This is a genomic window from Acetobacter sp. UBA5411 (assembly GCF_002409645.1).
Taxonomy (GTDB): Bacteria; Pseudomonadota; Alphaproteobacteria; order Acetobacterales; family Acetobacteraceae; genus Acetobacter.
This window is the reverse complement of sequence record NZ_DHNR01000043.1, coordinates 2,565-112,340: the sequence shown is the minus strand read 5'-3', so window position 1 is coordinate 112,340 and position 109,776 is coordinate 2,565. Positions and strand designations below refer to the sequence as shown.

94 protein-coding genes, 2 tRNA genes and 3 pseudogenes are annotated in these 109,776 nt (G+C 56.9%); 46 read left to right on the top strand and 53 right to left on the bottom strand.

Annotated features, from left to right (window positions below; translation table 11 throughout):
• From B3759_RS16455 to B3759_RS16445, 3 genes are all read left to right on the top strand, one after another.
• A partial coding sequence (locus B3759_RS16455; protein WP_291367686.1) for an efflux RND transporter permease subunit occupies positions 1-342 on the top strand: 342 nt, incomplete at its 5' end.
• Positions 343-348: 6 nt separating this feature from the next.
• The gene (locus tag B3759_RS16450; protein ID WP_291367684.1) at positions 349-3,666 is read left to right on the top strand and encodes an efflux RND transporter permease subunit; all 3,318 of its coding nucleotides are present in this window, start codon (positions 349-351) and stop codon (positions 3,664-3,666) included.
• A gap of 6 nt (positions 3,667-3,672) precedes the next feature.
• Positions 3,673-5,229 (top strand): efflux transporter outer membrane subunit, encoded by a 1,557-nt coding sequence (locus tag B3759_RS16445; RefSeq protein WP_291367682.1) that lies wholly within the window; start codon positions 3,673-3,675, stop codon positions 5,227-5,229.
• Positions 5,230-5,440: 211 nt separating this feature from the next.
• Here the strand turns inward: B3759_RS16445 and B3759_RS16440 are convergent, their stop codons facing one another.
• The 4 genes from B3759_RS16440 to B3759_RS16425 form a co-directional block, all read right to left on the bottom strand.
• The gene (locus B3759_RS16440) at positions 5,441-6,091 is read right to left on the bottom strand and encodes a PqiC family protein (RefSeq protein WP_291367680.1); all 651 of its coding nucleotides are present in this window, start codon (positions 6,089-6,091) and stop codon (positions 5,441-5,443) included.
• Between the two features lie 3 nt (positions 6,092-6,094).
• Positions 6,095-7,804: an intermembrane transport protein PqiB gene (locus B3759_RS16435; RefSeq protein ID WP_291367678.1), complete on the bottom strand. Its 1,710-nt coding sequence runs from the start codon at positions 7,802-7,804 to the stop codon at positions 6,095-6,097.
• Positions 7,801-9,282 carry a paraquat-inducible protein A gene (locus tag B3759_RS16430; protein ID WP_291367676.1) on the bottom strand — a complete coding sequence of 494 codons (1,482 nt, stop codon included), beginning with the start codon at positions 9,280-9,282 and terminating at the stop codon, positions 7,801-7,803. The genes B3759_RS16435 and B3759_RS16430 overlap by 4 nt, the downstream gene beginning before the upstream one ends.
• 166 nt (positions 9,283-9,448) lie before the next feature.
• A complete protein-coding gene (locus B3759_RS16425) occupies positions 9,449-10,669 on the bottom strand; it encodes a cation:proton antiporter (protein WP_291367674.1) in 1,221 nt (406 codons plus the stop codon).
• Positions 10,670-11,028: 359 nt separating this feature from the next.
• On the opposite strand from B3759_RS16425, the gene B3759_RS16420 reads away from it, so the two are divergent.
• Positions 11,029-12,144, top strand: coding sequence for a glycosyltransferase (locus tag B3759_RS16420; protein ID WP_291367672.1), 1,116 nt, complete (start codon positions 11,029-11,031; stop codon positions 12,142-12,144).
• A 73-nt stretch (positions 12,145-12,217) separates the two neighbouring features.
• Here B3759_RS16420 and B3759_RS16415 read toward each other — a convergent pair.
• The 4 genes and pseudogenes from B3759_RS16415 to B3759_RS16400 form a co-directional block, all read right to left on the bottom strand.
• Positions 12,218-12,646 (bottom strand): annotated as a pseudogene (locus tag B3759_RS16415) (SAM-dependent methyltransferase); the annotation flags it as partial.
• Positions 12,643-13,374: a PIG-L deacetylase family protein gene (locus tag B3759_RS16410; RefSeq protein WP_291367670.1), complete on the bottom strand. Its 732-nt coding sequence runs from the start codon at positions 13,372-13,374 to the stop codon at positions 12,643-12,645. The pseudogene B3759_RS16415 and the gene B3759_RS16410, both read right to left, overlap by 4 nt.
• On the bottom strand, positions 13,371-14,501 hold the full coding sequence (locus B3759_RS16405) for an acyl-CoA dehydrogenase family protein (protein WP_291367705.1): 1,131 nt from the start codon (positions 14,499-14,501) through the stop codon (positions 13,371-13,373). Before B3759_RS16405 ends, B3759_RS16410 begins: the two co-directional genes overlap by 4 nt.
• Positions 14,502-14,711: 210 nt before the next feature.
• Positions 14,712-14,787, bottom strand: a tRNA-Thr gene (locus B3759_RS16400).
• Between the two features lie 441 nt (positions 14,788-15,228).
• Between B3759_RS16400 and pqqA the strand changes: the two genes are divergently transcribed.
• The 5 genes from pqqA (at position 15,229) to pqqE (ending at position 18,438) form a co-directional block, all read left to right on the top strand.
• Positions 15,229-15,309, top strand: coding sequence for a pyrroloquinoline quinone precursor peptide PqqA (gene pqqA / locus B3759_RS16395; protein ID WP_010666882.1), 81 nt, complete (start codon positions 15,229-15,231; stop codon positions 15,307-15,309).
• Between the two features lie 84 nt (positions 15,310-15,393).
• Complete coding sequence (gene pqqB / locus B3759_RS16390; protein WP_291367668.1) at positions 15,394-16,317, top strand: pyrroloquinoline quinone biosynthesis protein PqqB; 924 nt, start codon at positions 15,394-15,396, stop codon at positions 16,315-16,317.
• A complete protein-coding gene (pqqC, locus tag B3759_RS16385) occupies positions 16,314-17,045 on the top strand; it encodes a pyrroloquinoline-quinone synthase PqqC (RefSeq protein WP_291367666.1) in 732 nt (243 codons plus the stop codon). The genes pqqB and pqqC overlap by 4 nt, the downstream gene beginning before the upstream one ends.
• Positions 17,042-17,341, top strand: a complete 300-nt coding sequence (gene pqqD, locus B3759_RS16380) for a pyrroloquinoline quinone biosynthesis peptide chaperone PqqD (protein WP_408736512.1) — start codon at positions 17,042-17,044, stop codon at positions 17,339-17,341. Before pqqC ends, pqqD begins: the two co-directional genes overlap by 4 nt.
• The gene (pqqE, locus tag B3759_RS16375; protein WP_408736511.1) at positions 17,329-18,438 is read left to right on the top strand and encodes a pyrroloquinoline quinone biosynthesis protein PqqE; all 1,110 of its coding nucleotides are present in this window, start codon (positions 17,329-17,331) and stop codon (positions 18,436-18,438) included. Before pqqD ends, pqqE begins: the two co-directional genes overlap by 13 nt.
• A gap of 50 nt (positions 18,439-18,488) precedes the next feature.
• Here the strand turns inward: pqqE and B3759_RS16370 are convergent, their stop codons facing one another.
• From B3759_RS16370 to fabD, 6 genes are all read right to left on the bottom strand, one after another.
• Complete coding sequence (locus B3759_RS16370) at positions 18,489-19,754, bottom strand: NAD(P)/FAD-dependent oxidoreductase (RefSeq protein WP_291367662.1); 1,266 nt, start codon at positions 19,752-19,754, stop codon at positions 18,489-18,491.
• 194 nt (positions 19,755-19,948) lie between these two features.
• Positions 19,949-20,197 carry a DUF3297 family protein gene (locus B3759_RS16365; RefSeq protein ID WP_010666875.1) on the bottom strand — a complete coding sequence of 83 codons (249 nt, stop codon included), beginning with the start codon at positions 20,195-20,197 and terminating at the stop codon, positions 19,949-19,951.
• 86 nt (positions 20,198-20,283) lie between these two features.
• On the bottom strand, positions 20,284-21,531 hold the full coding sequence (gene fabF / locus B3759_RS16360; protein WP_373278055.1) for a beta-ketoacyl-ACP synthase II: 1,248 nt from the start codon (positions 21,529-21,531) through the stop codon (positions 20,284-20,286).
• 115 nt (positions 21,532-21,646) lie between these two features.
• Positions 21,647-21,886: an acyl carrier protein gene (locus B3759_RS16355; RefSeq protein ID WP_010666873.1), complete on the bottom strand. Its 240-nt coding sequence runs from the start codon at positions 21,884-21,886 to the stop codon at positions 21,647-21,649.
• A 273-nt stretch (positions 21,887-22,159) separates the two neighbouring features.
• Complete coding sequence (gene fabG, locus B3759_RS16350) at positions 22,160-22,903, bottom strand: 3-oxoacyl-[acyl-carrier-protein] reductase (protein WP_291367659.1); 744 nt, start codon at positions 22,901-22,903, stop codon at positions 22,160-22,162.
• A gap of 49 nt (positions 22,904-22,952) precedes the next feature.
• Positions 22,953-23,924: an ACP S-malonyltransferase gene (gene fabD, locus B3759_RS16345; protein ID WP_291367657.1), complete on the bottom strand. Its 972-nt coding sequence runs from the start codon at positions 23,922-23,924 to the stop codon at positions 22,953-22,955.
• 215 nt (positions 23,925-24,139) lie between these two features.
• On the opposite strand from fabD, the gene B3759_RS16340 reads away from it, so the two are divergent.
• Positions 24,140-24,409 (top strand): hypothetical protein, encoded by a 270-nt coding sequence (locus B3759_RS16340; RefSeq protein ID WP_291367655.1) that lies wholly within the window; start codon positions 24,140-24,142, stop codon positions 24,407-24,409.
• 12 nt (positions 24,410-24,421) lie between these two features.
• On the opposite strand, the gene B3759_RS16335 is transcribed toward B3759_RS16340, so the two are convergent.
• From B3759_RS16335 to B3759_RS16310, 6 genes are all read right to left on the bottom strand, one after another.
• A complete protein-coding gene (locus tag B3759_RS16335) occupies positions 24,422-24,916 on the bottom strand; it encodes a YdcF family protein (protein WP_291367653.1) in 495 nt (164 codons plus the stop codon).
• Positions 24,917-24,925: 9 nt separating this feature from the next.
• On the bottom strand, positions 24,926-25,246 hold the full coding sequence (locus B3759_RS16330; RefSeq protein ID WP_291367651.1) for a hypothetical protein: 321 nt from the start codon (positions 25,244-25,246) through the stop codon (positions 24,926-24,928).
• A gap of 10 nt (positions 25,247-25,256) precedes the next feature.
• Entirely contained in the window at positions 25,257-26,012 is a 756-nt protein-coding gene (locus B3759_RS16325) for a glycine betaine ABC transporter substrate-binding protein (protein ID WP_291367649.1), read from the bottom strand.
• 89 nt (positions 26,013-26,101) lie between these two features.
• Positions 26,102-28,183 (bottom strand): M13 family metallopeptidase, encoded by a 2,082-nt coding sequence (locus B3759_RS16320; RefSeq protein ID WP_291367647.1) that lies wholly within the window; start codon positions 28,181-28,183, stop codon positions 26,102-26,104.
• A gap of 117 nt (positions 28,184-28,300) precedes the next feature.
• On the bottom strand, positions 28,301-29,131 hold the full coding sequence (locus tag B3759_RS16315) for a ferritin-like domain-containing protein (protein ID WP_291367645.1): 831 nt from the start codon (positions 29,129-29,131) through the stop codon (positions 28,301-28,303).
• Positions 29,132-29,254: 123 nt separating this feature from the next.
• Entirely contained in the window at positions 29,255-31,042 is a 1,788-nt protein-coding gene (locus B3759_RS16310; protein WP_291367643.1) for an EAL domain-containing protein, read from the bottom strand.
• Between the two features lie 210 nt (positions 31,043-31,252).
• On the opposite strand from B3759_RS16310, the gene bioB reads away from it, so the two are divergent.
• On the top strand, positions 31,253-32,260 hold the full coding sequence (gene bioB / locus B3759_RS16305) for a biotin synthase BioB (RefSeq protein ID WP_291367641.1): 1,008 nt from the start codon (positions 31,253-31,255) through the stop codon (positions 32,258-32,260).
• A gap of 48 nt (positions 32,261-32,308) precedes the next feature.
• Here the strand turns inward: bioB and B3759_RS16300 are convergent, their stop codons facing one another.
• A complete protein-coding gene (locus tag B3759_RS16300; RefSeq protein WP_291367639.1) occupies positions 32,309-32,737 on the bottom strand; it encodes an OsmC family protein in 429 nt (142 codons plus the stop codon).
• A 335-nt stretch (positions 32,738-33,072) separates the two neighbouring features.
• On the opposite strand from B3759_RS16300, the gene B3759_RS16295 reads away from it, so the two are divergent.
• Positions 33,073-34,569 (top strand): malate:quinone oxidoreductase, encoded by a 1,497-nt coding sequence (locus B3759_RS16295; RefSeq protein ID WP_291367637.1) that lies wholly within the window; start codon positions 33,073-33,075, stop codon positions 34,567-34,569.
• 341 nt (positions 34,570-34,910) lie between these two features.
• On the top strand, positions 34,911-37,070 hold the full coding sequence (locus B3759_RS16290) for a phosphocholine-specific phospholipase C (RefSeq protein ID WP_291367635.1): 2,160 nt from the start codon (positions 34,911-34,913) through the stop codon (positions 37,068-37,070).
• 146 nt (positions 37,071-37,216) lie between these two features.
• Here the strand turns inward: B3759_RS16290 and minE are convergent, their stop codons facing one another.
• The 3 genes from minE to minC form a co-directional block, all read right to left on the bottom strand.
• Positions 37,217-37,513, bottom strand: a complete 297-nt coding sequence (gene minE, locus B3759_RS16285; protein ID WP_291367632.1) for a cell division topological specificity factor MinE — start codon at positions 37,511-37,513, stop codon at positions 37,217-37,219.
• Positions 37,510-38,325 (bottom strand): septum site-determining protein MinD, encoded by an 816-nt coding sequence (gene minD, locus B3759_RS16280; RefSeq protein WP_010668303.1) that lies wholly within the window; start codon positions 38,323-38,325, stop codon positions 37,510-37,512. The genes minE and minD overlap by 4 nt, the downstream gene beginning before the upstream one ends.
• A gap of 112 nt (positions 38,326-38,437) precedes the next feature.
• Complete coding sequence (minC, locus tag B3759_RS16275; RefSeq protein ID WP_291367703.1) at positions 38,438-39,202, bottom strand: septum site-determining protein MinC; 765 nt, start codon at positions 39,200-39,202, stop codon at positions 38,438-38,440.
• Between the two features lie 197 nt (positions 39,203-39,399).
• On the opposite strand from minC, the gene B3759_RS16270 reads away from it, so the two are divergent.
• Positions 39,400-40,068 (top strand): glutathione S-transferase family protein, encoded by a 669-nt coding sequence (locus B3759_RS16270; RefSeq protein ID WP_010668305.1) that lies wholly within the window; start codon positions 39,400-39,402, stop codon positions 40,066-40,068.
• 53 nt (positions 40,069-40,121) lie between these two features.
• Here the strand turns inward: B3759_RS16270 and B3759_RS16265 are convergent, their stop codons facing one another.
• From B3759_RS16265 to B3759_RS16245, 5 genes are all read right to left on the bottom strand, one after another.
• Entirely contained in the window at positions 40,122-41,390 is a 1,269-nt protein-coding gene (locus B3759_RS16265; protein ID WP_291367629.1) for a cytosine deaminase, read from the bottom strand.
• 43 nt (positions 41,391-41,433) lie between these two features.
• Positions 41,434-42,795, bottom strand: coding sequence for a purine-cytosine permease family protein (locus B3759_RS16260; RefSeq protein WP_291367627.1), 1,362 nt, complete (start codon positions 42,793-42,795; stop codon positions 41,434-41,436).
• A gap of 26 nt (positions 42,796-42,821) precedes the next feature.
• Entirely contained in the window at positions 42,822-43,865 is a 1,044-nt protein-coding gene (locus B3759_RS16255; RefSeq protein WP_291367625.1) for an isopenicillin N synthase family dioxygenase, read from the bottom strand.
• A 136-nt stretch (positions 43,866-44,001) separates the two neighbouring features.
• Complete coding sequence (locus B3759_RS16250; RefSeq protein WP_291367623.1) at positions 44,002-44,670, bottom strand: nucleotidyltransferase family protein; 669 nt, start codon at positions 44,668-44,670, stop codon at positions 44,002-44,004.
• Positions 44,643-45,752, bottom strand: a complete 1,110-nt coding sequence (locus tag B3759_RS16245) for an XdhC family protein (RefSeq protein ID WP_291367621.1) — start codon at positions 45,750-45,752, stop codon at positions 44,643-44,645. The genes B3759_RS16250 and B3759_RS16245 overlap by 28 nt, the downstream gene beginning before the upstream one ends.
• Positions 45,753-45,942: 190 nt before the next feature.
• Between B3759_RS16245 and B3759_RS16240 the strand changes: the two genes are divergently transcribed.
• The 6 genes from B3759_RS16240 (at position 45,943) to B3759_RS16215 (ending at position 51,234) form a co-directional block, all read left to right on the top strand.
• Complete coding sequence (locus B3759_RS16240) at positions 45,943-46,353, top strand: host attachment protein (protein ID WP_291367619.1); 411 nt, start codon at positions 45,943-45,945, stop codon at positions 46,351-46,353.
• A gap of 40 nt (positions 46,354-46,393) precedes the next feature.
• Entirely contained in the window at positions 46,394-47,059 is a 666-nt protein-coding gene (locus B3759_RS16235; RefSeq protein WP_408736510.1) for an MBL fold metallo-hydrolase, read from the top strand.
• A 73-nt stretch (positions 47,060-47,132) separates the two neighbouring features.
• Positions 47,133-47,675, top strand: coding sequence for a DUF192 domain-containing protein (locus B3759_RS16230; RefSeq protein WP_408736509.1), 543 nt, complete (start codon positions 47,133-47,135; stop codon positions 47,673-47,675).
• 49 nt (positions 47,676-47,724) lie between these two features.
• On the top strand, positions 47,725-48,693 hold the full coding sequence (locus tag B3759_RS16225; RefSeq protein WP_291367615.1) for an NAD-dependent epimerase/dehydratase family protein: 969 nt from the start codon (positions 47,725-47,727) through the stop codon (positions 48,691-48,693).
• 405 nt (positions 48,694-49,098) lie between these two features.
• Positions 49,099-49,887, top strand: coding sequence for a CHAP domain-containing protein (locus B3759_RS16220; protein ID WP_291367613.1), 789 nt, complete (start codon positions 49,099-49,101; stop codon positions 49,885-49,887).
• A gap of 372 nt (positions 49,888-50,259) precedes the next feature.
• Positions 50,260-51,234: a hypothetical protein gene (locus tag B3759_RS16215; protein ID WP_291367611.1), complete on the top strand. Its 975-nt coding sequence runs from the start codon at positions 50,260-50,262 to the stop codon at positions 51,232-51,234.
• 416 nt (positions 51,235-51,650) lie between these two features.
• Here the strand turns inward: B3759_RS16215 and B3759_RS16210 are convergent, their stop codons facing one another.
• The 3 genes from B3759_RS16210 to B3759_RS16200 all read right to left on the bottom strand — a co-directional run bounded on the left by B3759_RS16210 (position 51,651) and on the right by B3759_RS16200 (position 54,094).
• Positions 51,651-52,256: a transglycosylase SLT domain-containing protein gene (locus B3759_RS16210; protein WP_291367609.1), complete on the bottom strand. Its 606-nt coding sequence runs from the start codon at positions 52,254-52,256 to the stop codon at positions 51,651-51,653.
• Positions 52,257-52,631: 375 nt separating this feature from the next.
• A complete protein-coding gene (locus B3759_RS16205; RefSeq protein ID WP_291367607.1) occupies positions 52,632-53,795 on the bottom strand; it encodes an L-dopachrome tautomerase-related protein in 1,164 nt (387 codons plus the stop codon).
• A gap of 95 nt (positions 53,796-53,890) precedes the next feature.
• Positions 53,891-54,094 (bottom strand): cold-shock protein, encoded by a 204-nt coding sequence (locus B3759_RS16200; RefSeq protein WP_099349223.1) that lies wholly within the window; start codon positions 54,092-54,094, stop codon positions 53,891-53,893.
• Positions 54,095-54,285: 191 nt separating this feature from the next.
• Here B3759_RS16200 and arsC point away from each other — a divergent pair, with 191 nt between their 5' ends.
• Complete coding sequence (gene arsC / locus B3759_RS16195) at positions 54,286-54,645, top strand: arsenate reductase (glutaredoxin) (protein WP_291367604.1); 360 nt, start codon at positions 54,286-54,288, stop codon at positions 54,643-54,645.
• A 212-nt stretch (positions 54,646-54,857) separates the two neighbouring features.
• Here the strand turns inward: arsC and B3759_RS16190 are convergent, their stop codons facing one another.
• A complete protein-coding gene (locus B3759_RS16190; protein ID WP_291367701.1) occupies positions 54,858-55,310 on the bottom strand; it encodes a flavin reductase in 453 nt (150 codons plus the stop codon).
• A 177-nt stretch (positions 55,311-55,487) separates the two neighbouring features.
• On the opposite strand from B3759_RS16190, the gene B3759_RS16185 reads away from it, so the two are divergent.
• Positions 55,488-56,537 carry an enoyl-CoA hydratase/isomerase family protein gene (locus B3759_RS16185; protein WP_291367602.1) on the top strand — a complete coding sequence of 350 codons (1,050 nt, stop codon included), beginning with the start codon at positions 55,488-55,490 and terminating at the stop codon, positions 56,535-56,537.
• Here the strand turns inward: B3759_RS16185 and B3759_RS16180 are convergent.
• On the bottom strand, positions 56,531-56,866 hold the full coding sequence (locus tag B3759_RS16180; protein ID WP_291367600.1) for a hypothetical protein: 336 nt from the start codon (positions 56,864-56,866) through the stop codon (positions 56,531-56,533). The two genes, B3759_RS16185 and B3759_RS16180, sit on opposite strands and share 7 nt — an antisense overlap.
• A 234-nt stretch (positions 56,867-57,100) precedes the next feature.
• Between B3759_RS16180 and B3759_RS16175 the strand changes: the two genes are divergently transcribed.
• Genes B3759_RS16175 through der form a run of 3 tightly spaced genes read left to right on the top strand, consistent with a single transcriptional unit; the run spans position 57,101 to position 60,789 of the window.
• Entirely contained in the window at positions 57,101-57,790 is a 690-nt protein-coding gene (locus B3759_RS16175) for a hypothetical protein (protein WP_291367598.1), read from the top strand.
• Positions 57,791-57,848: 58 nt separating this feature from the next.
• Complete coding sequence (locus B3759_RS16170) at positions 57,849-59,237, top strand: PQQ-binding-like beta-propeller repeat protein (protein ID WP_291367596.1); 1,389 nt, start codon at positions 57,849-57,851, stop codon at positions 59,235-59,237.
• 43 nt (positions 59,238-59,280) lie between these two features.
• Positions 59,281-60,789, top strand: a complete 1,509-nt coding sequence (der, locus tag B3759_RS16165) for a ribosome biogenesis GTPase Der (RefSeq protein ID WP_291367594.1) — start codon at positions 59,281-59,283, stop codon at positions 60,787-60,789.
• 56 nt (positions 60,790-60,845) lie between these two features.
• On the opposite strand, the gene B3759_RS16160 is transcribed toward der, so the two are convergent.
• The 7 genes from B3759_RS16160 to B3759_RS16130 form a co-directional block, all read right to left on the bottom strand.
• Entirely contained in the window at positions 60,846-61,946 is a 1,101-nt protein-coding gene (locus B3759_RS16160) for a radical SAM protein (RefSeq protein ID WP_291367592.1), read from the bottom strand.
• A gap of 441 nt (positions 61,947-62,387) precedes the next feature.
• Positions 62,388-63,242: a carboxylating nicotinate-nucleotide diphosphorylase gene (gene nadC / locus B3759_RS16155; RefSeq protein ID WP_291367590.1), complete on the bottom strand. Its 855-nt coding sequence runs from the start codon at positions 63,240-63,242 to the stop codon at positions 62,388-62,390.
• Positions 63,243-63,271: 29 nt separating this feature from the next.
• On the bottom strand, positions 63,272-64,252 hold the full coding sequence (gene nadA / locus B3759_RS16150) for a quinolinate synthase NadA (RefSeq protein WP_291367588.1): 981 nt from the start codon (positions 64,250-64,252) through the stop codon (positions 63,272-63,274).
• Positions 64,253-64,352: 100 nt separating this feature from the next.
• Positions 64,353-65,267: an NUDIX hydrolase gene (locus B3759_RS16145; protein WP_291367587.1), complete on the bottom strand. Its 915-nt coding sequence runs from the start codon at positions 65,265-65,267 to the stop codon at positions 64,353-64,355.
• A gap of 73 nt (positions 65,268-65,340) precedes the next feature.
• A complete protein-coding gene (locus tag B3759_RS16140; RefSeq protein WP_291367585.1) occupies positions 65,341-67,476 on the bottom strand; it encodes an FUSC family protein in 2,136 nt (711 codons plus the stop codon).
• A gap of 92 nt (positions 67,477-67,568) precedes the next feature.
• On the bottom strand, positions 67,569-68,753 hold the full coding sequence (locus B3759_RS16135; protein ID WP_291367583.1) for a low temperature requirement protein A: 1,185 nt from the start codon (positions 68,751-68,753) through the stop codon (positions 67,569-67,571).
• A 112-nt stretch (positions 68,754-68,865) separates the two neighbouring features.
• Positions 68,866-69,639, bottom strand: coding sequence for an SDR family oxidoreductase (locus tag B3759_RS16130; protein WP_291367581.1), 774 nt, complete (start codon positions 69,637-69,639; stop codon positions 68,866-68,868).
• Between the two features lie 109 nt (positions 69,640-69,748).
• On the opposite strand from B3759_RS16130, the gene B3759_RS16125 reads away from it, so the two are divergent.
• Positions 69,749-70,660, top strand: coding sequence for a LysR family transcriptional regulator (locus tag B3759_RS16125; RefSeq protein WP_291367579.1), 912 nt, complete (start codon positions 69,749-69,751; stop codon positions 70,658-70,660).
• A 60-nt stretch (positions 70,661-70,720) separates the two neighbouring features.
• Here the strand turns inward: B3759_RS16125 and B3759_RS16120 are convergent, their stop codons facing one another.
• The gene (locus B3759_RS16120; protein ID WP_291367577.1) at positions 70,721-71,389 is read right to left on the bottom strand and encodes a glutathione S-transferase family protein; all 669 of its coding nucleotides are present in this window, start codon (positions 71,387-71,389) and stop codon (positions 70,721-70,723) included.
• Between the two features lie 329 nt (positions 71,390-71,718).
• On the opposite strand from B3759_RS16120, the gene B3759_RS16115 reads away from it, so the two are divergent.
• A complete protein-coding gene (locus tag B3759_RS16115; protein WP_349679311.1) occupies positions 71,719-72,183 on the top strand; it encodes an adenylyltransferase/cytidyltransferase family protein in 465 nt (154 codons plus the stop codon).
• A 33-nt stretch (positions 72,184-72,216) separates the two neighbouring features.
• Positions 72,217-73,413, top strand: a complete 1,197-nt coding sequence (locus B3759_RS16110) for a CDP-glycerol glycerophosphotransferase family protein (protein WP_291367575.1) — start codon at positions 72,217-72,219, stop codon at positions 73,411-73,413.
• Positions 73,414-73,656: 243 nt separating this feature from the next.
• On the opposite strand, the gene B3759_RS16105 is transcribed toward B3759_RS16110, so the two are convergent.
• A tRNA-Arg gene (locus B3759_RS16105) sits at positions 73,657-73,733 on the bottom strand.
• Between the two features lie 72 nt (positions 73,734-73,805).
• A complete protein-coding gene (locus B3759_RS16100) occupies positions 73,806-74,933 on the bottom strand; it encodes an alpha/beta hydrolase (RefSeq protein WP_408736508.1) in 1,128 nt (375 codons plus the stop codon).
• 71 nt (positions 74,934-75,004) lie between these two features.
• Between B3759_RS16100 and B3759_RS16095 the strand changes: the two genes are divergently transcribed.
• The 8 genes from B3759_RS16095 to B3759_RS16060 are packed head-to-tail and all read left to right on the top strand — an operon-like array spanning position 75,005 to position 84,425.
• Positions 75,005-75,220 (top strand): zinc-finger domain-containing protein, encoded by a 216-nt coding sequence (locus B3759_RS16095; RefSeq protein ID WP_010666503.1) that lies wholly within the window; start codon positions 75,005-75,007, stop codon positions 75,218-75,220.
• A gap of 13 nt (positions 75,221-75,233) precedes the next feature.
• Positions 75,234-78,014: a DNA polymerase I gene (gene polA, locus B3759_RS16090; RefSeq protein ID WP_291367570.1), complete on the top strand. Its 2,781-nt coding sequence runs from the start codon at positions 75,234-75,236 to the stop codon at positions 78,012-78,014.
• A complete protein-coding gene (locus B3759_RS16085) occupies positions 78,014-78,655 on the top strand; it encodes an SCO family protein (protein ID WP_291367568.1) in 642 nt (213 codons plus the stop codon). Before polA ends, B3759_RS16085 begins: the two co-directional genes overlap by 1 nt.
• Positions 78,656-78,658: 3 nt before the next feature.
• Positions 78,659-80,482, top strand: a complete 1,824-nt coding sequence (locus tag B3759_RS16080; protein WP_291367566.1) for an ABC transporter substrate-binding protein — start codon at positions 78,659-78,661, stop codon at positions 80,480-80,482.
• Entirely contained in the window at positions 80,479-81,486 is a 1,008-nt protein-coding gene (locus B3759_RS16075; RefSeq protein WP_291367564.1) for an ABC transporter permease, read from the top strand. Before B3759_RS16080 ends, B3759_RS16075 begins: the two co-directional genes overlap by 4 nt.
• Entirely contained in the window at positions 81,486-82,460 is a 975-nt protein-coding gene (locus B3759_RS16070; protein ID WP_291367562.1) for an ABC transporter permease, read from the top strand. The genes B3759_RS16075 and B3759_RS16070 overlap by 1 nt, the downstream gene beginning before the upstream one ends.
• Positions 82,450-83,463: an ABC transporter ATP-binding protein gene (locus B3759_RS16065; RefSeq protein ID WP_291367560.1), complete on the top strand. Its 1,014-nt coding sequence runs from the start codon at positions 82,450-82,452 to the stop codon at positions 83,461-83,463. The genes B3759_RS16070 and B3759_RS16065 overlap by 11 nt, the downstream gene beginning before the upstream one ends.
• On the top strand, positions 83,460-84,425 hold the full coding sequence (locus B3759_RS16060) for an ABC transporter ATP-binding protein (protein ID WP_291367558.1): 966 nt from the start codon (positions 83,460-83,462) through the stop codon (positions 84,423-84,425). Before B3759_RS16065 ends, B3759_RS16060 begins: the two co-directional genes overlap by 4 nt.
• Positions 84,426-84,445: 20 nt before the next feature.
• Here the strand turns inward: B3759_RS16060 and B3759_RS16055 are convergent, their stop codons facing one another.
• From B3759_RS16055 to cysE, 9 genes and pseudogenes are all read right to left on the bottom strand, one after another.
• A complete protein-coding gene (locus B3759_RS16055) occupies positions 84,446-85,531 on the bottom strand; it encodes an ABC transporter ATP-binding protein (protein ID WP_291367556.1) in 1,086 nt (361 codons plus the stop codon).
• Positions 85,503-86,123, bottom strand: a complete 621-nt coding sequence (locus B3759_RS16050; protein ID WP_291367554.1) for a cupin domain-containing protein — start codon at positions 86,121-86,123, stop codon at positions 85,503-85,505. The genes B3759_RS16055 and B3759_RS16050 overlap by 29 nt, the downstream gene beginning before the upstream one ends.
• A 61-nt stretch (positions 86,124-86,184) precedes the next feature.
• Positions 86,185-87,255, bottom strand: coding sequence for an ABC transporter substrate-binding protein (locus B3759_RS16045; protein ID WP_291367552.1), 1,071 nt, complete (start codon positions 87,253-87,255; stop codon positions 86,185-86,187).
• Between the two features lie 33 nt (positions 87,256-87,288).
• Positions 87,289-88,101, bottom strand: a complete 813-nt coding sequence (locus B3759_RS16040) for an ABC transporter permease (RefSeq protein WP_291367550.1) — start codon at positions 88,099-88,101, stop codon at positions 87,289-87,291.
• On the bottom strand, positions 88,098-88,937 hold the full coding sequence (locus B3759_RS16035) for an ABC transporter permease (protein ID WP_291367548.1): 840 nt from the start codon (positions 88,935-88,937) through the stop codon (positions 88,098-88,100). The genes B3759_RS16040 and B3759_RS16035 overlap by 4 nt, the downstream gene beginning before the upstream one ends.
• 516 nt (positions 88,938-89,453) lie before the next feature.
• Positions 89,454-91,841, bottom strand: a complete 2,388-nt coding sequence (locus B3759_RS16030) for a TonB-dependent receptor (RefSeq protein ID WP_291367546.1) — start codon at positions 91,839-91,841, stop codon at positions 89,454-89,456.
• 578 nt (positions 91,842-92,419) lie between these two features.
• A complete protein-coding gene (locus tag B3759_RS16025; protein ID WP_291367544.1) occupies positions 92,420-93,451 on the bottom strand; it encodes a sulfate ABC transporter substrate-binding protein in 1,032 nt (343 codons plus the stop codon).
• A 25-nt stretch (positions 93,452-93,476) separates the two neighbouring features.
• Positions 93,477-95,135: pseudogene (locus B3759_RS16020) on the bottom strand (OprO/OprP family phosphate-selective porin).
• 71 nt (positions 95,136-95,206) lie between these two features.
• On the bottom strand, positions 95,207-96,094 hold the full coding sequence (gene cysE / locus B3759_RS16015; protein WP_291367542.1) for a serine O-acetyltransferase: 888 nt from the start codon (positions 96,092-96,094) through the stop codon (positions 95,207-95,209).
• Positions 96,095-97,078: 984 nt separating this feature from the next.
• Between cysE and B3759_RS16005 the strand changes: the two genes are divergently transcribed.
• The 10 genes and pseudogenes from B3759_RS16005 to B3759_RS15960 all read left to right on the top strand — a co-directional run.
• Complete coding sequence (locus B3759_RS16005; protein ID WP_291367538.1) at positions 97,079-100,258, top strand: efflux RND transporter permease subunit; 3,180 nt, start codon at positions 97,079-97,081, stop codon at positions 100,256-100,258.
• Positions 100,255-101,529, top strand: coding sequence for an efflux RND transporter periplasmic adaptor subunit (locus tag B3759_RS16000; RefSeq protein ID WP_291367536.1), 1,275 nt, complete (start codon positions 100,255-100,257; stop codon positions 101,527-101,529). Before B3759_RS16005 ends, B3759_RS16000 begins: the two co-directional genes overlap by 4 nt.
• A complete protein-coding gene (locus B3759_RS15995) occupies positions 101,526-103,109 on the top strand; it encodes an efflux transporter outer membrane subunit (RefSeq protein WP_291367534.1) in 1,584 nt (527 codons plus the stop codon). The genes B3759_RS16000 and B3759_RS15995 overlap by 4 nt, the downstream gene beginning before the upstream one ends.
• Positions 103,110-103,469: 360 nt before the next feature.
• Entirely contained in the window at positions 103,470-104,945 is a 1,476-nt protein-coding gene (locus B3759_RS15990; RefSeq protein WP_291367532.1) for an alpha/beta hydrolase family protein, read from the top strand.
• Positions 104,946-105,131: 186 nt separating this feature from the next.
• Complete coding sequence (locus B3759_RS15985) at positions 105,132-106,169, top strand: sulfate ABC transporter substrate-binding protein (protein ID WP_291367530.1); 1,038 nt, start codon at positions 105,132-105,134, stop codon at positions 106,167-106,169.
• On the top strand, positions 106,162-107,019 hold the full coding sequence (cysT, locus tag B3759_RS15980; RefSeq protein WP_291367528.1) for a sulfate ABC transporter permease subunit CysT: 858 nt from the start codon (positions 106,162-106,164) through the stop codon (positions 107,017-107,019). The genes B3759_RS15985 and cysT overlap by 8 nt, the downstream gene beginning before the upstream one ends.
• Positions 107,019-107,843 (top strand): sulfate ABC transporter permease, encoded by an 825-nt coding sequence (locus B3759_RS15975; protein WP_291367526.1) that lies wholly within the window; start codon positions 107,019-107,021, stop codon positions 107,841-107,843. The genes cysT and B3759_RS15975 overlap by 1 nt, the downstream gene beginning before the upstream one ends.
• A complete protein-coding gene (locus tag B3759_RS15970; RefSeq protein ID WP_291367525.1) occupies positions 107,840-108,916 on the top strand; it encodes a sulfate/molybdate ABC transporter ATP-binding protein in 1,077 nt (358 codons plus the stop codon). The genes B3759_RS15975 and B3759_RS15970 overlap by 4 nt, the downstream gene beginning before the upstream one ends.
• Positions 108,917-108,984: 68 nt before the next feature.
• Positions 108,985-109,353, top strand: a complete 369-nt coding sequence (locus B3759_RS15965; RefSeq protein WP_291367524.1) for a DUF2849 domain-containing protein — start codon at positions 108,985-108,987, stop codon at positions 109,351-109,353.
• A 10-nt stretch (positions 109,354-109,363) separates the two neighbouring features.
• Positions 109,364-109,776, top strand: a pseudogene (locus tag B3759_RS15960) (nitrite/sulfite reductase); the annotation flags it as partial.

Sequence of the window (109,776 nt, the reverse complement as noted above, 5' to 3'; positions counted from 1 at the left end):
ATGATGATCGACTTCGCGCTGGAGGCGGAGCGTGAGCATGGCATGTCCTCGCTCCAGTCGATCCGGCAGGCCGCGACCCTGCGTTTCCGTCCCATCCTGATGACGACCCTGGCCGCCATGCTTGGCGCGCTGCCGATGGTGATTTCCTCTGGCACCGGCTCCGAACTGCGTCGTCCGCTGGGTCTCGCCATTGTCGGTGGTCTGGCGGTGTCCCAGCTTCTGACGCTGTTCACCACGCCGGTCATTTACCTTGCACTCGATACAATGGCGCAGAAATGGAACCGCCGTTTCAGCAACGCGCATGAGCCGCATGAAACCCGTCCAGCCGGTGAGCAGGGCTGATCGGGCATGAGTCCATGCCGTCTGTTCATTGAAAGACCGGTCGCCACCACCCTGTTGACGGTGGCGCTGCTGATTGGCGGCATCCTTGGATACCTGAAGCTGCCGGTGTCCGATCTGCCGAATGTCGATTTTCCCGTCATCATGGTGCAAGGCCAGCAGGCGGGTGGTTCGCCGGAAGAAGTGGCCAGTTCGGTAGCGGCTCCTCTGGAACGTCACTTGGGGCAGATTGCCGGTCTGACTGAAATGACGTCGCAGTCGACTCAGAATCAGGTCAGGATCATGCTCCAGTTCGAGCTGACCCGTGACATCAACGGCGCGGCGCGCGACGTGGAAGCGGCCCTGCAGGCGGCCCGTGCCGATATGCCGTCCTCGCTGCGGCAGAACCCGAGCTACAGCAAGGCCAACCCCAATGGCGCGCCGGTTCTTGTTCTTGCTCTGACATCCCCGACCCGCACCGCCGCCGTGCTGTATGATCTCGCGAGCAATGTGCTTCAGCAGCATCTCTCGCAGGTACGTGGTGTCGGCATGGTGCAGGTTGCGGGAAGCGCCCTCCCCGCCGTGCGCGTCGAGATGAATCCGCTGAAGCTGTTCCAGTATGGCATCGGCTTTGAAGACGTGCGTGCGGCGCTGGCCTCGGCCAATGCCCATACGCCCAAGGGCATCATCGACCAGAACGGACTGCGTTTCACACTTGACACCAACGATCAGGCGCGCTCGGCACAGGCCTATCGTGATCTGATCATCGCCTATCGCAGCAACAGGCCAGTCCGTCTTTCGGATGTTGCGGTGGTCAGCGACGGCGTTGAGGACATTCGTAACGCCGGTTTCTTCAACCAGCAGCGGGCCGTGATCGGGATTGTGTTTCCGCAGGCTGGCGCAAACGTCATTCACACGATCGACCAGATCAAGGCCATGCTGCCGGCACTACGCACGGCCCTGCCTCAGGACGTGTCGCTGCATCTGGCGCTTGATCGGTCGCTGACCATTCGCGCCTCGCTGGAAGACACGCAGGCCACCCTGATTATCGGCGTCATCCTTGTTGTGCTGGTGACATTGGCCTTCCTGCGTTCGTTGCGGATGACCCTGATTCCAGCCATCGTGGTGCCAACCTCGATCATTGCGACCTTCGGCGTGATGCGCCTGCTGGGCTATTCGCTCGATAACATGTCGCTGATGGCCCTGACGGTCTCGACCGGTTTCGTGGTCGATGACGCGATTGTCGTACTGGAAAACATCGCCCGGCACATCGAGGAAGGTGTGCCGCCGAGGGAAGCGGCACTCAGGGGCGCGGAAGAAGTGGCCTTCACGGTCATTTCGATCACCGTCTCACTGGTTGCAGTGTTTCTGCCGATCCTGCTGCTCGGTGGGCTGGCCGGACGTCTGTTCCATGAACTGGCGATGACGGTGTCCATCACCATCGTCATTTCCATGCTTCTGTCCCTGTCCCTCACCCCGATGCTGGCGTCACGTATCCTGCGTGCGCAGAACCACACAGACAGCAACACCGCTTCCCCGAACTGGTGGCACAGAAGCACAACCTGGCTGGGGGCCCTGTTCGGCTCCGCCATTACGTCCGTGGAAAACGGCTATGCCCGCACGCTTGATGTTGCGTTGCGACATAACCGGCTTGTCCTGCTCAGTCTGCCTGCGACCATTGCCTTGATGGTCGTCGTGTTTCTGGCGATGCCGAAAGGCTTCTTCCCCACGGAAGACACGGGCATGCTGATGGGTCATCTGATGGGCGACCAGTCGATTTCCTTCACGGCCATGACCCAGAAAATCGACACGGTCGAGAAGGCGGTCCTTCAGGAAAAGGAAGTCGCCAGTATTGCCGGTTTTGTCGGCGGACGCGGCTCTTCCAATCAGGCCAGCCTGTTCCTGCAACTCAAGGACAAGAGCGAGCGAGGACCGGCACCGAGCCTGATGCTGCGCATTGCGAACCGTCTGCATGATCTTGTAGGCGCACAGTTCTTTCTGATGGAGCCGGGCGGCGTGCGGGCCGGGGCGCGACAGGGCAATGCGTCCTATCAGTATACATTGCAGGGTGATTCAGCGACCGAGCTTTACAGCTGGGCTCCCAAGCTGATGGCGGAGCTGCGCAAGCATCCGGAAATTCTCGATCTGTCCAGCGATGTTCAGCAGGGCGGTTCCGCTATCGTCGCGAAAATAGATCGCGACACGTCGGCTCGGTTCCAGATCACGCCACAGCTGATCGCCAACACGGTTTACGATGCATTCGGCCAGCGAGCAGCGTCGGTCATTTACAACACGCTGAACCAGTATCGTGTCGTCATGGAGGCATCCAAGGAGTTCTGGAGCGATCCGAACACCATCCGGCAGGTCTGGGTGGCCACAACCGGCGGCTCAGCAGCAGGTGGAACGGCCTCCAATACCATCCGTGTCAGAACGAGCACGAGCGAGGCCAGCACAAGCAGCAGCACGCAGGCGAGCATCAGCAGCCAGAACTTCAAGAACCAGATCGCTAACAAACTGGCGGGTGGCGCTTCCGCGTCCAATGGTTCCGCTGTTTCCACAGGGCGCGCCTCCATGGTGCCGCTGACTTTCATCACCGACATCACGCCGTCACGGACACCGGTTTCCGTCAATCATGAAGGGCAGTCCGTCGCCTCCACCATCTCCTTCAATCTGGCGAAAGGCGTCGCGCTCAGTCGTGCCGTGCAGATCATTCAGGATGAGACGGTGGCCCTGCACATGCCCTCGACCATTCACGGCAGTTTTGCCGGTAACGCCGCCCAGTTCCAGAAATCCGTCAATGATGAGCCTCTTCTGATTCTGGCTGCGCTGGTCGCCGTGTATGTTGTGCTGGGTATTCTCTATGAGAGCTATGTGCACCCGCTGACCATTCTCTCCACCCTGCCCTCAGCCGGTGTCGGTGCCTTGCTGGCGCTTGAACTCTTCGGCGAGGATTTCTCCCTGATCGCCATGATCGGCGTGATCCTGCTGATCGGCATTGTGAAAAAGAACGCCATCATGCTGGTGGATTTTGCGATTACCGCCGAACGGGAAAACAATATTCCCCCGTTCGAGGCCATCCGCACCGCCTGCCTGCTCCGTTTCCGGCCCATCATCATGACGTCGCTGGCCGCCGCCCTTGGCGCCCTGCCGCTGGTGTATGGCAACGGCTATGGTGCCGAGATGCGCCGCCCACTCGGCATCGCCATCGTGGGTGGCCTGCTGGTCAGTCAGGCTCTGACCCTTTACACAACCCCGGTTGTCTACCTGACGCTGGATCGTCTCGCGCTGCGGTTTAACAAACGTCGCCGCAATCGCCTGCCCCCCAACGCCAAACCTCAGGACGCCTGACGCGGAATGAAGACCCACACTCGCCCCTCCCGCCGTCGTATCGCCCTTCTGCTGGCGCCGTTCCTGCTGTCCGGCTGCATGGTCGGTCCGGATTACAAACGCCCCACGGCCATCATCTCTCCCAAGTTCAAGGAGCTGAAGCCCGCAGCAGGCTGGCAATACGCCAATCCTGCGCTGGCGGCTGCTCCCAAGGGTAAATGGTGGGAAATCTATAACGACCCCATCCTGAACGGGCTGGAAGACAAGGTCGAAATCAACAACCAGAATGTGGTGCAATATGAAGCGCGGTATCGTAACGCCCGCGCCGCGATCAACGCCATTCGGGCGCAGCTTTACCCGACCCTGAGCGGCTCGCTGAGCTTCAACCGTAACAGCACCGGTCGTGGCTCCCGTAACGCGTCTTCCGGCGTGCTGGTCAATTACGGCACGGGAGATTCCACCACCACCTATACGCCGTCCAACTCGACGGAAACCACTTACGGCATGGGCCCAACAGCAAGTTGGGATCTGGATCTGTGGGGCGCGATCCGTCGCCAGATTCAGGCACAGGTAACAGAGGCTCAGGCCAGCGCCGCCGACCTTGCAAACGCCAAACTGTCCTATCAGGCTCAGCTTGCGACCGCCTATTTCAACCTGCGCTATCAGGACAGTCTGAAAGATCTGCTGCATAGAACCGTAGAGTTTTACGAACATTCGTACCAGATCACGCTAAACCAGTACAATGCGGGCGTTGCTGAGCCGACGGCCCTGCTTCAGGCCAAGACGCAGCTGGAGCAGACCCGTGCGCAGGAAGTACAGGCCGGAATTGCCCGAGCGCAATATGAACATGCCATCGCAGTGCTGATGGGCGAAGCGCCGGCAGATCTGACCATAGCGCCTGGCCGCTTGCCTGATACTGTCCCCACCATTCCGGTTTCGGTGCCGGCCGACCTGCTACAGCGTCGTCCTGACATCGCCGCAGCGGAACGACGGATGGAGGAATACAACGCGCAGATTGGCGCTGCGATCGCGGCCTTCTATCCGGATGTGAAGCTGACAGCTTCCTACTCCTACAGCGGTGATCCGGTTGGAGCGCTCGTGCAGGTGGCTAACCGCATCTGGTCGCTGGGTGCCGCTGCGACGGAAACCATCTTTGAGGGTGGCGCTCGCACGGCCGCTGTTCATGAAGCCAACGCCAATTATGACAGCTATACCGCCGCCTATCGCCAGACGGTTCTGACGGCGTTGCAGGGAACGGAAGATCAGCTTTCCAATCTGCGTATTCTGTCGGAACAGGCCGCCCAGCAGGCAATCGCTCTGGACGCCGCCAACAAGGCCGCAACCGTCGCCATGAACCAGTATCTGGCAGGCACGGAGATTTACACCACCGTCATCACGGCGCAGGTCACAGCCCTGTCCAATGCTGAAACGGTGTTGTCGATCCAGCAGAGCCGTATGGTGGATTCAGTAAGCCTGATTGAAGCGCTGGGTGGTGGCTGGGATGCTTCTTCCCTGCCGAGCAAGGGGTCCATGCAGACGGATAATCCGTTCCTGCCCAGCTTTATCCAGAAGGATAAAAACTGACGCACGTTTAGCCTCGGCGTCTGCCTGCCTCCAGACGCAGCACGTCTGGCTTCTATGGGCGTAATGTGAGCGCTATCAACTTGGAAGCTTAGTCTTTTCATTCAGCAGCAGAAGTAAATCCGCTGCTGAATTCAACAAACTCAGACAACCCATCCAATAGATCAGGTCTTTATTATCCTGTCTAAAAAGGAAAAGGCCGTCTGTTCAGAACTTATTGTTTTGGGGCCGGAGGAAGGGTGCGGATATCGCCAGCGATCTGATCTGCCGCCTGCCCCATCAGCGTGCTCAAGGCGCGAACCAGTCCTTCCGTGCCCGCTTCTGCCGGCATTGAGAGGTGGATGGATCTGTTGGTCTTTGGCGCATCGCTATCAGCACGATGCACGGAAACCTGCGCATTCATAACGGCATTTCCGGAAGCGTCCCGCGAGAAACGCGTTACGACCAGCTCAACGAAAGCCTGCGGCTCCGTTGATGTCGCATCATCCTGCACAAAGAAACTTGTACCGGGCAGACGGTGACGCAGATCGTTCGCCAGAACATGCGGGATCTGATCCGAAAGAGGCGCGCTCCACGCATCAGATTTTGCAACATCCAGCTTATAGCCACTGTCACTCAGAACGACACGATCCCGATCCAGCGTCTCCGGAATAGTCGGTCTGCGGATTTCAACCAGTGTCGGCGCTGTCAGCCCCGAGAACGATGAAACCGTCGGGACAGCCGATGTCACGGGTTGAAGCGTATACAGAGCCGGATCAGATGAACTGCATGCAGTCAATGTCACACTGGTAATGGCAAGGAGAACGCCCCCCAGTACTGCACGAGAAAAAGACCCTGTGGAAGCAAGGAGTTTTTTCTTTTCCATGGATCAGCGTCCCGTAACAATCGAGGAAGGATGGTTGGCCAGGAAGTTGGTCATGAAGCGCAGTGAACGGGCTGTTTCACCCAGCTGCACGACCATGCTCTGCAGGCTGCGATGGAAGTCCGTATCACCGCCATAACTGGCCAGAAGTTTGTTGGCGTTCTTCAGTGTATTATCAAGCTGTTCGCTCATTTCAGGCAGACGCTTCATCAGAGGCTGCAAGCCCTTGTCCGCATGATCGGCAAGATGGTGCAGACTGTTCAGGGAATCCCGCAGATTTACGAGAGCCTGCTTGACCTCCGGGCTGTTGATGCGCTGATCGGCATGAGCAAGCAGATTGTTCGCATTGTCGCCAATCTTATCCAGCGGCATGGCGGCGAGCTTGTCAGACACTGTGGACAGCGACTGCATGATCCCGCTCATACCACCAGCCTGACTGGGCAGGATAAGCGTATTGCCTTCCATGTAGGTTTTGACGTCCTTGGCCGACTTGACGAAATCCAGAGAGATGTTGGTTTCACCCGTCAGCATGCTGACACTGGCAGCTGAGGCGCGCATACCGTTCGCGACCAGAGCCTGAAGTGTGCTCACAAGCGTGTCGGTGTGAATCTGCTCCGGCGACAGGACGCGCTCAGGCTGGATATCCATCGCGACACGGACCTGTGCATGACCGGTCGCCTGATCGATCTGCAGTTTCACACCCGTAACGGAACCGACCTGAATACCGAACATTGTGACTGGACTTCCAACAGCCAGTCCGGAGACGGAAGACGACAGGTAGGTCGCGACCGGAACACGCTCGTGGTAGCCGGCGTTATCCGCGCTTTCCTTGTCATCATAGAGCTGGAAAATCGTATTGGCGGGCGCTTCTGTCGCCTCGTCATCCGTGCTGGTACGATTGAGCGAGAACGCAATACCACCGGAGAAGAGCGCCTGAATGGACTGCATCTGCACCTTCAGACCACCCGCCCCAAAACCGACCTTCACACCCGACACATTCCAGAAACGCGTGTTGGTGTGGAGATAATGGTCATACGGCTCTCTGACGAAAAATTGGATCATCACCGGCCCCACGCCGCCGGGAGGAAGCGTATAGCCCAGCACTTCACCAACATCGACATCACGGAAGAAGACTGGTGCGCCAGGACCGATCGAACCAATGGCCGGCGCGACAAGCGTATAGGTCCGACCGGGCTGATCGGACTGGATGCCCGGTGGCGATTCAAGACCTCTGAATGCCGTTGTGCGCTGCCCTCCGGCTGTCCCGGGGTCAAACGCGATATAGGCGCCCGACAGAAGGGTTTCCAGACCGGTGACACTGGCGCCATTGATACGCGGACGCACAACCCAGAAACGGGATTTGTCCGTCAGAAGTCCGGACGCGCTGGAATTCATCTGCACGCGAACATCAACGTGGTGCATGTCCTTCGACAGCGTGATGGACGAGACAGTGCCGAGCGTCACGGCCTTGTTCTTCACCTGCGTCTGTCCACTGGTCAGACCATCTGCCGTATCGAAGGTGATGAGGATTTCCGGCCCACGATTGTACAGGCTGCGCCACAGCAGGAAACCGGCGATCAGAACCGATATGATCGGGATGATCCAGATGATGGAAAAGCGCGTCTTGCTGACAGTCGCTTCGGGTAACCTGCTGTCGCCCTGCTCTTCATTTCCTAAAGACTGTTGCGAAGAAGAATTGTTCTGCTCGGAAGTCACGCTCTTACCGGCTCCATCTTGTCCTGTTCCTCAGGGCTTGGTGTCCCGGAAGATTCTGATACTGCGTTTCCGGCACGGGCGTCATCCTCCGGAAGTTGACCATTACGTCCCGCGACATCCCACATCAGACGTGGGTCAAAGCAATGCGCTGCAAAAATGGTGATGACCACAACGGCGGCAAACGACACCACGCCAGCATTGGCCACCACATTGGCCAATGAACTGAAGCGGACCACCGCCACCAGAATGGAAATCATGAACACGTCAATCATGGACCAACGACCAATAATATCGATGATCCTGAACAGCTTCGATCTGAGCATCAGCTTTTTCTTCGATCCAAGCTTGGTCGTTACGATCATGTAACTCAGCCCGAGAATCTTGGCGACCGGGACAGTAACACTGGCAAACAGAACCAGCAGGGAGAGTGGGATCATGCCATCCTCCCACAGTTCTATCGCACCTTCGATGATGGTGTGACCGCCACCGCTGCCGACCTTGATGACTGTCATGACAGGAAAAAGATTGGCCGGCAGATAGAAAACAAAGGCTGACAGCACCAGCGCCGAGGTGCGGCTCAGACTATTGTTTTTCCGCTTGCAGAGATTGTGTCCGCAACGTGGGCATAGCCCCACGCTCCGGGTCTGCGGCACCGGCTCGGGGAACACGCCGACAAGCCCACAGGAGTGGCAGGACAGCATATGCTCCGGGGGAGGCATATGTCCGCCAAGGTCAGCCATGGAAACCCGATCCACCTGTACCTGATTACCATCGGGGAGCTGAATAGCCCCTTCAACCCGACGCCGCTGCCAGATCCGCTCCTGATCCAGCGTCTGATCCGTTGCCGCCATACTGATCATCAGGGCCGCAATGAGATAGGCCGCAGGACCAACCTCAACATGCGCCATGTCCACCAGTTTGGTGTAGGCCACGAAAATCCCGAGAATGTAGACTTCCATCATCGACCAGGGACGGAGCTTTTCGTACCACGCGAGAAGATGCGGCGCCCAGTCCGGCAATTCCTCGAAAAAGGCCGCCGTCAGGATCATGCCCATCATCGCGATGACGATACCGGGCGCGAGAATGGTGACCAGCCCGACCAGAATGCCGACCTCGCCCCAGCCTTCATGGAGTAGCTCCATCGGCCCCGTGAGGAGATCCACGGACCGTTCCCGCCCATAAAGATTGAGCGTCATCAGGGAGGAAGCAAGCGTCGCCAGATAAAGAGCAGCCGAGGTGATGCAGAAAGCCAGCGGGGTCGCTAGAGGACCGCCCTTGTTGCGTCTCTCCAGCAACTGATCACAGCGTACGCATCGTGCGACAGTGCCCGGAGCAATCTCCTCCAGTTGCTGGAATTCCCCGCAACAGGGACACTCGACCAGATCGTCAACGACTTGAACATGACTGCTGTGATGCTGCTTGCCGCGCGTAAAATTTATTGCGCTGCGATACAGCCGGGAAGGTAAGGACGACGCCATGACAGCACTACCTTAGCGTGAACCGACAGGGGCCGATAGACCGGCAACAAATTCCAGCTATGTGCTGGCGTAGCCCTGCAAAGCTCACCGACCCCTTCCCGAAATATTCTGGATAGAAATCCTTTCCATTTCCTCTCTCGCGGAAGAGAAAACAGGTAAAATCGTGTCAGGTTTTCACTGCACTTCCACGAGGTGCTACCAGCTTGAACATGGGCCCTGTCAGCATCGTGGAAATCACAGCCAGCATCATGAGCGAGGCAAACGCAAACTCCGAAATCATCCCCTGCCCCAACAGAATGGTGGCCGCGACAATTTCCATCAGCCCCTTGCACTGCAACAGGGAACCGATTGCCAGCGCCTGTCGCCTACTCAGATTGGGAGCGGGCGGAAAGACATAGACCGACGCAATCTTGGCGATGATCGAAATGGCCACGAGGCTGAAAGAAGCGACCACGGACGGCCATGTCAGCGCATCGCCATTGATATGCAGACCACTGTGACCAAAGAAAAGTGGCGCCAGCCAGATCAGCGCGAAGGTTCCGACCTCCTCCACAGGGAGACGACGCACCCAGCTCGGCGGCATGATCGCACCGGCAAAATAGGCGCCGATAAGCTCATGCAAGCCAAGCTGTTTGCTCGCCCATGAGCCGGCCGCCAGATAAACCGGCACCGTCGCCCAGATGACCCAGGAAGGAGGATGTTTGAAATGTCGCGACGCCCATGTTCCGGCAGCAGCCAGCCCCGCCAGCAGTGCGACAGCCAGAAACTCCAGCCCGGTCCAGCCGTGCAGCGCAGCGCTTCCCTTTTCTGCGAACTGGAGAATGGCGAGACCAATCCACAGCGCCGCGTCATCGACGACAGCCAGTTTGAGAGCGAGCTGACCGAGCGGACGCTGGGAGGCATCGAGTTCCCGCACCACACCGATCAGAACCGGCAAGGCGCTCACTGCGATGCAAAGACCGATTGAAACGGCCGCCACCCAAGGCGTGGCCTGAGGAGGATGCCAGCCTTTCAGTGGCAGAAAGAACATGTAGGCGAGAATGGAGCCAGTAATGAGCGGACCGCCCAACGCGACAGCGGCTCCACCAAGCAGCCGACCTACGGAGGTCTGGGGCACAGCATGGGGAGATGTGTCTTCCCCAGGATGCTGCCACATCTCCAGTCCCGCCGTAAAAGCCAGAACCAGAACAGCCACCCAGCCAATTTCATCGCCGATGACGGAAGGGATACCCATATCCGCGACAGGAATATGAAGAACAGCCATTCCCATACCCAGAAGTATAGGAAGAACAACTATCGGCAATACTTTACCGATAAGCCTCCACAACACCCACGGAACCAAAACAAATATCCCGACATCCGCAATAAGAGCGATAAAACTCTCCATTTAATCTCCTCACCTGTCACATCCAACTCAACATCAATCGCATGCAAAAGTGTTATACACAGTTTATATTGAATTTTTCAATTAAAGATACCTTGATATGCATATATTTGATCCTGGACAGTCCATCAACCCAAGTATGGTCATGATTTTTCCGAAATCAGACCTATTTCAGCCTTACGATCCTACCCGAAATCTGATGCGCACATCCTTGAGCTACCTCGATGCGTGCCTCGTCTGAACGGACACGATGTCGGCACCACAAAAGAAATTCCTGTCTCCAGACACAAACGACACAAACTCTCGCCCAGTTCCCGCGTCTTGATTAAGACCGCCTTCATGGCGGCGAGGATCAGACCCGCATGCTTCAGCCTTTTCCTTCTGTAGCTTCTGCCAAAGAGGATTCATTTCTCCAAAGAAGGCGTATCGTCGCCATTCCTGCCTGCAACGAAGCCGAGCATATCGTTCCCTGCCTTCTGGCGCTGGCCCGACAGGAGGGACCGAAGCCTCATAAAGTTGTCCTCTGGGTCAACAACACGCAGGACACTACCTGCGAGCGCGCACTTTCTCTGCTTCCCAAGCTGCCTTACGAACTGGACGTGGTGAGTGTCACCTATTCCCCCGACAACGCTCACGCCGGACGCGCCCGACGCGACGCCATGTGTCACGCAACGCTCGGCGCACCGGCAGACGCCCTCCTGTTCACTACGGACGCCGATGCAGAAGTTGCGTCAGACTGGATGCAGAAAACACTTGAGGCGTTCAGCCGCTACAATGTCGCCGCCGTCTTCGGAAGAGCGCTCCTGCTTCCGGACGAAGCCCTGAAAATCCCCGCCCACCTACATCAGGACGATGACAGGGAGCAGGCTTATGGCGCGCTGCTTGAACAGATCACGGCAAAAATGAACCCTGAGCCTCATGATCCCTGGCCCCGGCATGCCGAACATTCCGGTGCAAGCATCGCCGTCACTCATGAGGCCTGGAAGCAGGTTGGGGGGATTCCCCTGACCCCTAGCGGGGAAGACCGCGCTTTCTATCATGCGTTACGCCGAGGCCATTTTCCGGTCCGTCACTCGCCCGACGTGAAAGTCTATGTTTCGGCACGTTTTGTCGGTCGGGCGCGAGGCGGCATGGCAGAAACGCTCGCCCGACGGATCATCGCTCAGGATGACTGTATTGATGAGGCGCTGGAAACGGTCTCTGCACGAATGCTTCGCGCCAGACAGTATCTTTCACAGCGTCAGGATAGTCGGATTCAGGATTCATTTGTGGAGAGAACGGTAAACCCCTCCCCCATCCGGCGCGCTGAACTGCACCTGCATCACCAACGTGCTGAACGCGTGCTTGCCTTTCTCAACAGGTCTCGTGCGGGTCTTCCGTCGTTGGTTCGCCAGCGTAGCGCACTCTTTCAAGACGATACGATTTCGAACGTTCGCTGTAATCCACTTCCCAGAAGCGCTCCGCACAGGCTTGTATAAAACAGTCGGCGGCCTCATCGCCTGTGCAGGGTGTATCGGTATGTCCTGTCCAGTTGACCAGAAGCAGCACTCCGTCCTTCTTCAGACTGGTCGTTACACAGGCAGCCAGTTTGCGAATATCGTCTTTTGTCAGAAAATAGAGCAATTCTGATACGATCATCAGATCACACCCGGCGGCCTGCGAAGCAGGATAACCGCCCGGCAGAAATGCCTCGACAAAACTGACATGCTGCATCTCCGTGCAACGCGTCCGTGCCATGCCAAGAGCTGTCACGGAGGCATCCATGGCCAGAACACGATCGCAGCGTTCTGCCAGCTTCCGGGTGCCGACCCCAATGGCGCAGCCCAGTTCCACCGCGAAACCGGTATGCTCGTCGGGGATACAGGACAGCAAATGCTCCAGCTTGCTCAGTTCATAAGGCGTGGTCTCAAAATCCCACGGATCGGCACTGGCGCGAAACAGCGCTTCAAAGACATCCGGTAGCCAGGTTTCCTTGGTCATGACGTGATGAAACATTCATAAGGACGAAGCAGTTTTTCCAGAAGCGCCTCGGGCAGCACGAAGCCGTTCGGATCATCATCAATCACCAGTCCACGCTGACTCCGATGCGCATGGACTGCCGCCCGTTTCACAGCGAGATGAGCGCTGATATCGAGACGTGAGCCGATAGGTGACGGCTCGTCAATCACCGTCTCGGGAGGCAATGTAAGCCCCCAGACCGGGTAGGCCAGCACAGTCAGGTCCGGGTATAGAGACCGGAGCGCATCCCCCATCAACGAGACGGCTTCGTGATCGCAGTGAGGATCATGACGCCACGGCACGAGCACATTCGCACACTCATGACGCCGGCAGAGTTCGGTCAATGTCTCTACAACCGCATCGAATGCCGGTCCTCTGGTCGGAACCGCCGTGTCGCGCAGACGAAGGAAGATCACGCGCTCCACCGGAAGTCCGAGCAGGCGCAAGGCATCGCGAGCTTCATTCTCTCTCAGCTCCCGCAATCGTTCGGCAGGCCAGAGACGGGAGTTCGGATGAGAACCAATGCCGTCCGACGCAATGACGACGATGGGAGGTCGTCCCAGCCTGACGGCTTCGGCGATGAAACCGCCGCATCCAAGACTCTCATCATCAGGGTGTGGCGCGATGACCAGAGCAGTGCCGGGAGTGATGGCATCCAGTTCGCGCAAAGGCAGTTCGGCAAGATCCACAAGGAAATCCGCGACTCTCATGTCATGTCCTTCGGCCATTCATGCTCCGTAAACCAGCCGGCTGCTTCAGTCAGGGTTTCGTCGGGAGCCGGCTGACGCAGATATGTCGCCAGATCGCGCATGACGCGCTCCACGGGTCGGCCTCTAACAAACGCCATCACGCCGAGACCACGCTGCACAAGAGGGATCAGCGCAAGAGCCGCCTGTTCGACCGCGATGCGGGCAAGATTGACGATGGCGACCGTTTCTCCCGCCTCAGCATGGGAATTGCAGGCCGCCATAGCCGCCCGCCGCACCCACATGGACGCTGTTTCCCGAAGGATCAGAGCCTCGCCGATCCGCACCTGCTGATGCGGGTTTGAGGCACGACCCCGCCCACGCAATTCATCCAGCAGCAGATGGACCAGATGATCCATGCCGCCCAGCGCGACAGCCGAGCCTCGCCATGCTCCTGCTGAAAATTCAGGCTGACGAAGATAATCACCCGGTTTTCCAATGATGTTGGTCGATGGAACGACAACGCCGGTAAAGTCGTAGGAGCCTGTGCCGCTGCCGCTCATGCCGGTGAGATGACCGGGTCCCGGTCCCATACGGGCCTTTTCCCCGACCGGAACGAGCACCATGACTGTATCGCCGTGCTCCGTTCGGGCCGTGATCAACGCCACACCAACAGCCCGCACAGCGCTTGCGAAACCTTTTTGTCCAGTAAGCCTGATTTCATTCCCGCTCCGGACAAGAGCCACGGGGGGAGTGCCGTCTGTTACCCAGATTCCGGCAAGAATGTTGTGCTGGAGATATTCTGCCAGAACAGCACGCTGTTGCGCGGAGCCATAGAGCGACACCAGTCGAACGACATTGATATGCCCTTCCAGACAACGCCCCAGAGCAAGGTTAAGCCGCCCTGCGAGCCGCAGCAGTTCCGAAAGCGCCTCCATTCCGACTGGAGAGTCGTGCAAGCCGAGCCCACCGTTTTCAACAGGTAGAGTGGCTGACAATGCCCCTATTTCTGCAATTTTTTGCAAAAGCCGAGAGGGAAAATTCTCTTCGTCATCGACAGGTCCGTGCTCTTCCTGCTTTTCCAGAAGGCGGAGCGCATTACGAAACCTCGATAGAGTGTCCTGGAAGGCTAACGTGGGCGCAACAGGCATTCCGTCTTCTCCCACATCGACAAAGAACTGCCGGATCATGAGAGAAACAAACGCTTCAGTGCGTCTGAAGTTTAAGCAGAGAATTCAGTCTGGATTGAAAGACGTCAACGAAAAGACATTTTTCAGACGTGCGGGACAAAATGCGCGCGCAACTGATTGAGCGACGTCTGACTTAATTATTCAATTGTAGTCTGGAAACCGCGAAGTGAGTGGTGCCGGTTAGAGGATTCGAACCCCTGGCCCCATCATTACGAATGACGTGCTCTACCAACTGAGCTAAACCGGCCCGCCTTGCGGTGGGTGGCTTCTAGCGCAGGTGCATAAGCAGCGCAAGTATGTAATGCCGAGATCGGAAAATATTTTCCGCACCAGATTCATGCTTCATTTCAAAGGGTTAAATTGAATTAGGGAGCTCAGGTGCAGAAAAAATCTCTCTCCACAAACATTGAGCGAGATTCTTTTGTCAGTGGCTCTTGCACACATTCACAAGACCGTGAGGAGCATCAACAAATCGCTCATAGCCTTATCTCGCGGAGGCCAAATCAACTGATAAAAATTAAGTTTTATATTGTAAAATCAAGACAGTAACTGAATACCATACATTCTCCTGACCTGATCACTTCCTGCTCTGGAGGCTAAGGGCTGCCATGCGACAGAACTGTGGCGAAGAGCGTCAAGGCAGGGTATCGTTCTTAATCACAGCCACACAGAATAAGGATGACGTGTCATGGCATGGAACACACCGAAAATCACCGAAGTGCCTTTGGGCGCTGAAATCAACAGCTACGTTTGCGGCCAGAAGAAGTAAGATCCTTTCCGGGATCTTGTTTTCCACAGCCAGAAACGCCGCCCGCCTCGCGCTGGCGGCGTTTTGCATTTACAGACCAGTATCATGATTGACCTTATTGTCCTCGGCGCCGCTGCTGGCGGTGGCTTCCCCCAGTGGAACTCGAACGCGGAAGGCTGCCAACGCGCCCGCTCCGGCGACCCTCTCGCCCCTGCCCGGACTCAGGCGTCCATTGCCATCAGCGGTGACGGTGAGGAGTGGTTCGTGGTCAACGCCTCGCCCGATCTCCGTCAGCAGATCAACCAGACGCCAGCCCTTCATCCCAAGACCGGACTGCGGTCCACACCCATCGCAGGTGTTATTCTGACCGGCGCTGAAGTGGACACTATCACCGGCCTTCTCACCATGCGTGAGCGTCAGCCGTTCGAAATTCTGGCGACCCGGCAGGTTCTCGACCAACTCGACGCCAATCCAATTTTCGAGGCCGTGAACCGCTCTGTCGTGACACGCAAGGAATTCCCACTCGACGAAAGCATTGCGCTTACAAAGTCAGATGGAACGCCAGCCGGACTATCCGTCACGGCATTTGCTGTGCCCGGAAAGGTTCCGCTTTACGCAGAAAAGGGCGCGAACCCGGCGGAAATCGTTGAAAACGGTGAGACTGTCGGGCTGGAAATCACGGACGGCAAGCACCGCGCGCTGTTCATTCCGGGTTGCGCCTGCATGAACGATCGGCTTCGCGCACGCCTGAAAGACGCGGATCTTGTGCTGTTCGACGGCACATTGTGGACTGACGACGAGATGATCAAGGCGGGGCTTGGTGAAAAAACCGGCAAGCGTATGGGCCACATGTCGGTCAATGACACAGACGGCACGATTGCCGCCTTCCGTGACCTGAACGTGCAGCGCAAGGTCTTCATCCACATCAACAACTCGAACCCCATTCTGCTGGCCGACACTCCCGAACGGGCCGAAACGGAAGCCGCCGGGTGGGAAGTCTCTTACGACGGCATGAGGATCACCCTATGAGCGTAGCCCCTCTTTCCCCCGCCGAACTGGAAGCCGCACTGCGCGCGATCGGTGCCGAACGCTACCATAACCGGCACCCGTTCCACCGGGCGCTGCATGACGGAAAGCTCAATAAGGGACAGGTTCAGGCTTGGGCGCTGAACCGCTACTATTATCAGGCGCGTATCCCGGCCAAGGACGCGACTTTGCTGGCTCGTCTGCCAACGGCGGAGCTTCGCCGTGAATGGCGACGTCGTATCGAGGATCATGACGGCGACACTCCCGACACAGGCGGCATCGCCCGCTGGCTGCGTCTGACAGATGGCCTCGGTCTGAACCGTGAGTATGTGGAATCCCTTGAAGGCCTGCTGCCCGGCACCCATTTCGCTGTAGATGCCTATGTGCATTTCGTCGGGGAAAAGACCATTCTGGAAGCCATCGCCTCCTCTCTCACCGAGTTGTTCTCGCCGACCATCATTTCCGAGCGCGTCGCCGGGATGCTGCGGAACTACGACTTCATCACAGAGGAAACGCTGGCCTACTTCACGCCCCGGCTGACACAGGCTCCGCGTGATTCCGACTTCGCTCTTGCCTATGTAAAGGAACATGCCCGCACCGTGGAACAGCAGAACGCCGTGCTCAACGCCCTGAAATTCAAATGTGGCGTCCTGTGGTCCATGCTGGATGCGCTGGATTATGCCTATGTGACGCCGGGCAACATTCCGCCGGGCGCGTTCCGGCCTGCATGATGACATCCCCCTCTCCTGCCCTGTCAGAAACTCTTGTCCCGGCTTTCGCTCGCGGCACACGGCTTCAGCATGACAGGGTGCGCGACCAGTGGATCGTTCAGGCTCCGGAGCGCGCCTTTCTGGCTGATCCAATCGCTGCGGAAATTCTGAAGCGGGTGGATGGCGCGACGTCTCTCCAGACGATCATCGACACTCTGGCCACAGATTTTGCGGCCCCGCGTGAGGTGATTGCGGGCGATGTACTGGCCATGGTCGCCTCGCTGGCCGAGCGTCAGGTGCTGATATGGAAGGCATGATCGCGCCACCACCGATGAGCCTGCTGGCGGAGTTGACGCATCGCTGCCCGCTGCAATGCCCTTACTGCTCCAATCCACTGGCTCTGGAGCCGAAGAACAACGAACTCTCTACCGAGGAATGGCTTCGCGTTCTCGATGAAGCCGCGGCACTCGGCATCCTTCAGGTGCATTTTTCCGGTGGCGAGCCTATGGCGCGCAAGGATCTGCCGGAGCTTGTGCGACATGCCGCCAAGGCTGGTCTATATAGCAATCTGATCACGTCCGGCGTGCTGATGGACCGCGACAGTCTGGCGAAGCTGGCTGACGCGGGGCTGGATCATGTCCAGCTGTCCTTTCAGGACGTTGACCCGAAGCAGGCTGAAATCATCGGCGGCATGAAAGGCGCGCAGCCTCGCAAAATCGAAGCGGCCCGACTGGTTGTGGAAGACGGGATGCCGCTGACCCTGAACTTCGTCATTCATCGTCTGAATGCCGACCGGGTGCCGGCCATGCTGGATCTGGCGGAAGAGCTTGGCGCTCGTCGTGTCGAAATCGCCCACACGCAATATTACGGCTGGGGTCTGAAAAACCGTGCGGCCCTGCTGCCCACGCGTCACCAGCTTGAAGCGACTGAAAAAGCTGTTGCAGAGGCGCGGGAGCGGTTCGGTTCACGTCTCGCCATCGACTTCGTGACACCGGACTATTACGCCGACGAACCCAAGCCCTGCATGGGTGGCTGGGGACAGCGTTTTCTCAACATCACCCCATCAGGCCGGGTGCTGCCGTGTCACGCGGCGGAGACCATACCGGGTGTTGTGTTCCCGACTGTGCGTGAGGCGTCACTGAAGGATATCTGGGAAAAGTCGAAGCTGTTCCAGATGTTCCGTGGTGTGGACTGGATGCCGGAGCCCTGCCGCTCCTGTGATCGTAAGGAGATCGACTGGGGAGGCTGCCGCTGTCAGGCACTTGCCCTGACCGGGCGCGCAGACGCTGCTGATCCAGTCTGCCGTCGATCTTCTGATCGTGGTGTGGTGGATGCGGCTCTGTCGGAAATCAATGGAGCGATCAGTCCTGCGTCGGAGACTTTTGTCTACCGACGCTATGGTTCAGGCGACTAACCACCTCGACTTGAGGCAGAAAGAAAAATCTTTCTGCCTCAATGGTGAGATCAACCGTTAGTCTTGGCCCATTCCGGGTGATGCTTGACCGTGATGTCACGGCCTTTCAGCATCAGATCCCAATATACATGCGGGAAGACCTTGGCCTTGAGCATCCATGCGAAGCTGCTGGGCTTGCGCTGGTCATATGGGAAGCTGGGCGCAGGCTTTCCACCGTAAAGGAATTCCGCCAGCACCACCTTGCCGTAACCGACCGTCAGCGGGCAGGCACCATAGCCATCGTAGATGCTTGTAAGCGGCTTGCCTTCCAGCGAGGCCAGCACATTCGCCACAATAACAGGCGTCTGCGCACGAGCTGCCGCCATGGTCTTGGCGTTGCTTGTGCCGATCACGTCGCCTGCACCAAAAACGGTGTCATATTTTGTGTGGCGAAGCGTCGAGGGATCAACATCGACCCAGCCACCGGCTCCGGCGAACGGACTGTTCTTGATGAAGTCCGGGGCACTCTGTGGTGGCGTTACATGCAGCATGTCGAAGTTACGTGTTTCACGCGACTTGCTGCCATCCGCTGCCGTCACTTCAAACACCGCGACTTTTGCCTGCCCATCCACTGAGACAAGATTGTGCTTGTAGTGCAGATTGATGCCGTAATAATCGACGGCATACTGAAGCGACGGGCGGTAATAGGCTACGCCGAACAGCGCGTCGCCCGCCAGCAGGAAGTCCACTTCCGTGCGGTTGAGAACGCCTTCCTTGCGCCAGAAGTCCGAGGCCAAATAGGCGATCTTCTGCGGAGCGCCTGCGCATTTGATCGGCATCGGTGGCTGCGTGAAAAGCGCCTTGCCGCCGTTGAGCGTCTGGATGCAGGTCCAGGTATATTCGACATGCTCCATCGAATAATTGCTGCACACACCATTCTTGCCGAGCGTCTCGCTGAGACCTTCGATCTTGTTCCAGTCGAGTTGGAGGCCGGGGCACAGGATCAGGCGACGATAGCCGATGCGCTGTCCGTCATCCAGAGTGACAATGTGGTCATCAGGCTGGAAAGACTCAGCCGCAGCGCGCAGCCACGTCACATCAGCAGGAATCAATCCCCCTTCCTGCCGCAGGGTCTGCTTGAGGGTCATGACCCCTGCCCCCACCAGCGTCCAGCCGGGCTGGTAGGCATGGGTCGTTGCCGGGTCAATGATTCCGATGGAGAGAGACGGGCGTTCACGGCGAAGACGGGCCGCTATGGCGATGCCTGCCGTACCGCCTCCGACAATGAGAATGGTGAACTGTTTGTCAGGCTGAACCGGCGTGGCGACTTCAGTCATGATCTTCGTCTCCTTCAAAGGAATGCAGTTTCACATCACGAGTGTGTGTAAGCCTGCGCTCAGAGGAGAGTTGCATCAAGGCCTCTCTCGCATGAGAGCGCGCATATCCGCATTGGGCAATCAACACAGCCTTTTGGGCGTGCTGAAATTACAGCGACCACCTGCCGCACTCATGGTACGACAGGCTTCATATCTCAGGCTTCTTCGTTGCCTTTGATCCAAACTTCAACCGGTCCCTGAAGTTTCATCGTCATCGGCTTGCCTCGACGGTCAAGCGACTTGCCCACCGCGACCCGGACCCAGTTCTCACTGAGGCAGTATTCCTCGACGTTGGTCTTTTCGACGCCCTTGAAGCGGATACCGATTCCACGGGCCAGAAGCTCTTCGTTGTAGAATGGGCTTTCCGGATCAACGGACAGACGGTCTGGAAGAGTATCGCTCATGAAACAAACACCTGTATCGGGTCAGATATGAAACAGGCCATCCGAAGATGGCCTGCTGAATGATAACCGTTCGAAGAGCGTCTGGCTCAGACGCCGCGGACGATCACACTGGCGTTGGTGCCACCAAAGCCAAAACTGTTTGAGAGCGCAATATTGACCTTACGCTGCTGCGCTTCATGCGCCACGCGGTCGATAATGCTTTCCCGTGATGGGTTGTCGAGGTTGAGCGTCGGCGGAACAACGCCGTCACGAATGGCCAGCATGGAGAACATCGCTTCCACAGCACCGGCAGCCCCCAGAAGGTGACCGATTGCTGACTTGGTGGAAGACATGGCCACCTTGCGTCCATCGTCACCAAAGAGACGCTCGACTGCATCCAGCTCAAGATCATCCGCCATGGTGGATGTGCCATGCGCATTCACATAGCCGATGTCACCCGGCGTGATGCCTGCACTGCGAACCGCCGCGAACATGGCGCGATACGCACCCTCATGGCCCTCGGCAGGAGCCGTGATGTGATGCGCGTCACCGGACATGCCGTAACCGACGACTTCACCGTAGATCTTGGCGCCACGCTTCTTCGCGTGCTCGTATTCCTCAAGCACAACGATGCCGGCACCCTCGCCCATGACGAAACCGTCACGGTCGCGGTCCCACGGGCGGGACGCCTGTTTTGGGCGATCGTTGAAACCGGTGGAAAGCGCACGGGCAGAGCAGAACCCGGCGATACCGAGTTTGCAGACCGTTGCCTCGGCACCACCGGCGATCATCACATCGGCGTCGCCGAGCATGATGAGACGCGCCGCATCACCAATTGCATGAACGCCTGTGGCACAGGCTGTCACGGCTGAATGATTCGGTCCCTTGAAGCCGTACCGGATCGATACGTTTCCAGATACAAGATTGCCCAACGCCGACGGAATGAAGAACGGAGACAGACGCTTCGCCCGCCCCTCATACACCGTAATGGAGGCATCGTAGATCGTCTGAAGACCACCAATGCCGGAGCCGATCTGCACGCCTGTAGCGCAGCGATCTTCCTCCGACTCGGGCTTCCACCCGGAATCCTCGACAGCCTCTGCGGCCGCGATCATTCCAAGATGGATGAAGCGATCCATCTTCTTCTGGTCCTTGACAGGAATCCAGTCCGAAATGGTGAGCTTGCCCTCGGAGGTAGGGCCTTCCGGCACCTCACCACCGATATGCGCCGCAAGTTCGCTCGGATCGAACGAGTGAATACGGTCAATCCCGCTTTCACCCGCGATGAGACGCTTCCAGACGTTCTCGGTACCAAGCCCGAGAGGCGTTACCATCCCCATACCGGTGACGACCACGCGTCTCCGTCCCAAATCTGATCCGCCCGACTGCAGCAAGCTCACTCGCCCCCTGATTTCCAGAACAAAATGGGTCCGCGCACCAGTTGCATGGACCCGTCAGATACAGAGAACCTTAAGCGGCTTTCTGTGCCTCGATGTAATCAATCGCGTCTTTCACGGTCGCGATCTTCTCGGCTGCGTCTTCCGGGATCTCTACGTTGAAAGCCTCTTCAAACGCCATCACCAGTTCGACCGTGTCGAGGCTGTCTGCACCCAGATCGTCGATGAACGACGCGTCCGGTGTCACCTTGCTCTCTTCAACGCCGAGATGCTCGACGACGATCTTCTTAACCTTATCAGCGATTTCGCTCATCTGTTTCTGCTTCCTGTATGCCCAAGCATTTCGGGCTAATGGTTGGCGCTCACCCCGTCCCGGCCACAAGCCGGAGCAGGGCATTCGAACGGGGCAACCGAGGTATGCCCAACGAGGCTGCGGGGGCGATTAGCACGGAAATATTCCCGCCGCCAAGCGGATGCATGAAAAGCATGACGTTTCATGATCGCACCGTGTTCAAAACCGGTCACCTTCCTTAGCTCACGTTTTTGAGAAAAGGTAGTCTCAGCAACGAATTCCAAGCAATTCGTCTTATATCATCGCCATCCCGCCATTGACATGCAATGTCGCACCGGTGACCCACGCGGCCTCTTCCGACGCCAGATAAACCACGGCGGACGCCACATCGTCGGGCGAGCCCATGCGGCCCAGCGGGATAGACCCTACCAACTTCTCCTTCTGCGCATCCGGCAGCACATCCGTCATCGCCGTGGCGATAAAGCCCGGGGCCACCACGTTCAGCGTCACGCCACGGGAGCCGGCTTCTTGGGCCAGAGACTTGGTCATGCCCACCAGACCGGCCTTGGCGGCGGCATAGTTGGCCTGCCCGGCATTGCCAGTTGTGCCGACGACGGACGCGATGCTGATGATCCGTCCCGCACGCCGACGCAGCATGCCCTTGAGCGCCGCACGGCAGAGTCGGAACGGCGAGGCCAGATCGACCTCAATCACCTTGGACCAGTCCTCATCCTTCATGCGGATAGCCAGCGTGTCCCGCGTAAGCCCCGCATTATTCACGAGAATATCGAGAGGCGCTCCGGCGACTTCCTCGGCGCGGGACACAAGCTGTTCCGCCGCAGCCGGGTCGGACAGGTCGGCTGCCACGACATGCACACGCTCACCACCCAGCGCCGCCGCCCGTTCTTCCAGAACGGATTCGCGGGTGCCGGAAAGCACGACTGTCGCGCCCTGCTGGTGAAGCTGACGGGCGATGGCCTCGCCGATGCCGCCAGTTGCGCCGGTAACGAGCGCAACCTTGTTGGAAAGACTGAACATAAATCTCTGTCCTGTTCGAATGAAATCAGACCGAAGGAGGAAAGGACCGTCAGAGGGTCCGGAGGAAGCTGTCGATCGTGTCGAGCGTGCCGACAGACTCGGTTTTCGCATCCGGCGCAATCCGACGAATCAGGCCTGAAAGAACTTTGCCCGCTCCGAGTTCCACAAAATGATCGACACCCATGCTGACCATGGCATCGACACTCTCACGCCAGCGGACCGTACCGGTCACCTGCTTGACCAGCAGTTCACGAATCATGTCGGGCGATGTCACTTTCGCGGCCGTCACGTTGGCGATGATCGGCACGATGGGCGCTTTCACGTCGGCCTTATCCAGAGCCTCGGCCATCTCATCCGCTGCCGGACGCATCAGGGAGCTGTGGAATGGAGCAGACACAGGCAGTTTGACGGCCCGTTTGATGCCCTTTTCCTTGGCGATCACAATTGCCCGGTCGATGGCCGCCATCTGACCGGAAATCACGATCTGGCCGCCGCCATTGTCATTGGCCACTTCAAGAATCTCGCGCTGATCCGGCTGTCCTTCAACTTTGAGAACCACCGCTTCCTCGCACACTTCCTGTGCCTGCTCAGGTGTCACGCCGATCAGCGCGGCCATCCCCCCCTCACCGGCGGGCACAGCGCGCTGCATCGCACGACCACGCAGACGCAGCAGACGAGCCGTTTCAGCAATTCCGAAAGAACGGGCCGCAGCAAGCGCGGAATATTCACCAAGAGAGTGACCGGCCATCAGCGTCGCCTTGGTGGCGAAATCCACGCCCCCTTCCCGCTCCAGAACCCGGACTACGGCCATCGAGACCGCCATCAGGGCAGGCTGGGTGTTCTCGGTGCTGGTCAGTTCTTCCGCTGGGCCTTCAAAAATGATCTTTGAAAGCTTCTGCTCAAGCGCGTCATCAACTTCCTGAAAGACTTCCCGCGCTGCCGGAAACGCATCCGCCAGATCCTGTCCCATGCCGGGAGACTGACTTCCCTGACCCGGAAAAACAAAGGCGTAGACAGACATTCAGTAGCTCCTGGACAGATGATGAAATGCGATCAGCCCGTCGTCCGGCGGGCCTGTAAGTGCGGAAAATCCGGCAATACGCAGGGTGATGAAAGGAAAACGTCACGGAATGTCAATGCAGAGGCCATTGTTACCCTTGTTAACAAATCGTCATTCCACGTCAGACATCCTGCAGGAAACCCAGTTTTTCTTTTTCTGAAAGCGTGAGGACGAAAATGGTTCTGGCAACGGATATTGATGTCAAAGGCACGGACGGCGTCTGGCGACCGATGACCGTCCTGACGGCGCTCTCCATGAAACCTGACGACCGCAAGGCACGCAGTTTCCGGTGTCGCGAATGCAAGGGGCATGTCCGTCTGCACGGTCCGTCGAAGAGCGGCACGATGCAGGCTCATGCGGAACACGCTACTCGCTGGGCAGGCTGCCCTCGCAGCGACTGTTACGATGGGCGCGGCTTACGTCCGCACCCCAATCCTGCCCTGTAAGAACGAAGCATCCTACTGACGAAAGCGCCAGGTCAGCACCAGCAGGACATCCCACACTGTCGCCGGGTATTCCCGCAGATGCACCCAAAGCCTGCGCCTGTGGGACAAATCGGTGCGCGAAGGCGCTGGAACAGATACGGTGATCCAGCCCAGCGCCCGCAGCATGGCGACACAACGCATCATGTGAAAATCGCTGGTGACGACAGCCACAGGGCCACCATATCCCCGCGCACGCAGAAGCTTCGTGCAGGCAATGGCGGAATCACACGTATCAGCCGAGCCATCCTCCCGCAGGATGGCTTCCTCTGACACCCCCGCTGACAGCAGCAGATTGGCCATCACATTCGCTTCGGTCCGTCCGGCCTGTGGGACGCCACCGGTCACGACATACAGGCTGTCACTGTGTTGTGCACCAAAACCAAGTGCGGCCTGCACACGCGCCAGAAGCGCCGGGCGCGGCGAGCCGTCAGGATATAGAGCGGCACCGAAAACGATGACAGGAAGCATCTCGGTTCTTCAGGAAGACGGCAGAGAAACCGAAAGCAGTCCGAAAGGAGCTAACGCTGCCACGGTGTCCCGCCACACACTTTCGAACTGGGACGCATCAACCCCGCGCGTCTCCAGCCGGGCTGCGAGATCCGCCACCGTGTTGCGTCCGTCGATCAACGGGAAAATGCCACGCGCCTGCGGAGGAAGCTGCACGATAACCGCCTCGCTTCCCTCACCTACACTCAGCTGATGTGTGTCAGTCATGGCCATGGCGAGGCGAATACCCTCCACGCCATGAAGCTTCGGAACAGCCTTTGGGTCCATGCAATCTGGCGTGGCCGACGACACTTTGCCCTCCTCAGCGAGGCAGAAGCTTGCCGCGCTGCCATTCCTCGGCGGCCTCATCAGCACTCATGCCCAGATGTCGGACTGCGTTGTCGAGGGCGCTCACAACCTTGTTGCCAAGCGTCAGTTCATCCAGCTCGTCAATCAGATCGCTATCCGCCTTTGCGCGCGATTCCTTGTTGATCAGCAGACGCGCTTCCAGTTCTGAACCTGCCGCGCCTTTAGGGTCAGCAAGCGGACGGAGCGGGATAGAGTGAACGAGATAGCACGGCGTGAACAGCGGCAGGACGACTGGCTCGCCAGCCTCGATCGCAGCTGCGGCTGTCTCGTACGCCTGTTCATCCGGCTGGGATTCGATCGTGAACCCTGCTTCCGTCAGACGATAGCCCGCCACAACCTGCCGCACGCGGGAAACAAGGCTTTCCGGGGTAATGAGATTGCGCGCAACGGATGACGCCGCCAGTCCTTCGATTGAGGTTAGCCCAGACAGGGCGCTTCCCGCACTTTCCGAAACAAAGAAACCGAAACTGGGACGATACAGATTACCCAGCGTTTCCACGGCGGGAGAGAGAAGCCCCTCATCCATCGTCGGCAGCCATGCCGTGGCGAAAAGATCGATCTCCCCATCGGCCATCATTTTTGCAAGAGAGGCGTCATCTCCCGCGATGTAATCCGGCTCGATCTCATAAGCCTCCAGAACACGCGCAACGGCTGCCGCCACCACAGCGTGCAGAGGAGTGTTCCGATAGGCGAGTGTAAATGCGGTCATCAGGAAATGTTCTTTTCTGTATCCAAAGAAGGGAGAGGCGGAACGAGGGTCCGTCAGTTCAGGACGGCCCTCCGAAAGTCAGTCGCAGACTACCAGATTTTCACCCGCTGGTCCGGTGAAAGATACAGCTTCTGGTCAGGCTGCACATTCCAGGCCTTGTACCAGGCGTCGATATTGTGCGCCGGCAGATTGACGCGGGCGGCGGGAGCCGAATGTGGATCGATCACAGCCAGCTGTCTGGCGCGATCCTCACGCACCTTCATCCGCCAGACCTGCGCCCAGCCCAGAAACACCCGCTGATCTCCGCTCATGCCGTTCAGCACCGGCATATCCTTGCCAGTCAGTGAGGCATGATAGGCATCCAGCGCCAGAGTCAGACCACCGAGATCGGCGATGTTCTCGCCCATTGTTAGCTTGCCGTTGAGATGCACGCCCGGCAGCACTTCAAACGCATCATACTGCGCGCCCAGCCGTTCGCCGAGTTTCTCGAAACGGGCGGCATCCTCTTTGGTCCACCAGTCGCTCAGACGGCCATTTTCATCGAACTTGCGGCCTTCATCATCGAAACTGTGTGTCATTTCGTGACCGATAACGCCGCCGATCGCACCGTAATTGACGGCATCATCCGCGTGCGGGTCAAAGAATGGCGGCTGAAGGATCGAGGCCGGGAACACAACCTCGTTGAAGACCGGATTGTTGTAGGCGTTCACCGTCTGCGGCGTCATATCCCACTCATCGCGATCCACCGGCTTGCCGAGATGCGCCAGCCAGTAACGCCACTCAAAGGCGACTGCGCGGGCGGCATTGCCGTACACGTCGCCCGATGTGACTGTCAGATCGCTGTAATCACGGGATTTCTTGGGATAACCGACCTGAATATCGAAATGGTCCAGCTTGACCAGCGCGTGCTGCTTTGTGGCCTCGGCCATCCAGCTGTTGTTCTGGAGCCTGACACGGAACGCCGCTTTCAGACGGGTCGTGAGAGCCTCCATCTTGATCTTGCTCTCAGGCGGGAAATACCGGTCGACATAAATCTTGCCAATCGCCCAGCCCATCGCGTTGTCTGTGGCGTCGGTCGCCCGTTTCCAGCGCGCCGCCAGTTTCGGCTGCCCGGCTATGGTCTTGCGGTTGAAGTCATAGGACGCATTTACAAAGGCGGAAGACAGCGTCGAGGCGGAGTTGTTGGTCAGGTGGAAGGCCAGCCACGCCTGCAAAACCGGCAGTGGCGCAGCCCCCAGTAGTTTCGCCTGTCCGGTAATCGCGGAAGGCTCACCGACGATAATTCTGGCGGCGTCTGCCTGCTGCACTGTCAGGCCAGCGCCATCCAGCCACGCGGCCCAATCAAAGCCGGGGGCCTTTTCCGTCAGGCTGGCGACTGTAAACGGATTGTAGGTCTTATCGGGATCACGCAGATCAACACGCGGCCAGTGCACTTCGGCCAACTTGCTTTCCAGCGCAACAATATCCTTCGCACGGGCCTCCGCATCCTGCCAGCCGATAAGGGTCAGCATCTTCGCGATATAGGCTTCATACGCCTTCTTTTTCGCAGCGAATTGCGGTTTCAGGTAATAATCCCGGTCAGGCATACCCAAGCCACCCTGATCCAGCGCCAGCGCGAAGCGTGTCGGATCCTTGGCGTCCGGCTGGATGTACAGGGAGAAAGCGGAAAACTGGAAAGATGTCTGTCCGGTCCCGATCAGGCGAGCGAATTCAGCCGGCGTTTTCAGAGCACGAATAGCGGCGAGATCGTCCTGAAGCGGCTTTGCTCCCAGCGCCTCGACCGCTTTTTCATCCATGAAACTGGTATAATATACTGCCAGCTTCTGTTCCGTCGTCTGCGGCGCGACAATGCGTTTTTTCGCCAGATCCGCAAGAATATCACGCACGCGCTTCTGGGACAGATCGCGCAGGGCGTCGAACACACCGAAAGACGTCCGGTCAGGCGGGATCGTAATGGCTTTTACGGCCTGTCCATTCGCATAATCGAAGAAATCATTGCCGGGCAGAAGCGTCGTGTCGCGTCCAGCCAGATCAAACCCCCAGGGCTTGATGGCTGGTCCGTGCTCGGCTGTGGCGGCCATCGCAGGTGTAGCGAGGCTGGAGGCCAGCATCAGGCCGGACAGAGAGGAAAAAAGGACGGACTGACGGACTTTGTTCTTCAAACGCGACATACAGAGACAACACCTTGGTGACACAGGAACGATCACTCGTTCCCTGTTTCAACGATCTGTTCCGGTCATGGTAGGACGCCGATTGGCACCGGTCAAAATCATGCCCCCCTGATGCGTTCAGGTGCCTATTGCCACCGCTTCCCGCTCAAAACTGCGCTGACGGCGACGGATCAGGGCAAATACCAACCGCGCGGCAAGAGCGTGCAACCGGCTATGCGGCTTGAACCCGATGGTCTTGAAGACCATGCCCGTCACCCGATCAATATGTTTCTGACGATAGGATTTGAGCGCGCGCGACATGTAACCAGCAATGCAGCGCTTGCGTTCATAACGCACTGAGGGAGGCTCGTTTGTCGTGTAATAGGCGGAAGCGAGTTCGTCATCCTCGCTCTCCGTAATACGACCAAGAGCGATCCGAGTGCGGGCCCAGGCACCCAGGCGTTCTCGCTTCAGATAGCGGCGCATATGGTCGTAAAACAGTTTGAAATGCCGGTATTCATCCGCGGCGATCTGCTTGCAGATGGCCTTCAGAAGAGGCTCATCCGTCGCATCGGCCAGCGATGAATAGAAAGAGGATGTTCCGGTTTCCACCATACACCGCGCAATCAGCTCACCAGTGCGGGAGCCGCGAACGGACGATGTCGTGTTCAGGTCAATGTGGAACGTGTTGCGATAGCGTTCGAACGCTGCCGGATAATCCCATGACGGGTCAGCCAGCATGGCCCAGCGCCCCAGAGCATCCCCGTGCTGGATTTCCTCAAGCGCCCAGTTGTCGGCCGCTTCCTGAAAATCCGCATCGTCCGAAAAGACGTGATTCAGGTAAACAGCGTAATCCACACTGTTACGCTCAACGACAGAGGCAGCCTTCACGACGGCTACGATGTCCGGATCAACTTTGGATGGCTCGAAACTGTCCCAGTCCATCTGGTCGATATGCCAGTGCTTCATTGCCTCCCCCGTCCTGAACCTATGACGTCAAACGCCCTCGCCTGCGCCTAAATGCCATGCAGGTCAAGAGAAGAGATCAAAAAGGGCAGACTGTGTGATCTGGAGCGAAAACACCGAATGAGGTCAGGAATTATCTCTAGCCGTCATCTTTTTTCGGGGAGCCTTTGCTTTTAAGGCCGGCGGGGCTTCCTTCTCGATTTCCTTACGCCGGACAGGCAAAGAGGCTGTGCGGGAAAGCGGAAAATTTTCCGAACCAGATCGACCCTGTATTCTGGTCACACGCTCTACCGAAGCGAGCAATTGATCGGCAGTAACCGGCTGCCCGAACAACCATCCCTGTCCACATTCCACACCCAGCTCTTTCGCCAGAGCCGCATCCACTTCGGTTTCGATCATTTCCGCCACGGTCCTGCATCCCAGCTCAAAGGAGCAGCGGGCTATCGCCCTGATCAGAATCCTGTCCCGCCCACTGGTCATGGCGTTCCGAAAGAAGTGCCCATCGATTTTCACATAATCCACGGGAAAGCGGCGAAGATATTCAAAGCTCATCGCTCCCGCACCGAAGTCATCCAGGCAGATCCTGTGTCCACGCTTCACCAGCCACTGAAGGAGCGAAGTCGCCCCATCAAAATCGGTGATGCCTCGTGTTTCGGTGATTTCGATAAGCAGACGTGACGGACTGACTTTCATTTCTGCCGAATCCAGAAGATTCATCATCTGACTGGCGAATCCGGCGGACTGCACTGAACGTCCGGAGACATTCAGGGCAAGTTTGATTTCATTGGGAAGCTGCTGGAGCAGCTTGATGGTCTTGACGCAGTTCAGAAGGTCAAAGGTGTTGATCATGCCGATCTGTTCGGCAATCTGGATGAAATCGCCCGTATTGGCGATTCCCCGAGCGACGCCCTCGGCAAACCGCGTCAGAACCTCATAATGCTGAATAATCCCGTTCTTCAGTGTCAGAATGGGCTGCAGCACCTGAAAGAATGTCTCGTCCTTGATGATATTGCGGCAGGACGTCACCATCCCCCGGTCTCGATTGTTGGCCGCAGCCAGACAGTCCGGCAGATTTTCGAATGCTATCCCCTGTCTGGTTCTCTCATCAGCAAATGTTTCCAGCGCGTAGTTCAGCGCCTTCTCGATTTCCTTGTGTTCCATAAGCATCGCATCAAGCGGCAGCTTCTGGATAAAAGGACGGGTCAGGGGAACCTCTGTCGCCTCAACAATCTTCTCCGCGACAAGATTGGGGTCATCTCCAACTTTCTGAAAGTAAGCGAAGGCGCCATTGCCAAGACGAGTGACAGCCCCGTTTTCGCTACTCAAACGGAGAATCGCCTCGATTTCCGCATAAACCGCCTTGCCTAGCGCCGTGTCCTGCATCGCGGCGCTTTTTACCGTCTGAGGCAGACCCAGCATCACGAGATTGAACTGCGCTTTCTCGTCGCCTACCGAAGTCAACCGCTGCGCAACACTCAGGAAGGAGGAGCGGTCAAGGAAACCATCCTCGGAGGAAGCCGACGTAAAACCACGATCCAGAATGGTCGCGGTCACAAGACGTTCTCCAACGCTGCCCGGCATGACCGTCATGCCCAGCATGGCGACAGTATTTTCACTCTCACCGCGCAGAAACCGGACAGCCGTGCGTCTGACCGGCTCGCCCTGATCAAACGCCTCCACCACCCGTTTCAGAAAGATGCGATCCGAAGGAATAAGCATGTCGAACAGAGACATGCCTCTGACTGCCCTGGCACTGTGGCCGGTCAGTTTCTGAATAGCACCGCCGACATGGCGGATACGGAAGGCGCGATCCACTTCAAACAGCACATCTGCCGCAGCAAACGCCAGTGCCGCCAGTTGTTCCAACCTACGCTCAACCGAAGCGCTGGCTCTATCATTTTCGTGGAGCCCCATCTGACCCGGCACACTCATCACAGTTTGATGCGTAACGATGCCTGACAGAAGATAAAAAGTGCTTAAGTTTCCGCCCTCTTACCTTTCCCACCTGTGATGAACGATTTTTTCTCCTGCTATCATCGGACCGGACTCTTTCTGCGCGTTGAAAACGGAGGGCATTCCGTGCCAGAACAGGTATCCCGCAGATAACAGGAACATCCTCCGGCCATGGCAGACGGCAGCTCCCTCAGCGCCCTTTCTCCGTCCCAGACGAACGCAGGAACGCCGTTACGGCACGACTGGACACGTGACGAAGTCGAAACGCTTCTGAATCTTCCTTTTCCCGAGCTGATTTACCGGGCACAGACCCTGCACCGTCAGTTCTTCGACCCGACGGAAATCCAGATCTCGACGCTTCTGTCGATCAAGACCGGTGGTTGCCCGGAAGACTGCGCCTACTGCCCGCAAAGCTCACGTCATGACGAGCGCATCAAGGCGGAAAAGCTGATGGCGGTTGAGGGTGTGATCGCAGAAGCGAAACGCGCCAAGGAAGCCGGGGCCGCCCGCTTCTGCATGGGGGCAGCCTGGCGCTCCCCGAAGGATCACGATCTGGAAACGGTCTGCTCCATGATCGAAGGCGTGAAAGCGCTTGGTCTCGAAACCTGCGTCACGCTTGGAATGCTGGATGACCGGCAGGCGCATCGTCTCAAGGACGCCGGACTGGATTACTACAACCATAACATCGACACCTCGCCGGAATTTTATGGCGAGATCATCTCCACACGCACCTATCAGGATCGTCTCGACACGCTGTCCAACGTCCGTGACGCAGGCATCAATGTGTGCTGCGGCGGCATTGTCGGCATGGGCGAAGGTGAATCAGATCGCGCAGGGATGATCGCGTCACTGGCTTCCATGCCGAAGCACCCCGAGAGCGTGCCGATCAACCTCCTCGTGAAGGTTGCCGGGACACCGCTGCAAACAGCAGAGGAAGTTGATCCGATCGATTTCGTGCGCGTGATCGCCGCAGCTCGCATCACGATGCCAGCCAGTCATGTGCGTCTGGCGGCCGGACGCGAGAACATGACGGACGAGGCGCAGACTCTCTGCTTCCTCGCCGGAGCAAACTCGATCTTCTATGGCGAGCGTCTGCTGACGACCCCAAACCCGGCGGCCACGCGGGACCGCCAGTTGCTCGATCGGCTGGGCATGAGCACCACCGTTTCGGCAAAATAACTGCGAGGCCCGGTGCAGGAATATTAATCTCCTGCACCGGAACAGTTCTCAGTTGAGAGTAGCGTCCAGAGAAATCTCGGTCTTGAACAGCTTGGAAACCGGGCAGTTCTCTTTGGCCTTTTCAGCCAGTTTCTTGAATTCTTCCTGACTGACGTTTGGAACCGTGCCTGTAAGCGTCAGGTGGATTGCAGTGATGGCGAACCCGGCGTCCTGCTTGTCCAGCGACACGACAGCCTTTGTATCAAGAGCCGTGGCTGTATAGCCCGCATCACCGAGGATAAGCGAAAGCGCCATCGTGAAGCACGATGCATGGGCCGCGCCGATCAGTTCCTCAGGATTGGAACCGGGCTTGCCTTCAAAGCGGGTGTTGAAGCCATAAGGCTGATCCTTCAGCGCGCCGCTTTCAGTGGAAATCAGGCCCTTGCCTTCCTTGATGTTCCCTTCCCAGTGGGCTGTGCCGTATTTTTTGATCGTCATTGCAGTCGCTCCTTCAAGGCAGTCTGCGTTCCGGCTGGAATCGCCATCCGCAGACCATGTGGGAGTCAGAACGCCCGAGAACCAGAGCCGTTTCCGGATGCTCGCAAAGAGATGATGCAGCAAACCGGACAAATCATGTGCATACCGGTGACGATGTTTTGGAATTGTACAGGCTTCAGGGGCGGTGAACGGCCAGTCCAAGATGAAACGCTGGAGAAAACATGGCGGGGGAAAGGCTTTCCTTATGGTCCTGACCGGGCCATTCTCCCGGCTGATGGCCCGTCTCAGCCAATGTATTCCTGTGGTTTGTCACACGTTATCTACCGGAGAGTGTTATGAGTGCTGCAACGACTGAAGTCCGTGCTTCGACGGACGTTCTCCTGATTGGCGGAGGTGTCATGAGCGCCACGCTCGGCACCTTTCTCAACACGCTGCAGCCAGACTGGACGATCGACATCTTCGAGCGCCTCGACGATGTGGCGCAGGAAAGCTCGAATGCCTGGAACAACGCCGGAACCGGGCATTCCGCTCTCTGCGAGCTGAACTACACCTCCGAGAATGCCGACGGCAGCATCGACATCACCAAGGCGCTGAACGTCAACGAACAGTTTCAGGTATCGCGTCAGTTCTGGTCCTATCTCGTCAAAACCGGCCAGATCGCCAACCCGCGGGATTTCATAACCCCGGTCGCGCATATGAGTTTCGTGTGGGGCGACAAGAACGTCGATTTTCTCCGCCGTCGCTATGAGGCCCTGAAAGACCACCCGCTCTTTTCCGGCATGCGGTATTCGGAAGACCCCAATCAGCTGCGTCAGTGGATCCCGCTGGTGATGAAGAACCGTCCGGCGGGTGAGAAACTGGCGGCGACGTGGATCGCTTCCGGTACTGACGTCAATTTCGGTGCTCTGTCGCGTCTTTTGATCAAGGCCCTGAAAGAAAAGCCGGGTGTCGCCCTGCACACGGGTCATGAGATCGAGGACATCAAACGCAGCGCTGACGGCCTGTGGAATGTGCGCGTCAAGGCGCTGCATACGGGCCAGTCACGCACGATCACCACCCGCTTTCTCTTCATTGGCGCTGGCGGCGCGGCGCTTCCGCTGCTTCAGAAAACCGGTATCCCGGAAGCCCGCGGTTATGGCGGCTTCCCGGTCAGCGGCCAGTTCCTGCGCTGCAAGAACCCCGACGTCATCGCTGCTCACCGCGCCAAGGTGTATGGCAAGGCGTCGGTCGGCGCACCGCCAATGTCGGTGCCGCATCTCGATACCCGCATGATTGACGGTCAGCCTGCCCTGCTGTTCGGACCTTATGCCGGATTCTCGACCCGCTTCCTGAAAAAAGGCTCGCTGCTTGATCTGCCGCGCTCAATCAATGCCGGTAATATCGGCGCGATTCTGGCCGTGGCCCGCGACAACTGGGCGCTCACCAAGTATCTGATCCAGCAGGTTCTCCAGAGCAATGCCGACCGGATGAAAGCGCTTCGGGAATTCGTGCCGGACGCCCGTGACGAGGACTGGGAACTGGTTGTCGCCGGTCAGCGTGTGCAGGTCATCAAGTCTGATGCGAAAAAAGGCGGCGTGCTTCAGTTCGGCACGGAAGTGATCAGTTCGGCTGACGGGTCGGTTGCAGCGCTTCTTGGTGCTTCGCCGGGAGCCTCCACGGCGGCCCCGATCATGCTCAACGTGATCCGCAAGTGCTTTGCCGCCCAGCTTCCGGCGTGGGATGCCAAGCTCAAGGAAATGATCCCCTCCTTTGGGCAGAAGCTCTCTGACAACCAGCCGCTTTGCGAGACGCTCCGCAAAGACACAACGGAAGCCCTTCGTCTGGAAGACTGAAAGGTTTCCTGATCCGGACAGGCTCCCCTGTGCCGGATCATCACTGCGTTATGAGGCAGGCCCTGCAAGGAGACTTTCTGGACAGAAACATTTTTCTGTTCTGGAAAGTCTTCTTTTCTTTTACGGCATCAAAAACTGTAAAAGTAATATTTCACACTCTTCAAATGAAAGTTCAAACACTATAGATTTTCACGATTAATTATATTTGTATCTTTTTATAAACAAAAGTATCCCATCTGCATCAAAACATTAACAGCACGTTAATTATACTGTCACCTACGCTCTTCTCTTCAAGGCTATCAGCGCATTCGTGAGTCCACACCAGTCACGAAAGCAAAGTGATGACCGAGACAGATCGCCGTAATTTTCTCAAGCTTTTGACATCGGGCGCTATGGCGACAACGCTGCAGCAGAGCATCGGCAAGGCCGTTGCGATGCCGGCCAATACCCGCACCCGTTCCATTGACGATATCGAACATGTCATCTTCCTCATGCAGGAAAACCGCTCGTTCGATCATTATTTCGGCATGCTTCAGGGGGTCCGGGGCTATAATGATCCTCGCGCTGTTCGTCTGCCGTCTGGCAACACGGTCTGGAGCCAACCGCATGGTACCGACAAGGTCATGCCGTTTCATCCGGATGCGCCGGACATGGGCATGCAGTTCCTTGCCGACCTGCCGCATGACTGGGCGACGACCCACGAAGCCTGGAACAATGGTAACTGGGATGGCTGGATCGCGGCCAAGACCACGACCTGCATGTCGCATCTCGTGCGTGAAGACGTGCCTTTCCATTATGCTCTGGCCGACGCCTTCACGATCTGTGATTCCTATCACTGCTCGATCATGGGCGCGACCGATCCAAACCGCTATTACATGTGGACCGGTTATGTCGGAAACGACGGCACGGGTGGCGGTCCAGTGGTCAGCAACGCTGAAGCCGGTTACGGCTGGTCAACCTATCCCGAGCGTCTGGAAGCGGCTGGCGTTTCGTGGAAAGTGTATCAGGACATCGGCACCGGTCTGAGTGCTACCGGTTCATGGGGCTGGACGAGCAATCCCTATATTGGAAATTACGGCGATACATCGCTGCTGTATTTCCACCAGTATCAGAACGCTGCTGACTCATCCCCACTGGCCCAGAAGGCGCGCACAGGCACCAACACGGCCGTGTCCGGCACGCTGTTCGATATTTTCAAGGCTGACGTCAAAGCCGGAACACTGCCACAGGTTTCATGGATCGTCGCACCGGAAGCCTATTCCGAGCATCCGAACTGGCCTTCGAACTATGGCGCCTGGTACATTTCGCAGGTTCTCGACATTCTCACGGACAACCCGGATGTCTGGAGCAAGACCGCCCTGTTCATCATGTTCGATGAAAATGACGGCTTTTTCGATCACATCGTTCCCCCCTCACCGCCGCCGTCAACGACGCAGGGCAACTCGACAGTCTCCATCGAAAACGAAATCTATCCCGGCTCATCCAGCTATGTTGCCGGCCCTTACGGTTTTGGTCCGCGTGTACCGATGCTGGTCGTCTCTCCGTGGAGCCGTGGTGGCTGGGTCAACTCTGAGATGTTCGACCACACGTCGCTTATCCGCTTCCTCGAAGCCCGTTTTGCACCACACTATCCGGGCCTGATCGAAACCAATATCTCGCCTTGGCGTCGCGTGGTTTCCGGCGATCTGACATCGGCGTTCGATTTCGAAAATCCGAACACCCGTGTCGCCCCGCTGCCATCCACAACCAGCTTCGCACCGGTCGATGCCAAGCGGCACGACAGCTATGTGCCGGCTGTTCCCACAAACCAGAGCGTGCCTGTGCAGGAAAAAGGCGTGCGTCGGGCAAGAGCGCTTCCTTACGATCTGCACATCCATTCGACCCCGCACGCAAGTGCCGGAAAGATGGTTCTGGGTTTCCACAATACTGGTGACGCAGGCGTTGCTTTCCATGTCCGCGACGCCAATGCGACCGACGTGGCCCGCTTCTACACCATTGAAGACCACAAGCGTCTGAGTGACACATGGTCTGCATCGGACTCCGATCGCACCTATGACCTGTCCGTGCATGGCCCCAACGGTTTCTATCGTCTGTTCAAGGGCACATTACGCGGAGGATCGTTTGCTCAGGTCGGCGTCAACAGTCGCTCGGAGCGCTTTGAGAACATCCTTCTGATTGATCTAGTCAATCACGCTCACACAAGCGCCCGTCTGCGCATCACGGATGGTTATTCAGGCGAAGTCCTGCGTGGACGTCATGTGCTTGAGCCGATGGAGTCCCATGTGCTGACGGTCATGACCAAGGAGACAGGCGGCTGGTATGACCTGACGATCGAGGTCGAGGGGGATTCCAGCTTCAAGGTTCAGCTTGCCGGACATCTGGAAAACGGGTGCGACAGCATTACCGATCCACTGATGGGTGGCGTGCCGGATTTCCGTATGAACGAGAGCGACTACCGACCGCATCGTCCACGGCGTTCGTTCCGTCCTTTTGGAGGCTAAATGAAGCAGGCGGCGGACGTTTTTAGTCTGCCGCCATTTTAACCGCATAGTGACAAGGCAGATTAACCTTGTCGGGCTTCTGAAACGAAAAATGGCGTCCCGGTTATTCGGGACGCCATTTCATCATTCAGTCAGACTAACCACATTCACACAGAATGGGCGTCGCCTTTCTTTTCCTTGCCGTTCTGCTCAATGCCCGGAACCTCGATATCGATTTCCAGCATGGAACATCCCGAACCACGGTCCAGCTTGACCTGAACCTTGTCCTGATCGACGGCGATGTGCCGGCTGATCACTTCCATGATCTCTTTCTGGAGCTGGACCAGAAGATCGGACTTGCCTTCGCCAAGGTTGGCACGTTCATGAGCGAGAAGAATCTGCAACCGGTCACGCGCTACAGGCGCGGATGACTTGCGGTTGAAAAGATTTGCGAGAAAGCTCATGCAGCACCCCGCTTGAAGAGCCAGTCAAACAGACCTTTCTTCTCGGTAGGAACCGTGACGTCCACCTTTTCGCCGGCCAGACGACGCACAGCCTCGAAATACGCGCGGGCGGGTGCGCTTTCGGGAGCGGCCAGCGTGACAGGCGCACCGAGGTTGGAGGAGCGCAGGACATCCTGGCTTTCCGGAATGATGCCGATCAGCGGGATCGAGAGAATGTCCAGAACGTCATCGACGCTCAGCATTTCTCCGCGAGCGGCGCGGGCAGGATCATAACGGGTCAGCAGAAGATGCTTGGGCATCTTTTCACCCGTCTTCGCCTTCTCCGTCGTGCTGTCCAGCATGCCGATGATGCGGTCACTGTCGCGCACGGAAGAGACTTCCGGATTGGTGACAATCACGGCCTGATCGGCGTGCGCCATGGCCAGCTGGGCACCGCGCTCAATGCCAGCCGGACTGTCGCAGACCACCCAGTCGAACTTCTCTTTCAGTTCGGCCATGACCTTCGCCACGCCTTCTTCCGTCAGAGCATCCTTGTCACGGGTCTGGGAAGCCGGAAGCAGAGAGAGCGTATCAAGGCGCTTGTCCTTGATGAGCGCCTGATTCAGCTTCGCGTCACCCTGAATTACATTCACCAGATCGAAAACGACCCGACGCTCGGCACCCATCACCAGATCGAGATTCCGCAGGCCAACGTCGAAATCGACCACGACAACGGACTTGCCCGTCTTTGCAAGCGCCGCGCCGAGGGCAGCGGTGGTGGTGGTCTTACCGACGCCGCCCTTGCCGGATGTGACGACGAGAACCTGCGCCATAAACTGTTCGTCCTTATTTCTGTATCGACCCGTTAATCATCGCATCAAATGGGCCGAATGTGTGTCCAAATCAGGGCTAGGCCCGGAAATTAATATTACGACGAAATATGCCCTACGTTAGAGGCTTAAGAGTAAGCACTTCGTCAACAAGAACGGCCTGAGACGGCTTTCCCGTCAGATCTTCCGGCATTTCTTCGGCAATCGCATAGAAGCCGTCAATGGCCAGCAGTTCGGGCTGCATCACCCGGGCGAAGATCCGGGCTTCGGGACGCCCGACAATCCCCGCAATGGCGCGCCCCCTGAGCGCTCCATATACATGGATCGAACCGCCAGCAGACACTTCCGCACCTGATGCGACCGAGCCAAGAATGATGACATCGCCTTCCGCCCAGACAATATGCTGCCCGGAACGCACTGGCTCCTCAACGATCAGCGCACCGGGAGTTGGCTCCAGTTCCTCGACGTCATCAAGCGGAATATCTTCCTCGGCGGTAGAACGCCCCCCGCTCAGACCTTCCGGCCAGTTCCATCCGGCGAAAACCTCCTCATTCCGATCCGCGCCTTCGATCCCGATCACGCGGATATTGCGCTCCTCAAGTGCTGGCAGCAGCCCGGAAAGGCCCGGCGTATCCAGTGGCACAAGCGTGAGGTCGAGGATAATCGGTTTGCCCGCGAAAAAACCGGCGGAGCGACTGATCTGATGATCCAGAGCAACGAGCCAGATATCAAGCGGAGCTTCGGGCGTCAGCACCAGAGCGAGAAAGGACCGACCGCCAGCACGAATGCGCGGCAGGCTTGCAGGATCGACGGAAGCTGTGGACGACGTCACGATCTGGGGCTCATCCCTGGTCTGAAAAATTGTCCGGCGCGTCATCATTGCGACCGGCTGAATGTCATGACCTCGTGGTAACATCTCGCTAATCCGCCTGTCGAGGGCGGACATCATGCGTCCTGACTATCCCTGAGCATGCGCTTCTCTTTCTGACGCCTCCCCATCGCGCACGGATGCGTGGACAGTACACACCCTGCACGCACCTACTGGCGCGTGACGCAAGGATCGCTTAAAGCGGGCACATGCGAATCCTTCATCATTTTCCCCTGTCACCCTATTGCCGCAAAGTCCGGCTGACACTGGGTGAAAAACGTCTCCCGTTCGAGCCGCTGACCGAGCGCGTCTGGGAGAACCGTCCTGAATTCGCCCGCCTGAACCCGGCGCAGGAAGTACCGGTTCTGGTGGAGGACAACGGGCTTGTGGTCCCGGATTCGTCGGTGATCTGCGAATATCTGGAAGAAGCCTACCCTGACCCGTGCCTGCTTGGCCGCACCCTTGCCGAACGCGTTGAAGTGCGTCGGCTGGTCGCGTGGTTCGACAGCGTTTTCGCACGCGACGTCACCCGCAAGCTGCTGGGCGAGAAAGTGTTCAAGCGCCTGAGCGGTCGCGGCAATCCGGACGGTACCGCCCTGCGGGAAGGTTACGCCAACATCCGTCCGCATCTCGACTATATTGGCCAGCTTGCCGAAGCGCGTACATGGCTTGCGGGGGGCACGCTGTCTCTGGCCGACTTCGCCGCCGCTGCGCATGTCTCCTGCCTCGACTTTATCGGCGATATCGACTGGAGCAAGCAGCCCGCAGCCCGCGAGTGGTATGCACGCGTCAAATCCCGCCCGTGCTTCCGTCCTCTGCTGAACGATCGCGTGCCCGGCATGAACCCGCCGGAGTATTACGCCAATCTGGACTTCTGAGAGAGTATCTTCTCTTTGGCGGTGGAGCGATTATCGCTCCATCCTCCCACGGATCAGATCCGCGCCAGATCGACCGTCCGTTCCTCGGACAGCGTCAACTGACTGAGACGTGGTGCTGTGCGGGAAATGATCCGGCCGTTTCTCAGCACATACAAACGACATGGACGCAGCCGCAGCGCATCGAACACCGAGCAAGCCTGTAGCACGACCAGATCAGCCGGATTGCCCACTTTCAGTCCGTACGAGTCCAGCCCGAGAATCCCTGCTGCCATGTCGGTGACGCTGTTGAAACAGGCTGCCATCTCGCTCTCGCTGGTCATCTGCGCGGCGTGCAGTCCCATGGACGCCACTTCCAGCATATCGTGACTGCCGAGCCGGTACCACGGGTCCATCACACAGTCATGGCCGAACCCGACCGGCACGCCCGCACGCAGCAGTTCAGGAATGCGCGTCAGTCCACGACGCTTCGGATAGGTATCGTAGCGTCCCGATAGCGTGATGTTGATCAGCGGATTGGAGACCGCCGCAATCCCTGACTCCGCCATCAAGGTGAGCAGCTTATCGACGTAAGCGTTATCCATTGAGTGCATCGAAGTCAGGTGAGAACCGGTCACCCTGCCCTGCAAACCGTATTTGACCGCACAGGCCGCCATGGTTTCGATATGACGCGAGTTTGGATCGTCCGTTTCGTCGCAATGCATATCGATCGGCAGCGAGCGATCCGCCGCCAGCCGGAACAGTGCGTCGATCGACTCACCGCCCTGTAACGTCGTGCGTTCATAATGCGGAATGCCGCCAACCAGATCGAGCCCCATATCGAGCGCTCTGACCAGCAGTTCCGCCGCGCCTTCCATCCGGAAAAAACCGTCCTGCGGAAAGGCGACAAGCTGGATGGTCATCCACGGTTTCAGGTCCTCCCGCAGACGCACCAGCGCACGGACCGCTTTCAGATCAGGATCGCTGATATCAACGTGTGACCGGATGGCGAGCGTGCCCTGCGAGATGGTCATCTCGCACAGTTTGCGGGCGCGGGCGTAGATATCCTCTTCGGTCAGGTGGGGCTTTGTTTCTTTCCAGATCTGGATGCCTTCCAGAAGGGTGCCGCTGGTATTGTGACGGATTAGTCCGGCTGTCAGCGTCGTATCGAGATGGAAATGGCTGTCCACGAAAGGCGGAGAGACAAGATAGCCTTCCAGATCCAGCGTCTCGACGGCCTCGCCTGAAAACCCTGTTTCAATGGCGGCAATTTTTCCGTCGGCGATGGCAATGTCCGCCCGACTACCATCGGGCAGGACGCCGTTTTTCAGAACCAGATCCATCATGTCAGATTTTACCCGTTTCGATCGTCATGAATTTCTCGCCGTATCAGGCGTCCTGAAAACGGGCGACAGACACGCGCCGCCCTCGTGCATTCAGCAGCGCTACCTGTCCCAGAGCAGCCAGAAAGAACCCGACGAGATAACCGACATCAGCACCTCCGAGCATCGCCGCGACAGGACCTGTGTAGAGAGGTGTCGATGAGAACAGGCCAATTGTCAAAACCGTCACGACGACAAACAGCGACGCCGACGACGTCCAGCCGGAGAGTGTTTCCATCCGCAAAGACTTCAGCGACGCCGGGCGACAATACCAGTCGGCCAGCACGATCCCGCACCATGGCGCGATCCAGTAAAGGGCGAGAAGCAGGTAATTCTCATAGAGGGACACGAATGTTCCCTCCCCCAGCACGGCAAGCAGGTAGCCCATGCCCGCCGTCACCACGGCGCTGAGCATGCGATTGACATGCACACCACCGGAAATCAGCGCATAGGCAGCGGTATTGTCGTTCGCCGCATTGATCGCGATGGAAGAAAACGCCACAGCGGCCAGAGCGACTGGCGCGAAAATTCCTGACCAGTTCTGCAAGGCTGCAATCACCGAACCCGGAGACGGGTCACTGATCGCCGCCCCGGTCAGCAGGCCGAACAGTTCCATGATAAAGGAAGAAAGGAATGTTCCGCCAAAGGTCAGCCAGAAAACACGGGAAGACGGCGTGCCGGGCGGGACATAGCGCGTGTAGTCCGACGCATAGGCTGCCCACGCCATGTTGAAACTGCTGACAGCGCCTATACCGATCATGATATCGGCAAATCGCGGGGCCGCCGCTGGTGCTGCACTTCCCTGCCCCGACGATTGAAAAACGGCAATCACTCCGACGATCGCAAACGAAACCAGCAGGACCCAGCCAAGATATTTCTCGATCGCCTGAACAATGTCATGGCCACCCATGCTCGCCAGCAGTTGGGCGAAAGCGAGAATACCTAATGCGAGCCAGAACGGGACTGCCAGACCAACCATCTTCAGCAGCAGGATGAAGGCCAGCGCGGACGGCACATTATTGACCGCATCCCAGCCGACGCAGTTCGCCCAGTTGATCAGGGACGGCAGACGTTTCCCGATCCGGCCAAATGAGAAACGTGACGCTTCCATCTGCGGAAGTCCCGTTTCAGGCCCCATCACGGCACAGAGCGCCACAGGTAGCGAACCGAGGAGATTACCGATCAGCAGAACCGTGAAGCCGGTCCATCCCGGCAGTCCAAGCACCACCACCAGCACGCCGATGACCCAGGCTGAAGGCGCGAGGTTGGGAGAGAAATGGCTCCAGAAAACCCGATCCACACGGGTTGTCCGCAAATGGGTGGGCACACGTTCCAGAACGGCCGCACTACCGGTTTCCTCAACTTGCATGAGCACATAATCCTGCTGGAAAGAATTCAGACTTTTTCTGGCTGTGACTGACGATAATCATATGTCTCGTCGAACCGGGAGAGGATGTAATCGCCTGCCTTGATGGGCGGGTAGAGCGGTGGATGGTCCGCATCCTGACAGGACGGCAGCGGACTGATGACTGTGTCGTAGTCAGGTCCGAAAAAAAGCGGTATGGAGTAACGTTCTTTTCCGGATCGATTGATGACGCGATGTAAGGTCGAACAGAACAGGTCGTTGGTCCACCGCGCCATCATGTCCCCGACATTGATGACGAAGGTATCGGGAATGGGCGGCGCTTCCACCCAGACGCCAGCCGCATTCAGCACCTGAAGCGCTGAGTCACCATTCTGGTTCAGGATGGTGAAACACTCATAATCCGAATGCGCACCGATACCGATCTGCTTTTCGCTGACGACGACTTCCTGTGGTGGATACCGAAGAATACGCATATGCGCACAGGGCTTGCGGATCAGCGGGAGGAAATAATCTTCCTCCAGTTCAAGAGCCAGAGCAAAGGCCCGAAACAGTGTGTGTCCCAGCGCTACGAGACTTCTGTAACAGTCAAGAACCGCCGGTTTGAACCCGGGCGGTCGTTCCGGCCAGAGATTGGGACCATACAGCGCTTTGCCCGCCATCACATCCGGATCGCTGGCAGGAATATCGCCCGCAAGATCAAAGGCCTCGTGCAGGTCGCCCTGCGAGTCAGGATTGGTATTCTCTTCGAGCAGAGGACCGTAACCACGGTGATTTGGTGAATTCTTGATATGGATGCGGCACTTTTCTGCCTCAGGCAATGCAAAGAAAGCCTTGCTCTCTTCATAGCATTTCGCCAGCACGTCGGGACTTACACCGTGATTGCGCACGTAGAAGAAGCCGACTTCCGTGCAGGCCTTGCGAACCTCCGCGCCTGTTCTCTGTCGCTCCGCCTCATCCGGCGACATCATGCCCGCGAGATCAATCACCGGTATTTCCGTGAAAGCAGTGCGCTGGACATCCAGCCCGTCATCGCCGGTGATCCGGACACCATTTCCGGTTTGCACGACAGCCATCGGATGGGGTCTCCCGTTGAACGTCAGTCCGAAGGCGCGCCTCCATCGGGTCACGCACTGGCCTCAAGCCTTACCGGACTTCATTTCATTTAGGAAATGATTTTTAATCACAGCCTGTTGCGCGCCCAGCAGAGCGTCAGATGTTTCCTGTCGTCCGCATATGCGCAAATTCCAACAGGGCGTCAGGGGTATCGAAATCCATTAGCACCGATGGATCGGCTGCAACTCTCGCTTTTCTCAGAGACGGCTGAGCTAGCAAAGCCTTCCCGCCTCTATCTCCTGTCAGCGTTTGCAAAGCCACAAAACATCCCTCTTTCCACAGGACCGGATTGCCTACCTGCCCCAGCCATTGCGGCAGAACGACATCGGCATCGCCCTGCCGAAAGCGATTGATCAGCGCGTCAATGACCAAGCTGCCGACCAACGGCATATCTCCAAGACTGACAAGGCATCCTGCGGCCTGCTGTTCCATGGCCCATGCAATGCCGACTTTCAGGGACGCGGACAGACCTTCGTCGGCTGCGTTGGAGATACGAATTTCAGTGGGTTTGCCTGAACATGATTTCTGCACGATCGCCTGAAGGGCTGCGGAAGTTTCACGCGCCAAAGGCGGTAGCACGACGCAAAGCGCCGACACCTGACTGGCACAAAGTCCAGCAAGCGTGCGGGCGAGCATCGTCTGGCCGTTTGCATCTTTGGCCAGCAGCTTGTGCTGCGCTCCGGACCGGGAGGACCGACCAGCCGCCAGAACGATGGCGACCACCGACCCGGCGTCTGTCACGCTTTCACCTTTCGAGGTGACCACCAGCTGATACCCTTGGCGAGCGGCGCGCCACGACGCACGGCGACGATGTCGGCCATGATGGAAATCGCGATCTCTTCCACATCGACAGCGCCTATCGGCAAGCCCACCGGCCCTCTGATCCTCTGGAGAGACTCTTCGCTCATACCAGCTTCGCGCAGCCGTTCCAGACGCGAGGCCTGCGTTCCGCGTGATCCCAGAGCGCCGATATAGAAAGCTGGACCTTTCAGCGCTTCCATAAGCGCCGGATCGTCAAGCTTGCTGTCATGGGTCAACGTGACAATGGCGGTCATCCTGTCCGGTCTGGCTGCCGAGAGGGCGTCATCGGGCCACTCGTCCACCAGTCTGACACCGGGAAAACGCTCGGGCGTCGCCAGACTGGTGCGGGGATCAATGATGGTGACGTCATACCCCGCATTGGTCGCCATCGCCGCCAGCACCTGAGCGATATGAACCGCCCCCACGATCAGCAGCCGAGGCGCAGGCATCAGCAGTTGCACAAACCAGTCAGGCGTTATCGCGGGACTGACCGCTCCTGCCTCTCCTGTCGCGACCCGCTCTGTCATGATGCTCACAATCGCAGACGGAACCTCTCCGCCGGGACAGAACAGTGGCTCTTTTCCTGCCAGCACCGCATGCCGTGAGCCATCAAGCGCCATGCCAATAGCCAGAGGCTCTCCCTTGGTGCGTCGATCGGTAATCCACGAAAGCAGTTCAGCGGGAAACGTGCCCTCCGGGGAAAGCGGCGACCGCACGGCCTCGACAAACACATCAAGACGACCGCCACAGGCCAGCCCCACCGACCAGAGCCCCACCTCTTCCCCGCCATAACTGCGGACACAGGGCGGCGCTCCGCTCATCACCTCTTTTGCGATGGACATGACGTCCGCCTCAACGCATCCGCCGCTGACGGAGCCTTCAACGCGTCCGCTGTCATCCATGACCATGATACTGCCGAGAGGCCGGGGCGAGCGCCCTCCGGTTCCCACGACGGTGGCGAACGCGACCGCTCCGCCCTGCACGAGCCATTCCTGCGCCAAAGCAAAAGGGCAGGATAATTTTGCGGGAGGAGCGGAGCTGGACATATTTTGCACTATACAATGAATGCAGTGTTTCTCCACCCGACCCGTGCGGCAAGGCGGCGCTGACAGAAAGGGGGGTTGCCCCAAACCCCGATCAGGGCTCTATCTTGGCGCCGAGATCCGAATCCCGGTGTGCCTTATCGGCATGCCCCGCACTTTCGGACAATAACGTGCCAATCATGGAGCACATACGATGCCGAACAGCTTCGACGGACAAGTCATTTATATCGTTGCCGATGGCGGCAAGGCCCGTATCCTTCAGCACAAGGACGGCCACATGCACGAAGTCTCCCACTTCGCGGCAGCCGAAATTGCAGGTTCTTCAGACAATGGTCGCGGTGATTTCTCCGTTGCCGACCATCACAAGGAAGAATTCGGCAAGCGCGTCGCCACATGGATGAACGACCAGCTTCACGGCAGCAGCAAGCCGGACGGTTTCGTTCTGGCGGCTCCGGCCAAGGTTCTGCACGTCATCCGTGAGCACCTCGCCAAGCCGACACAGGCCAAGCTGATCAAGTCGATCGACAAGGATCTGATCAACATTCCGGTTGCCGATCTGGCTTCCCACTTCGACATTCCGGAAACAGGCTGGAAGACCGCCTGAACCCCTGCGTAGCCTTTTCCAGATCAGATAGGAGCATATGATGAGCGATACAGGACGTCTGATTACAGAACGGCTCCCTGTCACCCCGTTCCATCAGAACTGCTCCCTGGTCTGGGACCCGGCGACGCACAAGGCCCTCGTGGTTGATCCGGGCGGGGATGCCGAACGCATTCATGCCCGGATCACCGAGGCCGGTCTGACAGTGGACGCCATTCTTCTGACGCATGGTCATCTGGATCATGTCGGCGGCACCGTGGCTCTCAGAACACTTCTGGCTGGCACGCAGGCCGAGACTCCCGAAGTGATCGGTCCCACCACCCATGACGAGTTCCTGCTGAACTCCGTCGAGGAGCAGGCGCGTCATTTCGGTCTGGCGGACCTGCACAGCGTCAGTCCCGACCGATACACGTCGGACGGCGAGACGCTCGATCTTCTGGGTCACCACTATCAGGTGCTGCATGTTCCCGGTCACACCCCGGGCCATGTGGTGTTTTTTGACGTTGCTGAGCAGATTGTCTTCGCGGGCGACACGTTGTTTCGCGGCACCATCGGACGCACCGACTTTTCCTATGGCGACAGTCGTCAGCTGGTCACAGCGATCCGCGAGAAACTTCTCCCCCTTGGTGATGAAGTCGTCGTCGTGCCGGGACATGGCGCGCCCACGAAGATCGGCATGGAACGTGTGAACAACCAGTTCCTGCAGTAAGACTTTATTTTCCCTGATCCCCTATTTCCTTTTCCAGCCGTTCTTCGGAACGATCAGCAGAGGCACATCATCGGTGAACCGTCAGACGTTTGGCACTCTCTTTCTGTCCCTTGCGCTTGCTTCAGGCGGGCTTTCGCTGACCCTTCCGGCCTCTGCCGATGATGCCGTAACCGGCGCTCCCACAGCGGCTCAACCGCCGCTTCCGAAAGAGACGCTGACAATCACCTCGGCCTCCGGAAAGCATGATTTCACGGTTGAAAAGGCCACCACCCTGCGTCAGCAGCAGGTCGGCGAGATGTTCCGCACGTCCCTTCCTGCCGATCAGGGCATGCTGTTCCTCTGGAGCGCGCCACAGCAGAGCGACATGTGGATGGAGAATACGCTCGTTCCGCTCGATATCGTTTTCATAGACGCTGACGGTCGCATCCAGTCCATTACCGAAAATGCCGTGCCGCAGAGCCTGGCGCGTATCAGCAGTCATGGCCCGGCTATGGCGACGCTCGAACTACAGGGCGGCATTACGGCGAAACTGGGGATCGTTGTCGGGGATCGTGTGACGTCCGCCTCGCTGGAAGCCAAAATGGCTCCGCCGGCTTCCGCAAAGAAGTCTCACTGACTCTCATGACTCACCCGGTAGTACGCAGCAGGTTTGACAGGAGCATACGGTGACAGTTCTGGTCACCGGGGCTGCCGGATTCATTGGTTTCAGCACCTGCCTGCGCCTGCTTACGTCCGGAAAGCAGGTTATCGGGATTGATAATCTCAACAGCTATTACGATCCTGCCCTCAAGAACGCACGTCTTGCCCAGCTTGAGGCATTTCCGAACTTCACGTTTCGGAAAATCGACATCGCCGCCGATGATCTGCTGACTGTTTTCACGGCTTTCGAGCAGTGTTCCATTACCGAAATCCTGCATTTTGCAGCACAGGCCGGTGTGCGCCATTCCGTCACGATGCCGTTTGCCTTTGTAGACGCCAATGTCCGGGGGCAGGTCGCCATTCTCGAACTGGCCCGACGGCTTCCTGCCCTGCGGCACATCGTGTATGCCTCATCATCCTCTGTTTACGGTCGGAATGCCGCGTTGCCCTTCCGGGAAACAGACCGCGTCGATCAGCCCGGTTCCTTTTACGCTGTTTCCAAGCGGTCCGCCGAACTGACAGCAGAGTGCTACCATCACCTTCATCAACTTCCCCTGACAGGACTGCGTTTTTTCACGGTCTATGGGCCGTGGGGCAGGCCTGACATGGCCTATTATCTGTTTGCCAAGGCCATAACAGAAGGCCGTCCGGTCACGCTGTATGAAGGGGCTTCTCTCGGTCGCGATTTCACCTTTATCGATGATGCTGTCGATGCCATCTGCGCCGTAATGGACCTGCCTCCTTCGGGTAAGGCACGCATTCTGAATATCGGGAGCAATGTTCCCGAACCCGTGGTGCGGCTCATCAGTCTGTTGGAAAACTTTCTGGGCCGAAAAGCTGATATTCAACTGACGCCCCGTCCATCGGCTGATGTTGAATATACTTGGGCCTCTCTTGAACAGATCCAGCAACTGATCGACTGGCAGCCTACCACGTCGCTCGAAACCGGCCTGGAACAGTTTTCACGCTGGTTTCTCAATTACCAGCATAGCTAAGGCTCTTTCCCGGACTGATATTCATAGGAACAGCCTTTTCCTTTTGTTTAAGGAAAGCTTTTGCTACCGCAGTCTCATGTGAGACGGACTACCTTGTTGAGCCCTTTTGAGTGCTGGCTACACGGCTTTGCCGTTCTTTCCCTTTGACCTATCAAGCGAATCAAACTGCACGGTTTGGTATCTACGCTTAAGAATTAATGCATATTAAATAAATCATTAATGTGAAATAAGGCAAAAATTGACTTTTATTAACAAATTATAGGATTTAAATCCTATGTTTCACTGTTCATTTTATGAGATTGATAGGATCTGACTTTTAAGGTCAGTAAGTGCCGCTGAGGCTCTTGTCAGATGCAAAGCAGCCTTGCTACGCACGATCACAGAGAATTTTGAGGGCTGCGCATTATGGATCTGCTGAGGACTTCTGGCTTTCGTCGCCTTGCCATGGCGACCCTCACAGTAGCCGCAACCAATGCACTGCTTCCCTCTTCTGGTCATGCACGCACCCGGCACGCAACCACGAAAAACATCAATCATCGTGTGCACAGCATTTCATTCAATGTCGTGCAGCATGGATACCACACACATTACGCGCCTGCTTATTACGGTCGCTGGGTCCGGCATAACCACTACAGCAGCCATGTAATCCAGTGTGTTGCTTTCGCCAAAGCGGAATCCGCTGTTGAAATCAGAGGCAATGCACGTGACTGGTGGTCCAAGGCAGCTGGTCGTTATGCACGCGGCTCAGCTCCAGAAGTTGGAAGCGTCCTCAACTTCCGTCCGATCCGTCGTATGCCGCTTGGTCATGTTGCTGTCGTAACCAATGCCCTGAACAGCCGCGTCATCACCATTGACCAGTCTCACTGGGGACAGAGTGGCATCAGCCGCAATGTTCGTGTCGTCGACGTCTCACCTGACAACGACTGGTCCGCTGTCCGCGTCGAACTGAACGGCCAGAAGGGATCGTTCGGATCCATCTATCCGACCTTCGGCTTCATTTATCCTCGCAGCGAGGGTGCGTCTCCTGTCATGACCGCCTCCGCAGAGCGGATGACTGTTGCAGCGGATGCTGGCTCGGAAGTAGCTGAAGCTCCGGAAGATGTGGGCACCATTGAGCAGAATTATCGTGCTCCCCGACGCTTTCACCCGATGTTCCGACATCATCGGGCACCAAAGCATAAAGTTCAAAAATAAGAAGCCAGTTACTTCCGCAAAAAGAGGCCTATATGGCCTCTTTTTTTTATGGCATTTTTTGCTTTGAATTACCTTCTCAAGGCTATGCGCTTTCAACGGTTAGACGTCATTTTTTGATCTCAATATGAGGGACAGAGACAGATTCGATCTGTCTGCGCCAGAATCAGCACTATTGCATTTGCGGAATACGTAAACAGCTTATGTTGTCATTTCCGACAACTACTGATCTCCACACCGTGTTGAGCCGATAGAGGCCAAACCCAAAAGAGAAAATGACACTCTCTTAATCTGGCCCTACCCACTCCACTATTGCGAACAATTCTTAATTGCAATACGCTATTTGAAATCCTGCATCGAATAGGGCTTTTCCTGATGAACACTGCAACGGAATTCACTGCTGAATGGCACCTCGAACGTTCCCACCCGGCCCAACTGCTCTCCTATCTTGATCTTGCCCAGCCATTTGTCGGACAGATAAACAGACTGATCGCCAGATTTCGCGATGTGCATTTTCTCTGCGAACATGGAAGTAAACCGGCTTCCCTCCTCCCTCTCCGCAATGCGCTGGCGTTCAATCTGGTCAAGATGTCGCGGTGGTGGAGTTTCGATTTCTGCCCACGCAGTATCCTGGAAATGCAGGCCCCCCGTTTTCTTGGATATGTGAAGAAGCATCTCGAGCAATCATATGATGATGAAGCACTCTACGATGTGTTCACCACCCAGCGTTATCTCCATCCCGGCAGCCCCTCAGACGTGCTGGTCATTGGCCGTGACCCGGAGCCAGAACTTTTCCATGTGATCTATGGCGTAGACGGGCAGCGTCGGTTTCGTGTCGGGTCTGAGGCATCTGATGGCTCTTCTCTCTGGCAGAACAGCGCCTACTCCGATTTTGCCGGTGCCTGGCTCGCGGCGCGCGCAGTAAAAGCACGCGAAAGCGGTGACCGGGAGGCGGCACGCGACGCCTCTCTGGCTCAGGCGGAGCACGAGCAGACCCGTTTGTGGCATCAGCGTTATTTCCATGCCTGCTGTGAACGACATGTCTTCACGCTTTACGCCGACGCCAAAAACCGCCTGCTGCTTCACAAAAGCGCTTTCGGCCGTATGGAATCCGAAACTGTCGTTAACAGTCTTGCTTTTCGTGTGGCACGCTTTGCCGTTCATTCAGGCATAACGGTAGCAGACCTGATCCGGGAAACAGCCTCACCATCCTCTCAACATGAAGACAGTCTGGAGATTGAACGACGCGCACGCACTCATGTCTTTACGTCCGTCGATGAAACACGACAGACCGTTCAACTCGCCGTCGTGGACCGTCTCGGCAGCTATCGTCCACGTCACTGCTGCTGAATGACCCGGATTTCTTGCAAAACAGAAAAGCGTATCAGGTCAGCACCTCGGGGTATCTCCCTCCCCATACCTTCCTCACAGCGGCCAAGAGAGGATGAACCGCATGGAACACAAGAAAAAGCATCCTCGAAAAAGGCATGAAGAGCAAGAACTGTCCCAGCCCCTATCTGGGGCAACCCTCGCCGTCTCTTTTCAGCCCACACTTATAACAATAGTGCTTTGAAACGATGACCATTTCGGTGGGTTTTTCATTCTGGAAAGACAGTCTTCTTTTCCACTAGCAATCAGATGGAGCGCATGACCGCAATGAATGAATGCGGAATAGTCACGACGCAATCGCGGTCTTGTTTCCCTAACCAGACTGACGCTGCACGTGCGATCCGATTGATATGGGCAGAATTTACGCAGAATAATGATCACTGTCCGGCATCAGGTTCAAAGACGGTCACTCCATATGCGGATGCTGTTTTAACCCAGCTTCGCCCCTCATGCTGCAACACGGCGGCTTCTCCTTCCGGCGATGCATAGTATCCCGTCGCCTTCTGTCCGGAACGGCCCTCATATTTCCGGAAAACGGCTTCGGCGTAACGGGCTCCAGCCTGAGAAGCCGCGTGATAACGGGCGACTGCTTCGTGCCAGTTACCCGTCTTTGCATGAATTTCGCGCAGGAAAAGACCTGCTGCCAGTCCATTTGTCACGGGATCAAAACCTGCTTCAATCGACGGAAATGCATCGGAATGCCAGCCGAGATTGATCTGGAAACATCCGATATCGACATGTGGCCGAGGACCGAAAGCACCCGATTTCAGCATTGTTTTTACGGCATCGACCGCCAGTTCCTGACGGGAAAAGGAAACAGTCAGTCCGTTTACATTGACAGCAAGGGGTTGGTTATTGCTTTCAACCCGCGCAATCGCAACAAGCAGACCCTGAGGAATATCCAGGCTGTTCTCCACAATAGCCGCTGCCTTGTCGCACGAGACATTCTGCGCGGCCTGTGCCTTGGCCGACGCAAGCCCCATGATAAGGCCAGCTATAACAAGCCAATATCCAAAAAATTGGTTCATAAAACCAATATCGAATGGGTTCTTTAGGATTGTATTAAAATGAACGGAACGGGCTTAGTCTTCATGGATTTTTTTTATGCGCTCTTCACATAAAAGCTATATCTTCAGCTTTTATGTGAAGAGGATTATTCCCACTCTTCTCTAGCTGTCGCTGTCAGAAAACGCACGAGTCACAGCGAACCTCGCCACGATCAACAGAACAAGCCGTTGCCCATTTTACTGGCATATCTGGAAATCATGCAGACTTTCATCTATCGAGCAGTTGTCTGGAGGAAAGACTTCCACAGACACCCGGGGCTGTCAGGCAACATACCCCGGTTGAAAAACTGACTATCTGTTTTTCAGATCAATGCGCACGACCAGATAGGGACGCTGCTGCATGTCATGACCATCATGGAAAACAGGCAATCTGGCCCACTGGCCAACCGTCATGATCAGACTGTTTGCGGTCTCGCCCAAGGCGAGACTATCCGGACTGATAAGGCGGGGATCATGTGCAACAAGGCTTAGAGTGCCATCAGGTGTCCGGCGAACAACCCCATGCCGTTCCTCGTCAGCCATATAGAGATTGCCATCGGGAGCGGTGAAAATGCCATCGACAACACCGACTTCACCTTCATCACGTACAACCTGAATGAGACCGGCTTCGCTAATCACAGGATCAGACAACACGGCTGTTGGCGCGCTGTAGAGACGCCTTGAAGAAAAAGGCGTCCAGAACAATCGGGAAGAATCTGCGCTGAGGCCAATGCCGTTGACCCCACCCTGCGGCATTTGCGCGTGGTCCGGGTTATAACGGAACAGCTTGCCGTCCACTTCCATGACATGACCCGCCACCGCACTGACACTTTTGTCTTCCGCCAGAATCCGCCTGGCTTGACCACTTGCGATATCGAGAACGATCAGAGCCGGATGCGTTGTCTGGGACGTATCGGAAATAAAGGCCGTTCCGCTTTTGCCATGCGTCAGATCGACACGAATATCGTTGATATGACTGTCCGGCAGCACAACCGGAGCCGTCAGCGCAAAGCGCTGAACGATGCTGTTCGTGCGGGGATCAATCAGAATGATCGCAGGCGTCTGGGGTTCTGTCTGCCCTGCGACAACACCCTCGTCGATCACCCACAATCTGCCCTGAGCATCTACGGTCATGCCCAGAGGGGACTTCATTTCTTTCTGGGTCGCGGCGTCGGGAAATGGCTGAAGTTCCGAACCGCCTTTCCAGACAGCCAGCACCGGACCGGGATGCGTCTGCGCGCTGGTGGGAAAGGACAGTACAAACCGACCATCGGCAAGATGAGCGATGCCGGAAGGCTGCGCATCAGAAAACCGTGCCAGAACATGCACATTACCTGACGGAACAAAGCTCTGTTCCACGCTATCAGCTGCGTGCGCCACCAAGGGCGCACCCAGTAGTCCCAACAACGCGCAGGCCGCAATCGTCCGGGAAGCTTCGGAGAGCAGTCCGCCTCTCAATGATCGAAAAATTGTCATCAAAATACATCTCGCCACGGACGGTTCCGGACCAGCCGGAGGCCTGTGGGGATTTCCTTCTTCAGTTCAGCAGAGAGCGTTCTTTCAGGAACGCTTCAGATTTTCTGGAGATTTGTCGCAGCTGTCTTGCCGCGATCTTCTGTCAGATCAAAGCTGAGACGCTCGCCATCCGCCAGTCCCTGCCACCCGGCGGCCTGAACGGCTGTGATGTGCACAAACACATCCTTGTCGGAATCGTCAGGTTTGATGAAGCCGTAACCCTTGGTCACATTGAACCATTTCACAGTGCCGGTAGCCATACTCTTTATCCTCTCGGGAAACCGGAGCCCTCAGCTCCGTTCTGGCACCATACGAAACCGACAATCAAAGACTGGCAAGAGAATTCTTGCCGCAGTCTCCACAAACACTTCAATCTGGTTGACTCTATGGGCTGACAGAAAGATCTCTGCACCGAGCCCCTCATTCTTCACCACGAGCGGAAAACAGCCCGATGCAGGCAATACTCTACCACAACCCACGCTGCGGGACGTCCCGCAAGGTTCTGGACATTCTCAAGGACGAAATTACAGATCTGAAGATCGTCGATTATCTCAAGACGCCACCCGATCTTGAGACCCTGCGCGATCTCGCTAGTCGCCTGCCCTCAGGAGCTCACAGCCTGCTCAGAACCAAGGAACCTCTGGCGACGGAACTCAAGCTGACGGAAAAGGACACAACGGATGAGCAGATTCTCACCGCGATTTCGACCCATCCGATCCTGCTAAATCGGCCGGTCGTCGTGACCACTCTCGGTACCCGTGTCTGTCGCCCGGCGGAAATCGTGCGGGAAATACTACCGGCAACTACCTGAAGGCATGTGCGTGGATCCAGCGATGGATCCTCCGAAACTCAGTTAGGAAGAGACCAATCAAGCCACGCCATGAGTGCAATGAACACAGCCAGACAGGCGTGAGCAATCAGAAGAGCACGGAGAGTGATAACAGGCACTTCAGTTTTGGGGCTACACGTCGCCATGACATGATCTTTCGTTGAAAAGAGGAAAATTCCGGGAAAGAGACGAACTCAGCTGTGTGGCAGATGATGATAGGCACGGTTGAAGTAGACAAGCGCTGGAACCGGACTTCCCATTCTGACGGCCTGCACCTGACCAAACAGCACACTGTGCGTACCGACTTCAACAATCCGTTCAATGCGGCAATCAAGCGAGGAAACGGCTTCTTCAAGACACGGCGCACCGGTTTCGAGCGTTGTCCAGTGGCCGACCGCAAATCGTTCTACGGCATCCAGAGCGCTGGCGAATCGATCAGACAGATGCTGCTGGGCGGACGCCAGAACATTGACGCACATCGGGCCACCCTCACGGAAAGCCTCCCGCACACGACTCGCACGCTTGAGGCAGACGAGCAGGGTCGGTGGATCATCCGTAACCGAGCATACGGCCGAGGCTGTGAACCCGACAGGTTCATCCAGAGTTCCCGTCGTAACGACCGTAACAGCCGCGCCGAGACGCGCCATGGCCTCCCGAAAGAGAGTTCCGTCAACGCTCAAATTTCTTCCCTTCTCTCACGCAGTCGTGCAGTCGTGGCCCCTTCATACAGTCTACCCCTTAGCGATTAAATGGATTGTCGCAACCAGATATAAACTCTGAATGAATGCGACCGCTTCAGAAACGCTGGTAACAGGGGTTACCGTATGCAGGACATTATAAGCACCATCCGAAGCAGCCGCCACGGACATGTCGGTTATATTACACTCGACAGACCGAGAAACCTCAATGCGGTCGATCGCGCCATGGCTGAAGCGATTATGGACACGCTTGCCGAATGGCGTGATGACCCCGCCATCCAGAGAATTCTCATAGATTCCTCATCCAGCAAGGCATTCTGTGCGGGCGGCGATATCAAGTCTCTCTACATGACCATTCAGGAAGATGGCCCGAAAGCCGCGCACAGGAACATGGTCATTCCCTATCAGGCCATGCAGATGATCGCCGACTATCCGAAACCGGTCATCACCATCATGGATGGCATCACAATGGGGGGCGGCGTCGGACTGGGTGCGCACGCCGGCTATCGGGTGGTCACGGAACGCTCGGTCCTCGCCATGCCTGAAAATCTGATCGGACTGACGCCGGATGCAGGAGGCTCTTGGCTTCTGGCGCAGGCACCTCGTCCCTACGGACTGCGACTGGCGTTGACAGGCGACCGGATGATTGGCGCTCAAGCCGTCACCATGGGCTTCGCCGACTACCTTGTGTCTTCCGAGAAACTGGAGGCACTGAAGGCCGCACTGCTCAGCGACACATTTTCAGAAGACGCTATCCTGAAACGCTACGCAACGACGGACATCCCGTCACTTTCGGACGCATTTCCTCAGGCGATCAGCACACTCTATAATGTGGAAGATATGGGGCCTCATGAAGGGGTGCCGGTGTTGCTCTCGCGACTGGAAGCCTCGGATCAGGATTGGGCCAAAACGGACCTGACTACCTTGCGCTGCCTCTGCCCGTTCTCACTTCATGTCACGTGGCGGATGCAGCAGAAACTCCATGCCACCCATGCCTCATGCGACGACGCCTTTGCTCTCGAAACACAGCTGGTACTGCACATGATCTCGCGCCCCGATTTCTCTGAAGGCGTCAGAGCCAGAGTCATCGACAAGGACAATACGCCGCGCTGGTCTCCGGCCTCCCTGTCAGAGGTGAAGGAAGACGCTGTAGAGCGCTGCTTTAAAGTTCAGTAGCTGTTCTGGTTGGATGGAGGCGCATCCGTATAGGACTTGTTCAGCCTCACAGCATTCTGCTCGGCCGTGAGACCTGTGGGGCCTTCCGCAACGGATCGGGCGACGTTGGGCATGAGGTCCGGGCGGCTCCAGCAGTCCACACCGCTCCACCCCTGCGTGCAATAAGGCTGGGGCGGCGGCGGCGTTTCCGGAGGCGAACACCAGCCCGTGCCTTTCATCAGTTCGGACGTGCTGCATGTCCGCCCCATGGCGAACGAACCGATCTGCGGAGCAGAACATCCCGCGAGCATCGGCAGAAGACAGAGGACAAAAAGACGCGTGCTGTGCATGGTCGCAGTGTGCGTCATTCGGGTGAATAAAGGCTTACCGCACCCCCTTCCCCAACCCGATAATCTGGCCGCCTGAATTCAACCTGCATGACTGGCTCAAGGAACAGGTTTGCCGCGGGGCTGGCTCCCGGTTATTGTCCGGTCAGTTCTTGAGGTTGTGATGGGAATATGCCGTGATTTCTCCGGGGAATCATGGCTCGTCACGGCCTTATCGAAAGGAGAGAGTGGGTTCCCGTGGCTGACGATATTTTCAGGGAAGTGGATGACGCCATGCGGATGGAACGCCTCCGCAAAAGTGCGCGTCGATTCGCGGGGCTTGGTCTTGCCGGTCTTGTTCTCATTGGAGCGGGGATCGGCGGCTGGGAATATCACCTCTCCAGCCTCCATAAGGAAGCCCTCGCAAAATCCACCACCTATATGAGTGCTCTGCACGATCTGGGTGCAGACAGCTCAGTCGCGGGGACCAGCCTGCCTCTCACACCGGCCCAGCAGAAAGCTCTGACAACTCTCGCAGATGTCGGAAACGCCGCCCCGTCAGGGCTGGCGACACTTGCGCAACTGCGTGAAGCGTCTTCCTACGCCACGCACGGCAAGACGCAGGAAGCGCTCAGGATCTGGGACAACATTCAGCAGAATACAAAGCTGGATGCGACGCTGCGCCATATGGCAACCCTTCTGTGGTGCCAGTGGCAGGTGGATAGCGGTGACATCGCGACCATCCGTTCGCGGCTGTCTCTGCTTTCCAATGAAAGCAAGCCCTTTGCGGCTCTCGCCAATGAGCAGCTGGCGACTCTCGATCTACGGGCTGGCGACGTGAAATCCGCCCGTGACCGTCTGACCCGCCTGCAGCAGGATTACAATGCGCCCAACGGCGTGCGGATGCGTGCTGGCGGCATGCTGCAAACCCTCGACCAACAGGGGTAAACCCCGGGGATCAGGATCGTTCTTTCTTCCTTTCTACTCCGTCTGCCGAGAGCCTTTCATGCACCAGCCACCTTCTGACAGCCGCCGCGGTTTTCTTCTCAAACTGCTGACCGGAGCCGCCGTTGTGCCGCTTGGAGGCTGTCACCTGTTTGAAGACGATAAAAAGCCTCTTGTGGTCGGTCACCGTGTTCCAGTGCTCCCTTCGCATGGCGGTCTGACCGTCACCAGAAGCAAGGATGCCCTGACGCCGATCACCCTGCCGGCTCCGGTCTCAACAACAGACTGGCCGATGAGCGGCCGCACACCCAGTCATGTCGGATCGAACTATGCATGGGGTGGCCTGAAGCGTCGCTGGACCCGGTCCATCGGTTCGAGCACGTCTGAGCCAGATCCACTCGCTCTCATTGCCCTTGGATCGAACGGACAGAGCATTCTGCAAGCCTCTCCTGTCATCCAGGGCGGACGCATCTTCACACTGGATGCGACAGGAGATGTCAGGGCGTTCACATGGCCGGAGATGCGTCACCTCTGGACATTCAACCCCAAGCCGCACCGGATGAAGTCCAGCAATCTGGGCGGTGGTCTGGGCGTGAATGGCGACACGCTCTACATCGTGGACGGCATTGCGGAGACAGTCGCGGTTGAAGCGGCGACCGGCAAGGTAAAATGGCGCGTCAACGTCGGCACGCCGGGCCGCTCGGCTCCAACCATCGAAAAGAACCGCGTGTTCTTCAGCACGATTGATGCGCGCCTCTTCGCTCTTGATGCGACATCCGGGCATCAACTCTGGACCTATGCCGCCAGCATGGCGCCGACAGTGATGTTCGGCGCTCCGGCTCCCGCTGTCGTGGAAGGCGTTGTGCTGGCCGGTTTCGGCTCCGGTGATATCGTCGCCCTGCGAGAGGAAAGTGGCGAAGTCGTCTGGAGTGATACGCTGGGGGCTGGCAGCAGCATGGCTGGCGCTGGCGATTTTTCCTGCATCCGCAGCCTGCCCGTCATTCAGAATGGCACAGCCTACGCCATGAGCGTGTCAGCCTCGCTGGTCGCTTTTGACATGCGTTCGGGACGACGTCTCTGGGAGCGGGCCATTGCTGGTGCCTCCCCTCTTCTCGTCGTGCAGGACTGGCTGTATGTCATCACCCTTGATGGACAGGTGGCCTGCCTTGACCGTATTACCGGTCAGGTCCGCTGGATCACTCAGCTGCGCCAGTATGCCCGCGTTGACGCCCGAAAAGACGGTGTCGCCTGGACAGGACCTGTTCTGGCGGGCGGTAAACTGCTCTGCGTCAGCACACTTCCTGCAAACGGCATCGTTTCTCTCGATCCTGTCACAGGTAAAATTATTTCCATCGACACCCTTCCCGCGCCGACCACGGTCGAGCCCATCTTCTCTGACGGACAAATGTTGATCATCGATAACCGAGGCGACCTCAATTCCTATGGCTGATCGCCCACGCACAAAGTCCGGAAAGCGCGGACCAAGACAACCTATGCGGCCGGAAGCCCCGCTTCCTGCCTCTGGCCTGCCGACGGTCGTGATCGCCGGACGCCCGAATGTCGGGAAATCCACCCTGTACAATCGTCTGACCGGACGACGGAACGCTTTGGTCGCAGACTTTCCCGGCGTGACACGTGATCGCAAGGAAGGCGAGGCGCTGATGCGCGGCCGCACGATCCGTCTGATCGACACGGCGGGTCTGGAAGAAGCGGCTCCTGACTCGCTGTTCGGACGTATGCAGAACTCTTCCGCTCTGGCGGTGCAGCAGGCTGATCTGATCCTGTTCTGCATCGACGCCCGTGCCGGAATCACGCCAGCCGACCAGCATTTCGCTACATGGCTGCGCCGCCAGAACCGCAAGGTCCTGCTGGTCGCCAATAAGGCGGAAGGACGTGCTGGTGCGGCTTCTGCAATGGAAGCTTTCTCCTTGGGACTTGGCACGCCCATCGGCATCTCTGCTGAACATGGCGAAGGCATTTCCGATCTGATGACGGAAATTGTCGACGCCCTGCCTCAGGGTATTCTGCCGCCTGTCGCTGAAGAGAAGCCTGTAAAAAAGAAGGCGAAACCGAAAGCTCCAGTTGAAGAGACCGTCAGTTTTGCCGCTCTCACGGGTGAAGTTGATGAAATCCCGGAAGAATTTGGTGAAGAAGCCGTTTTTATCGAAGACGAGACCGAAGAACCGGGCGTTCTGAAGATCGCCTTCGTCGGTCGGCCGAACGCTGGTAAATCGACCCTGATGAACCGCCTTCTCGGCGAGGAACGCATGATTACCGGGCCGGAACCCGGTCTGACACGTGACTCGATTGCCGTGCTGCTGCGCGACGAACATGGCGAAGTGCAGATTGTCGATACGGCAGGACTGCGTAAGAAAGCACGCGTTGAAGAACATCTGGAAAAGATGTCCACTTCCGCGACGATTGAAGCGCTGAAGCGTGCAGAAGTTGTGGTTCTGGTCATCGACGCCACGCTTGGTCTGCACGAGCAGGATCTCCAGATCGCCCGTCTGATCGAACGTGAAGGCCGGGCCTGCGTGCTGGCGCTCAACAAATGGGATGCGGTGGAAGATCGCACCGCCACGCGTCAGGCGATCTATGATCGTCTCCAGACCTCACTGGCGCAGATGAAGGGGATCGAAGTCGTTTCCTTCTCCGGCAAGACCGGTGCGGGTGTACAGAAATTGCTCCCTGCTGTCCGCCACGCTGCCGAGATCTGGAACAGCCGCGTCCCGACAGGCGAACTAAACCGCTGGTTCGACATGATGCTGGAGCGTCACGCGCCACCTTTGGTTCAGGGCAGACGCCTGAAACTGCGTTACATCACGCAGGTCAAAAGCCGCCCGCCGACCTTTCTGGTGTTCGGCACGCGCGCCGAACAGTTGCCTGACGACTACAAGCGTTATCTGGTGAATGGACTGCGTGAGACCTTTGGTCTGACCGGCGTGCCTATTCGTCTGCAGTTGCGCGGAACGAAAAACCCTTACGCAGACGAGCGGGACTGAAGATCTCACTTCAGAAGATTTCCTGAACAGTTTCCCGCTGTTCAGGAAACACCCTCTCAGCTTCGGGCGTAACCCTTGCACATACGAAGCAGCAGGCCAGCTTCCTGCATGGCCGATTTTGCTGATTCCATGACACGTGGATCAAACAGGGTTTTGACCGCCTGCACCGGTTCAGCATGCGTCAGCTTGTCCAGCGCAGCTGATGCTGCCAGCGGCGCAAACATCATGGTACTGGAATCACGGTAGCAGGACATCGTGCAGGCAGTGCACTTGGTTCTGTCATCAGGTAATTTGGCGAAGTCAAAGACAGAACCCATCGGTTTGTTCCAGGCTTCGCAACGCCAGACGTTCAGCTCCCAATCCATGTAGAAGTATTTGAAACCTCCCACACAGGGGAAATGTTCTTTTTCACCGCGAATATGGCGCTGGATATCCTGCACGGAAGCTGTTGGATTCAGGACAGGAAACTCTTTTTTCATTTCCAGAATCTGATCGAGCACAGCAATCAGTTCGGCGTCAGTGAAATCAATCAGCTCACTATTCTCGTTGAAAACGAGAGACGAAGACTCAAAGGCTTCACGCCGTGGATAGGAAAAGGTCACACCGCTGAAACCCAGCGCACCCAAGGTGTCCGGTAATCTGCGCATATCGACAAGGCGCGACACGGTCACGGAGGCCATGACCGGGATACCGTAAGTGCTCATCAGGGCAATGCCGTCCTTGATGCGCTCCTCCACCCCTTTCAGACCACGGTTTTTCTCATGGAGAGCCATGTCATGGCTGTCGATGGAAATGAAAAGAGCCTTCAGACCGGCTCCGGCAAGTTCCCGAGCATGAGTGGGCAGTGACCAGCCATTCGTAATCAGATTGGTCTTCATCCCATGGTCGCGAACGGCGGAAACCATACGGATGATTTCAGGGTGAAGCAGAGGCTCGCCGCCCTGAAAGTCCACTAAGGAAATGCCGCGTTCAGCAAGGATCGGAAGAGCGCGGACAAATTCATCGGCGTCGATGAAATGGCGCGGCTTTCCTTTCATCTTTGACTTTGCGAAGCCGCAAAAGTCACAATCGGCGTTGCAGTAATCCGTAACTGAAACATCAATGGCAGCAGGCAGAAGGGAGGCCGTAAATGCTGCGAGACGAGACTGCGAAGACATTGACACTCCTTCATTAACGCTTGTCACTTATTGAGCGCGGTCGGTTCCATTCAATCAGATATGTCGCTTTTATTACACTTCAAGAGAAACCTTTAGTTACATTTTGGAATATCTCTATCCCGCCAACAGCCCTTGCACCTCACGTGCTGGAATTTGTCGGGTAGTGTAATTTGAAGACATTCATTGGCGGATAAAACGCCGCCTCCAACCCGAAGTTTCCTCAGAACAGCCATGACCAACGCATCAAGCGCCTGCTATCCTGTGCTTTTGCATGGGAAGAGTATCGGCGATCAGACTGCAATCGGCCCAATCATTTTATTGTAACAGGCAAGGAAGCTGACAGGCATATTGTTGCCGGACAGCTTCAGATTTTTGTGCGTTTACGGCTAAAGTACGCAGCCCGCCCCACACTTCACAAAGTCATGAACTCTCTGAATCGGCCTACGCGATGTCCAGTCCGATATCGAGAGCCGTTACCGTCTGCGTAAGCCAGCCCAGAGACAGGATATCAACGCCAGTTTCGGCTATGGCCCGTGCCGTATCCGGTCGGATCCCGCCTGAGGCTTCTGCAACGGCACGGCCGTCAATCAGCGCAACCGCTGTCCGCAACTGATCCGTGCTCATATTGTCGAGCAGAAACGCATCGGCTCCGCCGTGCTCAAGCGCCGTTTCAAGCTGCTCCAGAGTGTCGACCTCAAGCTCGATCTTCATGAGGTGCCCCGCACGCTGGCGGGCAGAGTCGAGTGTCGCTGTGATGCTACCGCCGCAGAGCGCAATGTGATTGTCCTTGATGAGAATAGCATCATCAAGCCGGTAACGATGGTTGGAACCACCACCTGCAAGCACGGCGTATTTCTGAAAAGCCCGCAAACCGGGAAGCGTCTTTCGCGTGCAGCAGACACGGGCTTTCGTGTCCTGAACAATATCCACAATGCTCCGCGTGGTGGAGGCGATGCCGCTAAGATGACACAGCAGGTTCAGCGCCGTCCTCTCCCCTCCGAGTATGGCGCGGGCCGGGCCGATCACTCTGGCCACAGTCTCACCCTCTTCCACCCGTTGTCCGTCCTTGACCACGGCATCGAACGTCACGGAAGGATCGAGCAGGGAAAAAGCCAGCGCCGCACCGGGAAGTCCTGCGATAACGCCTGCTTTTCTCGCACGGAAAACAGCCTGTAGAACAACGTCTGACCGTCCGAGCGCTTCCGTGGTGACATCGCCGCCAATGCCGAAATCCTCCAGCAGCGCGCCCCGCACCATCGGTTCCCACATGATCGAAGGAAGATAGGCTGCGTTCATAACATCACCTTTATTTTTCTCGATACTACTCAGACAGCCAACATACGTTCGACAGCCCGCCGCGCAGGCTCCTGAAACTCCACGGGAATTGTCACTTCCGTCTGGAGTGTTTCCAGAGACTTCCTGATCCCGGCGAGAGTGATGCGTTTCATGTGCGGGCAGAGATTGCAGGGACGCACGAACCGCGTGTCCGGATAGAGCAGCGAAAGATTGTCGCTCATGGAACACTCCGTCACCAGCAGCACTTTTTCAGGTCTTTCCCGGGCGATCCAGTCGATCATCTGCGCTGTGGAACCGGAAAAATCAGCTTCCGCGACCACCTCCGGCGGACATTCGGGGTGAGCGATGACAACAACACCCCGATGGATACGACGATACTGGCGGATTTCCTCGGGCGTGAAGCGCTCATGAACTTCGCAGTGCGCAGGCCAGGTTATCATTTCGATCCCTGTTTCCGCTTCGATATTCTTTGCCAGAAATTCGTCCGGGATCATGATGACACGCGGCACGCCGAGACTTTCGACGACTTTCTTCGCGTTGCCCGACGTGCAGCAGATATCGGTTTCAGCTTTGACCGCCGCCGTGCTGTTCACATAGGTCACGACAGGAACGCCAGGATAAGCGGCCTTGAGCGCCCGGACATTATCCGCCGTAATGCCCTCCGCCAGCGAACACCCCGCCTGCGTATCCGGGATCAGCACTTTTTTGGCAGGATTCAGCAGCTTGGCGGTTTCCGCCATGAAGTGAACGCCCGCCATTACGATGATATCGGCGTCCAGATTACAGGCTTCCCGCGCCAGAGCCAGACTGTCTCCGCGAATATCGGAAACGCAGTGAAAGATTTCCGGTGTCTGATAGTTATGCGCGAGGATAACGGCGTTTTTCTCACGTTTCAGGCGCAGGATTGCTTCAATATCGTCCGCGTAAAGCCGCTCCCAGTCCTGCCGTGTCATCACGCCAGCAACAGGCTGGAAAAGCGTATCTCGGGAGTCCGCGAGGAGCGTTGTCATCGGATCGGGCCTGCCTCATCGTTATGCTCAGATTGAGCATATAGAGACAGAAACCTGTTCCCTCAAGTGAACATTGCCACACTTTTCAGCGAGGCCTCTGTCATACAAGCGGCGGCAAAGGCAGTTTGGCTCCAGCGAGGTAGCAGTTCTGGGACGACGCCTCGCAGAAACGATAGAGCCGCGCCGGTCTCCCCTGCCCTGATGGATCAAAGAGATCGGTCTCTTCCACCAGTGACTGATGCTGCACCAGACGACGAAAATTCTGTTTGTGCATCCGGCGGCCTGCCAGCGTTTCCATCGCCTGCTGAAGCTGCAAAAGGGTAAAATACTCAGGCAGAAAATCGAAAACAGCAGGCGTATAACGAATTTTGGCGCGGATACGCGAAAGCGCCGTCGCCAGAATGCGGCGGTGGTCATGCTTCATGGCGCGTCCCAGACAGCCTGTGAACAGTGGTGCTTCGCTTTCTTCCCGCGACCCGGCCTCGGGAAGAAGACCGGCTTCCCAAAGCAGTTCATACCGGTCGAGCACAAGTTCATCGTTCCATTCATGGCCATCCAGACCGAACGCAACCGAACAGCGCGTCAACCGCCTTTCATTGTCGGCCACCCAGCTTTTCATATGCCTGACAAGCGGGATCAGAAACGCCTGCGCGTCATCCGATCGCCGGTCTTCCCATGGGAAATACGCATATACAGACTGCCATGACGCCATTTCCGCAGAGGAGCGCGCCAGAGCCATATAGGAAATCCGCACAGCCCGGTTGCCAAAATCATCTTCTGCATCAGCAAAAGTATAAAGCTGCTCCGTGTGCCCCAGACGGAACCCCGTCAGGTTCTCAACCCAGTGACGAAGGCTGCGTTGCAGGGAAGCCTGCCCAGCCTGCAAGGGACCAGAAGGAAATCCATCGCCTTCTCCGGTCGTGAGTACGCACAGCTGCGGCTCTTTCGCGGCAATGGTGTCCAGCCCAAGCACCACGGCCACCAGTTCTGTTCTGCAATGCGCTGTTTCATTCATGAGATAGGCCGATACCGCCCCCTGCCACGACCCGCAACCGCTGCGATCGCCGCGCCCCTCTCCCCGCTCAACCTCAACTCCATGCCTTGAGGTCAGCGATATAGTCGGGATCCAGCAACAGATTTCTGTAGCGCAATTCCATACGCACGATCATCAGGCAGCCCAGAGCCATTGTCACCTGCTCACGTCCCACGCCCATTGCAGTTTTTTCAATCTGAAACAGGGCGTCCAGTGTCCGCTCCACCAGAGCCGTCATAGCTGAGACCGAGCGGGAAGACGGGGACAACGCCTCAAACATGTGCGTCAGAACGAGCTGAGCCTGCGAAGGCATGCGGACGTCCGTGGAGGAGTGGCGCAGCTGCATGAGATTGCGCCCCATGGTCATTGCCGAGAACGCGCCTTTCAGCAGTCCGTCCATTTCCGGCGGCACCAGCCCTCTTCCATTGGCAATAAGCTGCTCCATGTTCCGGACAATAAAACCCACCCATGCCGGCTCTCCAATACGCTTGCTGTCCTCCGCAATGCGATGAAGCGACCGTATGACATGCGCGCGAAAGTTGCTGATGAACGCAGGCAGGCTGAACGGCAGAATATGCCGGAAGACCAGCACACCGAAGCCCAGTCCGGCAAGCAGGGCGAGGCTTGTATTGAACCAGTGAATCTCGTCTGTGCGAAAATGATTTTCCGGACTGATCATGTAGGGGAAGAAGTTGGCGAAAGAGGCCGCAAGCGCTGCTATGGCGGGGTTACGCGCAGCTAGGCCGCCCACGATCATTGGTACTCCCACAGCAAGACACAGGATAGGATAATCCGCTGTCACCGGCATGACGAGAAAGACCGGTATGATGGAAAGCGCCACCGCCCAGACAGCTCCAAACAGAAAATTGCGGCTTGCAATCACGGTGTTGCTGAAAGAAGCGAAACGAGCGCAGACCACGGCGACAAAGGTCACAAAAAGCGCACCGTAAGACCAGGCCGTCACTTCCCAGATCATGGCGCCCAGCAGCACCGCCAGAGCGGAGCGTATCCCGTTGGCAAATGTCGCGCCCCAATCAGGCGGGCGCACAAGCCTGAACCGCGCTGAAAGAGTTGTCTCGCGCATGTCGCCCGCATAACAACCGAGCAGGTGCTCAAGTTCGCCAAGCAGCAGGGCAAGTCCCTGTAGAACGATCCTGTCGTTCAGCGCTGTTTTCTTTTCTGCTTCTGTGGGAGCGAGCGTGTTTTCTATCCCGGCCTGACACCGTTTCTGGAGTGTCCAGACATCCTGCCGCAGGCTTTGCGGTGCGACGGCATGATCCAGTTCTTCCGGCAGTCGCTCGAAAAATGCCGCCACATCAGTCAGTATTTTCTGAGAGATACCGTTTGGAACGTCGCCAGTGGCGGCGAGACGGCTCCGCATTCCGACGCCGCGCGACGTCAGACGCGTCACCTGCCCCAGCACGGCCCGGGCTGAGCGCACCAGAGGTTCGTTCCTGCCCGCCTCGATCGCACTGAATTCCATTCGATCATTCAGGGTCAACGCCAGAGAAAAGATCTCATGCAGATCGCTTTCTCGTGGTGATTGACGCAAGAGAATGGCCCGCACAGCCCCCGAAGACCGTGAAATAATCTCCCGCAACTGCGAACGGATGGCCTTTTGCGCGCCGGCCGCCACATCGGGGATAAAAATGGCGGCCACCACCATTTCACAGATAACCCCAAGCAGAATGTAGGTGCCACGCGACACGGCAATATCGAAGATCTGATCCTGCGCATCCACGGCTGAAATGGCGACGATGGCGCAGGTATAGGCCGTCAGCACGAAGGCGTAACTGCGGAAGTTGTTCACCAATGTGCCGAGCGCCGTGCACAGCCCGACCCACGCCGCCAGAAGTGGAAAGAACAACCAGGGCTGCTGCGGGGCCATCGACACAAGCGCCATGGCGGACGCAACACCGGCCAGAGTGCCCACGACTCTCCAGCGCCCCTTGGAGATGCTCTCGCCTCTCGTTCCCTGCGCCACGATCCAGACCGTCATGGCCGCCCATTGTGGCTGGCCAAGCTCCATCCAGAACGCGATGGCGAGAGCCAGCAGCGAGGCAAAAGTAGTGCGGAGTGAAAATCCGAGCGACGTCAATTTGGGGGCGAAGAGCCACGCAAACGCCGATGGGTTGAGTGTCAGGGCGTTAACACAACGACTCAACAACGGGACGGCGGGAGGAGATGGCATTGTCCCATATTGCCACGAAGCGGTTGCCACCTCCATCGCTTAAACACAAAATCGTGACGAAAAACATGCCGTTGAACCCGACAGGCAGCATGTCAGTCCAACACGCTTTGCGCCTCGTTACGCTGTTCGCCCCATGTAAGCGCCAGCATCAGCCCAGTCACGAGCAGAGCGTCCGTCAGTCGGGAAAAATGCAGACCAAAAGGGATCAGCACCAGCAGGACAGCAATCCCGATGATGTGGGACAGAGCAAAAAAGCCTGAGACAATCTTGCGGTAGAGAATGCTGGCCAGCAGATAGAGCACCGGACCGGACGTCATGACCAGAACGGAAGCCATGCTTCCCTCTTCCAGCGGATTTTCCATCAGAAGGTCTGCGCCCACAGCCGTCACGATAATGCCCGCAATCAACACCGCGTGGAGATAATGGATGGTCGCACCCATTTTTCCCGGATCATCGGCCTGCGTGATCCTGTGTCGGGCGCCCTCGCCGGAAGTGCCGAAATACAGCCACCACATGGCCATCGTGCCCAGAAAACTGGTGATGAAAGCGACTAGATAAACCGGCGTCCAGTTCTGGTTCTCGGCCATGGACAGACCAGTCGCCATGATCCCCTCACCCAGCGCCACAATGACGAAAAGCTGGCAGCGCTCGACGAGGTGCGCCCCTTCAATCGTCCACTCGCTTTTCGAGTTGGATCGTCCCAGTCCCGGAAAAGGGAACCCGAACATTGGGGAGACATATTCGCAGAGCGCGGCGATGCACCACAACGTCACGCGGACCACAGGGTCCGATGCCACGCCGCCTGACAGCCAGAACACGGCGGACACCAGCATCCTGGCAAGGATACGTCGGTAATTCGGTGCAAGCGGGTGATTACGCGGCAGCCACGTGACCACAAAGGCGCTGCGCCCGACCTGCATGGCCGCAAAACAGAGAGCAAAAGGCAGGCCATGCTCAGCAAAGGAATCCGCGATAGCCGACCCCATGAGCAGCGCGAGCACCATAGTGACAAACAGCACGCCCCGGACAGCCGGCAGGCGCGGATCGAACCAGTTTGTGAACCAGCCGGTATATTGCCAGCCCAGCCAGACGGCGAGCCAGATCACCGCAGTCTGGAAGGCTCCGAACAGCGACAGGTGATGCAGCAGGCCGTGGCTGAGCTGCGTAATGGCAAAGACATAGACCAGATCGAAGAAGAGTTCCTCGTTTGTGACAGCGGCATGATGGCCGTCACGGGTGCGGAGGAAAGGATGGTGACCGGCTGTGTCCTGCGACATGAAGCGTCCGTAAAGAGAAAATGACTAAGGGCTCTGAACGTAGCGCCCTCCCCCGGGTTCGCCCAGAGGGAACAGACGCTCGCCGTCCAGAGCTCTTTATGCCGTGGCGGTGTTATTTGGTCGTATAGCCACCATTGACGAGGATGGTCTGTCCCGTCATCCACCATCCTTCCGAAACCATGAACCGCACATAAGGCGCGATGTCTTCAATGTCCGTCAGGCCTGTCTTGCTAAAGGGTGACAGGGCCGCTGCCGTCTTGTGATAGGCCACGGCATCCGCACCTTCCTGTCCGTAGAAGAACGGTGTGTCCATCGGTCCCGGACCGATGGCGTTTACGGAAATACCGCGCTCGCCGAACTCTTTGGACGCTGCGCGCGTGAAATGCTCCACTGCGGCTTTTGAACCGGCATAGGTGGAATAGAACGGGGTGTAGGCGCCCAGCAGCGATGTCACGATGGTAACGATCTTGCCGTTGTCATTCACATGCTTGCCGGCTTCCTTGAGAAAGAAGAACGCCGCCTTGCTGTTGATGGCGAACATGCTGTCATACTCATCCTCGGAAATGTCGAGGATAGGCTTTTTCAGCACTTTACCGACCGTGTTGATGGCAATGTCCGGACGGCCAACAGCGGCGATAGTGTCTTCAAACAGCTTCTCGGTGGCGGCCGCGGTCGTCAGATCTCCCTGAAATGCCACGGCTTCGACACCCTGTTTTTTCAGTTCGCTGACAAGCTTCTCCGCGTCACCAGCAGATTCCGCACCGTGATGATGAATGGCGATGGCTCCTACACCGTTTGCGGCAAGGTCACGGGCAATCAGCGCACCGAGATTCTTGGCTCCGCCGGTAATCAGCGCGGTTTTGCCCTTAAGACTATGATCGGCCATGAAATGTCTCCTTAATCAACGTCCTTCACATTAACGTTCGAACTTTCGCGAAAAATCACTTGATTTCAGGCAACACTGATCAAGAATAACGAACAATAAGGAGGTGCTGGTGGACAGGATTGATCTGTTACGTGTGTTCATCCGGGTGATGGAAACAGGGAATTTTTCCCGAGCCGCTGGCTCTCTGAATTTGCCCCGCTCCAGTGTTTCAACCGCCATCCAGCAACTTGAAACGAAACTGGGGACACGGCTTTTCTCCCGCACAACCCGCCTTGTCTCGCCCACGACCGATGGAAAGGTGTTTTATGAACGCGCCTTGCAACTGGTTGCTGACATCGAAGATGTGGAAAGTCTGTTTCAGCAGAAACGCGGTTCGCCACGCGGTATCCTTCGGGTGGAGATGCCGGGACGTATCGGCCGCCTGATTGTCGCTCCGGCGCTTCCCGCGTTCCTTGCCGCGTATCCGGAGATTGACATTCAGCTGGGAGTGACGGATCGGTCCGTCAATCTGACGGAAGACGGAGTGGATTGTGCGTTACGGGTCGGCGCGCTGGCGGACTCCAGTCTGATTTCACGGCATATCGCTGATCTGCAGGTGATCAATGTCGCAAGCCCGCTTTACCTCCAGACGCACGACGTTCCCCAAACGCCTGAAGACATCCCGGCTCATCAGGTTGTTCGCTATGCCTCCCCTGCGACGGGGCGAATTGAAGAATGGGAGTGGGTTCAGCAAGGTGAATCGAAGACCTGCCCCGTGCAGGGACGTGTGACGGTCAACAGCGCCGAAGCGTTGATAGCCTGCTGTGTCGCCGGGTCCGGTCTGATTCAGATCCCCGCTTATGATGTCAAAACAAACCTCATCAACGGAGAGCTGGTCGAAGTTATGCCCGAGTGGCGGGCTCCCCCTTTGCCTCTGACTCTTTTATATCCGGAAAGACGCCACAGATCTTCAAGGCTACGGGTTTTTGTGGACTGGATCACTGAGTTACTTAAAAATCAGCTTCAATCAAAGTATCGGTAGTAAATTACGGTCCATTTTTATATACAATTATTTTCCAGAAAGACCCGGCTCTTTCCCTGCTTATTCTATGGTTTCGAAGGCATCGACCAGCCATTCACTGGGTTCACGCTCAGCTTCTTCATACCACTGCGCCATCAACGGATGCTTGCGAACAGCTTTCATATAAGCCCGTGACGCTCCACAAACATCAATATCATAACTGAGAAAACGAGCAACAATTGGGGCAAAAGCAACATCTGCATTGGTAAAGTCGTGACCAAAAAGATAGTCTCCATCTGCACCGAACCAGCACAGTGCTTCTGTCCAGATTGAATCAATACGGGCAATGTCCTTTATGACAGCTTCAGAGAGCGGCTCCTTAAGAGGACGATTATTTCTTCCGAGATTCATAGGCAGTGCAGAACGCACATTCTGAAATCCTGAATGCATTTCAGCGGAAATCGATCGTGCCACCGCCCGCGCTTCTCGATTTTCCGGCCAAAGCGCTGGTTCAAGTTCGGCACAGTATTCGGCAATAGCCAGACTGTCCCATACCTTCACGCCCCGATGTTCCAGACATGGAACCTTACCATTAGGGGAAACCTGCGTTATCCGTGCACTACTGTCTGGTTGCCGCAATGGTATGACGTCTTCCGATACATCCAGACCAGCCAACCTTACAGGCAGCCATCCTCTCAGGGACCATGAAGAATAACGCTTCGTGCCTATGACAAGACGGCCATCGCTCATAAAAATGCTCCCAGCAGGTAATGAATAGCATGCCTATAGCATCTACCCGGACAGGCTGGCAGCCAAAACCCTGACGGCAACGATCCATATTTCGGGCGATAGGGCCGCCAAGCCTCGAATCACTCTGAGCAAATAGATTTCTGGCTTTCAAACCTTGTTGCTCAAATCTGCGGAGCAAAGAGGATATCCGAGAGGTTTTGCTACAACTGTAAGAAGCTGGCTTAACGTTCCTGCTTTATCGCCAAGCCGTTAAAAATTTATCCATATTGGATCGTTACAACTCCTCACGTGACAGCACGATCAACATGCGCACGTGATAAGAGGTTAATGTGACAACGGTTTTGACTTATGGAACATTTGACCTTTTCCATATCGGTCACGTGCGTCTTCTCCAAAGAGCAAGCGCGCTCGGCGAGCGATTGTATGTTGGCGTCTCTTCCGACGCGTTTAACGCACTTAAAGGCAAAAACAGCATCATACCTTATGAGCAGCGTGCCGCCATTGTCGCTGCCATGAAAGAAGTTGATGGCGTATTTCCCGAAGAAAACTGGACACAGAAAAAATCGGATATTGAACGCCTGAAGGCTGACATTCTGGTTATGGGAAACGACTGGGAAGGCAAATTTGATGATCTGAATACCATATGCAGCGTCCATTACTTACCGAGAACAGAAGATATTTCCACAACGGACATCAAAAAGACGTTTGAAAAAATAAACCGTCAGCAGATTGTCAGTCTGGAAAATCAACTCAGGAACGCACGAGACACACTTTTGCGTAACAACCTACTTTAATAATTCAAAGTGACAGAAAGGTTATATTTTACTATGACTGATGATAATACACAAAAAATAAACCGCTATCTTTATAGTCTGGAAAATATTTCCAAAAAAAATCAAAAGAAACCAATCATTCTGTTTTTTGGTCGTCATAATTTTTCTGATAATTCGAAATATCTTTTTTTGAACATGTCTGCGCGGCAGGATGTTTTGGCAATCTGGTGCTCCACCAATGCAGAGCTATGCACCCGTCTTGCCGATGAAGGTTTGCAGACTCTCAACATGAATGGAAGTATTGGTCATATCCTATCCATTTTCACACAAGCTGCGGTTGCCGTGCATTGTGTCAATACTTTTGAGAGCGTTGAAAACACCATTCTGCGTGCAGCATTGAAAGGTGCAGTTCATGTCCAGCTCTGGCATGGAATTTCGATCAAACCGCTGGATATGTTGAACGCCAATGCTGATAATCTGCTCGACATTACATGGATAGAGCAGACATTGGGGGCTATTTCCATTGATGCCACCTTGAGTCCAGCGGAACGATTGGACCATTTCTGGCGTGCGGCCTTTGGAACCCAACAGGTTATTCGTGCAGGGTTACCTAGAAACGAAGTACTGCTTCGTCCTGCGACAGAATCAGAACGCATCAATACGGCAAATTCCGTTTTATCCAATACAGGCAACTATATTCTCTGGGTTCCAACATTTACTTCGGCAGGAATGACACCGCTATGGAACCGCCCGGAGTTGATCAATCAATTGGTTATTACGGCCCAAGCAAATGGATATCAGCTTGTCATCAAACCTCATCCTTATGACACCGCGACTTTTCATTCTCAAAACATACAAAATTATGATGATGTAATTTTTATATCACCAGACATTGATATCTATCCGGATCTTCATAAGTTTTCATGCCTTATTACTGACTGCTCCTCTCTTATGTTTGATTATCTCCATCTGGATCGACCAATTCTGATTCTTGAACATTCCCAAAAAGGCAACGATACTCAGTTGGCATGGTTTGATCATCTACCGCTACCGGCTGTCATTGGCCCGGATACAAACGCCGAAGCCCTTTTGGAAAAATGCCTGAAGAATGATCAGCAAGCACAGAGTCGTAAAAAATGCGTAGAGGCTCTTTTCACCACAGATGCGCTCACCTCATGCAAGACGATATCTAAGGTCTTGTATGATCTTGTTGAAAAACAAACGGAAAATAAATTCACCGTCATGCAATAATATATTTAGTATCACCGCATAACCAGACGACATGCTTCCTGTATTATTTTCGTAATATAGGAAGTTAACTATTGCGACGCACATATATGGGCACCCATTACTACACAAGACAGACCAATAGTTAAAGGCTATCAGTCTACAAAGGTACTCTTAAGCTTGAGCGTGCATGATCATCAACTCACGCTAGCGATAGACCTTGTCCTTCGCCGGTCCCAAACACATCTACAGTATTTCAAGATTGATTGGCGGACCCGAAAGGATTCGAACCTTCGACCTTTGCCTTCGGAGGGCAACGCTCTATCCAGCTGAGCTACGGGTCCACTGCGCGCCTTACTACAGCAGACAGGCCGTGTTTGCCAAGAGGATAAACGCGCCAGCAGAAACCCTCTTCTTCAAGGGAGAGAAAGCCTGTCTATCTCGGACGGCAGCAGACCGAACGGTCCATTCACGTCGTGTCCGCCGCCCTGTTCAGCAGCCCATACTCCGGCAGAAACATCCCCTCCGGATGGGAGCAGAGCATCAGGCTGCTCCAGCCAGGACAGGATATCCGCCACAACACGCCTCCCTGCCCTCTCCCGCAGCAGCAGATGATGGCCACCCGGAATCAGGTCTCGTCTTACAGAAGACGGGAAACGTCTCCATGCCTTCGCCATAGCCTGGGCCGGGACGAGTTGATCGCGGTCTCCATACACAACGAGCGTTGGGAGCTTCTGCCATTTGGCCGCGTGAGCCGCCTGCGTCATCAGATCAACGAGCCCTTGCAACGCGACAAATTTGGTGACGTGAAGCGTCAGAGGGTCGAAATAGAGCCGTCGTAGCGCCTCGATATTATCACTCGCGACTACATGAACCGGCAGTTCCCGCCCAGAAACACTCCCGTCCGGCGCAATGGCAGCTAGAAGATGAGCGGACGCACGGCCGACTAGTCCTGTATCCCAGACCGCTGGCGCCAGCAGAACCACACCAGAAAGAGGAAGAGCATCTGAATGGCTGGCCACAATCATTGCAACAGCACCACCCATGCTTTCGCCCATCAACCATACAGGCTTTCCCGGATGCTCGGCCGCAAGCTGCTTCAGTTCTTCCCGCACATCGCCGACCAGACGGTCTGAACCGACCCAGCCGCCACGATCCGGGGCGGCTCCGAAGCCTCGCAAATCCGGAGCCCAGACGCTGAAACCTGCGTGAGCGAATGCTGGTGCCGTCGTCTCCCAGGCGTCGCGGCTGTCATTGAAACCATGCAGCGCCAGAATCACGCCTCTTTCAGCGCCCTCGGCAGGCCAGATACGAAGAGGAATAGGGGCGTGATCAGATAGCGTCAGCACACGGTCAGGCGGCACAAGCCGGGCGTATTTCGCGTAGCGGGCTGACGCCTTGATATGCGGCTCCTGAGCGCATCCTGCCAGCGTCAGCGTGGTCAGGATTAAGGTCGCCAGTCGCCTCGAAAATCGCATGATATGATGAAAGCCAGACAAAAGAGCGTGCGGATGGTTTGAACTCACGGCGTTCATGCGTATCATCGCGCACCCGACAGGCCAACCGGTGTGTCTCCCTGAAGCCGGTTTTCCGACCATCTCACAGGATCATGTTCATGCTTATTCAGCCTACCAACCCGACCCCACGGCCCCGGCTCGGCCATGTCGAAACAGTGATCGTGCAGAACCGCAAGATTTCCTGCGATGGCGGGCTGGGCGCGCTCGGACATCCCAAGGTCTGGCTGAAGATTGGCGGTGACCAGACATTCTGCCCCTATTGCTCCCGCCTCTTCGTGCTGGACCCGAACGCCACGCCGGACAGCGCGCACTGAGGTTTTTTACTCTATGAACAAAGCGGGCATGCCCCACCTGATTCTGGTGGATGGCAGTGGTTTCATCTTCCGGGCGTTTCACGCCCTCCCTCCCATGAGCAATCCGGAAGGCATACCGGTCAACGCCGTGTATGGCTTCTGCAACATGCTGACCCGCCTGATGCGGGAGCATGTCGGGACACATCTGGCCGTCATTTTCGATGCCGGACGGGTGACGTTCCGCAACGAGATCTATGCGCAATACAAAGCGCATCGACCGGACGTGCCCGAGGATCTGATCCCGCAGTTCGGGCTGATCCGTGAAGCGACCGCAGCCTTTGGTGTGCCTGGAATCGAGCTTGAGGGATATGAAGCCGACGACCTGATCGCCAGCTATGCCCGCTTTATCGAACAGACCGGCGGCCACTGCACCATTGTCTCCTCCGACAAGGATCTGATGCAACTCATCGCCCCTCAGGTCGAGATGATGGACCCGATCAAGCAAAAACCGATCCGGGCCGAGGAAGTTGAGGCAAAGTTCGGCGTCGGACCGGATAAGGTCATCGACGTGCAGGCCCTGATGGGCGACCCGACCGACAACGTGCCCGGCATACCGGGGATCGGTCCAAAAACGGCCTCCGCGCTGGTCAGTGAATTCGGTGATCTGGAGGCCGTGCTGGCCGCCGCGCCGAATATGAAAAAATCCAAGCGTCGTGACTCGCTGATCGAGCATGCAGAAGCCGCACGCATTTCGCTCAAGCTTGTCACGCTGAAAAACGACGTTCCCCTGCCCGTTCCCGTTGCCGATATGGCCGTGCAGGAACCGAATGACGAAGCGCTGGGCGACTGGCTCGACCGGATGGGTTTCCGTTCGATCCGTCACCGCTTCGGGCTGGGAGACGGAAAGCCTCTGGCGCAGGCGGCGTCCGCTGCTGCCATGCGTTTCGCCAATGGCGGTTCCCACTCAACTGCAACGCCTCCTCCCGAGCAGGTTCCCTATAGCGGTTATGAAACCGTCACGGATCTTGTCACCCTTCAGAAATGGATTGCCGAAGCCCGCACTGCCGGTGTCTGCGCAGTGGACACGGAAACGGATGGCCTTGATCCCCTGAAGGCGCGGATGGTTGGCCTCTCGCTGGCGACGGCACCGGGCCGCGCCTGTTATGTTCCACTGTTGCATGAAGGCACATTGGAAGCGCCCGCCGGACATCAGATTTCCGTATCGGAAGCCGTAGCTGCGCTGGAGCCATTATTCACGGACTCATCCGTGCTCAAGGTTTTCCAGAACGCCAAGTTCGACATTCTGGTATTTCGTGGCGCAAACGCGGCTCCGATCGCACCAATCGATGACACGATGCTGATCTCCTACGCTCAGTCAGCCGGCTTACACGGTCAGGGCATGGATGAACTCTCCAAGCTGCATCTGGGTCATGTGCCGATCACTTACGATCAGGTCACGGGAACGGGCCGCAACCGGATCCCCTTCCAGCAGGTGCCGGTGGACAAGGCGACAGCCTACGCCGCCGAAGATGCCGATGTAACGCTCCGTCTGTGGCTGAAGCTGCATCCACAGTTACGCATCAACAAGGCGCTGGCTCTGTATGAGGGTTATGAGCGTCCGCTGATCTCTGTGCTCAGCGACATGGAGCAAACTGGCATCAAGGTCGATGCTCACGAACTGCGCCGACTTTCGGAAAATTTCGAAGGCCGCATGGCCACCATCGAGAAAGAGATTCACGCGGTTGCCGGCCGTTCGTTCAATGTCGGCTCGCCCAAACAGCTTGGTGAAATCCTGTTCGATGAAATGGGACTTCCCGGCGGCAAGCGGGGCAAGACCGGCGCATGGAGCACGGACTCTTCCGTTCTGCAGGACTTGGCAGATCAGGGGCAGGAACTTCCTGAAAAGATCCTCGCCTGGCGTCAGCTTTCCAAGCTGAAAAGCACCTATACAGACGCCCTACTCAAGCAGATGGACCCTGCCACAAACCGGGTTCACACCACCTTCCAGATGGCCATCACCACGACGGGCCGCCTGTCCTCCAACGATCCGAACCTTCAGAACATCCCCGTTCGCACCGAGGAAGGCGCGCAGATCCGCAAGAGCTTCATCGCCCCGGAAGGCAAGGTTCTGCTGTCCGCCGACTATTCCCAGATCGAACTGCGTCTGCTAGCCAGCGTCGCGGATGTGCCGACATTGCGGGAAGCGTTCGCTCTGGGGCAGGACATTCACGCCCGCACAGCCGCCGAGGTGTTCGGTGTGCCGCTTGAGGGCATGGACCCGCTGACCCGTCGACGCGCCAAGGCCATCAATTTTGGCATCATTTACGGCATTTCGGCTTTCGGTCTGAGCAAGCAGCTCGGTATCTCCATGGGCGAGGCCCGCGCCTATATCGACGCCTATTTCGCCCGCTATCCCGGCATCCGGGACTACATGGACGAGCGGAAGATCGAAGCAAAGGCGCATGGTTATGTCGTGACGCCACTTGGACGTCGCTGCTACGTGCCCGGCATTACGGCGAAGAACGGCGCACAGCGTTCCTATGCTGAGCGTCAGGCGATCAATGCGCCGTTGCAGGGCGGTGCGGCGGACATCATCAAGCGCGCCATGGTGCGGCTGCCGCATGCTCTGGCGGAAGCCGGTCTTCCTGCCACCATGCTCCTGCAGGTGCATGACGAACTTCTGTTCGAAGTGGAAAAGGATGCGGCGGACGAGACCGCAGTTCTGGTAAAGAAAATGATGGAAGGCGCGGCGGATCTGCCCGTGCCGCTGGTTGTCGAGACCGGCATTGGAGCCAACTGGGCCGAGGCGCATTGATGAACACTTCCACACCTCCGTCCGACCCGAACAAGAAACGGGGCAGAGGCGGTCTGATCATTACCTTGGTGATCACCCTTCTGGCGTGTGTTGGCGGATATGCCGCCTACAAGGCCTCGGACACCATGGGGCCGGTTGTCTCGTCAAACGGCAATGAGGTCGGAGGCAGTTTCCGTCTGATGGATTCCTCGGACGGAACCATGACTGACTCGCATTTCCGAGGGCGGTGGATGCTCGTCATGTTTGGGGCAATCCATTGCACGGACGATGCCTGCACACCGGCCCTCACGCGCCTGAGCACCGCCCTTCAGGCCGTCGATCCGAGCCGCAAGCTATTCGCGCCTCTGTTCATCAGCCTTGACCCGAACCGTGATCTCGCAATGAATCTCCGGCAGTACGCCCTGAAATTCAATGCGAAGATCATCACCGGCACGGCTGCCCCGGCCACGCTGGAAGCCGTCGCCAAGGAGTATCATGCTCCGATCGTAAAACACCCTGATTCTTACTGGGAATATACTTACGAAGTCTCTCCGCGCATTGTCATCATGAATCCCGAAGGACGTTACGCGGGGACAATCGAGACCGCAGCCAGTGCTGATGAAATGGAAAAACGCCTGCGTGCCCTGCTGGAGCAGCACTGACGGATGCATCGTGGTTTTCGATCTTCTTTCGGAACGCCGTCGTTCTTTCGTGATGGGACGGACGTTCTTCCATTCCCTTCACTCTTAAAACACCAGCGCCCTACGTCAGGTATCAGAACAGAGAGAAGGCTCACCTTCTCCGCTCTGGCCTACTGTCTGGCGCTGACCGCAACGCCGCTTCATGCGGCGACCATCGTCCCCGGTGCGCCGAACAGCCCAGAGACCGGCGGTGTCCTGCGTATAACAGCCGAAAATTCGGGTGGAACGCTCGATCCACAGATCAGCTACGTTCACATCACCTATCAGATGGAAGCCATCGTCTATGACGGGCTGACCACCTTCGCCAAGACGCCCAGCAAGCTCAGTAGTCACGCCATTCCGGACCTTGCTGAAGCTCTGCCAGAACCGCAGGACGGTGGGCGAACCTATGTGTTTCACCTGCGCCACGGCATCCGTTTTTCGAACGGCAAGGAAGTGACGCCTGATGACGTAGTTGCCTCCATGCAGCGGATTTTCAAGGTGAACAGCCCGACCGCAGGCCCCTATTACAGCCATATCGTCGGTGGAGAAGCCTGTCTGAAAGACGCTGAACACTGCACGCTTGCCGGCGGTGTGGAGGCCGATGACAAGGCGTGGACCGTCACCTTTCATCTGACACATCCGGATGCCGAGTTTTTTGACCGGCTGGCGTTCCAGCACGCTTCCATCCTGCCTGCCGACACCCCCGCTCACGACACGGGCAATGACGCCCCTCTCGGCACCGGCCCTTATAAAATCGTCTCCTACGAGCCGAATTCCGGCCTGAAGATGGAGCGGAATCCCTACTTCCGGCAATGGGATGCTGTGGCCCAACCGGCTGGCTATCCCGATGAAATCCACTACTCTTTCGGGTTAGACCCGGAAGCCGCAGTCACGGCCATTGAGAACAACCAGTATGACTGGATGCTGGAAAGCGTGCCGCTGGACCGACAGGCGGAAGTCGGCGCGCGTTTTTCAGACCGTGTGAAACTTATTGACCAGCTCGTGATCTTTTACGCCGCGCTGAACGTGAACCAGCCCCCCTTTAACAATGTCCGCGTGCGACAGGCGCTGAACTACGCGCTGAACCGCAAGGTCGTGGTGATCTATAATGGCGGCCCAGCGGTCTCCACGGCGGCCTGCCAGATGCTGCCGACGGGCGCGCCGGGATATGAGCCGGGCTGCGCCTACACAAAAGGCGCATCTCCGGAACATCTAGCGCCCGAGTGGAAAGAACCCGATCTCGCGCTGGCGAAAAAGCTGGTTGAGGAAAGCGGCACCAAAGGCCAGAAAGTGGTCATTGTCACGCCGGGTTCAGGCGGCTCGGGCGCCATCGCCAACGAGATCCGCGCCACGCTGGTCGATCTGGGTTATGTCGCCTCCGTGCGTCCCATCACGCCAGTGATCGAATTCAGTTATATCCAGAACAGCGATAACAAGATGCAGATTGGACTGACGGGCTGGAGTGCAGATTATCCTTCCGCGTCCTCCTTCCTGCGCACGCTGTTTTCCTGCGCGACTTTCATTCCGCACTCAAGCGATTCGATCAATGCCTCCCAGTTCTGCGATCCTAAACTGGACGCGCTGATGGACAAGGCGGCGGAAGTCTCGCTGACCGACCAGAAGGCGGGCGATGCGCTGTGGGCCGAAGCCTCCCGCGCGCTCATGGCGCAGGCTCCGGCGGTGCCACTCGACCAGACCCGCCGTGTGGCTCTGACTTCTTCCCGCGTGCATGGGACATTCGATACACCGATTTATGAGGCGGTTTTTTCTCAGGTGAAGCTGCGCCGGGCGGGAGACCCACCGTGAGCGGTGTGCAGGAAACAACGCCTCCCGGACCATGGCGAAGCGCGTTTCGGGTGCTGGCGCGCAATCGTGCTTCGATGGTGGCGCTGGGCGTGCTGGGCCTCATGGTGCTGCTCAGTCTGCTCGCCCCGTTCTACGCGCACCACATCGCTCACACGGACCCGTTCCGCGCCAATGTCGCCGGGTCGTTCATGCTGGACGGGAAAACCATCGACATCATGCAGCCGAATGACAATCCGCTGCATCTGGGTCTGACGCCTGCGGGCCCGACATGGAACCCGTCCGCCTACATGCTCGGTTCGGACAGTCAGGGCCGTGATGTGGCGGCGCGCCTGCTGTATGGCGGCCGAATTTCCCTGCTGATCTCCTTCGCGGCGGCGGCGCTGTGCATCGTTATTGCCAGCGTGGTGGGTATTCTTGCGGGCTTCTTCGGCGGAATTGTGGACATGGTGCTGTCACGCATCATGGACATCATGTGGGCCGTGCCGGTCTATCTGTTCGCCATTTCGCTCTCGATCGTGACCATCAGTGACGGGCTGCATCTTGGGCCGATCACGCTGGAAGCCGACAATCTGATCATCCCCATCGCCATTATCGCGCTGGTCTACATGCCCTACGCCGCCCGCCCGATCCGGGGACGCGTGATGGCACTGCGGAACGCCGATTTCGTTATGGCGGCGCGGAGCCTCGGCGTGCCCCGCTGGCGTATCCTGTTGGTGGACATCCTGCCCAACGTCGCCAGCTCCATCGTCGTACTGGCCCCCCTGCTGGCTGCTTTTGCGCTGCTGACTGAGTCCGCTCTGTCCTTTCTGTCCATCGGCGTACAGGCTCCAACTGCCTCGTGGGGCACGATCATTCAGGATGGCGAAGGGCTGATCTACTCCCGCCCCATGGTCGCTATCGCGCCGGGTCTGGCCATTGTCATCGTCGTGGTGGCGCTGAATGTGCTGGGCGACGGGCTGCGAGATGCGCTCGACGTGCGCGAGACCAGCAAGAGGGGCGCGTAATGCTGAAGGCCCTTCTCCAGCGGTTCGGGCAGACCATTTTCGTGCTGTTTGGCATTTCCGTGCTGGTATTCCTGGTGTTTTTCGCCACGCCGGGCGCGGATCCGACCTCTCGTATCGCCGGCAAGAACGCCTCGCCCGAGACCATCGCCAAGGTGCGGCAGGAATACGGCTTCGACCGCCCCCTACCCGTCCAGTATGCGACCATGATGAAGAAGCTCTTCATTACGCAGGACCTGACGTCCTACGCTAATCGTGGCGAAAAGGTCGTGCCTGAACTGATCAAGGCCGCGCCCGTCACACTGTCGCTCGCAACCGGTGGCGCTGTGATCTGGGTGGTGGTGTCCATTCTCATGGGCACGGTCGCCGCGGCCTTTCGCGGCACATGGATCGACCGGACGCTGATGGCCATCGGGTTGATTGGAATCTCCATTCCGGTCTTCTGGCTCGGGCAGGTCGCCAATCTCATCACGCAGGCGCGCTATCATGACACATGGCTGTTCTCATGGGTGCCTGCGCTCGGTTATGTGCCGTTCGCGGAAAGCCCGGTCGGCTGGTTCAAGGCGCTGATCATTCCGTGGTGTACGCTCGCGGTGCTGTTCATCGGAGTTTATGCCCGCGTGCTGCGCTCGGACCTTGTGACCGTATCAGGCGAGGATTTCATGCGCACGGCCCGCGCCAAGGGACTGTCCCCGACGCGCGTGTTGCTGGTGCATGGTCTGCGGACGTCCATGATCACCTTCGTTTCCCTGTTCGGCATGGATTTCGCCCAGTTGATCGGTGGTGGCGCGCTGCTGACGGAAGTGGTGTTTGGTCTTCAGGGTGTCGGGCGACTAACCTATCAGGCGCTGTCGGCGCTCGATCTGCCGCTCATCATGGCTAGCGTGATGTATTCCGCCGTATTTGTCGTGCTGGCGAACGCGCTGGTCGATGTGATCTACATCTTTCTCGACCCGAGAGTGCGCGATGGCCGGTGATGCTCCCCTTCTCGACGTGCGCGATCTCTGCGTGAGCTTCCGTTCGGGCGGCCGCGATGTGCCGATCATCGAGAATATCTCGTTTACCGTGTGCGAGCGGGAAATCCTTGGAATTGTTGGAGAGTCCGGGTCGGGCAAGAGCGTGACGGCCATGGCCATCATGCGTCTGATCGACGATCCGGGCGTCAGTCTACGCGGCTCTGTCCGGTTCCGTGGGCAGGAACTGACCACGCTGCCGCAGAAAGCATTCCGGCACATACGCGGCCGCGAAATCGCGATGATCTTTCAGGACCCAATGACGGCATTCACACCGGTTTATACGATCGGATGGCAGATCGACGAGGCGATCCGCGTGCATGAGCGTGTCTCAAAGTCCGAGGCCCGCGCACGCACGGTCCGGCTACTCGGTGACATGGGCGTGCCTGACCCCGAGCGCACAGCCAACCGCTATCCGCACCAACTCTCCGGTGGCTTGCGCCAGCGTGCGATGATCGCCATGGCGCTGTCCTGCAATCCGGCACTGCTGATCGCTGATGAGCCGACCACGGCGCTGGACGTGACCGTGCAGGCGCAGATTCTTGATCTTCTGCGTAATCTCCGCATAGATTACGGATCGGCTGTCATGCTCATCACGCACGATATGGGCGTTGTGGCGGAGACCTGTGACCATGTGATGGTGCTGTATTCCGGACGTGTGGCCGAGCGCGGTCCTGCATCGGCTATTTTTGAGCAACCTGCGCACCCTTACACGGCGGCGCTGCTGGATTCCATTCCGCCGCTGACCGGACCACGTCCCGTGCGCTTGCCGTCCATCGCGGGCGCGCCCCCTGCCCCGCTGGAACGTCCGTCTGGATGCGCCTTCGCGCCACGCTGTCATTATGCGCATGATGCTTGCGCCACCCTGCCACCACTCGTTCGGTTTGCCGAACAGGATGTCGCGTGCGTTCTACCGGGTGAAGGAAAAGCGCTGCCGCCGCGTATTCTCCACGGAGCCGAGGCATGACGGATATTCTCAAAGCTGTCGAACTCTGCAAGGACTATCGTCTTCCGCGTGGCAAGACATTGCAGGCGCTAGACAACGTATCGCTTACTGTCCGCTCCGGCGAAGTGCTGGGTCTTGTGGGTGAGTCCGGCTGTGGCAAATCCACGCTCGGACGTTGCCTGCTGCGCCTGACCGATCTGTCTTCTGGCACAATCCTGTTCGAGGATCAGGATATTTCCAGAATGAACGACCATGCCCTTCGTCCCGTGCGGCGACGGATGCAGATGGTCTTTCAGGATTCCTATGCCGCCCTCAACCCCAAACGACGGATCGGCGATCTTCTGGCCGAGCCGTTGCGGGTCCACCCCGATGAAAACGGCCAGAAACGCAGCCGTCAGGTGATCGAGGCCCGACTTTATGAACTGATGGACCTCGTCAGCCTGCCGCGTTCCGCTCTTACCCGCTATCCACACGAGTTTTCTGGAGGACAGCGTCAGCGGATCAACATCGCCCGCGCATTGGCACTCTCGCCACGCCTGATCGTGGCGGATGAACCGGTTTCCGCTCTGGATGTGTCGGTGCAGGCCCAGATCGTCAATCTGTTCACTGATCTCAAGGAACAGCTTGGCCTCACATACGTTTTCATCGCGCACGATCTGGCCGTGGTCAGGCAGATTTCGACGCGTGTGGCGGTGATGTATCTCGGCGCGATCGTGGAACTTGGCGATACCGACACGGTCATGCAACGTCCGGCGCATCCTTACACAGCAGCCCTGATTTCCGCCGTGCCACAGCCGGTCATTGGAGCCGATGACAGACGTATCCTGCTGCATGGCGATGTGCCTTCACCAATCTCGCCACCTTCAGGGTGTCGTTTTCACACACGCTGTCCCAAAGCGGAAAGTCGCTGCGCGCAGGACGCTCCACAACTCCGCTTGATCGGCAATAATCACGAAGTCTCCTGTCATTTCCCGAACATCTGATTGAAACCAGGCATCCCCGCTCAGGCAGCAAGCAGGGGACAACATGCTCCGGGTCTCAGTCCCAGTTCAATCATGGCCCCTTCCCTTACGTCCATGTCCGCCCGATCACGCGGCATATCGACCCACAGGTCAGTATTTCCCAGCTTCACCAACAGTCTGAGACTGTGACCATGAAAGGCTATTGAGGAAATCGTTCCTGAGAAGCTATCGGGCGCTCCCGGTTTCATTCGGATAATATCTTCAGGACGGATGGCAAGCGTCAGCGCCGTACCGGGCATGGCCGCCAGTTCCGTTGAAGCCGTTACGACCGGGCGCCAGTCTCCTGTGAGCTGAAAACGTATCCCGGAAGTTTCACGCTGAAGATATACACCAGACAGCAGATTGGTCGTGCCGATGAACCCCGCGACAAATCGTGAGGCCGGGCGATCATAGAGCGTGGCAGGATCCGCAATCTGTTCGATATGGCCCTTGTTCATGACGGCAATCCGGTCGGAGATCGAAAGCGCCTCTGTCTGATCATGTGTGACCATGACAAAGGTTGTTCCCAACTCCTTCTGCAACCGCTTGAGTTCATTCTGCATGTGTTCGCGCAAACTCGCATCCAGAGCGGAAAGCGGCTCGTCCAGCAGCAACAACTGAGGTTCACAAACCAGAGCCCGTGCCAGCGCCACGCGCTGCCTTTGCCCACCCGACAGGCTCCCGACCCGCGCCTCAGCCTTGTCGGGAAGCCCGACAAGCTCAAGAGCCTCTTTTACTTTCCGCAAACGCTCACGACCGGAAATACCTCGCAAGGTCAGGCCGAACGCGATATTTTCCTGCACATTCATGTTGGGAAACAACGCGTAATCCTGAAAAACCGTGTTCACCGGTCGATCAAAGGGCCGAAGAGGCGTTATGTCACGCTCGTCGAGGAATACTCGGCCCGACGTCGGCATTTCAAAGCCGGCAATGATCCTCAGAGTGGTTGTCTTTCCACACCCGGAAGACCCGAGGAGACTGAGAAACTCGCCCCGCTCTATCGAAAGGCTGATACTATCCAGGCCAACCGAACCACCCGGAAAGACCTTGTTCACACTATCAAGCCTGAGAAGTGGTCCCGTGCTCATGATCTTTCTCCGGTTTACTCGTATTGACCCACAGAATTTCAGCAATATCCTGTGTATTGTTAGAAAAAGAGTGATCGAGGCAGCTCCGGAAGGCGAAGCTGTCACCTTTTCCTAACCGGTAATGAACACCATCAATCCACAATATCAGTTGGCCTGACACAATATATCCGAATTCATGCCCCGCATGCGTATATGATCCGGACGTAGCACCCGGCTCCACCACGACCAGCATACCGGTCAGAGCCGCCGATGGAGGAGAGAGCAGACTCTTGCTGATGCCCTCCGAATAGACCGGAAGCGTTTTGCGGGCACCTGCTGGCACACAGTATAGATCATGCCGGGGTTCACCCGCGTCTGAGACAAGTTCTTCCGGTTCTACTGACAGGGCTGCCGCAAGAGGCCACATTACCTTGACGCGTAGGGAAGACAGCCCTCTTTCAATCTGGCTGAGTGCACCGACAGATATTCCCGCCCGTCCTGACAGTTCAGCAAGAGACAGTCCCTTTTCTAGTCGAAGGGCACGCAGTCTCCGGCCGATCAGGATATCAGCTTCCGAGACTTCCGCGCTGCGCGCGATGTAACCCGCTGTCATCCCATACTCCTTCCGAAATCGACCTCCCCTTCTGACAGGAAGAGGAGGTCAGCTTCCGGCTTCAGCCGCCAGCCTTGATCTTTTCAAGCATTTTCGCCAGCTCTTCAGCCTGCTTCATCGGACCGGTAAAGACCGTCTTTTTCAGCATGTCTTCCGGATTGGTCGGGAGCTCCAGTTCTTTCAGTTTCTCTGGTGTCTCGGCTGCGAACGCGGTTGAAGTTGAAGACCCGTAACCGTTGTTTTCAATCAGATGCTTTCCCGAAGAGGCTTCAAGACGACTGTTGATGAAATCGTAAGCCAGATCCTTGTTCTTCATGCCCTTGATGAACACAAAGCCACAGGCCCAAGTCAGCATACCTTCCTTCGGATGCATGAACGCAACCGGCACACCCTGTTTCTTCAGCGTCACGGCCGACGCATTCCATGTCATGGCGGCCACGAAGGCGCCGCTGGCCAATGACTGCTCGACGGATGTCATATCCGTTGTGTAGGCCGCCATTAGCGGACGCTGTTCACGTAGCTTGTCGGCCACCTTGTCGAGGTCGGCAGGGCTGAGGTCAAATGGATTGACCCCTGCCACAAGCGCTGCCACGACGGGCGTATCGTGGACGGCGTCAATCGTAGCCATACGGCCCGCGTAGCGTTTATCCCACAGTAGGTTCCAGCTCTGTTCAGCGTCAGGCAGCAGATCCGTGCGGTAAAGAATGGATGTATTGCCCCAGTCCCATGGGACCATCCAGACTTTTCCGTCTCCGGCCTGAATGTCGGGAAGATTGCGGAAAATGGGAAAGATATTGTTCCAGTTTTTGATTTTTGCCGTATCGATCGGCTCGATCATTCCAGCTTTCTGCCACCGGGCGATCTTGTCATAGCAGGGATGAGCCAGATCAGGACGAAAGCCCGCTTTCAGTTTTGTAAAAGCATCGTCATCATCACCAAAAACAGAAATACTAACTGAATCCGGATGCGCCTTTAAATAGGCTTCATCATACTCCGGCAGTTCATATCCCGACCATGTCAGATAAGTCAGCTTTCCCTCTTCCGCCTGTGCGAGAGAAGGAAGAGTGAGAGACAGCGCCAGCGCAGAACAGGCAAGAGTTTTTGCAACCATGGAAAAACGATTTGTCTTCATGATGTCTTCTCCCTTTTTGATACCTTTGGATGATTACGCGTTCTGCCCTCTTCGACGTATCAGCTCGGAAAGGACGGCGACGACAACACTCACCGCCAGAATGACACTGCCCAGCGCCATGACGATTGGAAGTGACCTCGGGAAACGGAGCTGCCCCCAGATATAGACTGGCAGTGTGGGCTGCGATCCGGTGAGGAAAAAAGCGATGATAAATTCATCGAAACTGGTCAGAAAAGCCAGCATGAACGCTGACCCCATGGCGGGCGCTGCCATGGGCAGCAGGATACGCCGCATCAACGTCCATTCCCGTGCGCCGAGATCTTCCGCCGCTTCCGGAATCGAACGGGAAATTCCTGCAAACCTCGCATGCATGACCATCACGGTTGCGGGCATGGCCAGCAGAATATGCCCACAGATAATGGCACCAGCGGATGGGCCGATTCCCACAAGATTAGCCACGATCAGCATGGCGATACCGATGATGACACCCGGTATCAGAATGGGAAGCTTGACCAGAAATGAGAGGAGTTTGGAAAACCTGTTTCGGATGAACACATCCGCATAAGCGATCGTGATCCCGCAGATCGTGGCGAGAGCGGCTGATGTCAGTCCGACTTTCAGGCTGGTGAAAAGAGCATTTCTTACGCCTTCATTATGAAGAAGGGTGCGATACCAAGCAAAAGTGAACCCCTTCAGTGGAAACGCTGCCTGAATGGAATCATTGAAGGAGAACAGCGGTATCAGGCAGATCGGCAGGTAAAGAAAGACAAGATAGCAGAATACATAGGCCCACAGGAGAATCCCTGAGGATGAGGACTGACGGGCGGGAATAACAGGCAATCTCATAACCTGCTCTCTTTTCCGGCTTCGGTTTTTCTCAGAAGAGCGATTAGCCCTGCAATGACCAGCATGACAGCAACGGAAAGTGCGGCTCCAAACGGCCAGTCATTTGCCCGGCCAAACTGCATTTCGATCAGAGAGCCTATCATCACACTCTGCGGTCCACCCACGAGCGCCGGTGTTACGTAATCGCCCACTGTGGGGATGAAAACCACCATGATGGCGGTCAGGACACCCGGAAACGAATACGGAAGAACGATACGTCGGAAGGCCGTCAGAGGGCGGGCTCCCAGATCGGCAGCCGCTTCCAGCAGAGAACTGGGCATACTTTCCAGCGCGGTGTAAATCGGCAGGATGGCAAACGGTGCATAGGCGTGCGCTAGTGTCACGACAACGGCCGCTGGTGTGTTCAGAAAGGCCAGCGAGGGTTCGTGAAGCAGTCCTGTTCCAACCAGAAATGAATTCAGAACGCCGTTATAAGCAAGCACGATTTTCCACGCGAAGACACGCAGAAGATAGCTGGTCCAGAATGGAAGAGTGACAAGAAACAGGACCAGCTTGCGGTAACGTCCACCATGAACTGCGATGCAGTAAGCGACCGGGTACGCAGCCATGACCGTCGCCAGCGTTGCAAGCCCCGCCAGCATCACGGACCGCAGAGCGATCCTCGCATAGAGCGGGTCTGTAAGGATGGTCAGAAAGTTCGAGGCCGTCCAACCGCTCCCAAGCAGCGATCCATCGTTGTGTCGAAATGCAAGGAAAGTGACAAGACTTAATGAAAAGACAACCAGCCCGAGCCCAAGCACAGTGCCGGGAAGAAAAATGCCACAACGGAAAAGCATGCTTCCCGCTCCGGACGTTTTATCGGGCTTGGTGAATATCACTCAGGCGATCTCTCAAATATGAAATCATGATGCAGAGTTTCATATAAGAAGAAATCTGGTCAATATGTTTTTGCATCAAAACGAAAAATAGATGACGAAAAAAAAATAACCTTTGAAATCATATTGTTAATATGTATTCGGGACTATACAGACGATGCCCAACCATGCAATTGTTTGTTTTTTAGTGGCCGGATTATAACTCAATTCAGTTCCCAAGAACCAACAGCACTCACCTTGAACGCGCGGCCAATCATTACAATGACCAGTCACCGAAGCTCTTGTTGCCGGATTTACTGCAAAGCATTGGTCTAACACTCCTGTTCGCTGAAATACTTTTTTCTGCACAGTCTGCGCAGTAAGTTCGGACAACACACATGACCAAAAACAATCTCGCAAAAAGCGGCTTTTACGATAATCTGTATCCCGTTGTAGGAAAGCCTAAAATCAAGGCTTCTCTACAACGAAATCTTAAAATCAGAAATCAGCTTTGATAGAACCGAAAGCGGTCCTCGGCATACCAAGGATCATGGACTGGAAGCTGTAGCCACTTGCTGAATCCAGTGGATTTCCATTTTCTCCCATCGTGGCCACATAATACTGGTTGGTGACGTTGTTGAGGTTGAACGCCACAGTCAGACCTTTCACAACACCTCCCAGTCGCGTCCCGTCATCCGAGGGTTTCTTGACGTGCCATTGCAGGCCAAGATTGGTGAGCCAGTAACCGGGCGCATGAATTTGTCCTGAATAATCGTAATTTCTATGGCCGATATAGTTACCCTCGATATAAAAGCTCAGGCTACGCCAGTCGTAAGCGAGATTTGCCTTGTACATGAACCGCGGATAGTTCACGACCTGCTGATTCTTGGTATGGTAGGCGACACCCTGCTGTATGATATTCTGATCATAAACTGCATGATTATAGCTGATACTGTTTGAAATCGACAGATTACGGATCGGCCGAATAACAAATTGTGCGTCCACTCCGTTCATGGTTATACCGCCGACATTCTGGACAGCCGATACCGGGTTGAGCAGCGACCCGGAAGTGATCTGCTGAAGACGGTTGAAATAATTGGTCCGATAAGCATAGACCGAAGCATCCATCAGACGGTCCGAGTAACGATAACCGATGGCATACGTCCAGTCTTTTTCAGGCCGTATTGAATTGTGGCTCATGTTATAAGCTGCTTGCGTGACTGCGAAAGGTGAAGCTGAAAGCTTGAATCCTGATTCCATGTATGTACGAGCGTTCTCTGAAATATCAATAAATATATCATGATTTTTCAGGAATCTGTAGTCGACACCAATATGCGGAAGAAAAGCCTTCGCCGTGGTGAGGCTTTCTCCAGAAGTGATGCTTCCGCTTGAAGCGCCGTAATAGGCACTGCTCATATATCCATCGCCGACCCTTTGTGTCGAAAGAATGGATTTGAAACCAAAATGCAGGGCAAGATTCTGAATAGGCCGGTAAGTATCGTTTACAAACGCCGTAAAAGTATTGGAATTATAGTTCTGGTTGAATATCTCGGCAAAAGGCTTGCCGTAATGCCCGAGATTATTCGGAATCCCTCCCACGATCTGACCATTGACGACATTGGGTTGCTCATATGCCCACATTGAAGACTGGTAGGAGTTGTTTTCATACCAGACACCAAGGCCAATATGGTTTCGGGCAATGTCGTAAGACATCTTGGACAGAATACCGAACCGACGGAAAGAGGGTTCCTTGACAATTTCACTGAGTGGCGAACCATTGGGCGACGGGAAATAAGGCGAATTCCAGCCGGTTTTCTGAATATCAGCGTGACCGTATGCAGTCGTGACCCATTTCAACCGGTCTGTCAGAGTCAGATCCGATTTCAGATACCCCATGAAACCGTGCTCATTGGTCGGTCCGTCATAATAGGACGCGTCCAATGGATCGGACAGTTTATCGAACCCTTTGGGATAGATCCCTTTACTGGCATTAACGGCCGCCAGATATCCACTGGCCTTGCCGTTATAGTAATTGTCCACCTTATATCCCAACTTCTGGATCACTTCCGGTGACAAGTCCTGATATTCGTAAGAATGCATGTCATAATAATTGAAATACGCTGACAAGGCGCTTTTCTGTGCAATCGGCTGGATCAGCTTGGCGGTAGCCTGCTGCGAAAACTGTTCCCCCGCGCCTTTCCATTTCTGCTGGTCATTCCGCAGGTAGGAAACGTAGAACCGCGTTCCCGTCGGGTTCAGGTCACCGCTGTCTATCCGCCCATAGGTATGGTACATCGAATAACTGCCGAACCCTTGCTGAAGGGAAGCCCCCAGCTTGTGGGCAGGATCGATGGACCGGTAGGCAAGTGAACCGCCAAGATTATTACTTGCCGCAACCTCCTCAGCGCCCGCCGACTGTGAGACATCGATTCCAGCGACATTTTCCGGCGCGACCGCAAGGGTAGGATTGACACCGTTGTAGTTACGATAAGTCATTTCCCCAAGAGGCATGTCATCCAGCGTGACGCCGACATCCTTCTGGGCAAAGCCGTGCATGTAGATCTGCGTTCCCCATGTGGACGCCCCCAACGCATCGGCGGACTGGAAATTGATCCCCGGCGACTGGTTCAGGGCTGCCATTGGGTTCATGCCCGGAGACAGGCGAGCGATTGCGGCGCGGGAGACCAGGATATGGCCAGCGGGCGCACGACGACGGATGGAAACCTTGATCGCCTCTCCTTCACCAGAGGCCTCCATGGAGGTCGGCGTCTTGTGTTTCCGCGCCGTTACGGCTGGTTTCGACGCGATTTTGGGCGAGCCGGACGCCTGAGGGCCATGCGTGCCGGCGGCAAAGGCGTCATTGTGGAACAAGGGATAAGAGGACAAAATTGTTGTCATACAGAGTGCAGATAAAAAGACAGTTTTTCTTTGTATCGTGAACAATCTCTTCACAGACAGGACGCTCCTCTCATTGAGCTCACAGGCTCGTTAGGATGCGGATTCGATAGCTTTTATGTTACGATATCGGAATAAAAAAACCGACGGTTTTCAGGCGTATTGCGACAAAGCTGTTTCTTTGCCGGATCGTCGCCTCAAACAGGAACTAGAATCGCTCGTTTCATTTTTGATCGGATTTTTACGTCTGCAGTTTTCTGAACAGAATATTTTAGGAAATTGCCTGAATATAAAATAAAATTTTAAATATCGCACGACTGCGTGAGATCTTGGCTCTTATCACGCATGTGAAGGCTATGCCTGATCCCGGTTGCAGAATGATCCAGCGAACTGAACTTCGCTGTCGTTCAGGATGGTATGCCCCAATAAAACAGAGCGCGCAGATGATCCTCAGATCGTTTGACTGTTGGCATTGAACACAAGGTGCAGCATCGCAAAACCACTGACCCGGACATCCCATCTCAAATGGCTGGTAGGCAAGCTAACCAACCATCAGAAATCATCCGATATTATTTGCTATATAGTTGGTCAAACACGCCGTTTTCACTGAAATGCTTTTTCTGCACAGTCTGCCATCCGCCAAGACTTGCGATATCAAACGTCTCAATCTGCTGGAAAACGCCTTTGGTGTCAGCAAGGATCGCAGGGTCAACCGGCCGATAATAGTGCTTCGCACCGAGCTTCTGGGCTTCCGGTGTGAAGAGAAACTCCGCATAAGCGGTCGTGACGGCTTCGGAGCCATGCGCTTTGACGTTTTTATCAACGACAGCAACCGGCGGCTCGGCAAGCACGCTGACAGACGGCACAACGATATCAAACTGGTCCGGCCCAACATCGCGGGCCGCAAGCAGCGCCTCGTTTTCCCACGCAATCAGCACGTCACCCAGATGACGCTGCACAAAGGAGTTTGTCGCTCCCCTCGCCCCCGTATCGAGAACGGGCACATGTTTGAAGAGTGCTTTCAGGTAGTCCTTTGCAGCGTCTTCTGACTGCCCATGTGTGCGGAGCGCCCAGCCCCAGGCGGCAAGATAGTTCCAGCGTGCGCCGCCAGAGGTCTTCGGGTTGGGAGTGATCACCGATACATCGTCACGGATCAGGTCGGGCCAATCATGGATGTTCTTCGGATTGCCCTTGCGAACCAGAAATACGATCGTGCTGGTAAAGGGCGTGGAATTGTGCGGCAGGCGTTTCTGCCAGTCTGTCGCGAGCAATCCGTGCTGGGCCAGAATGTCGATATCGTAGGCCAGACCAAGTGTGACGATATCAGCCGGAGCGCCTTCCAGAACAGAACGCGACTGCGCACCGGAGCCGCCATGCGACGTTTTCACCAGAACCCGGTCATCAGGATGATCCTTTGACCAGAATGCAGAAAAAGCCTTGTTGATATCAGCGTAAAGTTCACGCGTTGGATCGTATGAAACATTCAGGAGCGACCAACTGGCGGCGTGCGCTGAATGCCCGCCTCCGATAAGACCGGCCACACCAGCGGCAACGCTTCCTTTGAGCAAAGAGCGACGGCTGAAAGCAAGAGTGTTCTTCATGACACGTATTTCCTGTTCTTTTTGCTTAGAATGCAGCCTGCGCCCTGGCTACGATGGCATTACCATCACGCCCAAGAACATTGACGCCGTTACTCACACCTTTTGAGCGGGAGACGATGTAACGGGCATAATCGACCATAAATTTGATGTGCTGATTGGGATACCAGTTGAAGCCAGCCTGCCACACGGTCTGCTGGTTACCGTTAACGCCCGTTCCGCCCTGACTGGCGACATCGCCAAGATCCGTCACACTCCAGCGACCGCTGACTTCCAATGCGCCCCAGTGATTGTGGGCCGGATCGAAGTCATATTCGACGCCGGGCGAAGTAAATGCAGCGATCTTCGGATTATAGGCGCGTGGGTGTCCAAAGATCGTGTAGTTGGCGGCCACATACCAGCCGTCGAACCCAAGAGAAGGCAAGTTGCTGCCTACGGGCTGGTTCCCGCGAGAAACGCCGATATGGTAATATTCGCTTTTCAGCAGAAGGTTTTTCCAACGGAAGGCCAACTGCGGACCAGCCGCCCATATCTGTGACACATCCTTGAGCGCTCCGGATGTCAGCAGGGAAGTCTCACCAAGCGGGACTTCCATATTGTCGTTGAAAGTATAGTTACGACCTGAAGAATTCTCATTGAGCTTGAAGGCCGCCGTCGCGCCCGCGCCCACATGAACATCAATGTCCTTGCTTACATAAGGACGACCGGCGATACGGGCGACACCACCGGTCTGACTGTCGGTGATGGTCGTATCCTTGTTCCGGTCACCAAACTTCTGACCTGTGAAATAGGCAGCCGCCAGCCAGCGTTTTTCCCAATGTTCACCACCCACGCTGAAGCGCGCCACGCCGCCTGCAATGTTACGCACCAGATCGACGATGGTTGGACGCTCGAGGAATTCGAACGCACCGGAGCGCTCGGCACTTTCCTCTTCCATGCGCGGCTGGAAATAACCCACTGTCAGAGTTGTGTTTCTCAGGCCGGTATAATTCAGGTTCGCTTCAAACAGACCAACGGTGCCATCAACGGAACTGGAGCCGAAGTCAGGCGTCACGTTGACGACCCAGTCCTTGTAGCGCCAGGAAAAATAGAGCCGCAGACGACGGGCATTCTGGGTGAAGCTGTTAAAATTTCCCTTGGCTTCATTCCCTCTCGGGCCAGCGCCGAGAAAGCCGCCGAAATCTTCCTGAGCAAGCAGGCCGACAGAAAAGGCGTATGAGCCATCCTCAGAGGCAATGGTCGGTCGCCCCTTCGGGAAGCCGATCTGCATGCCGCCAATCTGCAGGATTTCACTTTTGGCGCTGGCTGCCTTGAAATCAGCCTAGGACTGGACTGGGCCTTCCGGAAGAGCAATCCGGCTTTCGGCGGGGGAACGCGGTCCATTGGGACGTGCCACAGCCTGAGAAAAAACCGGCTTTACTTCCTCGGAGCCTGCACTTGCCAGACGGGTGTCGTGGCGACGGTGGCGAGTTGTGCTGTCGTTTTCGGTGTTGGCGCGCATGTGATTACCGGCTGCCTGCACGCGGATGTCATGGCGCATGGCCGCCATTTCCTGCCTCATGGCGGCGAGCTCACGGCGAAGCTCAAGCACTTCAGGGTCGGTGGAGCGTGCTTCCGCGTAATGCGGGAGAGAGGACGCGAGAAACGGTGTAGCCAGAAACAATGTCCGGCGAAGTGTCGTATTCATGGAAGGCCCGGTCACTTGAGAAAAACAGCAGTATTTGTGTGTATATTAGAGAAAAAGGATCATGTATTCGTTCAGATCACATAATCCACCACAGGAAGAGACTGATCCATTGTCAATGAAGGTAATCCGGTGTGCCTCTTCCCCACGGGCCGGGCTGGATTACCGACAACGGTCGTATACGGTTCAACAGATTTCAGAACGATCGCCCCCGCGCCTATTTTGGCACCTTCACCGATCTCGATATTACCCAGCACTTTTGCGCCGGTTCCAATCAATGCGCCGCGACGCACTTTCGGGTGCCGATCTCCTCCTTCCTTGCCCGTCCCGCCCAGTGTGACATTCTGAAGAAGCGCGACATCGTCCTCCACCACAGCACTTTCACCCACCACAATGCCAGTACCATGATCGAACATGATTCTTTTTCCGAGCCGTGCGGCAGGATGAATATCCACAGCAAAGAGCTCTGATGCCCTGCCCTGAATATAACGCGCCAGAAGTTTCCGATCGTCCTGCCATAGCCAGTGTGCGACACGATGCGCCTGCACAGCCTGAAACCCCTTAAAAAAGAGAAACGGCGTAATGTGATCGACGGCAGCGGGGTCTCTTTCCCGTATTGAACGCAGGTCTGATGCTGCTGTTTCAACGGCATCCGGCCATATCAGGAAAAAGTCTCGCATCAGGGCTTCGAGAACCCGAGCAGGCACCATCTCCCCCGCAAACTTGGAGGAAAGGAGACGCGCCAGTCCTCCCGCCAGATCCTGCTGATCAAGAATGCAGCTTCGGATCAGCCCTATCAGGACCATATCGGCGTTGAGACGGGCTTCCTTGCGCATTGTCCGCCAGAGATCGGCAGCATCTCCTGCTCCGGCAGACCGGCCACTCCGGTGAATCTCCGACAGAAACTGTTCATGTCGGACGGGTGCTTCTCTCTCGACGAAGTCGGCGTGTGTGGTGAGCATGGTCACCTCCGTTCCGCGCTGAACGCTGAAACTGCGTAACCGCCCGACGCACCAGTTCACGTCGTTCGTTGAGAGTTTGATTGTGGAGAGCGCGAACACTGTCGTGCGTCGCATAGAAACGATGTGAGGTTCTGTTCACATCCAGAATGATGGCGCCGAGAAAAACCCCATCGGATTCAACGGCATGAGATTCATACATGGCAATCTGCCTTTCAGACCAGTATTGGCCGACCGACAGATTTCTGTCGGTTATCGGGAGTGAAGAACGCCCTTTGGGGCGCTAACGCTGATGACCCGACATCGGGTCACGCGACACATTCGATCTGACATTGCGTGCATGACTTTCATCTTCTTTCGAACACCGCGCAGGGTGCGGACACATAAGAGACACACCCACTCGGGCGGGTCAATAAACAACGACACGAAAATGCACATAATAATTTCATCAATATAAATAACTATTTTATTTAGTTTATTATTTTTCTCATTATATCAGATGATTAGAATAAAATCTGGCGCGTTCAGACATCTTCCAAAAACTTTTCTGCCCGCTTTTTTCTTTACTGAATAGAATCGAAAAGCGTCTTGAATGGCGAGAACGTTTATCACTATTATTTTTTGTAGTTTGTGGAGTGTCTGTCACAAATATTTTTCATTTCCACATTCCCAAAAGCTTTCAACCAACCCGTGGCGTTACGCCGGTCAGGAAAGTTTTTTAGATAGATAAAAATACCTTCTTTTCAGATCTCTCGAAAAGAAAAGTTTCTCCACGGAGAAACCTGCCAATTAGCCGCTCTCCAAGCCGAAGCCTCTCTTGCAACAACAACCGAGAACCCTTTTTATAGGGTTTGCGTCAGACACAGATTGCGGACAGACACGGGACGCATCCTAAAAAGTAATTTACTGGCACCCTGGAGTGTCGGCTGTCACAGAGGACCTTATGAACATTACAGCCAGTTCAGAACAGACCGGAAACGGATCAGCATGAATGAGATCGTTCTGGTCGCACTGAAGCGTCCTTATACTTTCGTCGTTCTGTCGATCCTGATTCTGGTTTTTGGTCTTCGTGCTATTGTATCGACGCCAACAGACGTCTTTCCAAGCATTCGCATTCCCGTGGTCGCCGTCGTCTGGACCTATACCGGACTTATGCCGGAAGATATGTCCGGACGCGTCATCTATTACTATGAACGCGCCCTGACCGCGACGGTCAATAATATCGAACACATTGAAAGTCAGTCCTATTACGGACGCGGCATCGTCAAGGTCTTCTTCCAGCCCGGAACAGATGCTTCAGCCGCCCAAACGCAGATCACCGCGGTCTCCCAGACTGTTCTGAAACAGATGCCGACGGGCTCCACCCCGCCACTGGTGCTCACCTACAACGCTTCGTCCGTTCCGGTTCTGACGCTCCAGGTGTCTTCCACGCATCTGACGGCTTCCGAAATCTATGACATGTCCTCGAACCTGATCCGACCGGCGCTTGTGTCGGTGGCAGGCGCGGCTATTCCCAATCCGTATGGTGGCCAGCCGGGCAACGTCATGGTGGATCTTGATCCGACCAAGCTGCTCGCGCATGGACTCTCCCCAGTGGATGTGTCCACGGCGCTCGGGAAGCAGAACATCGTGCTTCCGGCGGGTGACCAGAAGATCGGCACTTTCGACTGGATGGTGCAGACCAACGCCTCACCACGCGAAATCGATTCACTGAATGACTTGCCGATCAAGCAGGTGGGCAACTCCGTCGTCTATATGCGCGACGTCGCGTGGGTGCATCAGGGAGGCCCTCCACAGACCAATCTCGTGCTGGTCAAGGGACAGCAGGGCGTTCTGATCGTCATCATGAAGAGCGGTGACGCCTCGACGCTGAATGTTGTGTCCGGCGTCAAGAAGCTCCTGCCGGGAATTGAGAAAACACTGCCTCCCGGCGTGGATATCCGCGTCATCAACGACGCCTCCACATTCGTGAAGGAATCCGTGCGAGACGTGGTGCAGGAAATGCTGACAGCCGCCTGCCTGACAGGGCTGGTCGTGCTGCTGTTTCTTGGCTCGTGGCGATCGACCGTCATCATCGCAACCTCCATTCCACTGGCGATGCTGTGTTCGATCATCGCGCTGGGCTGGGCTGGTCAGACCATCAACGTCATGACGCTGGGCGGTCTGGCGCTGGCCGTCGGTATTCTCGTCGATGACGCGACGGTCATGATCGAAAATATCGACGCACATCTGGCCATGGACAAGGATCTGGAAACGGCCATCATCGACGCAGCTAACCAGATCGTCATCGCCACTTTTGTCTCCACGCTGTGCATCTGTATCGTCTGGATGCCGCTCTTCCAGCTCAGTGGTGTCGCCGGATGGCTGTTCATGCCGATGGCTGAAGCCATCATCTTCGCGATGATCGCCTCTTTCATTCTGTCCCGAACGCTCGTCCCCACCATGGCCAAATACATGCTGGCGGCACAGGTCGCCGCTGGTCACGGACATGGAGCCGGAGAGCCGAAATCCTTCTTCGGTCGGTTCCAGCGCGGGTTTGAAGAGAAGTTCGAACGGTTCCGGCACGCCTATCGCGACATGCTGGCGGGTCTCCAGAACATTCGCGCCTCCTTTATCGGCGGGTTCCTCGTCGCAGCACTATCATCGCTTGGACTGCTGTTTTTTGTCGGGCAGGACTTCTTCCCCGAGATCAAGTCGAACTCGCTCGCCATGCATATGCGTGCCCCGCTCGGCACGCGTATTGAAGAGTCAGGCAAGATCTCGCAGCTGATCAATGATGAGATCAGCCGTCTGCTGCCCGGACAGGTCGAGACGATTGTCGATAACTGTGGACTGCCATTCAGCGCCCTCAATCAGGCCTTCATTCCCACGCCTACAGTGGGCACGCAGGACTGCGATCTGACGATTACGCTCAAGAACGAGGAATCACCGGTCGCGGAATACCGGCAGATCCTGCGGAATGGGCTTGCGCGCAAATTCCCCGGCACGCAGATCACGTTCCAGCCTGCGGATCTGACCGCCAAGATCCTCAACTTTGGGGCGCCTGCCCCGCTGGACGTGCAGATTGTCGGACGAAACCTGAAAGAGAATTTCGCCTTCGCCAACCATCTTGCCGCACGCCTGAGACATGTGCCGGGTCTGACGGACATTTCCGTTCAGCAGCCGATGACCACGCCGACCCTGCTGGTCAACGCACGACGCAGCTTCGCGCTGGGAACCGGCATTACGGAAGCGAATGTCACCAACAACATGCTGGTCTCACTGTCGGGCAGCTCACAGGTCGGACAAGTTTACTGGCTTGATCCGAAGACCGGCGTCTCCCATCTGATCGACATTCAGACCCCGGCCCACTTCCTCCAGACCCTGAATGATCTGGAACTGACCCCGATCGACAAGGGCGATGGCAATCCGACGGGTGTGCCTCCGCAGATTCTGGGTGGTCTCAGCGAGATTCAGCAGACCGGCACGCCCGGAGAGATCGCGCACTACAACATCATGCCGGTCTTTGACATTTACGCCTCTAACGAAGGGCTGGATCTTGGTCGCGTCGCCAAGCAGGTGGACCGTATCGTCGAGCAGGAGCAGGAGCGTCTTCCGCATGGCTCCTCCATGACCGTAAATGGTCAGGGCGTGACGATGAACGCGGCCTATATTCAGCTGATTGGCGGCCTCGCCATGTCGATCCTGCTTGTTTATCTGGTGATTGTCGTCAACTTCCAGTCGTGGCTTGACCCGTTCATCATCATCACCGCCCTCCCCGGTGCGCTGGCGGGCATCGCATGGTCGCTGTTCCTGACCCATACAGCATTGTCCGTCCCGGCTCTGACGGGTGCGATCATGTGCATGGGCACGGCGACCGCGAACTCCATTCTGGTCGTGTCGTTTGCGCGTGACGAACTGATGCGTCACGGCGATGCGGTAAAGGCAGCAGTCGATGCCGGGTTCGAGCGTATCCGTCCTGTGTTGATGACGGCCTCCGCCATGATCGTTGGCATGCTGCCCATGGCCACGAGCAACTCCCAGAACGCTCCGCTCGGACGTGCTGTGATGGGAGGGCTGATTGTCGCGACAATCTCGACACTGATCTTCGTACCGTGTGTTTTCGCCGCCATTCATTCACGCCGTCATGGAAAACAGATGCCACACCCGGAAGGAGAAACCGCATGAGCGCCCAGACTTCACGCGGACGCCTCGTGCTGATCCTTGTCGTCATTCTCGCCATCGTTCTGGCGGGATGGGGCATCTTCCAGCGCAACATGCACTATGACAATCTTGCCCGGGAAACGACGGAAAACGCTCTTCCGCAGGTGCAGGTCATCACGGCCCAGCCGGGACCGGATCACCTCAACCTTGATCTGCCCGCCAATATCTCGGCCTGGTATCTCGCGCCGATCTACGCGCAGGTCTCCGGCTACGTGAAGATGTGGTACAAGGACATCGGCGCGCATGTGAAGACCGGCGACGTTCTGGCGGAAATCGACACGCCGGGTCTCGATGCGCAGTATGCTGCGGCCAAGGCCAATCTGGACGTAGCGGTCGCCCGTTACAAGCTTGCCCAGATCACCTCCAAACGCTGGAAGGCGCTGGAAGGCACGCAGGCTGTGTCCCAGCAGGAAGTCGATGTGCAGGCAGCCAATGCCGAGGCTGAAAAGGCGCAGGTTGAAGCCGCCCGTCATGAGATGGAGCGCTATCAGGCCCTTGAAGGATTCAAGAAGATCGTGGCGCCTTTCGACGGTGTCGTGACAGCCCGTCTGGCGGATGTAGGCGACTACGTGAACGCTGGCCGGGGCGATGTCGGCGCACGCGGCAATGCCACGGAACTGTTCAGCGTGGCCGATATCCACGCCATGCGTATCTTTGTCTCCGTGCCGCAGGATTATGCCTACATCATCAGCCCTGCTCTCACTGCAACGTTGAGTGTTCCGCAGTTTCCCGGTCGGACCTTCAAGGCGCGCTATGTCGCGACGGCTGCCGCGTTCAACCCCAACACCCGCACCGTCAACACGGAGCTGATGGTTGATAATCCTCTCGGGGAGCTGTGGCCCGACTCATTCGCGACAGCGCACTTTGAAGCGCCGGGTGACGCCAACATTCTGATCCTGCCGCAGGGCGCGCTGATTTTCCGGGCTGAAGGCATGCAGGTGGCCGTGGTTGATCCCACCGATCATGTGCATCTGGTGCCGATCAAGGTGGGCACTGTGCTCGGGACGACCGTTCAGGTGCTGTCGGGCATCAACCGTTCCGACCGGATCATCAACAATCCGTCCGCAGGCCTGCTGGATGGAGACAAGGTCCGCATCGTGCCGGGAACGCGCGGATACAACATGCCGTCCACGCAGCCCAAGAAACCTGCTGCGCCGTCTCAGGATGATGATGATGTGCGGGCCATGCCGATGGACAACTCCGCTCCGGCGGCAGAGACAAGCGACCACGAATGAGACGTTCTTTTTCCCGTCACTTCGCTCTCGTCTTTCTGGCGTCCTCGGCTCTTGCGGGCTGCGATATGGCGCCGCGCTATGCTCCCACAAAACTGGTCTATCCGGCCCAGTGGGAGGGTCAGGGCGTGATGCATTACGGGCAGCCGGATGATGGTGCGCCCCGATCCGACTGGTGGCGTGATTTCGGAGATCCGGAACTCGATCAACTGGAAGAGCGGATGCTGGCCGCCAATCCGGATCTTCAGGCTGCTGCCGAAAACTTCACCCAGTCGCGGGATGTCGCAGCACAGGTCGCCTCTCACCTCTATCCGCAGCTCATTGGCGGAGCGAGCGGTGACAAGAACAAGAGCTCACGGAAACGACTATGGCGTGGTGGTGGCGCGACCGGCCCTGTCTATATGTCTTCCGAGCAGTATCATGCGGCGGCGACCTGGGAGCCGGATTTCTGGAACGCCATCAGAAACCGGACGCTGATCGCCAAGCAGTCGGCTCAGGAAAATGCCGCCGAATACGCTGTCGCACGTCTCAGTCTGACGACGGAGCTCGCGTCCGACTACATCGCGCTGCGTGGGCTTGATGCGCAGGACGCCGTCTACAAGGATTCCATCCGCTATTACCAGCTGGCCGTGCAGATCACCCATATGCGTCTGGCCGGCGCGATTGCTGCCGGTCTGGATGTATCACGCGCTGAAGCCCAGCTTGCTTCCACACAGGCGGAAGAAACCGATATCCGGGCGCGCCGGGATGTGATGGAGCATGCCATCGCCGTGCTGGTGAATATGGCGCCTGCGTCTTTCCATATCGCGCCACGGGATAGGATCGCGCTGTCCGACATTCACCCCTCGTCGGGCCTGCCTTCCACACTGCTTGAGCGTCGCCCGGACATTGCCGCTTCGGAGCGGGCTATGGCGCAAGCCAATCGCGCCATTGGTGTATCTCGCGCGGCCTTCTATCCGCACGTCACGTTCAACGCGATGACCGGTTTCATGGATAACGGCTTCGATCTCGCGTCTTTGTCGAACTCCATGTACCAGTTTGGCGCGCAGGCCATCCTTCCCCTGTTTCAGGGTGGTGTGCGCCGTGCCGAATTACAGCGTTCCTGGTCGCAATATCGCCAGTCCGAAGAGAATTATCGCTCGACAGTTCTGTCCGCTTTTCAGGAAGTGGAAGATGGCCTGACCAATACAAACCGTCTTCGCACGGAAACGGATCAGCAGGCCAAGGCTGTGGATGCGGCGCTTCGCACACAGACGATGACCATGCAGCTCTATACCGGCGGCCTGACCAACTATCTCGATGTGGTCGTGGCGCAGCAGGCAGCACTGGTCGCGCGTGTCAGCCTCGTTGCTGTGAAGACCCGTCAGCGGCAGTCTGTTGTGGCTCTTATTGGCGCTCTTGGCGGCGGCTGGTCGGCGCAGGATCTCCCGGCCCTCAAGCAGATCCGGCCTTTCAAGCCTTTGCAGTATGAAGGCCTGCATACGCCCAAGCCGGTTGGCGATGTTCCTGTGGCGACGCACAGCACTGATGCGGATCTGACAGGACCGGCTCAGGCTTCTGTGATGCCGCAAGCAACGCGTTAAGGGACGTCCGAAGGCAATACTGTCCCGCCCTGATCGAAAGGGACATTCTTTAGACCCTTTCGACGGCGTGGGTTTTCTGAACACTTGCTGGCTTTAAAAGTCCCTTTATTTGGCAGGGAATATCCTATCCAAAAATGGTAATCAGAAGTCGTTACTGTCTGTTGTCAAACACCTGTTTCTGACCTACCTTGCATTCTGCTGTCTTCATCACTTTCAAATACTTCCTGTATAGAAAGGAAACTCTCTGTCGGCGATGATCGGCATTATCTGACGCCCTGCTCTCTTCACGAAAATGAGCAGGGCAAGGTCAAATAAGGACATTTTCTGATGCATCGTTGCGCCGTTTCATGTCTTGCCCTCATGGCCGCAACGATATCGTTCGTTCCCGCCCCTCTGCATGCCGCCTCCATTGCTCCCATATCCGAAACGCAGACAACACTTCCTGATCGTCACACCGCTTTTTCGGAACAACTCTTCCGGCTACCCACAAGAGACGGCACAATTCTTGAAGCAACCCTGTTGTTGCCCCACACAGCTGGTCCGTTTCCTCTCGCCATCGTCAGTGGCGGCGCTTCGCATATCTCCGGCTCCAATCATGGAGCACGCGACCGATATGATTATCTCTCCGGCTATTTCCTTGACCGCGGCTATGCCGTCCTACGTCCCATGGCGAGAGGATTTGCCGGGTCGGAAGGCAGGCTGATCTCTGATGGATGCGAACTCGCCACCACAGCGCGACGCAACGCGGACGATATCCGTGATGTTTCCGCCGCCATTGCGCAGCTTCCAGACATTGACGCCACACGGATTGTCACGGCGGGCCTCAGTTTCGGGGGGTGGGTGCAGATGGCCATGGGAACCATGCCGCTGCCCGGAACACGCGCCCAGTTTCTGTTCTTCCCCCTGATGCATGTTTCAAGCTGCCACAATGACGCCGACAGGCTGCTGGCCGGCGCAAGTGAGTTCGGTGCCGAAACCCACCTGCCAACTTTATGGGTGCAGGGTGAGAATGACTCTCTGGCTCCCACAGAATCCTGGAAGGCAATGTATGCCGCCTACAAGGCAAAGAACCCGCAGGCGGAACTGGTCGATGTCCCACCCTTTCTCAATGATTCGCATTCTCTGCTGAATGATCCTGACGGTCTCAGGCCGTGGATGGCGCAGGCGGATGCCATGCTTGAAAAGGCGGGGCTTCCCCACAGGGTTGTCGTGGCTGATTACCTTCCCACCCTGCCGCCCCCGGCCTCCGGCTATGCGGAACTGAACGACTTCAGCAAACTTCCGGTCCAGAACGACATGATGCGCAAGGCCTATCAGACGTTCCTGACACAGCCGACGCCGAAAGCGTTCGTCATAGGTGATGATGCCGAAAGCGTGGGCGCTCACGATTTCGATCCCATCAGTTCCGCTCTGTCGGGATGCAGCAAGGCCTCACAAAACTGTCGTCTTTACGCGTATGACAATCGTGTTGTCTGGCAGGGACACGGACCTTCGCAGACAAGACAGCAGGCTATCACTGTTTCATCAGGGAAGGTCGTCTCGGTATTTTACTCGGTCATCAACGAAGACTGTACAGCACGCTACGTTCCCGCGATCAAACTGGTCAAAGCGCCTGCGCATGGCGCGTTGCGAATGAGCACGTCAGCAACCGGAGTGACCCATCACACTGTTGGCCCTCTGACGAAATGCAATACTGTTCCCGTCAAGGGATCTGTTCTGCAATATCGTTCCAATCCCGATTTCCACGGAACAGACAGCGTGACGATTACAAAACAGGTCAGCGCCGATCCCAAGGATCCGCCGATCACCATGACCTATCTGTTCACGATAAACTGAGCGTTTCGATTTTCCGATCATTTCCGAAGCTTTTTCCCGCTAGCCAAGGCAACCGACCAAACAACGATTAAATATCGTATATAATATCATTACCGCGCCAACTTGCCTAAATGCGCGTAGCAGCCTATGTGTGAAATCATATTACAACGATCCAGTGCCGTAATATAGAATCGCCGAGTGCCTGCCATGTCGCCAGACTTTCCTTCTGCCCTGCCCCGGCGCACCCTTCTTCTGGGAGGATTGGCCTGCGCAGGATCTGCGACATTCCTGCGGGGAACATCCGCCCTTGCGGCGACGACACTCCTCAACGTTTCCTACGACCCCACGCGTGAGCTTTATCGCGGAATCAATGCGGCTTTTTCCGAAAACTGGAAGGACAGCAGCGGATCGTCCGTAACGGTCCGCACCTCCAACGGTGGTTCCGGCGCTCAGGCCCGCTCCGTGCTGGAGGGCGCACCCGCTGACGTCGTGTCACTCGGTCTGGCCCGCGATATCGATATGCTGGCGCAGAAAGGTCTCGTGGCGGCGGACTGGCAGAAACGGCTGCCTCACAATTCCACGCCGTTCACCAGCACAATCGTTTTCCTTGTCAGAAAGGGAAACCCGAAGGCCATCCACGACTGGCCTGATCTGGTGCGGGGCGACGTTCAGGTCGTCACGCCTAACCCGAAAACGTCCGGTGGTGCGCGGTGGAATTATCTTGCGGCATGGGGTTGGGCGCTACACCAGAAAGGCGGCACGGATGCGTCGGCTCGCTCCTACCTTCAGGCACTTTTCCAGCACGTGCCGGTGCTGGATGCCGGAGCGCGTGGGGCCACCAACAGCTTCGTGCAGCGTGGTCTGGGTGACGTCCTAATTGCGTGGGAAAATGAAGCTCTGCTCGCAGCGCATGAACTTGGGCCGGATCGGTTCGACATCGTCGTGCCATCGCTCTCGGTTCTGGCGGAACCACCGGTCGCGCTGGTGGATCATAACGTCCGCACGCACGGCACTACCACCGTCGCGCAGAATTATCTCGAATTTCTCTACACGCCCAAGGCGCAGGATATCGCAGCGCAACACTATTTTCGCCCAACCGACAGCGCGGTGGCACACACTCATGCCGCGCAGTTCCCGAAGGTGAAGACCTTCGATATCGCCAGTCTGGGCGGCTGGGCGGCCGTTCAGAAAAAGCATTTCGCGGCGGGAGGGATCTTCGACCAGATCTATACGCAGCATGGCTGAGGCGACCCTGTCCGTGCGATCCCGCACCAGCGATCCCCTGCCCGGCTTCCGTCTGGCGCTGTTTTCGACCCTGCTTTGGGTCGGACTGATTGTCGTTCTGCCGTTGACCGCGCTTATCGTCCGTCCGTGGCAGGAAGGGCTCGGCGCGATGACGATGGCTTTGCATGATGGGCGCATGTTCGCGGCCCTGCGGGTCAGCTTCTTCACGGCTTTCATCGCCGCCCTGATCAACGTGCCTGTCGGCCTGCTGCTGACATGGACCCTTGTGCGCGTGCAGCTTCCGGGACGACGGATTGTAGATGCGCTGATTGACCTGCCGTTCGCCATTCCAACCGCCGTGACGGGCATCACGCTGGCCACGCTGTATGGACCACAGGGCTGGCTCGGCAAGCCGCTGGCGCATCTCGGCATCAGCATTGCCTACTCGACCGCTGGCATTGTCGTGGCGCTTATGTTTGTCGGCCTGCCGTTCATCGTTCGCAGTGTCGAGCCGGTCCTGCGCGGCCTGCCGCCGGAACAGGAAGAGGCGGCTGGACTACTGGGCGCAAGCTCATGGCAGACCGTGTGGCGCGTGGTGCTGCCCTCGCTGCTCCCGGCGACCGTCAGCGGGTTCGGTCTGGCGTTCGCTCGCGGCATCGGTGAATACGGTTCCGTCATTTTCATCGCCGGAAACCAGCCTTTCAGAACCGAAATTGCTCCCCTGCTGGTGGTCGTCCGCCTTCAGGAATTCGATTACGCGGGTGCGACCTCCATCGCCTTCATCCTGCTTGTCGCCTCCATGCTTTGCCTTGCGGGTGTCGCCATGCTGCGTCGCCGTGTGGCGCGTGGCCTGATCACGGGAGTGAACTGATGAGCGCTCTCACCCGATGGTCGCTGGTCGTCGCCACATGGCTCATTGTGGCCGTCGTTCTCATCCTGCCTCCGCTTCTGGTGCTCTCGGAAGCCCTGCGCGATGGACTTCCGACGGCCCTGCAATCTCTGGCCGACCCGGACGCCATTTCCGCCATCAGACTGACGGTCGAGATGACGGTCCTGTCTGTTGTCATCAACACCGTGTTCGGTGTTCTGGCGGCGTGGCTGATCTCGAAATACCGGTTCCCCCTCCGCGGCGTGCTGGTGGCCCTGATCGAAATCCCGATCAGCGTGTCCCCTGTGGTCGCGGGTCTGGTGTGGCTGCTGCTGTTCGGCTCACAGGGCTGGTGGGGTGCGGCGCTGGATCATTACAATATCCATATCGCTTTCGCTCCTGCCGGTATTCTGCTGGCGACGTTGTTCGTGACTTTTCCTTATGTCACGCGCACGATCCTGCCTCTGATGGAACAGCAGGGCCGTGATGCGGAAGACGCGGCCACGCTGCTGGGGGCTTCCTTCTGGCAGATCCTCTGGCGTGTCACTCTGCCGGATGCCCGTTGGGCACTGCTCTCGGGCATCCTGCTGACCACAGCCCGCGCCATGGGCGAGTTTGGCGCGGTATCCGTCGTGTCCGGCCATATTCCGGGCATGACAGAAACAATGCCTCTGCACATCGAAACCCTCTATAATGGCTATCAGTCGGTCGCAGCGTTTTCCATGGCGGCCCTTCTGGCCATTATGGCCATGACGACAGTGGGATTCAGGGCCTTTTTTGAAAACCGGGCACGACGTGCCGCGCTGGCTGGAGATGCCGGATCATGAGCGTACACATCGAAAAACTCATCCGCCGCGCACCGGGTAACCCGGACCGTATCCTGCTTGATCAGGTCTCCGTTGATATTCCTGATGGTTCTTTTGTCGCGCTTGTCGGCCCTTCCGGCGCAGGCAAGACGACCCTGCTGCGCTCCATCGCAGGACTGGACCCGCATTCCTCGGGGCTGCTGACAATCGACGGACGGGACTTTGCGGAACTGACGCCCCGTGAGCGCAATGTCGGATTTGTGTTTCAGAACTACGCCCTGTTCCAGCACATGACCGTGGCGAAAAACATTTCCTTCGGTCTCGACGTTCTGCCGGGCCGCGAGCGCCCGAGCAAAGCCGAGATCGATGGTCGCGTGAAGGAGCTGCTGGAACTGATCCAGCTTCCCAATCTCGGTAACGCCTATCCGCAACGTCTGTCCGGTGGTCAACGTCAGCGTGTGGCACTCGCCCGTGCACTGGCGACGAACCCCAAGCACCTGCTGCTGGACGAACCTTTCGGCGCACTCGATCCGGTCGTGCGACGGACAGTAAGAGAATGGCTCCGCTCCTTGCATGACCGGCTTGGGCTCACCACTATCCTTGTGACACATGATCAGGAAGAGGCACTGGACGTCGCTGACAGGCTGGTCGTGATGCAGGACGGGCGGATCGTGCAGGATGCGGATGCAGGCGAACTTGAGGCCCATCCGGCCACACCGTTTGTCATGGAGTTTCTGGGAGAGACGCTGACATTCCGTGGGACCGTTTCTGGGGGCCTCTTCCTGCCAGAAACACCGCATGTCGTGCCGTTCCCGGTGGCGATTGATCAGGACGGATCAGCGGTCGCGCTGATCAGACCTCACGAGGTGCGACTGACCGCAGACGCTGGCGGCGCACCGGTTCGCCGCATTGGCTCGCGGTATGGACTCTCCCGGCTGGCGATTGATCTGAACGGACGGATTGTGGAAGTTCTGGGCGCGAGCAATGAGCAGATTTTTCCGTCCGGAGCCAAACTGCATATCGATGCAGCGCGTTTGTTTCGTGACGGAGCGCTGCTGAGCATGAAAGATGGTCGGCACGCCGCTGCCGCGTGATATTCAACAGACCGGAAGCGTGATTTCAAGCTTTCCTGTTGTCATGAGGGACGCAAAAGCGTAGTTGATTGGCCCCGGCACCAGCCGGAACGCCTGTTCAGGGGATTTATTTCGACGTGGTGGATATCAGAAGCAACAGACGCGATGCAGACGGGCAGAGCGTCATCACTGCCAACCGGTTGCTGGACGGTATTACTGTCTGGCGGGCCGCCGATGGCTCGTGGAAAGAACGCATCGCTGAGTCCGCTCTCGTTTCCAATACAGAAGTCGAAGGCCTTCTGTCCTCATTGAAGGGCAAGGCGCAGGAACTGGGACTGGTCGGCATCTATGGCGTTCAGGTGCAGGACGACACGGACGGCAAGATCATTCCCGTGACAGCCCGCGAGCGCATCCGCGCCTTCGGCCCTTCCGTCCATCCCGAATTTTCTCCACTCTGAGAGGTGCGCCATGTCAACAGAAACCATGACACGCGCTGAAGCGGCTCCCGCCGTGCTGCCAGTCGGTCGCTACGGCTACGATCAGGTCGATCGCACCTTCCTGCGTGAGCGGATCGAGCAGTTCCGTGATCAGGTCAATCGTCGCATTGCCGGTGACCTGACCGAAGAAGAATTCAAGCCGCTGCGCCTGATGAACGGCCTGTATCTCCAGCTTCACGCCTACATGCTGCGTGTGGCCGTGCCTTATGGCACGCTGGGCAGCAAGCAGGTCCGCGCCCTCGCCCGCATCGCGCGCGAGTTCGACAAGGGATACGGGCATTTCACCACACGCCAGAACATACAGTTCAACTGGATCAAGCTGGAAGACACCGTGGCGGCGCTGGAAGTGCTGGCGGAAGCCGACATGCACGCCATCCAGACCAG

Excerpts from the sequence above, each read along its gene's own strand:
- B3759_RS16450 (WP_291367684.1), top strand. The coding sequence starts at position 349 with ATGAGTCCATGCCGTCTGTTCATTGAAAGACCGGTCGCCACCACCCTG.
- B3759_RS16445 (WP_291367682.1), top strand. The coding sequence starts at position 3,673 with ATGAAGACCCACACTCGCCCCTCCCGCCGTCGTATCGCCCTTCTGCTG.
- B3759_RS16440 (WP_291367680.1), bottom strand. The coding sequence starts at position 6,091 with ATGGAAAAGAAAAAACTCCTTGCTTCCACAGGGTCTTTTTCTCGTGCA.
- B3759_RS16430 (WP_291367676.1), bottom strand. The coding sequence starts at position 9,282 with ATGGCGTCGTCCTTACCTTCCCGGCTGTATCGCAGCGCAATAAATTTT.
- B3759_RS16425 (WP_291367674.1), bottom strand. The coding sequence starts at position 10,669 with ATGGAGAGTTTTATCGCTCTTATTGCGGATGTCGGGATATTTGTTTTG.
- B3759_RS16420 (WP_291367672.1), top strand. The coding sequence starts at position 11,029 with ATGCTTCAGCCTTTTCCTTCTGTAGCTTCTGCCAAAGAGGATTCATTT.
- B3759_RS16410 (WP_291367670.1), bottom strand. The coding sequence starts at position 13,374 with ATGAGAGTCGCGGATTTCCTTGTGGATCTTGCCGAACTGCCTTTGCGC.
- B3759_RS16405 (WP_291367705.1), bottom strand. The coding sequence starts at position 14,501 with ATGCCTGTTGCGCCCACGTTAGCCTTCCAGGACACTCTATCGAGGTTT.
- pqqA (WP_010666882.1), top strand. The coding sequence starts at position 15,229 with ATGGCATGGAACACACCGAAAATCACCGAAGTGCCTTTGGGCGCTGAA.
- pqqB (WP_291367668.1), top strand. The coding sequence starts at position 15,394 with ATGATTGACCTTATTGTCCTCGGCGCCGCTGCTGGCGGTGGCTTCCCC.
- pqqC (WP_291367666.1), top strand. The coding sequence starts at position 16,314 with ATGAGCGTAGCCCCTCTTTCCCCCGCCGAACTGGAAGCCGCACTGCGC.
- pqqD (WP_408736512.1), top strand. The coding sequence starts at position 17,042 with ATGATGACATCCCCCTCTCCTGCCCTGTCAGAAACTCTTGTCCCGGCT.
- pqqE (WP_408736511.1), top strand. The coding sequence starts at position 17,329 with ATGGAAGGCATGATCGCGCCACCACCGATGAGCCTGCTGGCGGAGTTG.
- B3759_RS16370 (WP_291367662.1), bottom strand. The coding sequence starts at position 19,754 with ATGACTGAAGTCGCCACGCCGGTTCAGCCTGACAAACAGTTCACCATT.
- B3759_RS16365 (WP_010666875.1), bottom strand. The coding sequence starts at position 20,197 with ATGAGCGATACTCTTCCAGACCGTCTGTCCGTTGATCCGGAAAGCCCA.
- B3759_RS16355 (WP_010666873.1), bottom strand. The coding sequence starts at position 21,886 with ATGAGCGAAATCGCTGATAAGGTTAAGAAGATCGTCGTCGAGCATCTC.
- fabG (WP_291367659.1), bottom strand. The coding sequence starts at position 22,903 with ATGTTCAGTCTTTCCAACAAGGTTGCGCTCGTTACCGGCGCAACTGGC.
- fabD (WP_291367657.1), bottom strand. The coding sequence starts at position 23,924 with ATGTCTGTCTACGCCTTTGTTTTTCCGGGTCAGGGAAGTCAGTCTCCC.
- B3759_RS16340 (WP_291367655.1), top strand. The coding sequence starts at position 24,140 with ATGGTTCTGGCAACGGATATTGATGTCAAAGGCACGGACGGCGTCTGG.
- B3759_RS16335 (WP_291367653.1), bottom strand. The coding sequence starts at position 24,916 with ATGCTTCCTGTCATCGTTTTCGGTGCCGCTCTATATCCTGACGGCTCG.
- B3759_RS16325 (WP_291367649.1), bottom strand. The coding sequence starts at position 26,012 with ATGACCGCATTTACACTCGCCTATCGGAACACTCCTCTGCACGCTGTG.
- B3759_RS16320 (WP_291367647.1), bottom strand. The coding sequence starts at position 28,183 with ATGTCGCGTTTGAAGAACAAAGTCCGTCAGTCCGTCCTTTTTTCCTCT.
- B3759_RS16315 (WP_291367645.1), bottom strand. The coding sequence starts at position 29,131 with ATGAAGCACTGGCATATCGACCAGATGGACTGGGACAGTTTCGAGCCA.
- B3759_RS16310 (WP_291367643.1), bottom strand. The coding sequence starts at position 31,042 with ATGGGGCTCCACGAAAATGATAGAGCCAGCGCTTCGGTTGAGCGTAGG.
- bioB (WP_291367641.1), top strand. The coding sequence starts at position 31,253 with ATGGCAGACGGCAGCTCCCTCAGCGCCCTTTCTCCGTCCCAGACGAAC.
- B3759_RS16300 (WP_291367639.1), bottom strand. The coding sequence starts at position 32,737 with ATGACGATCAAAAAATACGGCACAGCCCACTGGGAAGGGAACATCAAG.
- B3759_RS16295 (WP_291367637.1), top strand. The coding sequence starts at position 33,073 with ATGAGTGCTGCAACGACTGAAGTCCGTGCTTCGACGGACGTTCTCCTG.
- B3759_RS16290 (WP_291367635.1), top strand. The coding sequence starts at position 34,911 with ATGACCGAGACAGATCGCCGTAATTTTCTCAAGCTTTTGACATCGGGC.
- minE (WP_291367632.1), bottom strand. The coding sequence starts at position 37,513 with ATGAGCTTTCTCGCAAATCTTTTCAACCGCAAGTCATCCGCGCCTGTA.
- minD (WP_010668303.1), bottom strand. The coding sequence starts at position 38,325 with ATGGCGCAGGTTCTCGTCGTCACATCCGGCAAGGGCGGCGTCGGTAAG.
- minC (WP_291367703.1), bottom strand. The coding sequence starts at position 39,202 with ATGATGACGCGCCGGACAATTTTTCAGACCAGGGATGAGCCCCAGATC.
- B3759_RS16270 (WP_010668305.1), top strand. The coding sequence starts at position 39,400 with ATGCGAATCCTTCATCATTTTCCCCTGTCACCCTATTGCCGCAAAGTC.
- B3759_RS16265 (WP_291367629.1), bottom strand. The coding sequence starts at position 41,390 with ATGATGGATCTGGTTCTGAAAAACGGCGTCCTGCCCGATGGTAGTCGG.
- B3759_RS16260 (WP_291367627.1), bottom strand. The coding sequence starts at position 42,795 with ATGCAAGTTGAGGAAACCGGTAGTGCGGCCGTTCTGGAACGTGTGCCC.
- B3759_RS16255 (WP_291367625.1), bottom strand. The coding sequence starts at position 43,865 with ATGGCTGTCGTGCAAACCGGAAATGGTGTCCGGATCACCGGCGATGAC.
- B3759_RS16245 (WP_291367621.1), bottom strand. The coding sequence starts at position 45,752 with ATGTCCAGCTCCGCTCCTCCCGCAAAATTATCCTGCCCTTTTGCTTTG.
- B3759_RS16240 (WP_291367619.1), top strand. The coding sequence starts at position 45,943 with ATGCCGAACAGCTTCGACGGACAAGTCATTTATATCGTTGCCGATGGC.
- B3759_RS16235 (WP_408736510.1), top strand. The coding sequence starts at position 46,394 with ATGAGCGATACAGGACGTCTGATTACAGAACGGCTCCCTGTCACCCCG.
- B3759_RS16220 (WP_291367613.1), top strand. The coding sequence starts at position 49,099 with ATGGATCTGCTGAGGACTTCTGGCTTTCGTCGCCTTGCCATGGCGACC.
- B3759_RS16215 (WP_291367611.1), top strand. The coding sequence starts at position 50,260 with ATGAACACTGCAACGGAATTCACTGCTGAATGGCACCTCGAACGTTCC.
- B3759_RS16210 (WP_291367609.1), bottom strand. The coding sequence starts at position 52,256 with ATGGGGCTTGCGTCGGCCAAGGCACAGGCCGCGCAGAATGTCTCGTGC.
- B3759_RS16205 (WP_291367607.1), bottom strand. The coding sequence starts at position 53,795 with ATGACAATTTTTCGATCATTGAGAGGCGGACTGCTCTCCGAAGCTTCC.
- B3759_RS16200 (WP_099349223.1), bottom strand. The coding sequence starts at position 54,094 with ATGGCTACCGGCACTGTGAAATGGTTCAATGTGACCAAGGGTTACGGC.
- arsC (WP_291367604.1), top strand. The coding sequence starts at position 54,286 with ATGCAGGCAATACTCTACCACAACCCACGCTGCGGGACGTCCCGCAAG.
- B3759_RS16190 (WP_291367701.1), bottom strand. The coding sequence starts at position 55,310 with ATGGCGCGTCTCGGCGCGGCTGTTACGGTCGTTACGACGGGAACTCTG.
- B3759_RS16185 (WP_291367602.1), top strand. The coding sequence starts at position 55,488 with ATGCAGGACATTATAAGCACCATCCGAAGCAGCCGCCACGGACATGTC.
- B3759_RS16180 (WP_291367600.1), bottom strand. The coding sequence starts at position 56,866 with ATGCACAGCACGCGTCTTTTTGTCCTCTGTCTTCTGCCGATGCTCGCG.
- B3759_RS16170 (WP_291367596.1), top strand. The coding sequence starts at position 57,849 with ATGCACCAGCCACCTTCTGACAGCCGCCGCGGTTTTCTTCTCAAACTG.
- der (WP_291367594.1), top strand. The coding sequence starts at position 59,281 with ATGCGGCCGGAAGCCCCGCTTCCTGCCTCTGGCCTGCCGACGGTCGTG.
- B3759_RS16160 (WP_291367592.1), bottom strand. The coding sequence starts at position 61,946 with ATGTCTTCGCAGTCTCGTCTCGCAGCATTTACGGCCTCCCTTCTGCCT.
- nadC (WP_291367590.1), bottom strand. The coding sequence starts at position 63,242 with ATGAACGCAGCCTATCTTCCTTCGATCATGTGGGAACCGATGGTGCGG.
- nadA (WP_291367588.1), bottom strand. The coding sequence starts at position 64,252 with ATGACAACGCTCCTCGCGGACTCCCGAGATACGCTTTTCCAGCCTGTT.
- B3759_RS16145 (WP_291367587.1), bottom strand. The coding sequence starts at position 65,267 with ATGAATGAAACAGCGCATTGCAGAACAGAACTGGTGGCCGTGGTGCTT.
- B3759_RS16140 (WP_291367585.1), bottom strand. The coding sequence starts at position 67,476 with ATGCCATCTCCTCCCGCCGTCCCGTTGTTGAGTCGTTGTGTTAACGCC.
- B3759_RS16135 (WP_291367583.1), bottom strand. The coding sequence starts at position 68,753 with ATGTCGCAGGACACAGCCGGTCACCATCCTTTCCTCCGCACCCGTGAC.
- B3759_RS16130 (WP_291367581.1), bottom strand. The coding sequence starts at position 69,639 with ATGGCCGATCATAGTCTTAAGGGCAAAACCGCGCTGATTACCGGCGGA.
- B3759_RS16120 (WP_291367577.1), bottom strand. The coding sequence starts at position 71,389 with ATGAGCGATGGCCGTCTTGTCATAGGCACGAAGCGTTATTCTTCATGG.
- B3759_RS16110 (WP_291367575.1), top strand. The coding sequence starts at position 72,217 with ATGACTGATGATAATACACAAAAAATAAACCGCTATCTTTATAGTCTG.
- B3759_RS16100 (WP_408736508.1), bottom strand. The coding sequence starts at position 74,933 with ATGATACGCATGAACGCCGTGAGTTCAAACCATCCGCACGCTCTTTTG.
- B3759_RS16095 (WP_010666503.1), top strand. The coding sequence starts at position 75,005 with ATGCTTATTCAGCCTACCAACCCGACCCCACGGCCCCGGCTCGGCCAT.
- polA (WP_291367570.1), top strand. The coding sequence starts at position 75,234 with ATGAACAAAGCGGGCATGCCCCACCTGATTCTGGTGGATGGCAGTGGT.
- B3759_RS16085 (WP_291367568.1), top strand. The coding sequence starts at position 78,014 with ATGAACACTTCCACACCTCCGTCCGACCCGAACAAGAAACGGGGCAGA.
- B3759_RS16080 (WP_291367566.1), top strand. The coding sequence starts at position 78,659 with ATGCATCGTGGTTTTCGATCTTCTTTCGGAACGCCGTCGTTCTTTCGT.
- B3759_RS16070 (WP_291367562.1), top strand. The coding sequence starts at position 81,486 with ATGCTGAAGGCCCTTCTCCAGCGGTTCGGGCAGACCATTTTCGTGCTG.
- B3759_RS16065 (WP_291367560.1), top strand. The coding sequence starts at position 82,450 with ATGGCCGGTGATGCTCCCCTTCTCGACGTGCGCGATCTCTGCGTGAGC.
- B3759_RS16060 (WP_291367558.1), top strand. The coding sequence starts at position 83,460 with ATGACGGATATTCTCAAAGCTGTCGAACTCTGCAAGGACTATCGTCTT.
- B3759_RS16055 (WP_291367556.1), bottom strand. The coding sequence starts at position 85,531 with ATGAGCACGGGACCACTTCTCAGGCTTGATAGTGTGAACAAGGTCTTT.
- B3759_RS16050 (WP_291367554.1), bottom strand. The coding sequence starts at position 86,123 with ATGACAGCGGGTTACATCGCGCGCAGCGCGGAAGTCTCGGAAGCTGAT.
- B3759_RS16045 (WP_291367552.1), bottom strand. The coding sequence starts at position 87,255 with ATGAAGACAAATCGTTTTTCCATGGTTGCAAAAACTCTTGCCTGTTCT.
- B3759_RS16040 (WP_291367550.1), bottom strand. The coding sequence starts at position 88,101 with ATGAGATTGCCTGTTATTCCCGCCCGTCAGTCCTCATCCTCAGGGATT.
- B3759_RS16035 (WP_291367548.1), bottom strand. The coding sequence starts at position 88,937 with ATGCTTTTCCGTTGTGGCATTTTTCTTCCCGGCACTGTGCTTGGGCTC.
- B3759_RS16025 (WP_291367544.1), bottom strand. The coding sequence starts at position 93,451 with ATGAAGAACACTCTTGCTTTCAGCCGTCGCTCTTTGCTCAAAGGAAGC.
- cysE (WP_291367542.1), bottom strand. The coding sequence starts at position 96,094 with ATGCTCACCACACACGCCGACTTCGTCGAGAGAGAAGCACCCGTCCGA.
- B3759_RS16005 (WP_291367538.1), top strand. The coding sequence starts at position 97,079 with ATGAATGAGATCGTTCTGGTCGCACTGAAGCGTCCTTATACTTTCGTC.
- B3759_RS16000 (WP_291367536.1), top strand. The coding sequence starts at position 100,255 with ATGAGCGCCCAGACTTCACGCGGACGCCTCGTGCTGATCCTTGTCGTC.
- B3759_RS15995 (WP_291367534.1), top strand. The coding sequence starts at position 101,526 with ATGAGACGTTCTTTTTCCCGTCACTTCGCTCTCGTCTTTCTGGCGTCC.
- B3759_RS15990 (WP_291367532.1), top strand. The coding sequence starts at position 103,470 with ATGGCCGCAACGATATCGTTCGTTCCCGCCCCTCTGCATGCCGCCTCC.
- B3759_RS15985 (WP_291367530.1), top strand. The coding sequence starts at position 105,132 with ATGTCGCCAGACTTTCCTTCTGCCCTGCCCCGGCGCACCCTTCTTCTG.
- cysT (WP_291367528.1), top strand. The coding sequence starts at position 106,162 with ATGGCTGAGGCGACCCTGTCCGTGCGATCCCGCACCAGCGATCCCCTG.
- B3759_RS15975 (WP_291367526.1), top strand. The coding sequence starts at position 107,019 with ATGAGCGCTCTCACCCGATGGTCGCTGGTCGTCGCCACATGGCTCATT.
- B3759_RS15970 (WP_291367525.1), top strand. The coding sequence starts at position 107,840 with ATGAGCGTACACATCGAAAAACTCATCCGCCGCGCACCGGGTAACCCG.